This is a genomic window from Flagellimonas onchidii (genome assembly GCF_004804315.1).
Lineage (GTDB): Bacteria > Bacteroidota > Bacteroidia > Flavobacteriales > Flavobacteriaceae > Flagellimonas > Flagellimonas onchidii.
The window spans coordinates 230,686-346,028 of the sequence record NZ_SRXX01000001.1 but is presented as its reverse complement, the minus strand read 5'-3'; the positions used below and the strand labels follow the sequence as shown (position 1 = coordinate 346,028).

113 protein-coding genes (1 of these 113 running past the window's edge) are annotated in these 115,343 nt (G+C 40.0%); 42 read left to right on the top strand and 71 right to left on the bottom strand.

Annotated elements, in window-relative coordinates; genetic code table 11:
* Positions 1-24: 24 nt before the first annotated feature.
* Complete coding sequence (locus E4661_RS01355; protein ID WP_136465020.1) at positions 25-945, top strand: TolB-like translocation protein; 921 nt, start codon at positions 25-27, stop codon at positions 943-945.
* Positions 946-1,329: 384 nt separating this feature from the next.
* Complete coding sequence (locus tag E4661_RS01350; RefSeq protein WP_136465019.1) at positions 1,330-1,872, top strand: hypothetical protein; 543 nt, start codon at positions 1,330-1,332, stop codon at positions 1,870-1,872.
* A gap of 57 nt (positions 1,873-1,929) precedes the next feature.
* On the opposite strand, the gene E4661_RS01345 is transcribed toward E4661_RS01350, so the two are convergent.
* Positions 1,930-2,118 (bottom strand): hypothetical protein, encoded by a 189-nt coding sequence (locus E4661_RS01345; protein WP_136465018.1) that lies wholly within the window; start codon positions 2,116-2,118, stop codon positions 1,930-1,932.
* A 77-nt stretch (positions 2,119-2,195) separates the two neighbouring features.
* On the opposite strand from E4661_RS01345, the gene E4661_RS01340 reads away from it, so the two are divergent.
* Together E4661_RS01340 and E4661_RS01335 are read left to right on the top strand one after the other, a co-directional pair.
* Positions 2,196-2,420, top strand: a complete 225-nt coding sequence (locus E4661_RS01340) for a helix-turn-helix domain-containing protein (protein ID WP_136465017.1) — start codon at positions 2,196-2,198, stop codon at positions 2,418-2,420.
* A gap of 61 nt (positions 2,421-2,481) precedes the next feature.
* Entirely contained in the window at positions 2,482-2,877 is a 396-nt protein-coding gene (locus E4661_RS01335) for an RDD family protein (RefSeq protein ID WP_136465016.1), read from the top strand.
* 190 nt (positions 2,878-3,067) lie between these two features.
* On the opposite strand, the gene E4661_RS01330 is transcribed toward E4661_RS01335, so the two are convergent.
* The 3 genes from E4661_RS01330 to E4661_RS01320 all read right to left on the bottom strand — a co-directional run bounded on the left by E4661_RS01330 (position 3,068) and on the right by E4661_RS01320 (position 5,647).
* Entirely contained in the window at positions 3,068-4,549 is a 1,482-nt protein-coding gene (locus E4661_RS01330; RefSeq protein ID WP_136465015.1) for a carboxypeptidase-like regulatory domain-containing protein, read from the bottom strand.
* Positions 4,550-4,709: 160 nt separating this feature from the next.
* Positions 4,710-5,225 (bottom strand): DUF1648 domain-containing protein, encoded by a 516-nt coding sequence (locus tag E4661_RS01325; protein WP_136465014.1) that lies wholly within the window; start codon positions 5,223-5,225, stop codon positions 4,710-4,712.
* On the bottom strand, positions 5,222-5,647 hold the full coding sequence (locus tag E4661_RS01320) for a hypothetical protein (RefSeq protein WP_136465013.1): 426 nt from the start codon (positions 5,645-5,647) through the stop codon (positions 5,222-5,224). Before E4661_RS01320 ends, E4661_RS01325 begins: the two co-directional genes overlap by 4 nt.
* Before the next feature lie 105 nt (positions 5,648-5,752).
* On the opposite strand from E4661_RS01320, the gene argS reads away from it, so the two are divergent.
* Both argS and E4661_RS01310 read left to right on the top strand, forming a co-directional pair.
* Positions 5,753-7,531 (top strand): arginine--tRNA ligase, encoded by a 1,779-nt coding sequence (argS, locus tag E4661_RS01315; RefSeq protein ID WP_136465012.1) that lies wholly within the window; start codon positions 5,753-5,755, stop codon positions 7,529-7,531.
* Complete coding sequence (locus E4661_RS01310) at positions 7,531-8,379, top strand: zinc-dependent peptidase (protein ID WP_136465011.1); 849 nt, start codon at positions 7,531-7,533, stop codon at positions 8,377-8,379. The genes argS and E4661_RS01310 overlap by 1 nt, the downstream gene beginning before the upstream one ends.
* A 63-nt stretch (positions 8,380-8,442) precedes the next feature.
* Here the strand turns inward: E4661_RS01310 and E4661_RS01305 are convergent, their stop codons facing one another.
* Complete coding sequence (locus E4661_RS01305) at positions 8,443-8,805, bottom strand: endonuclease domain-containing protein (RefSeq protein ID WP_136465010.1); 363 nt, start codon at positions 8,803-8,805, stop codon at positions 8,443-8,445.
* 415 nt (positions 8,806-9,220) lie between these two features.
* Here E4661_RS01305 and E4661_RS01300 point away from each other — a divergent pair, with 415 nt between their 5' ends.
* The 4 genes from E4661_RS01300 to E4661_RS01285 all read left to right on the top strand — a co-directional run bounded on the left by E4661_RS01300 (position 9,221) and on the right by E4661_RS01285 (position 14,184).
* The gene (locus tag E4661_RS01300) at positions 9,221-9,760 is read left to right on the top strand and encodes a Riean_0653 family protein (RefSeq protein WP_136465009.1); all 540 of its coding nucleotides are present in this window, start codon (positions 9,221-9,223) and stop codon (positions 9,758-9,760) included.
* 62 nt (positions 9,761-9,822) lie between these two features.
* On the top strand, positions 9,823-10,359 hold the full coding sequence (locus E4661_RS01295; RefSeq protein WP_136465008.1) for a Riean_0653 family protein: 537 nt from the start codon (positions 9,823-9,825) through the stop codon (positions 10,357-10,359).
* Positions 10,360-10,421: 62 nt separating this feature from the next.
* Positions 10,422-10,955, top strand: a complete 534-nt coding sequence (locus tag E4661_RS01290) for a Riean_0653 family protein (RefSeq protein WP_136465007.1) — start codon at positions 10,422-10,424, stop codon at positions 10,953-10,955.
* 67 nt (positions 10,956-11,022) lie between these two features.
* Positions 11,023-14,184 carry a T9SS type A sorting domain-containing protein gene (locus tag E4661_RS01285; RefSeq protein WP_136465006.1) on the top strand — a complete coding sequence of 1,054 codons (3,162 nt, stop codon included), beginning with the start codon at positions 11,023-11,025 and terminating at the stop codon, positions 14,182-14,184.
* A gap of 266 nt (positions 14,185-14,450) precedes the next feature.
* On the opposite strand, the gene E4661_RS01280 is transcribed toward E4661_RS01285, so the two are convergent.
* The 3 genes from E4661_RS01280 to E4661_RS01270 all read right to left on the bottom strand — a co-directional run bounded on the left by E4661_RS01280 (position 14,451) and on the right by E4661_RS01270 (position 18,563).
* On the bottom strand, positions 14,451-16,949 hold the full coding sequence (locus E4661_RS01280; RefSeq protein WP_240751388.1) for a TonB-dependent receptor: 2,499 nt from the start codon (positions 16,947-16,949) through the stop codon (positions 14,451-14,453).
* 52 nt (positions 16,950-17,001) lie between these two features.
* Positions 17,002-17,913 carry a FecR family protein gene (locus tag E4661_RS01275; RefSeq protein WP_136465004.1) on the bottom strand — a complete coding sequence of 304 codons (912 nt, stop codon included), beginning with the start codon at positions 17,911-17,913 and terminating at the stop codon, positions 17,002-17,004.
* Between the two features lie 152 nt (positions 17,914-18,065).
* Positions 18,066-18,563, bottom strand: a complete 498-nt coding sequence (locus E4661_RS01270) for an RNA polymerase sigma factor (RefSeq protein WP_136465003.1) — start codon at positions 18,561-18,563, stop codon at positions 18,066-18,068.
* 114 nt (positions 18,564-18,677) lie between these two features.
* Between E4661_RS01270 and E4661_RS01265 the strand changes: the two genes are divergently transcribed.
* From E4661_RS01265 to E4661_RS01255, 3 genes are all read left to right on the top strand, one after another.
* Positions 18,678-20,432 (top strand): hypothetical protein, encoded by a 1,755-nt coding sequence (locus tag E4661_RS01265; protein ID WP_136465002.1) that lies wholly within the window; start codon positions 18,678-18,680, stop codon positions 20,430-20,432.
* 98 nt (positions 20,433-20,530) lie between these two features.
* Positions 20,531-21,859 carry a signal recognition particle protein gene (gene ffh, locus E4661_RS01260; RefSeq protein WP_136465001.1) on the top strand — a complete coding sequence of 443 codons (1,329 nt, stop codon included), beginning with the start codon at positions 20,531-20,533 and terminating at the stop codon, positions 21,857-21,859.
* Positions 21,860-21,919: 60 nt separating this feature from the next.
* Positions 21,920-22,807, top strand: coding sequence for a bifunctional 5,10-methylenetetrahydrofolate dehydrogenase/5,10-methenyltetrahydrofolate cyclohydrolase (locus E4661_RS01255; RefSeq protein ID WP_136465000.1), 888 nt, complete (start codon positions 21,920-21,922; stop codon positions 22,805-22,807).
* Positions 22,808-22,809: 2 nt separating this feature from the next.
* On the opposite strand, the gene E4661_RS18985 is transcribed toward E4661_RS01255, so the two are convergent.
* A complete protein-coding gene (locus tag E4661_RS18985) occupies positions 22,810-22,962 on the bottom strand; it encodes a hypothetical protein (RefSeq protein WP_168796305.1) in 153 nt (50 codons plus the stop codon).
* Positions 22,963-23,085: 123 nt separating this feature from the next.
* On the opposite strand from E4661_RS18985, the gene E4661_RS01250 reads away from it, so the two are divergent.
* Positions 23,086-23,703, top strand: a complete 618-nt coding sequence (locus E4661_RS01250) for a DUF2306 domain-containing protein (RefSeq protein ID WP_136464999.1) — start codon at positions 23,086-23,088, stop codon at positions 23,701-23,703.
* Between the two features lie 4 nt (positions 23,704-23,707).
* Here the strand turns inward: E4661_RS01250 and E4661_RS01245 are convergent, their stop codons facing one another.
* On the bottom strand, positions 23,708-24,505 hold the full coding sequence (locus tag E4661_RS01245) for a 3-keto-disaccharide hydrolase (RefSeq protein WP_136464998.1): 798 nt from the start codon (positions 24,503-24,505) through the stop codon (positions 23,708-23,710).
* A 22-nt stretch (positions 24,506-24,527) separates the two neighbouring features.
* Positions 24,528-24,950 carry a VOC family protein gene (locus E4661_RS01240; protein ID WP_136464997.1) on the bottom strand — a complete coding sequence of 141 codons (423 nt, stop codon included), beginning with the start codon at positions 24,948-24,950 and terminating at the stop codon, positions 24,528-24,530.
* A gap of 191 nt (positions 24,951-25,141) precedes the next feature.
* On the opposite strand from E4661_RS01240, the gene E4661_RS01235 reads away from it, so the two are divergent.
* The 3 genes from E4661_RS01235 to E4661_RS01225 are packed head-to-tail and all read left to right on the top strand — an operon-like array spanning position 25,142 to position 28,075.
* A complete protein-coding gene (locus tag E4661_RS01235) occupies positions 25,142-25,930 on the top strand; it encodes a 3-keto-disaccharide hydrolase (protein WP_136464996.1) in 789 nt (262 codons plus the stop codon).
* An 8-nt stretch (positions 25,931-25,938) separates the two neighbouring features.
* Entirely contained in the window at positions 25,939-26,613 is a 675-nt protein-coding gene (locus tag E4661_RS01230) for a 3-keto-disaccharide hydrolase (RefSeq protein ID WP_205728910.1), read from the top strand.
* 16 nt (positions 26,614-26,629) lie between these two features.
* Positions 26,630-28,075: a Gfo/Idh/MocA family protein gene (locus E4661_RS01225; protein WP_136464994.1), complete on the top strand. Its 1,446-nt coding sequence runs from the start codon at positions 26,630-26,632 to the stop codon at positions 28,073-28,075.
* Positions 28,076-28,147: 72 nt separating this feature from the next.
* Here E4661_RS01225 and E4661_RS01220 read toward each other — a convergent pair whose 3' ends face one another.
* Positions 28,148-28,981: an alpha/beta hydrolase gene (locus E4661_RS01220; protein ID WP_136464993.1), complete on the bottom strand. Its 834-nt coding sequence runs from the start codon at positions 28,979-28,981 to the stop codon at positions 28,148-28,150.
* A gap of 97 nt (positions 28,982-29,078) precedes the next feature.
* On the opposite strand from E4661_RS01220, the gene E4661_RS01215 reads away from it, so the two are divergent.
* Positions 29,079-29,501: a winged helix-turn-helix transcriptional regulator gene (locus E4661_RS01215; protein ID WP_136464992.1), complete on the top strand. Its 423-nt coding sequence runs from the start codon at positions 29,079-29,081 to the stop codon at positions 29,499-29,501.
* Between the two features lie 12 nt (positions 29,502-29,513).
* Here E4661_RS01215 and E4661_RS01210 read toward each other — a convergent pair whose 3' ends face one another.
* Genes E4661_RS01210 through E4661_RS01200 form a run of 3 tightly spaced genes read right to left on the bottom strand, consistent with a single transcriptional unit; the run spans position 29,514 to position 32,099 of the window.
* Positions 29,514-29,957 (bottom strand): cytochrome c oxidase assembly factor Coa1 family protein, encoded by a 444-nt coding sequence (locus E4661_RS01210; protein WP_136464991.1) that lies wholly within the window; start codon positions 29,955-29,957, stop codon positions 29,514-29,516.
* A 30-nt stretch (positions 29,958-29,987) separates the two neighbouring features.
* On the bottom strand, positions 29,988-30,524 hold the full coding sequence (locus E4661_RS01205) for a hypothetical protein (protein ID WP_136464990.1): 537 nt from the start codon (positions 30,522-30,524) through the stop codon (positions 29,988-29,990).
* A gap of 51 nt (positions 30,525-30,575) precedes the next feature.
* Entirely contained in the window at positions 30,576-32,099 is a 1,524-nt protein-coding gene (locus E4661_RS01200; protein WP_136464989.1) for a helicase HerA-like domain-containing protein, read from the bottom strand.
* A 112-nt stretch (positions 32,100-32,211) separates the two neighbouring features.
* On the opposite strand from E4661_RS01200, the gene E4661_RS01195 reads away from it, so the two are divergent.
* Positions 32,212-32,844: a 7-carboxy-7-deazaguanine synthase QueE gene (locus E4661_RS01195; RefSeq protein ID WP_136464988.1), complete on the top strand. Its 633-nt coding sequence runs from the start codon at positions 32,212-32,214 to the stop codon at positions 32,842-32,844.
* Positions 32,845-32,863: 19 nt separating this feature from the next.
* Here the strand turns inward: E4661_RS01195 and E4661_RS01190 are convergent, their stop codons facing one another.
* Positions 32,864-33,751, bottom strand: coding sequence for a hypothetical protein (locus E4661_RS01190; RefSeq protein WP_136464987.1), 888 nt, complete (start codon positions 33,749-33,751; stop codon positions 32,864-32,866).
* 41 nt (positions 33,752-33,792) lie between these two features.
* Positions 33,793-34,503: a class I SAM-dependent methyltransferase gene (locus E4661_RS01185; RefSeq protein WP_136464986.1), complete on the bottom strand. Its 711-nt coding sequence runs from the start codon at positions 34,501-34,503 to the stop codon at positions 33,793-33,795.
* A 102-nt stretch (positions 34,504-34,605) separates the two neighbouring features.
* On the opposite strand from E4661_RS01185, the gene E4661_RS01180 reads away from it, so the two are divergent.
* Positions 34,606-35,100, top strand: a complete 495-nt coding sequence (locus E4661_RS01180) for a YkgJ family cysteine cluster protein (RefSeq protein WP_136464985.1) — start codon at positions 34,606-34,608, stop codon at positions 35,098-35,100.
* Positions 35,101-35,121: 21 nt separating this feature from the next.
* Positions 35,122-35,952: a sterol desaturase family protein gene (locus E4661_RS01175; protein WP_136464984.1), complete on the top strand. Its 831-nt coding sequence runs from the start codon at positions 35,122-35,124 to the stop codon at positions 35,950-35,952.
* On the opposite strand, the gene E4661_RS01170 is transcribed toward E4661_RS01175, so the two are convergent.
* Positions 35,949-37,175 carry an exo-beta-N-acetylmuramidase NamZ family protein gene (locus E4661_RS01170; RefSeq protein WP_136464983.1) on the bottom strand — a complete coding sequence of 409 codons (1,227 nt, stop codon included), beginning with the start codon at positions 37,173-37,175 and terminating at the stop codon, positions 35,949-35,951. The two genes, E4661_RS01175 and E4661_RS01170, sit on opposite strands and share 4 nt — an antisense overlap.
* 3 nt (positions 37,176-37,178) lie before the next feature.
* On the opposite strand from E4661_RS01170, the gene E4661_RS01165 reads away from it, so the two are divergent.
* The 3 genes from E4661_RS01165 to E4661_RS01155 all read left to right on the top strand — a co-directional run bounded on the left by E4661_RS01165 (position 37,179) and on the right by E4661_RS01155 (position 40,345).
* A complete protein-coding gene (locus E4661_RS01165) occupies positions 37,179-38,420 on the top strand; it encodes an ABC transporter permease (RefSeq protein WP_136464982.1) in 1,242 nt (413 codons plus the stop codon).
* Between the two features lie 161 nt (positions 38,421-38,581).
* Entirely contained in the window at positions 38,582-39,562 is a 981-nt protein-coding gene (locus tag E4661_RS01160) for a PLP-dependent cysteine synthase family protein (RefSeq protein ID WP_136464981.1), read from the top strand.
* Positions 39,563-39,565: 3 nt separating this feature from the next.
* Positions 39,566-40,345, top strand: coding sequence for an aldose epimerase family protein (locus E4661_RS01155; protein ID WP_136464980.1), 780 nt, complete (start codon positions 39,566-39,568; stop codon positions 40,343-40,345).
* Between the two features lies 1 nt (position 40,346).
* Here E4661_RS01155 and E4661_RS01150 read toward each other — a convergent pair whose 3' ends face one another.
* From E4661_RS01150 to E4661_RS01125, 6 genes are all read right to left on the bottom strand, one after another.
* Positions 40,347-41,708, bottom strand: a complete 1,362-nt coding sequence (locus E4661_RS01150) for an exonuclease domain-containing protein (protein WP_136464979.1) — start codon at positions 41,706-41,708, stop codon at positions 40,347-40,349.
* Positions 41,709-41,792: 84 nt separating this feature from the next.
* Positions 41,793-45,119, bottom strand: a complete 3,327-nt coding sequence (locus E4661_RS01145; protein WP_136464978.1) for a VCBS repeat-containing protein — start codon at positions 45,117-45,119, stop codon at positions 41,793-41,795.
* A gap of 66 nt (positions 45,120-45,185) precedes the next feature.
* Positions 45,186-46,718: a RagB/SusD family nutrient uptake outer membrane protein gene (locus tag E4661_RS01140; RefSeq protein WP_136464977.1), complete on the bottom strand. Its 1,533-nt coding sequence runs from the start codon at positions 46,716-46,718 to the stop codon at positions 45,186-45,188.
* A 10-nt stretch (positions 46,719-46,728) separates the two neighbouring features.
* Positions 46,729-50,046, bottom strand: coding sequence for a SusC/RagA family TonB-linked outer membrane protein (locus E4661_RS01135; protein WP_168796304.1), 3,318 nt, complete (start codon positions 50,044-50,046; stop codon positions 46,729-46,731).
* 180 nt (positions 50,047-50,226) lie between these two features.
* Positions 50,227-51,357, bottom strand: a complete 1,131-nt coding sequence (locus E4661_RS01130) for a FecR family protein (RefSeq protein ID WP_136464975.1) — start codon at positions 51,355-51,357, stop codon at positions 50,227-50,229.
* A gap of 116 nt (positions 51,358-51,473) precedes the next feature.
* On the bottom strand, positions 51,474-52,034 hold the full coding sequence (locus E4661_RS01125) for an RNA polymerase sigma-70 factor (protein WP_168796303.1): 561 nt from the start codon (positions 52,032-52,034) through the stop codon (positions 51,474-51,476).
* Positions 52,035-52,344: 310 nt separating this feature from the next.
* Here E4661_RS01125 and E4661_RS01120 point away from each other — a divergent pair, with 310 nt between their 5' ends.
* From E4661_RS01120 to lacZ, 3 genes are read left to right on the top strand one after another with little or no spacing between them, the layout of a single operon-like run.
* Entirely contained in the window at positions 52,345-54,366 is a 2,022-nt protein-coding gene (locus E4661_RS01120) for an MGH1-like glycoside hydrolase domain-containing protein (RefSeq protein ID WP_136464973.1), read from the top strand.
* 4 nt (positions 54,367-54,370) lie between these two features.
* The gene (locus E4661_RS01115; RefSeq protein ID WP_136464972.1) at positions 54,371-57,403 is read left to right on the top strand and encodes an aminotransferase class III-fold pyridoxal phosphate-dependent enzyme; all 3,033 of its coding nucleotides are present in this window, start codon (positions 54,371-54,373) and stop codon (positions 57,401-57,403) included.
* A 10-nt stretch (positions 57,404-57,413) separates the two neighbouring features.
* Positions 57,414-60,548, top strand: a complete 3,135-nt coding sequence (gene lacZ, locus E4661_RS01110; RefSeq protein WP_136464971.1) for a beta-galactosidase, LacZ type — start codon at positions 57,414-57,416, stop codon at positions 60,546-60,548.
* Positions 60,549-60,552: 4 nt separating this feature from the next.
* Here the strand turns inward: lacZ and E4661_RS01105 are convergent, their stop codons facing one another.
* The 9 genes from E4661_RS01105 to E4661_RS01070 all read right to left on the bottom strand — a co-directional run bounded on the left by E4661_RS01105 (position 60,553) and on the right by E4661_RS01070 (position 70,468).
* Entirely contained in the window at positions 60,553-61,794 is a 1,242-nt protein-coding gene (locus E4661_RS01105; protein WP_136464970.1) for a ComEC/Rec2 family competence protein, read from the bottom strand.
* Between the two features lie 191 nt (positions 61,795-61,985).
* Complete coding sequence (locus E4661_RS01100; protein WP_136464969.1) at positions 61,986-63,407, bottom strand: RagB/SusD family nutrient uptake outer membrane protein; 1,422 nt, start codon at positions 63,405-63,407, stop codon at positions 61,986-61,988.
* Between the two features lie 22 nt (positions 63,408-63,429).
* Entirely contained in the window at positions 63,430-66,915 is a 3,486-nt protein-coding gene (locus E4661_RS01095) for a TonB-dependent receptor (RefSeq protein WP_136464968.1), read from the bottom strand.
* Positions 66,916-67,108: 193 nt separating this feature from the next.
* On the bottom strand, positions 67,109-68,227 hold the full coding sequence (locus tag E4661_RS01090; protein ID WP_136464967.1) for a FecR family protein: 1,119 nt from the start codon (positions 68,225-68,227) through the stop codon (positions 67,109-67,111).
* Between the two features lie 119 nt (positions 68,228-68,346).
* Positions 68,347-68,934 carry an RNA polymerase sigma-70 factor gene (locus E4661_RS01085; RefSeq protein WP_136464966.1) on the bottom strand — a complete coding sequence of 196 codons (588 nt, stop codon included), beginning with the start codon at positions 68,932-68,934 and terminating at the stop codon, positions 68,347-68,349.
* A 177-nt stretch (positions 68,935-69,111) separates the two neighbouring features.
* A complete protein-coding gene (locus E4661_RS19545; RefSeq protein ID WP_262709900.1) occupies positions 69,112-69,246 on the bottom strand; it encodes a hypothetical protein in 135 nt (44 codons plus the stop codon).
* 153 nt (positions 69,247-69,399) lie between these two features.
* Positions 69,400-69,756 carry a hypothetical protein gene (locus tag E4661_RS01080; RefSeq protein ID WP_136464965.1) on the bottom strand — a complete coding sequence of 119 codons (357 nt, stop codon included), beginning with the start codon at positions 69,754-69,756 and terminating at the stop codon, positions 69,400-69,402.
* A 170-nt stretch (positions 69,757-69,926) separates the two neighbouring features.
* Positions 69,927-70,139, bottom strand: a complete 213-nt coding sequence (locus tag E4661_RS01075) for a DUF2188 domain-containing protein (RefSeq protein ID WP_136464964.1) — start codon at positions 70,137-70,139, stop codon at positions 69,927-69,929.
* A gap of 89 nt (positions 70,140-70,228) precedes the next feature.
* Positions 70,229-70,468, bottom strand: a complete 240-nt coding sequence (locus tag E4661_RS01070) for a GIY-YIG nuclease family protein (protein WP_136464963.1) — start codon at positions 70,466-70,468, stop codon at positions 70,229-70,231.
* Between the two features lie 14 nt (positions 70,469-70,482).
* Here E4661_RS01070 and E4661_RS18980 point away from each other — a divergent pair, with 14 nt between their 5' ends.
* The 6 genes from E4661_RS18980 to E4661_RS01045 all read left to right on the top strand — a co-directional run bounded on the left by E4661_RS18980 (position 70,483) and on the right by E4661_RS01045 (position 78,005).
* Positions 70,483-70,623 (top strand): hypothetical protein, encoded by a 141-nt coding sequence (locus E4661_RS18980; protein WP_168796302.1) that lies wholly within the window; start codon positions 70,483-70,485, stop codon positions 70,621-70,623.
* A gap of 316 nt (positions 70,624-70,939) precedes the next feature.
* The gene (locus E4661_RS01065) at positions 70,940-72,439 is read left to right on the top strand and encodes a hypothetical protein (protein ID WP_136464962.1); all 1,500 of its coding nucleotides are present in this window, start codon (positions 70,940-70,942) and stop codon (positions 72,437-72,439) included.
* Between the two features lie 13 nt (positions 72,440-72,452).
* Positions 72,453-74,423, top strand: a complete 1,971-nt coding sequence (locus E4661_RS01060) for a caspase family protein (protein ID WP_136464961.1) — start codon at positions 72,453-72,455, stop codon at positions 74,421-74,423.
* Between the two features lie 137 nt (positions 74,424-74,560).
* A complete protein-coding gene (locus E4661_RS01055) occupies positions 74,561-75,988 on the top strand; it encodes a caspase family protein (RefSeq protein WP_136464960.1) in 1,428 nt (475 codons plus the stop codon).
* A gap of 26 nt (positions 75,989-76,014) precedes the next feature.
* Positions 76,015-76,440 (top strand): hypothetical protein, encoded by a 426-nt coding sequence (locus E4661_RS01050; RefSeq protein ID WP_136464959.1) that lies wholly within the window; start codon positions 76,015-76,017, stop codon positions 76,438-76,440.
* Positions 76,441-76,622: 182 nt separating this feature from the next.
* The gene (locus E4661_RS01045; RefSeq protein ID WP_136464958.1) at positions 76,623-78,005 is read left to right on the top strand and encodes a WD40 repeat domain-containing protein; all 1,383 of its coding nucleotides are present in this window, start codon (positions 76,623-76,625) and stop codon (positions 78,003-78,005) included.
* Positions 78,006-78,419: 414 nt separating this feature from the next.
* On the opposite strand, the gene E4661_RS01040 is transcribed toward E4661_RS01045, so the two are convergent.
* The 22 genes from E4661_RS01040 to E4661_RS00935 form a co-directional block, all read right to left on the bottom strand.
* Positions 78,420-78,680, bottom strand: coding sequence for a hypothetical protein (locus E4661_RS01040; RefSeq protein ID WP_136464957.1), 261 nt, complete (start codon positions 78,678-78,680; stop codon positions 78,420-78,422).
* 13 nt (positions 78,681-78,693) lie between these two features.
* On the bottom strand, positions 78,694-79,611 hold the full coding sequence (locus E4661_RS01035; protein ID WP_136464956.1) for a hypothetical protein: 918 nt from the start codon (positions 79,609-79,611) through the stop codon (positions 78,694-78,696).
* Entirely contained in the window at positions 79,599-80,099 is a 501-nt protein-coding gene (locus E4661_RS01030; protein WP_136464955.1) for a hypothetical protein, read from the bottom strand. Before E4661_RS01030 ends, E4661_RS01035 begins: the two co-directional genes overlap by 13 nt.
* On the bottom strand, positions 80,089-80,973 hold the full coding sequence (locus E4661_RS01025; protein ID WP_136464954.1) for a hypothetical protein: 885 nt from the start codon (positions 80,971-80,973) through the stop codon (positions 80,089-80,091). Before E4661_RS01025 ends, E4661_RS01030 begins: the two co-directional genes overlap by 11 nt.
* The gene (locus tag E4661_RS01020; RefSeq protein ID WP_136464953.1) at positions 80,958-81,419 is read right to left on the bottom strand and encodes a hypothetical protein; all 462 of its coding nucleotides are present in this window, start codon (positions 81,417-81,419) and stop codon (positions 80,958-80,960) included. The genes E4661_RS01025 and E4661_RS01020 overlap by 16 nt, the downstream gene beginning before the upstream one ends.
* Positions 81,416-81,907 (bottom strand): hypothetical protein, encoded by a 492-nt coding sequence (locus E4661_RS01015; RefSeq protein WP_136464952.1) that lies wholly within the window; start codon positions 81,905-81,907, stop codon positions 81,416-81,418. The genes E4661_RS01020 and E4661_RS01015 overlap by 4 nt, the downstream gene beginning before the upstream one ends.
* Positions 81,908-81,917: 10 nt before the next feature.
* Positions 81,918-83,198 (bottom strand): hypothetical protein, encoded by a 1,281-nt coding sequence (locus tag E4661_RS01010; RefSeq protein WP_136464951.1) that lies wholly within the window; start codon positions 83,196-83,198, stop codon positions 81,918-81,920.
* Complete coding sequence (locus E4661_RS01005) at positions 83,195-83,500, bottom strand: hypothetical protein (RefSeq protein WP_136464950.1); 306 nt, start codon at positions 83,498-83,500, stop codon at positions 83,195-83,197. Before E4661_RS01005 ends, E4661_RS01010 begins: the two co-directional genes overlap by 4 nt.
* Positions 83,475-84,020: a phage holin family protein gene (locus tag E4661_RS01000; RefSeq protein ID WP_136464949.1), complete on the bottom strand. Its 546-nt coding sequence runs from the start codon at positions 84,018-84,020 to the stop codon at positions 83,475-83,477. Before E4661_RS01000 ends, E4661_RS01005 begins: the two co-directional genes overlap by 26 nt.
* Positions 84,020-84,319 carry a hypothetical protein gene (locus tag E4661_RS00995; RefSeq protein ID WP_136464948.1) on the bottom strand — a complete coding sequence of 100 codons (300 nt, stop codon included), beginning with the start codon at positions 84,317-84,319 and terminating at the stop codon, positions 84,020-84,022. Before E4661_RS00995 ends, E4661_RS01000 begins: the two co-directional genes overlap by 1 nt.
* Positions 84,320-84,326: 7 nt before the next feature.
* A complete protein-coding gene (locus tag E4661_RS00990; RefSeq protein ID WP_136464947.1) occupies positions 84,327-84,521 on the bottom strand; it encodes a hypothetical protein in 195 nt (64 codons plus the stop codon).
* Complete coding sequence (locus E4661_RS00985; RefSeq protein WP_136464946.1) at positions 84,521-85,018, bottom strand: hypothetical protein; 498 nt, start codon at positions 85,016-85,018, stop codon at positions 84,521-84,523. The genes E4661_RS00990 and E4661_RS00985 overlap by 1 nt, the downstream gene beginning before the upstream one ends.
* Before the next feature lie 18 nt (positions 85,019-85,036).
* Positions 85,037-85,474, bottom strand: coding sequence for a hypothetical protein (locus E4661_RS00980; protein ID WP_136464945.1), 438 nt, complete (start codon positions 85,472-85,474; stop codon positions 85,037-85,039).
* Positions 85,455-86,012 (bottom strand): N-acetylmuramoyl-L-alanine amidase, encoded by a 558-nt coding sequence (locus tag E4661_RS00975; RefSeq protein ID WP_136464944.1) that lies wholly within the window; start codon positions 86,010-86,012, stop codon positions 85,455-85,457. Before E4661_RS00975 ends, E4661_RS00980 begins: the two co-directional genes overlap by 20 nt.
* Positions 86,009-86,995, bottom strand: coding sequence for a hypothetical protein (locus E4661_RS00970; protein WP_136464943.1), 987 nt, complete (start codon positions 86,993-86,995; stop codon positions 86,009-86,011). The genes E4661_RS00975 and E4661_RS00970 overlap by 4 nt, the downstream gene beginning before the upstream one ends.
* A 4-nt stretch (positions 86,996-86,999) precedes the next feature.
* Entirely contained in the window at positions 87,000-87,602 is a 603-nt protein-coding gene (locus E4661_RS00965; protein ID WP_136464942.1) for a DUF6046 domain-containing protein, read from the bottom strand.
* A gap of 193 nt (positions 87,603-87,795) precedes the next feature.
* Positions 87,796-88,116 carry a hypothetical protein gene (locus E4661_RS00960; protein ID WP_136464941.1) on the bottom strand — a complete coding sequence of 107 codons (321 nt, stop codon included), beginning with the start codon at positions 88,114-88,116 and terminating at the stop codon, positions 87,796-87,798.
* Between the two features lie 4 nt (positions 88,117-88,120).
* Positions 88,121-88,540: a hypothetical protein gene (locus tag E4661_RS00955; protein ID WP_136464940.1), complete on the bottom strand. Its 420-nt coding sequence runs from the start codon at positions 88,538-88,540 to the stop codon at positions 88,121-88,123.
* A gap of 1 nt (position 88,541) precedes the next feature.
* Positions 88,542-89,789: a DUF2586 family protein gene (locus E4661_RS00950; RefSeq protein WP_136464939.1), complete on the bottom strand. Its 1,248-nt coding sequence runs from the start codon at positions 89,787-89,789 to the stop codon at positions 88,542-88,544.
* Between the two features lie 2 nt (positions 89,790-89,791).
* Positions 89,792-90,226 carry a hypothetical protein gene (locus tag E4661_RS00945; RefSeq protein ID WP_136464938.1) on the bottom strand — a complete coding sequence of 145 codons (435 nt, stop codon included), beginning with the start codon at positions 90,224-90,226 and terminating at the stop codon, positions 89,792-89,794.
* A gap of 18 nt (positions 90,227-90,244) precedes the next feature.
* Positions 90,245-91,156 (bottom strand): phage major capsid protein, encoded by a 912-nt coding sequence (locus E4661_RS00940; protein WP_136464937.1) that lies wholly within the window; start codon positions 91,154-91,156, stop codon positions 90,245-90,247.
* A 126-nt stretch (positions 91,157-91,282) separates the two neighbouring features.
* The gene (locus E4661_RS00935) at positions 91,283-92,443 is read right to left on the bottom strand and encodes a Clp protease ClpP (protein ID WP_136464936.1); all 1,161 of its coding nucleotides are present in this window, start codon (positions 92,441-92,443) and stop codon (positions 91,283-91,285) included.
* 150 nt (positions 92,444-92,593) lie between these two features.
* On the opposite strand from E4661_RS00935, the gene E4661_RS00930 reads away from it, so the two are divergent.
* The 7 genes from E4661_RS00930 to E4661_RS00900 all read left to right on the top strand — a co-directional run bounded on the left by E4661_RS00930 (position 92,594) and on the right by E4661_RS00900 (position 100,927).
* On the top strand, positions 92,594-93,031 hold the full coding sequence (locus E4661_RS00930) for a DUF1804 family protein (RefSeq protein WP_136464935.1): 438 nt from the start codon (positions 92,594-92,596) through the stop codon (positions 93,029-93,031).
* Complete coding sequence (locus tag E4661_RS00925; RefSeq protein ID WP_136464934.1) at positions 93,031-94,599, top strand: hypothetical protein; 1,569 nt, start codon at positions 93,031-93,033, stop codon at positions 94,597-94,599. Before E4661_RS00930 ends, E4661_RS00925 begins: the two co-directional genes overlap by 1 nt.
* Positions 94,600-94,601: 2 nt before the next feature.
* Entirely contained in the window at positions 94,602-95,042 is a 441-nt protein-coding gene (locus E4661_RS00920; protein WP_136464933.1) for a phage protein Gp36 family protein, read from the top strand.
* A 55-nt stretch (positions 95,043-95,097) separates the two neighbouring features.
* Positions 95,098-97,677 (top strand): phage portal protein family protein, encoded by a 2,580-nt coding sequence (locus E4661_RS00915; protein WP_136464932.1) that lies wholly within the window; start codon positions 95,098-95,100, stop codon positions 97,675-97,677.
* 109 nt (positions 97,678-97,786) lie between these two features.
* Positions 97,787-99,937 (top strand): phage tail tape measure protein, encoded by a 2,151-nt coding sequence (locus E4661_RS00910; protein WP_136464931.1) that lies wholly within the window; start codon positions 97,787-97,789, stop codon positions 99,935-99,937.
* A complete protein-coding gene (locus tag E4661_RS19540; RefSeq protein WP_136464930.1) occupies positions 99,930-100,427 on the top strand; it encodes a phage virion morphogenesis family protein in 498 nt (165 codons plus the stop codon). The genes E4661_RS00910 and E4661_RS19540 overlap by 8 nt, the downstream gene beginning before the upstream one ends.
* Positions 100,424-100,927, top strand: coding sequence for a hypothetical protein (locus E4661_RS00900; protein WP_136464929.1), 504 nt, complete (start codon positions 100,424-100,426; stop codon positions 100,925-100,927). Before E4661_RS19540 ends, E4661_RS00900 begins: the two co-directional genes overlap by 4 nt.
* Positions 100,928-101,004: 77 nt before the next feature.
* Here E4661_RS00900 and E4661_RS00895 read toward each other — a convergent pair whose 3' ends face one another.
* The 14 genes from E4661_RS00895 to E4661_RS00840 all read right to left on the bottom strand — a co-directional run bounded on the left by E4661_RS00895 (position 101,005) and on the right by E4661_RS00840 (position 108,627).
* Positions 101,005-101,448 carry a TIR domain-containing protein gene (locus E4661_RS00895; protein WP_205728909.1) on the bottom strand — a complete coding sequence of 148 codons (444 nt, stop codon included), beginning with the start codon at positions 101,446-101,448 and terminating at the stop codon, positions 101,005-101,007.
* Positions 101,449-101,714: 266 nt separating this feature from the next.
* Complete coding sequence (locus E4661_RS00890) at positions 101,715-102,164, bottom strand: hypothetical protein (RefSeq protein WP_136464927.1); 450 nt, start codon at positions 102,162-102,164, stop codon at positions 101,715-101,717.
* Positions 102,164-102,496: a hypothetical protein gene (locus E4661_RS00885; RefSeq protein ID WP_136464926.1), complete on the bottom strand. Its 333-nt coding sequence runs from the start codon at positions 102,494-102,496 to the stop codon at positions 102,164-102,166. Before E4661_RS00885 ends, E4661_RS00890 begins: the two co-directional genes overlap by 1 nt.
* Entirely contained in the window at positions 102,493-102,708 is a 216-nt protein-coding gene (locus E4661_RS00880) for a hypothetical protein (RefSeq protein ID WP_136464925.1), read from the bottom strand. The genes E4661_RS00885 and E4661_RS00880 overlap by 4 nt, the downstream gene beginning before the upstream one ends.
* Positions 102,709-102,710: 2 nt before the next feature.
* Positions 102,711-102,842, bottom strand: coding sequence for a hypothetical protein (locus tag E4661_RS19535; protein ID WP_262709899.1), 132 nt, complete (start codon positions 102,840-102,842; stop codon positions 102,711-102,713).
* Positions 102,842-103,066, bottom strand: coding sequence for a hypothetical protein (locus E4661_RS00875; protein WP_136464924.1), 225 nt, complete (start codon positions 103,064-103,066; stop codon positions 102,842-102,844). Before E4661_RS00875 ends, E4661_RS19535 begins: the two co-directional genes overlap by 1 nt.
* 3 nt (positions 103,067-103,069) lie before the next feature.
* Positions 103,070-103,534 carry a hypothetical protein gene (locus tag E4661_RS00870; RefSeq protein WP_136464923.1) on the bottom strand — a complete coding sequence of 155 codons (465 nt, stop codon included), beginning with the start codon at positions 103,532-103,534 and terminating at the stop codon, positions 103,070-103,072.
* Positions 103,535-104,010: 476 nt separating this feature from the next.
* A complete protein-coding gene (locus E4661_RS00865; RefSeq protein WP_136464922.1) occupies positions 104,011-104,217 on the bottom strand; it encodes a hypothetical protein in 207 nt (68 codons plus the stop codon).
* A 5-nt stretch (positions 104,218-104,222) separates the two neighbouring features.
* A complete protein-coding gene (locus tag E4661_RS00860; RefSeq protein ID WP_136464921.1) occupies positions 104,223-104,609 on the bottom strand; it encodes a hypothetical protein in 387 nt (128 codons plus the stop codon).
* A 2-nt stretch (positions 104,610-104,611) separates the two neighbouring features.
* On the bottom strand, positions 104,612-105,235 hold the full coding sequence (locus E4661_RS00855) for a DUF3164 family protein (protein ID WP_136464920.1): 624 nt from the start codon (positions 105,233-105,235) through the stop codon (positions 104,612-104,614).
* 1 nt (position 105,236) lies between these two features.
* Entirely contained in the window at positions 105,237-105,389 is a 153-nt protein-coding gene (locus E4661_RS18975) for a hypothetical protein (protein WP_168796301.1), read from the bottom strand.
* Positions 105,364-106,299 (bottom strand): ATP-binding protein, encoded by a 936-nt coding sequence (locus E4661_RS00850; RefSeq protein WP_136464919.1) that lies wholly within the window; start codon positions 106,297-106,299, stop codon positions 105,364-105,366. The genes E4661_RS18975 and E4661_RS00850 overlap by 26 nt, the downstream gene beginning before the upstream one ends.
* Before the next feature lie 12 nt (positions 106,300-106,311).
* Positions 106,312-108,417 carry a DDE-type integrase/transposase/recombinase gene (locus E4661_RS00845; RefSeq protein ID WP_136464918.1) on the bottom strand — a complete coding sequence of 702 codons (2,106 nt, stop codon included), beginning with the start codon at positions 108,415-108,417 and terminating at the stop codon, positions 106,312-106,314.
* Positions 108,418-108,627, bottom strand: coding sequence for a hypothetical protein (locus tag E4661_RS00840; RefSeq protein WP_136464917.1), 210 nt, complete (start codon positions 108,625-108,627; stop codon positions 108,418-108,420). It abuts the gene before it with no gap.
* Positions 108,628-108,758: 131 nt separating this feature from the next.
* Here E4661_RS00840 and E4661_RS00835 point away from each other — a divergent pair, with 131 nt between their 5' ends.
* Together E4661_RS00835 and E4661_RS00830 are read left to right on the top strand one after the other, a co-directional pair.
* The gene (locus E4661_RS00835; RefSeq protein WP_136464916.1) at positions 108,759-109,577 is read left to right on the top strand and encodes a S24 family peptidase; all 819 of its coding nucleotides are present in this window, start codon (positions 108,759-108,761) and stop codon (positions 109,575-109,577) included.
* Between the two features lie 254 nt (positions 109,578-109,831).
* A complete protein-coding gene (locus E4661_RS00830; protein ID WP_136464915.1) occupies positions 109,832-112,744 on the top strand; it encodes a caspase family protein in 2,913 nt (970 codons plus the stop codon).
* Between the two features lie 191 nt (positions 112,745-112,935).
* Here E4661_RS00830 and E4661_RS00825 read toward each other — a convergent pair whose 3' ends face one another.
* Positions 112,936-114,627 (bottom strand): caspase family protein, encoded by a 1,692-nt coding sequence (locus tag E4661_RS00825; protein ID WP_240751389.1) that lies wholly within the window; start codon positions 114,625-114,627, stop codon positions 112,936-112,938.
* 425 nt (positions 114,628-115,052) lie between these two features.
* On the bottom strand, positions 115,053-115,343 hold the final stretch of the coding sequence (locus E4661_RS00820; protein WP_136464913.1) for a hypothetical protein. The gene runs 480 nt beyond the window's last position; only the last 291 of its 771 coding nucleotides appear in the window; its start codon lies beyond the right edge, outside the window; its stop codon occupies positions 115,053-115,055.

Genomic DNA, 115,343 nt, shown 5'->3' with positions numbered 1-115,343 from the left:
GTTTAGATAACATAATTGGTGATTATGGAAAACCCAAAATTTGGAATGCTGATGCTGTTGTCCTGTGCATCCATTTGGATGGGCTGCGAGCAACAAAAAGGTATTGTCCAGTTTGAACCGGGTAACATATCTACGGAGGCCGTCGAATACTCCTGTACCTTTTCTGCGGATGGTAACGAACTCTTCTTTGCCAAAAGTGAGCAAGCGTGGGCCAGTGGCGATATGAAAAGTGCCATCTACCATGCCGTTAAACAAAATGGTGCATGGTCTACCCCGAAAATCGTTTCGTTTTCGGGGACGTATGATGATAGTGATCCTCACCTATCCAAAGATGGAAAAACCTTGTTCTTTATTTCCGATAGACCAGCTACACTTACCAAAACCTCAGCTGATATTTGGATGGTGACCCGAGACGAAAATGGCACTTGGGAAATACCTGAGGTGCTGCCCTATCCCATAAATTCTGAAAACACGGAATATAGCCCCCGTACCGATGGGGACGGCAACCTGTATTTTGCCTCAGACCGACTGGGTGGGTATGGGCAAGGCGATTTGTATAGGTCCGAACTTAAATATGGGGTATTGGGCCCGCCTGTAAATATGGGAAGTACCTTGAATTCCCCTTTAGGGGAATGGAACCTGGAGGTCAACAGCAAAGGTGACCTGATCATTTTTGAGGCCTCACAGCGCGAAGCCAATGTTTCGCCCTATGGTGACCTCTATATCAGTTTTAAGAAAGGCGATCTGTGGACATTGCCACAGAACATAAAGGAACTGAATACCTCGGGCAGTGACCTGTACCCGTATTTGACCCCAAATGACAAAAAACTGTATTACACCAGTAGTGATAGCCTAAAAGGGAAAAGCACTCATATTTATATGACCGATTTTCGCGGGCTGTACAGCAAATACCGCCAACTCGGCATAACACCCTTACAGCAATAAAAAACCACACGTCACGCTGAACTTGTTTCAGGGTCTCACACTGATGGGATGCCGAAACAAGTTTGGCATGACGAAAGCAACTGTCTAGCACCTCGCCCCAATACTTTAGTATTGCTCTTTCTGCTAATGTCATTTCGAAATGAAATGCAAAGCATTGATTGAGAAATCCCATGTTAGATTTCTCACATATGTTCGAAATGACGAAGAACAATCCAATAAAGAATTTTACTGCTTTTGTTTGTAAGAATTTAGGTTGTAAATAGTATTTTAGAGATTTGAATCTTACAACACAAAAAAAGAAAAGTCGACTTACTCGTTGAATCAAATCAAACATGAAAGTAAGTTTGGTAACAATAACTATTACAGTTCAATTGATATAAGATTATGGGAAATCCATGGAACAGCCTAGAAACAACAAAATTAGTTATATCAATAATAATACCGATAATTGGTGGATTAATAGCATGGCAATTAGCCAAATTGGGCAAAGATTTAGAAAGTAAGCAATGGCTAAACAAGACGGTAATTGAAAAGAGGTTGGAATTTTATGATAGAGTGGTTCCTGATTTGAATGATTTATTTTGCTATTACAAAAGAGTAGGAAATTGGAAGGAGCTAACTCCACCTGAGGTTATTCTGAAAAAAAGAAAACTAGATAGAGAGTTTAATATTTATGCCCATTTATTTGAGGAAACTGATAGTGTTATGCTCAAGTACAATACCTATATACATAATTGTTTCAAAACATATACAGGATGGGGCAAAGATGCCAAAATAAGAATGGATTTATCGAAGAGAATCAAACTTGCCAATTGGAATCCAAAATGGGAAGAGTTATTTGTTCCAGAAGAGCAAATAAACAATGATTTGTTTGAAAAATCTTATGATCAGTTAATTTATGTTATCAGAAGAGAATTGGGTATATAACTATTAGAAAAGATTAAAATTGAAAAAATGGCCTAATGATAATGAGTACTATACATGTTATTTAGCTCTTAATATACTAGCAATCCCCCTCATCGCAGTTACCACTGACTGAACCTCCCTTTTCGTAAAAACATCATCTTCAAGATAAAAGAGCATTTCTATACCTTGATCTAAGATTTTGGCAAACTCATCTGGCGTACCATACCCTTCTTCAATCCAATTTTTTAAAACCTCATCGTGTTTCATAAAATCTATAACTTGTCATATATGACATTAACTGCGGTAAATATAAGCCTTTTCTTGACTTGTCAAATATGGCAAGTATGGAAAAATCCGAAATGTTGAAAAAAATTGGTGAAAATGTAAAACGAATCCGAATCGAAAAGGGATTAACTCAAGTGGATTTGGTAGGCAGAATAGAGGCTAAAATTGACACCACTAACATTTCGCGTATTGAAAAAGGCCGTACCAATGCTACCATCCATACTCTATTTCGAATCAGTCAAGCTTTGGAAGTTCCGTTATCTGAAATCTGCAATATTAAGTGAGAAAAGGTTTTGCGTTTTCCACTTTTAAAAATACTATCTTTCTTTCACCAACCTAAACCATATGGAAAGAGAATATGCCCTATTACCCGATCGTGTCAAAGCCGCTTTTATAGATGCAGTTGTTTTAGTTGCACTCATGTACTTAACCTCTGAGGTTTTAGCCCTGTTTGATAATGTTCCCGATTATGTTAGGATGACTTTGTTTATCCTGTTTGCCTTTTTATATGACCCTATTTTGACCTCTGTTTACGGAAAAACCGTTGGACATTCGTACAGCGGAATCAAGGTGCAACAAGACAATGACTCTAATAAAAAAGTGATTTTTCCACTTGCTCTAATTAGGTTTATTATAAAATACTTATTGGGTTGGTTGTCTTTTTTAACTGTAACTGGCGATGAGCATAGAAAGGCAATTCATGACTATGCTGCCAAATCAATAGTGGTAAAGGATGAATAATCTGTTCATTTTGTCTTGAAACAAAACGAACCAAAAATTCAAGAGGATTTCAAGGAAATTTTTGTGATACATCACAAAACCGCTAATAAATCTAATCGCTACATGCTCTTTTTTACTTTGTAAAATGCACTTTCGCTCGATTTATAGTTATTTCTCCAAAATCCTCGGTTCACTTCGACTTAAAAAAGGATTATTCCGCCGGAACCACAAATTCGCGTATCGCCTGGTTGGGCTCCATAATGGTGTAGCCTTTCCAAAACTCAGGGTCATAGGCCGATAAATAGGTGGCTTTTACGGTTTCGTCCTCTTTTAGGGCCTCAAAATCGGTTTTGGAGACGGGGTCAGAGTCGTATATCACCAGTTCGTACTTTTCAGTGTTATAGTTGACCACGTCCAGAGCCAGGGAGAGTTCGTTCTGTTTTCTTCGGCCCTTTACATGTTTGTTCTTTTCAATGACCTTTAAAGGTCGGTCAACCCCCATTTTTTTTCCAAAGGTGAAGTTCATAAACTTAAGTTTGTACTTGTCCCCATCAAACTTGGAAAAAACGGTGCTGCCAAAATATTTCAGTTCTTGGTAGCTAAAGCCCAACAATCGAATACTACGAATGGTCTTTACATTTTCGTAGTCCATGCGCATAATGGCAAAATCCTCGATGTTCACAAATAGCTTGCCCTGAAAATCGGCACCACGCTTGGGGGCAAAGCCCACCACATACACGCCTTGGTTTTCCAACTCGGAATAGCCCAAAAGTTTATACTCGTAGCGGTTCAACTTTTTGGCAACATCCAGTTTGGATTTTCCAAAGAACTGATTGTTAACGATGCTCAAAATATATTTGCGATTGCCCAAAAAGTAGTTTTTTTCAGGTTTTTTGAGTTCTTCCTCAATTTCGGCGGCTTCGTCCTCATTTTCTAGAATGGAATCCACGGGTACTTTTTCGCCAAAAATTCCCGATTTTATCTTTAGATAAGAGTCCGGTTTTACATTGGCCCTAAAAATGGCCTCCATTTTGTCGGCCAAGGCTTCCATGGAACCTTCGTTGCTCTTATCGTACAGTTCGGCCGCTTTTATAATCTCGAGCTTGTTTTCTTCCCCGTTTTGGTAATAATCGCCCAAAGTTTCGGTGTAATAGGCCGAATTTCTGGGGATGATGGAGGCAATACTGTCCATTAGGTGCTTGTCCAGCTCCGCAATGGTGGATTTTTTAAATTCAATATCCATTTTTTGCAGTGTATTAAAGCTGGATTGCCGCAAAAAGAAACGCTGCTTTAGCGGTGCTTTGTTGTAGTTGGTGGGAAGGCGCTCTTCCACACGTTCCATAATCTCGTCCACATCCAATTCCTTATCAAAAAGGTACACCCCAGTCAGTTCAATGGCCTTGGGTGTGATGGCGATGATGCTGTCTTGCAATTGCTCCAAGGTAAACCCGGTTTTCTGATAACCCATGGAGGAGATGTAGATAGAATCCGGGGTTTGGGCGGCATCCAGCACAAAGCTGAAACGGCCTTCCTCGTTGGTGATCACCCCTTGGTGTTCTCCATATTGTACCGCGGCGTAGGGAATGCCTTTTTGGGTCTTTGCATCGATGAGTTTGGAAGTGACGGTCTGGGCCGATAGGCTGCTGAATGCCAGAAAAAAACAAAGAAATGGGACTAAATTGAATTTGGACATCAGTTCGTTTTTTGACGGTTTTATCGGTTATCGCACAGCTTGCTGTGCGGTGCTATTTTTAGTAAAGACAATCGAAATAACAAAAGGGTTGCTTAGAAGCAGACGATTTTAACAGGAATTTGTAACAACGCTTGTTCCAGAAACGGAAGAAGGAACGGTATTATTCGTGAACTATAGCCATTTTGTAGAAGTAGATAAAGGGGAGCAGGGCCACAATAATCCAAGAACCTACCAAAAGCTGAACATCTATTGTACCTACTATTCCTTTTATGTGCAAAAGAAAGATTATAGTTGTCAATAAAAAAGCAACTACAGAAGCTAGATTCATTACCGCCATCATCCGAATACCTAGAGCATATAATTCGGGTGCATTTTTTTCAGTAACCTTTACAGGAAAGTTCATATGGTAGGGCTTCATTTTAGTAACAAAAAAGCTCAACCCAAAATACAGTGCGGTGCTAAGGATGGGAATAATCCAAAGCATTGATTTATGACCATAACCATCCGCTTCACCCTTTAGGTTAAAATGTGTTGGTATGGTCTCTGGAAGGTCAAAATAGAAGATAAGCACTAAAAGCACATTTAATGCCACTATGGCCCACCCCAACTTGACCAATTTTTTGTCCGTCGCATTGGGTTTTACTTCAATTTTTGGCTTTTTGCTGAATATGCTCATAAATCTTCAATTGAAGTTGGGGTATTGTCTGCTTTGTAATCCATCAGTTTCTTAAAATACTTTTGAATGGCCTTGGTATCAGATTTTACCTTGATGAAATAATGGTCTTTGTAAATGGAGTAAATGGCAAAGTCACCTTTGTACAGGTTGAGTTTGTAATACGGAATGATTAAACCATAGGTTTCTAGTAACGACCTAAAGCGAACGATGATGCCTTTGGGGCGCATTTCGATGTTGCAGGTGTTCAAATTATTGTCCAAAATGAGCAAATTCTGGATTTCGATGCTGGTCTCGGTGATATGGAGTTTTGGAGAACCGATTCCGCCCATGGCAAAGCGCTCTTTTAGGGTAAAGGGTTTGCCCACGGCATCATCAATTTGCCGCGTTCTTGTTTTGTCGTTGTAAGAGACGTTCAAAAGCATCTTTAAAATTAACCAAAATCAATGGGTTTGTTATGGGCAAAGCCCATTATTATTGATGGAAACGGGTAAAAAATATGTAGTTTTGCAGGCTGAAAAGCCAGATAGATGAGTTTGCAAAAAGTTATTTCACAAAGTGTGATCAAAGCGGTAGGGGATTTGTACGAAACCGAACTGCCAACTGTGGAATTTCAACCTACCCGAAAGGATTTTGAAGGGGACATTACCGTGGTTGTCTTTCCCATGCTACGCTTTGTAAAGGGAAATCCTGTGGAAATCGGAACCAAAATCGGTGAATATTTACAGGAAAATGTGGACGAGGTAGCCAAATTTAATGTGGTCAAGGGCTTTTTGAACCTCGTTATTGATGATGTTTTTTACCTGAATTTTTTCAATTCCATTTATGCTGAAACTGACTTTGGATATGTGAAAACACCATCCAAAGATGCCGTGATGGTGGAATACTCTTCGCCCAATACCAATAAACCACTGCATTTAGGGCATATCCGAAACAATTTATTGGGCTATTCCGTGTCCGAAATCTTAAAAGCAGCAGGAAAAAAGGTATACAAAACCCAAATCGTCAATGATCGTGGGATTCATATCTGTAAAAGTATGCTGGCCTGGTTGAGATTTGGTGATGATGAAACCCCAGAATCCTCTGGATTGAAGGGAGATCATTTGGTTGGAAAATACTATGTGGCTTTCGATAAAGCTTATAAAGAGCAGATTGCCGAGTTGGTTGCCAACGGAACTGAAAAGGGAAAGGCCGAAAAAGAAGCTCCAATTTTACTCGAGGCCCAAGAAATGCTGCGAAAATGGGAAGGTGGAGATGCTGAAACGGTTGCCCTTTGGAAAAAGATGAACGGCTGGGTTTATGAAGGCTTTGATATCACCTACAAAAATCTTGGAGTCGATTTTGACAAATTATACTATGAAAGCGATACTTACCTTTTAGGTAGAGATGTGGTGAAAGATGGTTTGGAACGCGGGATTTTCTTTAAAAAAGAAGATGGCAGCGTTTGGATAGACCTTACCGATGAAGGTTTGGATGAGAAAATTGTTTTGCGTTCGGATGGTACAGCAGTCTATATGACGCAAGATATCGGAACCGCAATTCAACGGGTAACCGACCATCCAGACATCAATGGCATGGTTTACACCGTAGGAAACGAGCAAGATTACCATTTTAAGGTGTTGTTCCTTATCCTTAAAAAATTGGGATACGATTGGGCGCAGCAATTGTACCACTTGAGCTATGGTATGGTCGACCTCCCCAGCGGAAAAATGAAGAGTAGGGAAGGTACAGTTGTAGATGCTGACGACCTTATTGAAAGCATGGAAAACACGGCAGAGTCCATTTCGGAGGAATTGGGGAAATTGGATGGTTATTCCGATGCAGAAAAGAAGCAATTGTACAGAACTATCGGCTTGGGGGCCTTAAAATATTATATTTTAAAGGTGGATCCCAAAAAACGGATTTTGTTCAATCCCGAAGAGTCGGTGGATTTTCAAGGGAATACAGGGCCATTTATTCAGTATACCTATGCTCGAATCCAGTCGATTTTGAGAAAGGCCGATTTTGATGTCTCGACTGCGCTCGACATGACATTTGAACTCCATGAGAAAGAAAAGGAGTTGCTAAAGCAAATCCAACTTTTCCCAGAGACGGTTCAATTGGCTGCGGAGAATTACAGTCCGGCATTAATTGCCAACTACACATATGACCTCGTAAAGGAATTCAACTCATTTTATCAGCAGGTGTCCATTTTGGGTGAAGCTGATGAACAGAAAAAGCACTTCCGCGTACAACTCTCCAAAAAAGTGGGAGAGGTGATTCAGTCTGCCTTTAGACTTTTAGGCATCGATGTTCCTGAACGTATGTGATGAATGGACTAGGACTGACTGAAGCTCAAAAAGAAATCGCTGCACTTATTTTGGCGTTTGGGATGCTCTACGTGTTTGCGAGGGTCGGTTATCAGTACTTTTTTGGGGAACGATTCACTTTGTACAACGTTTTCCACCCTGTAAAACGGATTACTGCGAGGGAACGACAGTTTATTTCTGAATTTCTTATCCCATATCGGCAATTCAATCCAGAACAGAAGAAGGCTTTCTTAAAGCGTTTTACTTGGTTTAAATCGAAAAAGCCCTTTGTTTTTTATGGAGGAATCACCAATCAGGAAAAAATTAAGGCTTACGTTTCTGCTTCGGCAGCCTTGTTGACCCTAGGAATGCGGGATTTCCGATTTGAAAAGTCGATTTCGAGAATCATTATTTACCCTGATAAATTTTATTCACGCATTGGGAAAAACCATCATATTGGGGAATACAATCCTAACTTGAAAATATTGGTGTTTTCTGCCGCGGATTTGGAAAATGGATTTAAAATCCCCAATGACAACAGGAATCTTGGCATTCATGAAGTGGCTCATGCCCTGATGTTCGAGACACGGAAAAAGTCTTCTTGGGAAGCAAGACGGTTCAAAGTAGGTTTGGCTAGAATCAAAAGAATCTATAATCAGGAGGATTTTCAGAAGAAATTAGGGGAATCAACTTATTTCAGGGAATATGGAAAAGTCAATTTTTATGAGTTTTTTGCTGTTGCTATGGAAAACTTCATCGAAAGCCCCTCCGAGTTTTCAGGAAAATACCCCGATTTATACGATACGATACGAAGAATGCTGAATTTTGACTTGAATCAACCACAATGGAGACTTAAAAATGCACCCTAAACAATCCCTCCGTGCAATGTTGCTTACATCATTGCCCACCTCCCTTTAATAAAGGGAGGAACATTAATGCTTAAAGTTTTCCTCTATTTCTTTTAATACAAAGGTCAAGTTCTCAAAAACCATTTTGTTTACAAATCGAATAACGGAATACCCTAGTTGATTCAAGATTTTGGTCTTTTCATAATCATACATTTCGGCTGCAGGATTTTTATGTACTTCACCATCAAGTTCTATAATTAATCTTTCCGAAGCACAATAAAAATCAACAATAAAGTTTTTGATGCCATACTGCCGCTGAAAGCGTCTGCCCAATAACTTTTTTGCTTTTAAGTGCTTCCATAAAAATGCTTCGGCAGGAGTTAGGTTATTTCGAAGTGCTTTTCTGTAGGCTATTAGCTCCTTTTTGTTGTGGACTCTTTTTTTCATTTCGTGGTAATATGTTCCCCTCTTATGATAAAGAGGGGTGGTTCAGCTTTGCTGAAGCGGGGAGATTGAAACATTAAAGATATAAAAGGAGAAATCAAAAATGCGCCTTAAAACCAGCCTTTGGTTTTTGATTTAGTGATTCGTGTTAAAATTACAGTCAAAAGAAGTTTTTAATACAAACCGTAGATATTTTTTTTACTTTTAGCGAAACCCATTTCAATGAAAAACCTACTTTTTAAAATGTTAGTGTTCTTCTTTGTTGGCAGTAACAATTATAATTCCGGCATTCCCACAACCTCCCAATATTTTTAGCGATAACCGATGACCGGTTTGACCTTAAATATACCAATTGACCTAGAACGAACCAGTTAGTTTAACATAGCAACCTCATTTTAACCATTTAAAATTAAATACAATGAGTAAATGCTTATTTTTCACCCTGCTCTTGGCACTCGCAACTGCCTGCAACAATGACGACAACAGCGCCCCTGAAAACCCAGCCGATGCACTGCCCTCGGCCACCCAGACCGGCGAGGGCACTTTTGGCTGCTTGATCGACGGCAAACCTTTTTTCCCTAGTCGTGGCCAACATCGGCCAAGTGCTTTTTATCAATTTGTACGGGGAGCCTATACCTTGGGCATAAGTGCCTCGAGACAAACAGGTAGTGGAGAAAAGTTTATTAGTGTTGGTTTAAGTGCTCTGGACATTGAAGGATTGGAAGAGACTACCTATTCTCTTATCTCGGAACAGTCCGGAAGTTTTTCTGGAATTTATCTTTTAGGTGGAGGGATTGTTTTGGATGCTACAACTACCGGAGAAACCCCCGGCGTTTTAACGATAACCCATTTTACCGATGAGATCGTCTCCGGCACCTTTGCGTTTACGGTGCTGGACAAAGATGGCACCGAGATAAAAATAACCGATGGCCGGTTTGACCTTAAATATACCAATTGACCTAGAACGAACCAGTTAGTTTAACATAGCAACCTCATTTTAACCATTTAAAAATAAATACAATGAGTAAATGCTTATTTTTCACCCTGCTCTTGGCGCTCGCAACTGCCTGCAATAATGATGACAACAGCACCCCGGAAAACCCTGCTGATGCGCTGCCCCCGGCCACCCAGACCGGCGAGGGCACTTTTGGCTGCTTGATCGACGGCAAACCTTTTTTCCCTAGTCGTGGCCAACATCGGCCAAGTGCTTTTTACCAATTTGTACGGGGAGCCTATACCTTGGGTATAAGTGCATCTAGAAAAACAGGCAGCGGGGAAAATTTTGTAAGTATTGGATTGGGCGCTCTGGATATTGAGGGATTGGAAGAGACTACGTATTTATTGGATAAGAGAAATTCAGGTAGCCTACATGGAAGATATTTATTAGGAGGAGGCACTTTACAAACTGGTACTACAGATGAAAACCCAGGCACATTGACGATAACCCATTTTACCGATGAGATTGTCTCCGGCACCTTTGCGTTTACGGTGCTGGACAAAGATGGTAAAGAAATAAAGATAACCGATGGTCGATTTGACCTTAAATATACCAATTGACCTAGAACGAACCAGTTAGTTTAACATAGCAACCTCATTTTAACCATTTAAAAATAAATACAATGAGTAAATGCTTATTTTTCACCCTGCTCTTGGCACTCGCAACCGCCTGCAACAATGACGACAACAGCACCTCGGAAAACCCAGCCGATGCACTGCCCCCGGCCACCCAGACCGGCGAGGGTACTTTTGGCTGCTTGATCGACGGCAAACCGTTTTTTCCCAGTCGTGGAAGGCAGAGACCAAAAGCATTTTATCAATTTGTACGGGAAGCCTATACGTTAGGGATTAGTACATCTCGTGGAGGAGGTGTTGAAATGCAATCCCTAAGAATAACAGGTTTGGATATTGAAGGTTTAGAAGTTTCTTCTTATCCGCTTAGATTCAGGATGTCCGGTAACTTTTCTGCAGAATATGACATCGCAGTAGGTAATATTCTGGATGGCTCCACAACCGATGAGAACCCCGGCACTTTAACAATAATCCATTTTACCGATGAGATCGTCTCCGGCACCTTTGCGTTTACGGTGCTGGACAAAGATGGTAAAGAAATCAAGATTACCGATGGCCGGTTTGACCTTAAATATACCAATTGATTAACCTACGACGTACGTACCGTTAGTTTAATATAACAACCTCATTAATCTTTTAAAAATCAAAAAAATGAGAAAGTACCTACTTGTCTTACAGCTATTCGTATGCCCAATTTTAAGTGCCCAATTACACGTCGATACCGAGGTGGCCAACCATACCAATGAAGTGTTCAGCCTTTTGGAAATGGATCGGGTGCCCCATCAGATTCTACTTGATTATGGTTATGATTTTTTGGATGTTCCCCAGTATAATGGGGTGCTTAAAAGCAACAACTACCTTTCTCCCGGCATTTACCGGGAGCTGTACAACACCATTTTGTCATCGCGTGTGAGTCTCTCGGTGCCTGAACTGGAGGCTCCCGAAAACCTTGAGGCCACCTGGGTCTCTAAACGAAAAACCGAGACCAATAAATTGGGCAAGGGGAGCCCTACCAGTGCCTTGGTGGTCAATGGCCTTTACTACAAATACTCCAGTTTTCGAAAACATGCATTGCAACATAACAGCATTGCGGTCGTCGATGGAAAATACGACGATGTCTATATCAATGGTAACTGGCAGGATCCCTATCTCGTAAGAAGTACGTTTGGTATGACCTTGCCCGTACAGGAAATTGCCAACTCAAAGGTGTCCTTTTTGTTAACTGAGGAAACATGGTACACCAACCAAGCGGACTTTGTACACAGCTTTGCTGTTAATTTTGGCGATGGTAGTGGCTATCAAGACTTAACATTGGGCGATGCCCTGTTGCACACCTATGCCAATGATGGTCATTACATCATTACCTTTCGCCTGCGCCTTAACAGCGGCAAATATTTATATTGCCGTAACAAATTGCGGGTAACCGGTACGGCTAGGGAGAATTCAATGACCGCTAGAAACCCTTTATGTGATATTGATATTCAATGGGTTGACGCAGAACGTGCCTTTGAGGGAACCGCAGGATCGGCAACTTTACAGATTGCCTATGCCAATACCTGTGGGCAGATCACCAAGCCCTTGATCGTGGCCGAAGGCTTGGATACTGGTTTGATACAAGAAAGTGGAAGGATAGGAGATTCTGATATAGGACTTTTTTTAAGTTTTGTTGAAGATTCAGATAGTGATGAACTTAGAAACTTAATAACAAACGACGACCCTGATAGCTTTGACATCATCTACGTCAATTGGGACAACGGCACCGATGATCTGCGGCGTAATGCTTATGTGCTGCAAGAGGTGATAAAATGGGTGAACGAGAACAAAATTGGCAATACGCCCAATGTGGTTTTGGGCCAGAGCATGGGCGGGGTGATCGCCCGTTATGCCCTTCGCGATATGGAAAACCGTAATGAGGACCACGATACCAACCTGTATATAAGCCACGATGCCCCACACCAGGGTGCACACATTCCTCTTGGCTATTTTTATATGGCCCGCCAACTGGTCAATGAGGTATTGGCCACACCTATCGGGAATGTAGGGGTCGCAGTGGCCGGTGGAGACTTTCCTGTACGTGATGCCATTCGCCTTTTAGATGCACCAGCGACAAAACAGTTGTTGATCAACTATGTGCGAGAGGATTATGTACTGGACAATAGTGTGCATGAAGCTTGGCAACAAGAGCTTAGCAATATGGGCTACCCTGAGCAAACCCGTAACATAGCCTTGAGCAATGCCAGCCATTGTGCCGAACCTCACGGACTATCACCAAACCAGCAATTGTTTAGATTGCACGGTTCGGGCAATACTAGGGCGTTTACCGATATTTTACTGTCTATTTTTCCAGCAGGGTTTTTGGTCGGAGTGGCCTTTGCCGATTTGGAGACTGCGTTATTGGGCTTTTTACCGGGCAAGGCCAAGTTGATGAGCGATTTTAGGGTCAAGGCATATCCTAACAATGGAGTCGCCAATATTTACTCGGGCAGTATTACTTACGAAAAAACACTTTTGTGGTTGATTCCTATAACCAGGACCTTTACCAACAAAAACTTCAATTCACCAGATGGTGTGCTCTTTCAAGATAATTTTCCGGGGGGTGTTGGGCCGTTCTATGGTTTTTTAGACAGTGAATCGGATGCTGAGGATAACTTTTTTATCCGTTACAACTATAATCTGGATGTAGTGGATAACGTGAATTTTATTTCGGCCGTCAGCGCACTCGATGTTGGCGGTGGATTGGCAGACCTGGATGTTTCTGATTATACCCGAAGCTATACCCAGAACAACCAGCCCGAAGGAAACAAGGCAATACCCTTTGACAACTTTACTACCTCTTTCAATAACAATGCGACTAATGAAGTACACTTATCCTTCAATCCGAGAAATGGCGATTGGCTGGCCGATGAACTCAACAGTATCAATAATACGTTTGATTGCGATTATTTTTGCAATGATCTTTTCATGAGTGGGTCAACCGAGTTTTGTTCATCTGCCGAGATGAGTGTTGATGCGCCAATGGGCACAACGGTAACATGGTCGGTAAACCCGCCTCATGCATTTACTTTTCCCCCAGGAAGTTCAACCTCCAAAACATTTGATAAAAGCCAATCCTTTAATGGCGCAGCCACAATACGGGCCCATGTAAGTGGAGATTGCGGTACAAGGATTTTGAGTAAAGATGTAAATGTAGGTGGCTTGCTTCCTTTGGATTTTAGGCTTCGGGAGCCGCAGGGCAGTGAACCCATATATGTTCTTTGCAGGGATCAGCCAACTTATGTAAGGGCATCACATGATACCAATGAACCTATAATTGATTGGGAATGGGATGTTTCCGAAGCCATTATTACGTATGACAACTTATATAATGATCACTCTAGGGTTACCCTGAGGCCCACATCGTACGATGCCGTAGTGAGAATAAGAGCGAGAAATAGTTGTGGATGGTCAGAATGGTCAGATGTGAGTCCTGATATAATCCAATGCATGGGACTTTTTACGGTCTATCCAAATCCGTCGAATGGTGTTTTCAATATTACCGAAAATGTTTCACAAAGTACTAGTTCGCATTCCTCTCCGACGACTTCAAATTTAACGGTGTCTTCGACAGGTCAGATGGAATCATCAAGAAGAGAAGAAAAGTATAGTTTTCAAATCTTCGATATCTATGGTAAGATGATATATGTAAAAAGGGATGTGAAATGGAGCGGGCATATTGAAATAGACATACAGCGATTTAATGACGGCATATACTTTTTAAAAATATTTGGAAAAGAATCTGAAGAGACACACCGAATAGTGCTGGATAAAAATTAGGATAGCCTCCCGTTGTGCATTTTGATAAAATTTGTATCGAGAACTGAAATTTTCGATTACATATTGGTTCTCGATACGATTTTTCATGCTTCAAAATCACTCGAACTGACAATTTATCGCAAATTATACTCAAAATGCACAACGGATTAATGTTATGAAAAAGCTTGAATGGGAGCAAGGTATGTTTTGAAGTGCTTCTCACAGGCAATCAGCTTCTTTTTTCAAGTTTTGGGAAGATGGAAATCTTAAAGATGTACAATGAGAAGTCAAAAATGCACCCTAAAGCTAACGTTAGGGGTAATGCCCAGCGAAATGCTTTCCACGGCTTCAATTTCATTGTCCTCGCTTACCTGATAATATTTGTTCAAGCTGTTTTTTCTGTTTGTCATGTTTAAAATGGAAACCCCCATATTGGCCTTGATATTTCTACCCATATTGAATTTGTAAATGGCCGATGCATCTACACGAATATATTCGGGCAACCTGCTGCTGTTAGGTGACTTGTAATTGATTCGTGAAGGAAATACAGAATTATCAAAAGCCAAATCACCATCTTGAGGTTCTGTAAAGGGTTTTCCAGATCTAAAATTTGCCCCTAACCCGACTTGAAGATTTTTATATGAATAGGTGCCCGCAAATGTCAAGGTGTGTGTAATATCCAGATTGTTAGGGAAACTACTGGGGACAATGGTCTCAAAAGTGTAATCGTTCTTGTTATAGGTATAGCTTAGCCACGTGCTATAGTTGCCACTCTTTTTGTTGACCAAAAATTCAATGCCCTTAATATCATAACTACCTATTTCACCATCAAACTGACCTTGGTTTTGAAACCCCTGGGTGTTGGTGCTGATTCCGTCCACTTCTTTGTAAAATGCTTCAAGCCCAAGGTAGAAATCGTTTTTTGAGTAATTGATGCCTATAGAGCCTTGTTTACTTTTTGTGATGGGCAGTGTTTCATCATCTGAAAGAATCCACCTGCGTTTTTCTATACCCAAGAAGTTTTGCTCCAAATCTATGATTTGGTTAGTGGTCTGGCTTTTAAACTCTCCTAAAACTTCACCTCGAAGATAATTGGCAAGTCTAAAGTTGAGGTTGAACCTGGGTTCTACCAAAAAATTGGCGAAAGTGCCCAAATTCTCCATATAATTGAACCTAACACCAGCCTTGCCAATAAACTTGTTTTCATCAGAGGCATACGAGATTTCAGTATGTGGAGCGTGGATTCTGACAACACCTTTTATTTCACTGTCAAAAGGGGGAGTGGTTAAAAACGTGGTGTTGGTAATACCTGTTTCGATATATTGATATCCGTTGTTCCAGTGGAGTTTGTCTGTTAGTGCATAGTCGGCGCTCAATTTTATTGCATTCTCCAGTACCTGATTGTTTTGGAATAAAATCTGTATTTGATTGGCAAACAAACTTTGCGCATCCAAATTATACCTAGAATAGTACACGTTTACATTTGAGGAAAATCTATCGGTCCATTGACTTTGTAATTGCCCCCCAATCGAAAGGTTGTCTTGGTTTAGTAAACTGTTGGTAGTTTCTAAATTGGTTAGGTTGTTTTCGGTATAGTTCAAATTGTTGGTAATACTGATAAAATTCAATCGGAATTTATGGTAATCGTTGATATCGAACAGTAATTTTCCGGTAAAATCGTAAAAAAAGAAGTTTTCGTCCCGTAAAATATCGTCATCAACGGCAATATTGTTTTGGTCGGTAACCTTGCTATCTTGAAACGCCCTATCAAAAAACTTGTTGTATGTTGGAGTGTTCAAGAAATCTGTTGTGGAACGGCGAGCAGAAAATTGTAGCCCTATTCTATCTGTTACAGGAATTTGGCCATAAATATCCCCACTGATGAAGTTAAACCCTGCGCCGCCAGTGAAATTGGTTGAGAGCTCATTGTCCGTTTCCATTTGCACAACGCTGCTTACCCCATCTCCAAATGCGGCAGGAGTTCCATTTTTGATTACGGTGATTTTATCGGTCAAATAGGGATTGAAAGCGGAAATCAATCCAAAAAAATGTCCCGATTGATACATTTTGATGCCGTTCCATAAAATCAGGTTTTGGTCGTTTGTGCCTCCACGTACATTGATGTCCGATACTGTTTCATCTATGCTTTTGATGCCGGGCAGTGCCTGAACCGTTTGAAGAATGTCAGGTTCGATAAGGCCAGGTAAAATACCAAACTCACCTGTGTTCAAGGTAATGCTCGCATCTGATTCTTTTATAATCCCAGTAGTGAGAAATTTATATACAATTACCTCTTTTAGTTGTTCATAGTGTTGGGCCATCAAAATTAGCGGACATCCTCCTTCATTTATCAAGTTGTCGACTCCAATATATTTTGTGTTGTATCCTAGATACCGGATTTTCAATGTTGCATTTCTCGGAATATCCTCAAGAGAGAATGAGCCATCTGCACTGGTGGTTTTTGCTATTTCGGTCCCAAATACTTCTACGGTTGCCCCTGGGATGGTGTTTTCGGCAAAATTGTCCAAGATTTTTCCGCAAACGGTTACTAAAGAGGTTTTTGTCAATGTATAATATCGATCACTAAGTTTTTGAGCTTTTATCTGAAATTGGGATTGGATGTATTCAAGAATGTCATTAAGCGATACCAAATTATTGGGAACCGCAATGGAAATGTTCTCCACATCTTCATTGATGTATGAAAACTTAATGTCAAACTTGCTTTCCAATATTTTGATGTAAGAAACTAGGGGTACAGGTGTTTCTTGCTTGTCCTGACTTTGCATTTTATTGCAGGGGAGGATAACTAAAAAACCTAGGAGGAGGCCAAAGAGGTTGCTACGGAGTTTTTTCAGCATAGAAAAGCACATTATCACCCTCAATTTTGTAATTCATTCGAGCAGGGGTGCTTATACTTTTTAACGCCATTTTCAAGTCAGTGTTGCTAAAGGTTCCTGTAAATAGCAGATTTTTATCAACATTCTCTGTATTTACCTTAATATCAAACTGTCGTTCGAGTTCTGAGAGAACATAGTCTAAGGGAATGCCCTCAAATGAGCTCTCGTTGTTCATCCATGAAGGTTGGGCCGTTTGGGGGGTGGATGCGTCCATTATTTTCTGATTTATTGCTAAAAAGGAAGAACCGGCAGGGAGTTTGGTCTCGTTACCGTTAAAAGTTACGCTTACCAAACCTTCATAACAGGTAACTTCAAAAAAACCATCTCTGTTTTCAACATTAAATTGAGTGCCTAATACAGCTATTGTACCCTGTTCAGTAGACACAGTGAATTTTTCACCTTTGGCAACTTTAAAGAATGCCTCTCCCTTTAGATTAACATTCCGTTCCTTATCCCAATTTTTCTCGCTATAAGAGATTCTTGAGCCGGCATTTAAGATAATTTCAGAATTGTCTGGAAGAACTACTTCTGAACGTTCTGCAAATTGAGTTGTTACAGATTCATCCAAGGTATTCACATAAAAATAAGAACCTGTCATGAGCACGGCTATAACTGCGGCAACACGTAAGAATTTCTTGAACGGATTAAGAACAATGACTTTTGGAGCATTGGCAATACGTTCTTCTTTAAGTTGGGCCAAAGCTTGGTCAACGTCAAATTCAGGAGCCTTCAAACTGCTTGAAACCTCTTTAAGTTTCTGGTAAGAAGCATATTCGGCGGACTTTTTAAATTCCGCTAGCTCTTGCTCAGAAAGCTCTCCGCTAAGCCATTTTGCCAAATAATTTTCTTGCATGATTTCTATGCTTTACAATTTAATAACAATTAAGTTTTAAAAAACCCTACTTTCCTTCAACACACAATTTTACAATTACCAATTTACAATGTGCAATAATTCGGTTAATGTGTGTATTTCATTGTTTATTGATAATTGAACGCTGTTTATTGCTATATCCCATCAATTTGTTCCCTGAGTGTTTTTAATGCCAAATGCATCCGTTTTTCAATCGCTTTTACACTTACTCCTTCCATTTCTGCGATTTCTGCATATTTTTTTCCATCTATCCTATTTAACAGGAAAGTAGTCCTTTGGTTTTCAGGAAGATTATTCAATGCATTGTCCAACTTTTGCTGATATTCTTTTTCTTCCAACAGAAATTCAGGAGACTCGTTGGAGATTTCCAAAGTAGGTTTTGCATACTTCAATCGAACTTTTTCAGCCTTTATTACATTTAAATAAAGATTGTTGGCAACTGTGTACAAATAAGACTTTGCTTTTTCGGGCATTACTTTGGCACAATTCTCCCAAAGCTTTACAAATGCCTCTTGTACAGCGTCATGAGCTTTTTCCTCATTACCAAACTTATAATATATATAGTTGAAAACCGTTTTGGAATTAGCTTTAAATATGGAACTAAATACCTGCTCTTCGCAAACGTTGTTCATTTAGAAGGGTTTGACAGTTGCCCAAAGATATTTTAAAAAATTTAAGATAAAGTAGGGTTTTTTCCTTGGGAGTTGTTTTAGGGATGAATTATAACCCCATAAATCCAAATCGTTATGAAAAAGTTGATCAATAACTTAATGTATATAGCACTTTTTGCTGTTGCACTTAATTTTACTTCTTGTCAAGAAGAATTTGAAGAGGTAAATGGTGATACTGACCAAGAAACCATCGAGGCTAATTCCTTTACTGCCGACCTGATTGAAAAAACATCATCTAAAGATGGTTCCTATGATAATATTATTGACAGCGCTAGCTGTTTTGCACTGAAATTTCCTTACACCGTAGAAGTAAACGGTATTGAAGTTATTATTGATGGTAAAGAAGATCTTCAGACCGTTGAGGATATTTTTGATGAAGTAGATGTTGATGATGATATTTTAGAGATTATTTTCCCTATTACCATTACCTATGCCGATTACTCTGAGCTGGTAATTGAAAACAAAGAACATTTAAGAGAATTGGCTGCTGAATGTGTTGAAGGAGGGGGTGATGACGATATTGAGTGTATCGATTTTGTTTATCCTATCAAGCTTTTCACATTTGACACCAATAATCAACAAACCGGAGAGGTAACTGTTGAGAGTGATGAACAATTGAGAAGATTCTTTAAAGGATTGGAAGATGGTAACCTTGTTAGCATCGAATATCCGATTACATTGAAAAAATATGATGGCACAGAAATCATCGTAAACAGTAATGCCGAATTGGCCAATGCTTTGGAAATGGCAAAAGATGAATGTGATGAGGATGATGATGATGACTTTAACGATGACGATTTCGATGAAGAAAGATTTGATTTCTGTCTAACACAGTGTCCATGGCTTGTACGCGAGGTCGTCAGGGATGAAACAAACCAAACAGACCAATACAAGAACTATCTTATGGTGTTCACTGAGGATGGAGGGGTAACTGTAAAAGATAGAGAAGGTAATGTGCTTAATGGTACTTGGAGTTCAAGCTTCACAGATCGTGGACCGCTTTTGACTCTTGAGTTCGATACATTGGTCGACTTTAACCTTGAATGGTTGGTATATGAAATCGGTGACCATACAATCAAACTATATGCAGAGGGCGGTAACAAGATTGTCATGAAGCAACTTTGTGAGGATGATACCCCTGATCCAGATACCTTAAGAGAGATTTTGAAAGAGTGCGAGTGGGTTATCAAAAAGGTGAAAAATCAAGGTGAGGAAATAGATAGACTGTTGGGATTTGAATTTAAGTTCATGGCGGAAGGCATAGTTACCTTGAGCGATGGCGAAACAACTTCTGAAGGTACATGGGAAATAGGACCTAATGATGATGGAGTCCCTTCACTCTTAATTACCATGGGAGATGAACCTGGAGTTAGCTTTGATTGGCCATTGAGACACTTGGACGATAATAGACTAAAGTTCTACGTAGAAGAAATTGGCTATGAATTGATTCTTTTGAGAGTTTGTGATGATAATGCCAATGATGGTGACGTTGTTGAAATTAGAACAGCTATGATGGATGGTGCTTGGAATGTGGCACAGTATGTAGAAAATGATGAGGATATGACAGCTGAATTTGATGGATTGGACTTCTATTTTAACGAAATGCACCGTATACAGGTCGATGAAAATGACAATCCAATTATTGAAGGTTTATGGAGGGTAATCAGAAATCATGAAAACCAATTAAAATTCTTTTTGAACTTTGATGACGATGAAAAGTTTGGCACATTGACAGACGGTTGGTACATCGAATCAGTGAACGCAGAGCGAATCGAATTGGTTCATGAAGATGAAAATTCCACAGAAACTTTAGTTTTTGAAAAGCTATAAACGATTTTCCCCTATCTTTTTTGAAAAGGACGGCTCTCCCCAAAGCCGTCCTTTTCTTTTTATTCTTAAATTTGTCCCTCTTTTAAAATGACATATAGATGTTTGACAATTTAAGTGAAAAGCTCGATAAAGCACTACACGTTCTTAAGGGACATGGGCAAATAACCGAGATCAATGTTGCAGAGACCATCAAGGAAGTTCGAAGGGCTTTGCTTGACGCGGATGTCAATTTTAAGATAGCCAAAGAATTTACAAATAGGGTTAAGGAAAAAGCCCTAGGTCAGAACGTATTGACTTCTTTACAACCTGGCCAGCTTATGGTCAAAATTGTAAAGGATGAGCTGACCGAACTCATGGGCGGTGATGCAGAGGGAGTTGATCTTTCAGGAAATCCTTCGGTAATTCTGATGTCAGGTCTTCAAGGTTCTGGTAAGACCACTTTTTCCGGAAAGCTTGCCAATTACCTGAAAAATAAGAAAACAAAGAAGCCTTTGTTGGTAGCCTGCGATGTGTATCGCCCCGCAGCTATTGACCAATTACACGTAGTCGGTGAACAGATTGGGGTTGAGGTCTTTTCGGATCGTGAAAATAATGACCCTGTTAAGATTGCCAAGGCTGGGGTAGCACATGCAAAGGCTAATGGTAATAATGTGGTTATAATCGATACCGCGGGACGTTTGGCTGTTGATGAGCAGATGATGACCGAGATAGCCAATATTCACAAGGCCATAAGCCCACAAGAGACCCTGTTTGTGGTTGATTCCATGACCGGGCAAGATGCGGTCAATACGGCCAAGGCGTTCAATGATGTCTTGAATTTTGATGGTGTTATCCTTACCAAATTGGACGGTGATACTCGAGGTGGTGCAGCAATTTCCATTAAATCGGTTGTTGATAAACCAATTAAGTTCATTGGTACCGGCGAAAAAATGGAGGCCATTGATGTCTTTTACCCTGCTAGAATGGCCGATAGGATTCTTGGTATGGGTGATGTGGTTTCCCTTGTGGAACGTGCTCAAGAGCAATTTGATGAGGAACAGGCACGTAAGATCCAGAAGAAAATCGCCAAAAACAGATTTGGGTTCGACGATTTCCTAAGCCAAATTCAGCAAATCAAGAAAATGGGGAACATGAAAGATCTCATGGGCATGATTCCCGGTGCTGGCAAGGCTTTAAAGGGATTGGATATCGATGATGACGCCTTCAAACATATTGAAGCCATTATCCATTCCATGACTCCAGATGAGCGCTCTACCCCCTCCAAATTAAATGCGAGTAGAAAAAAACGTATTGCAGCAGGGAGTGGTAGAACCATTCAGGAGGTAAATCAATTATTGAAGCAATTTGAGCAGATGAGCAAAATGATGAAGATGATGCAAGGCGGTGGAGGCAAAAAAATGATGCAGATGATGCAGAATATGAGATAGCAATGCACAATTTACAATAACCAGCAACCTTTCCTATTACCTAAAACAAAACCAACCAAAATGGAAATTCTCGACGGGAAAAAAGTATCGAACCAAATTAAAGATGAAATCGCCGTTGAGGTGGCCCAAATGAAAGAAAGAGGCGAAAAAGTTCCGCATTTGGCAGCCGTACTGGTTGGTAATGACGGCGCTAGTCTAACTTATGTGGGTAGCAAAGTACGTTCCTGTAAAAAAATAGGGTTTGAATCGACCTTGATTCACTTACCTGAGGATACCACCGAAGATGAGCTACTTCAACAAGTTTCTGATTTAAATGCAAATCCGGATATTGATGGCTATATAGTGCAGCTACCGTTGCCCAAACATATCGATGAATTAAAAGTGTTGATGGCCGTGGATCCAGATAAAGACGTAGATGGATTTCATCCAACCAATTTCGGCAAAATGGCCTTGGATATGAAATCTTTCATTCCTGCCACTCCTTTTGGAATTATGGAATTACTGCGCAGATATAATGTCGAAACGGAAGGAAAACATACAGTGGTTATCGGAAGAAGTCATATCGTGGGAAGACCCATTAGCATTTTGATGAGTCAAAAAGGCAAAGCTGCCAATTCAACAGTGACCTTAACCCATAGTAGAACCAAAGATATCAAGGAACTTACGCTTCAAGCAGATATTGTTGTTTCCGCGTTGGGAGTTCCAAATTTTCTCAAGGCCGATATGGTTAAAGAGGATGTGGTCGTCATTGATGTAGGTATCACTAGGGTGCCGGATGAAACCCGCGAAAGAGGTTACTATATTACTGGAGATGTAGACTTCGAAGGTGTAAGCAAAAAAGCATCTCATATTACCCCGGTACCAGGCGGGGTTGGCCCTATGACAATAGCCATGTTACTACAAAATACATTGTTAGCCAGGGAAAGGCACAAATTGCAGCAAAATTAACGTTATTCTTGCTCTAGATCCTGAGAGGTAAAGGAGGTTTGTTCTTCCTCATCCGGAGTTATAAAATCCAAATCGTTTTCACCTTCATCATTGGTGCAACCCAATAGCGCCATAAAAGAAAATAGTACGGCAATACATAAAAGAACAGCTTTCATAATAAAAACAGATTAGGGGCAAAATTGCTTGTTCAGTCTATTTTATAACGATTTAGCATTTGGATTCTTGCTTTTTCAGGCCATAATTCGATAACTTGTTCCTAGTTTGAACAACCTAACCAAATGATTGGAAACAGAATAGCATGGTTTGTGTTTGCTTTTTTAGCCATTGGGGTAGGTCTCTATCCATTGATGTATGTATTTGGGGCGGAACAGTCAGGTTTGCTTCAAAGCAAAACCACTGAGCTATTGGCCAATCAAGCTTGGAATCTAGCATTTTATGGACATATCAGTTTTGGCGGGTTAGCGCTGTTGACTGGCTGGTCACAGTTTAGCAGAAAAATCAGAAACAAAAGACTCAACTTGCATAGAAACTTAGGTAAAACCTATGCCTTGGCCGTATTGATAAGTGGGATATGCGGAATATATATTGGTTTTTTTGCTTCTGGAGGAATTATTCCGGCCGTGGGGTTCATTAGTTTAGGCGTCATTTGGCTTTATACTACGTTGAAGGCTTATAAAGCAATTCGTTCTAAAGATATACAGTTACATCAAGGAATGATGGTTTACAGTTATGCTGCATGCTTTGCAGCTGTAACACTTAGGGTTTGGTTGCCACTGTTGACCATAGCATTTGGAGAATTTCTGACAGCCTATAAAATAGTAGCTTGGCTATGCTGGGTGCCCAACATGATTTTTGCTTATTTCTGGGTAAAAAAGAAAGGAATTCTACTGGCCTAGCAGCTTAATTTTCCAAAACTTTTAACTCAACTTTTCTAAAATCTATGGGTTGACCTTCACTTTGCAAGGCTATGAAGCCTTCTCTCAGCGGTTTGCCATCAATTTTTATACGTTCATCATATCGGTTGGCAACTCCTCCACCAATTTGGGGTTTGCTATATTCCAGCACTTTTTCACCATTGATAATATGAGTGATAAGGGAGTCACCGCGAACAATAAGTTCTGCTTTGACCCACTCTTCAGGAGGGTACGTATCACTCGTGGATGATATACAATGTCGAGGGTCTATTTTTCCTTCGAAGATAACATCAGTTCCCGGAGAACACATATTTCCGGTTGGTCTTGGCTCCCCTTTTTTAACTTCTGCCAAAAACTGCATTTCTACGGAAATAGGCCAATCTTGTTCCTTGGGCATGGTTCTGGGATCCTGCGAATGAAACATTACCCCACTGTTCATGATAGTATACCCTGGAGCTGTATCGTACCAAGGGTTGGCAAAACGATATTCAACTACTAAATGATAGTTGGAATACGGAGTGTTATAATACAAATGCCCATATCGTTCATTGTAATCACCTTCGTACTGGTCATAACGAACCTTTAAAATCCCATCCTCAACCCTGAAGGTGTCGCCAAAATTGTCGCCAACATCATAATGATGGATTTTTACAGTCCAATCCTTGATATCCTTACCATTAAAAAGCTGGATCCACTCATTTTTAGGATTACATCCACTAACAATCAGGAACAACGTAATCAGGTAAATGGAAGGGAAAGTTGACTTTAAATGGTTTCTTATCATAATACACAATTGGGGTCGAGAATTATTTGGCAAACAACTGCGCAACATCCCTAAATGCCTTGAATTCAAGTGCATTTCCTGCCGGATCTAGAAAAAACATAGTGGCCTGCTCACCAACTTCACCTTCAAACCGAATATAGGGCTCAATAATAAAATCAACTCCCTTGGATTTTAAGGCTTCAGAAAAAGATTGAAAGGTCTCCCAGGGTAGCACTACGCCATAATGGGGAACCGGTACATTTTTGCCATCTACAGGATTGGTGCGCAGTTCTTGTTCCGTTTTTGACTTGTGGTGAATCACCAATTGGTGTCCGAACAAATTGAAATCAACCCAATGGTCACTACTTCTACCTTCTTCACAACCCAAAACCTCATTGTAAAAGCGCCTGCATTCCTCTAAATTGTGAACGGGAATGGCAACATGAAAAGGAGTAATCGCTTGCATATCAATTCAAATTAGTTTTTAATATCAATATTAAGAATAACTATGGGAGGTTTTTATGCAAGTTACTGGTAATTTCCAATAAACTAACATTCAGGGTTCAGGTTGTGTCGATAGTATAAAAAAATTTTCATAACAATTAAATGTAATTACCTTTAATGACTATGATTATTACCAATTGAACAGCAAAAATTATGAAGAAAATCGCGATTCTCGTATCGTTAGTGCTTATCGGTTCATGTAAGAAAGTGCAAAAGACCGAAGTTGAAAAAACCAATACCGAAGAAACTACTCCCAAGGCCGATGAATGGACCTATCTTTTTGATGGGACAAGCACTGAAGGCTGGAGAGCTTATAATGGTGAAACTTTACCCCCGGGATGGACCATTAAGGATAGTACTTTGACATTCGATACGGAACTCGGACTGGAGCAAGATTACAAAGGCGGCACGGATATTCTTTATGGTGCGGAGGAGTTCGATAATTTTGAACTTTATTTGGAATGGAAACTTCCCGAGGGAGGCAATAGCGGAATCTTCTACCATGTCAAGGAAGGCTATAAGGGACCTCCTGTTGTATCTCCGGAATATCAGCTGATCGATGATGAAAATTATGCCAAGATACACGATTTGACAGAGTACAACTCCCAGTTCGGGGCCGAACATCCGGAACTGTTACAGGATTGGCAGAGAACAGGAGCGGATTATGCCATGCATGTTGCCGACGATTCACAAAAAGAATTAAATCCTGTTGGGGAATGGAATTCCTCCAAAATTGTTTTCACGCCAGAAAAAGTGGAACATTGGCTGAACGGTAAAAAGTTGTTGGAATTTGAACCTTGGTCCGAAGAATGGAACCAAAAGAAAAACTCTGGAAAGTGGGACGAAGCTCCGGATTATGGAAAGTTCAAAAAAGGGTTTATTGCGTTGCAAGACCACTCTAGCCCCATTTGGTTCAGGAACATTAAGATCAAAAGGCTATAATGACTAAAATGGGAAGAATTGCCCTTCTGGGGATATTTTGCTGTTTTATTGCGCTTTTTGGATGCGATGCGCAAAAAAAAGCTAAAAAAGAGGAAGGGTTTGTGGAACTCTTCAATGGCCAAAATTTGGACGGATGGGTCGGAAACAAACAATCCTATCGCGTTGAAAACGGAAACATCATAGTTGACCCCAGTGGGGGAGGGAGTGGGGGAAACCTACTTACCGAAGGAGAATATGGTGATTTTGTGTTTAGATTCGAATTTCAATTGACTCCTGGTGCCAACAATGGATTGGGCATTCATGCTCCTTTGGAGGGAGATGTTGCCTATGTTGGGAAAGAACTTCAGATTTTGGACAATACAGCTGAAAAATATGCCAATTTACAACCCTATCAATATCATGGTTCGGTTTATGGCATAATTCCCGCTAAACGCGGTTTTTTGAAACCTGTGGGGGAATGGAATGCTCAGGAAGTGACAGTCAATGGTTCAAAAATCAAGATTGTACTCAATGGAAGTACAATTGTTGATGCAGATTTGCAAGAAGCTGTAAAAAATGGGACATTGGACAAGAAAGACCACCCAGGACTGAAAAGAAATGTGGGACATATTGGTTTTTTGGGACATGGGGATGTTGTTCGATTTAGAAATATTAGAATCAAAGAGTTACCGTCAAAAAAATAATTTATAACATAATAGTATGAGTAAGAATAAATCAAATCAAGATAGGAGGAGTTTTTTGAAGAAAAGCGGTGTGGGAGCCCTAGGATTGCTAGCCGCACCTTCTGTTCTTAGTGCGAATGAAAAATTAAAAACACTAAAGCCAGGTGACAGGATAAGGACAGCTCATATAGGAGTGGCCAATATGGGAGCCGCAGACCTTAATGATATTTCATCACACCCACAAGTGGATGTAGTGGCACTTTGCGATGTGGATGCAATCAACTTGTCCACGGCTCGAAAGAAACACCCAAAGGCACGTGTGTTTTTTGACTACCGGACAATGTTGAATGAGATGGCCGATGATATTGATGCAGTAATCGTGTCCACCCCTGACCATACCCATGCTCCTGCCTCCTTGATGGCGATGGAAATGGATAAGCACGTGTACTGCCAAAAGCCATTGACCCATTATGTTTCTGAATCAAGGGCCATGAAGAAAATGGCAAAGGGCAAAGGTTTGGTCACGCAAATGGGCATACAGGTACATTCTTTCTACGATTATATGTTGGCCACACTGTTGATACAGGATGGTATCATTGGGAAAGTGCACACGGTACATGCTTGGAGTCCAAAATCTTGGGGGTATAATGGTGCTGAGCCAGAAGGAGAAGACCCTGTACCTGCACAGCTGGATTGGAACCTTTGGTTAGGTACTTCGGCAAAGCGTCCTTATAAGGAAGGATACTACCACCCTGGTAACTGGAGAAAGCTGATGGATTATGGATGCGGTACTTTGGGTGATATGGGAGTCCATATATTTGATACCCCTTACAATGCGTTGAACTTGGATGTTCCTACAACCATTAAAAATGAGTGCCGTGAACCAAACGGGTTTGGATATCCAGAAAACAATATTGTTACATACGAATTCCCAGGGACCGAATACACAGGTAAAACATTAAAGTGGATTTGGTACGATGGACCAGGAATGCCTCCTGAGCATGAAGATTTGGTGCTTCCAAGGGCAAAGGGTGCTTCAAAGTCCAAAAAGAGTACCGCCAAAACTGACATTTCACTGGATGCTGGAGTTGCCGGGGATGGCCAACTGCCAGACCAGGGAGCTATGTTCGTAGGGACAAAAGGACGCTTGTTACTTCCCCATTTTATGCAATTACCCCGAAAAATAGTACGAGGTAAATATGTGGACATTTCCAAAGAGATTGCCAAGCAAAATTTGGGCTCACCGGTTAGAAATTATGCCAGTGAAGGACCTAAGCACTATCACCAATTTATTGATGCCTGTTTGGGCAAGGATAAATGTTCGGCTCCTTTCGAATATGCTGCTCGATTGACCGAAACCATTCTTTTGGGTGTGATAGCGGGTCGTTTCCCTAATCAGACTTTGCATTGGGATAAGCAGAATGCCAAGTTTGCTGAGGAAGAAGCAAATCAGTATTTAGAATCTCCTTATAGGGAGTTCTAAACAACCAGCCAATAAATCGAAAGCCCAAATACTTAGTATTTGGGCTTTTTTCATATATCAATGTTTGACTTTCTATGCTTCCAAAAATTCAATGATTTGATTATTTATTTCTTCTTGGTGCATGGAGTGCCCTAGACCCTCTGTGCTCACTAATTTACTTCCCTTCCAGTTGGTATGCACTTGCTCAGACGCATGATAAGGAGCGACAATGTCTAACTTATCATGGAACAACAATCCCATTTTAGTGTTGGATGCTGCAAATTTGGAGGTAGAAAATTCCCGAATTTGAAATCCGAATCGGTTGTATATATAATCATTTAAAACGCTCATAAAACGATTATTGAACTTCAGAATTTGCTGAAAATGATCCATGATTTCATAAAACTCAGATGGTGAGCCTATGGTGACCAGTTTTTCTACACCTGGATTTGGATTTTTGTGTTCATTGTACATCAGGGTCATTCCACCTACGGAATGTCCAATGGCATATTTAGGATTATATTTTTTTACCATAAAGTGCACTACTTCTTCATACAGCGGTACATAAAGTAATTCGCCCGAAGAATATCCGTGCGACGGGGCGTCAAAAGCAACAATATTAAAATTAGCCTCTTGAAGCTTTTTGATAAGGTTTCTCCAACGAAACGTATTGCTTTCCCAGCCATGCACCAGTAATACGGTTTCCTTTGCCCCAGGCCAATGGTAAGTTTGTATTTTGTGATTGGCGGCAAATTCAACCCCGTTCTTGTTTTTATCCAAATATTCTGCCTGCTGTACCTTACCTTTTCTTACCGTGCAAAACAGATTGAAAGCCTTGTGTGCTGCCTTTTTTGGCATTAACAAGGAATACACATTGAAATATTGACCATATGCCAGTGGAAGTGCTTTTGCGAGTAGTTTTTTCATTAAGGTTTCTTTTTGTAACTTACTCTTTATTTGAAACTAAAATAAGCATTCAGATTAGAAGAAAAAAGAAGTAGCTCCACCAAAACCAAGTATAAAAATGGAAACTATTGCTGATAATCAAAGGGTTAGAATGACAAGAAAGTTAGAAAAAATGTTTGGTCATATCGATTACAAAAACCCACCAGAGCTTTGTGCCATACGGGATGTCATGTCTGTTGCTTCTGACCAGTGGAGTACATGGATATTGCTTTGGCTGGGGTATTTCCCCGTACTACGCTTCAATAAACTGAAAAAATATGTGTATGGTATTTCCAATAAGGTTTTGAGCCAACGCCTAAAGGCTTTGGAAGCTGATGGGTATATTGCTAGAAAAGCCTATCCTGAAGTTCCTATACGGGTAGAGTACAATCTTACCGAATTTGGACAGTCTTATGTAGAAAGACTTTTGGAGTTGACCGAATGGATGCAAATGAACAGCCCAAAAGTACTTGCGAATCGTGAAAAATACGGGCTTTTATGATTTTACCTCCCCTTAATCAGCTGAGAATATCGCTATTGTCTGCCTTTTTTCAGGAGGATTTTTGACCCGAACATTGATTGTTTGGTAAATCCATGAGCCATTAGATTTTTTAGCAATAATATCCATTCTGGCTTTTACCTTGGATGCATTTATTCGGACCGAAGTGTTTAGGGTTTTGTTGTTATCAATGAATGTTGCACGTCCCTCGAAAATTGCAAATTTATCCATGGGTTTTATTTCGCCGAGAATATCATGCGCTTTTGGGTTTTGTTTTACTTTTTCTAAAGCGTTTTCGTAAACTTCTGAATTGGAATAAGCTTTAGCCATGTCAGCTGCTAAATCACCTGCTCCTGAAGAAAACAAGAATGATAAAATCAGAATTGTGCCTGCAACGGGAACAAACCATTTCCAGTTTCGTTTCCACCAACTTTTTTGAATTATAAGTTCGTTGTCCATGGATAATTTTTACTTATTTCAAAATGAAAATCATTCCCAACCCAACATTAAATATTTGATTTTGGCAGTACTTGGTATTTGGACAGCTTCAATCTTCGATGAAGTATACCGCAAATTAGACGGTAGTTCTTCCTTATCAAGAGTAAAATAGAGATTGCTTTCCTTTGGAAAAATCACAATACTGTTAAGGGTGGTAACTATTTTCTTGATGGTATAATTGTTTTGGATATCCTCAAAGGTGCTATTCAGGCTAATCCCGTTATCCGTCTTGTAACGAGAATCCAATATTCGTACATTTTCAATTGTAGGGATGCTGTCGGAACCTGGGGTTACCGTGAGCAGGTGAGTACCGTTTTTTCTATAAACGTGGATTTTACCCTTTTTGGGGTCAACGGAGTCCCTGACGATAGAATCATTTATAAACACTTTCTCCAAATCCTCCACAGCTGAGCTGTTCAAAAGAGGCCCCACGGAACTTTCGGTAATCAAAAATGAGGTGTCTTTTTCCGAACATCCAAACAAAAATATCAAACTACAAACACCAAATACCAAAACTATTTTTCTCATTTTCTAACAACTAACAACTAACAACTAACAACTAACAACTAACAACTATTTCTATCGAATTACTTTCTTTAACACTCCAAGTACCCCACGAATGAATGTAGCGCTTGTCAATACCTTTACAACGGGATTCATACGGGTGCTTCTTCTTGAGGAAGATCTACTTCGAGATGAAGCTTTTCGTTTCCGCTCTCTTTCTTCCTCTTTTTCCGCTTCCTTTTCTGCTTTTTCGATTTTCTCATTCAGAATTTCATATGCACTTTCTCTATCAATATCCTCGTTGTATTTTTTGATGAGTTTTGATTTGCCCAATACTTCTTTCAATTCAGCGTTGGTCAAAACATCCATTCTGCTCATAGGCGCCCTCAGCAGTGTGGCAGCCAATGGGGTTGGCCTTCCTTTTTCATCCAAAGCAGATATTAATGCCTCTCCTATTCCTAATGAGGTCAATACTTCCTTGGTGTCGTAAAACTCTGAATCCGGGTAATTTTCGGCAGTAAGTTTTATGGCTTTTCTGTCCTTTGCGGTGAATGCACGAAGGGCATGTTGCACCTTGAGTCCCAACTGGGCCAAGACATCATCAGGAACATCCGTTGGATTTTGAGTGACAAAATAGAGCCCAATTCCTTTGGAACGAATCAATTTTACAATACTTTCAATTTGATCTAGCAGCGCTTTAGAAGCTTCTTTAAAAATCAAATGGGCCTCGTCTATGAACAAGACCAGTTCCGGCCTATCACTATCTCCCTGTTCAGGAAATGTGGCATAGATTTCTGCCAAAAGGCTTAGCATAAAGGTGGAAAACAATTTTGGTCTATCTTGAATATCGGTCAATCGAATGATATTGATATAACCTCTTCCATTTTCATCTATTCTGACCAAATCATCCACTTCAAAAGATTTTTCACCAAAGAAAAGATCAGCACCTTGTTGCTCCAGTTCAATGATTTTTCTAAGTATGGTTCCAGTTGAACTTGTAGAAATTCGGCCATATGCCTCCTGAAATTCTTTTTTACCCTCGCCAGTTGCGTATTGTAGCACTTTTTTAAAGTCTTTCAAGTCCAATAACGGAAGTTTGTTGTCGTCGCAATATTTGAATACTACGGCCACTATACCTTCTTGTGTTACGGTAAGGTCCAAGATTCTGGACAATAAAACCGGGCCAAATTCAGAAACGGTTGCTCGAAGCCGAACCCCATTTTGCTCGGAAAGGGATAAAATCTCGACAGGAAATCCTTTGGCTTCGAACGGAAGTCCAATTTTTTCATGACGTTCATCAATCTTAGGGTGCCCCGGACTGGGTTGTGCGATACCACTGAGGTCACCTTTAAGATCCATGAGCAAAACAGGAATGCCTTTATCGGAAAGATTCTCCGCGATGACTTGTAGCGTCTTTGTTTTTCCCGTTCCAGTAGCACCAGCGATAAGGCCGTGTCGGTTAAGTGTTTTTAGAGGAACCTTGACAAAAGCGTTGGTCACGGCCTCCCCGTTGAACATACCAGCACCCATGGTAATAAAATCACCTTTGGTGGTATAACCTTTTTCAATATGTTCAAAGAATTTTTCGGTAGTGCTCATGAAATTCAATTTCCGATAAAAATAGGGTAATTTTAAGCAAATCTGAAACAGGAAATATAAACAATGGATTGGGGTTGATAAGTAATTGAACCATCCAACGTATCTTTGCACAATGGTTACGCAAGAGCTTACGGATTTGGTTGAAAAGGGGGTGATGCTTCCTTTAATGGAGGAGTTTTATACCATTCAAGGAGAGGGCTACCATAAGGGTACTGCTGCCTATTTTATAAGAATTGGGGGTTGTGATGTGGGTTGTCACTGGTGTGATGTGAAGGAAAGCTGGGATGCGGAAACCCACCCACCTACGGCTATAGAAAAGATTGTGGACAATGCTGCCAAATACTCCAATACCATTGTGATAACCGGTGGGGAACCGTTGACCTGGGATATGGGGCCACTAACGACTGGCCTAAAAGAGAAGAATTTAAACACCCATATTGAAACTTCGGGGGCTTACCCTTTAACGGGAACTTGGGACTGGATTTGTTTATCACCCAAGAAAAACAAGCTTCCCGAGCCTGAAATTTATGATGTGGCCAATGAATTAAAGGTAATCGTATACAATAAACACGATTTTGTTTTTGCCGAGGAACAAGCGGCAAAAGTCAACGAAAATTGTATCCTATATCTACAGCCGGAATGGAGTGTTCGTGATAAAATGATTCCCCTTATTGTGGATTATGTAATGCAGAACCCTAAATGGATTGTTTCTTTACAGACCCATAAGTATTTGAATATTCCGTAGACTGTCGGATGTTAGCGTTTTATCGACCTCCGTTGTTTTGAAGGTCTAAAATACATTCGGCATCTAAAACAGGTACTATGGGAAGCCCTTTCGAAGCTTGCTGTTGCAATAATTTCATCATGCTCATTCCAGATAAATTACAATCAGCATGCATTCCGTTTTTTGAGGTCAATCTCGAGTTTTTGTTAGCCACCCCAAATTGTAACTCGGCCCTCATTAAACACCCAGTTACATTACAGTGATTGTTACCTTCTTCATTGCCTTCATCATTGGTAGTGGTGTCTTCATGATCGTTGACAGGGGTAGTGCCAAGATTTACAAGCCCCAATAAATGTCCAAACTCATGGTTTAAAGTTGCACTTTCAACATCGGTCAAGCTTATTGAGACACTGCGACTTGCCAAATTTCTAATAGTGGATTCGTAAATGACCATAGAAGTGTTGCGGTAAACTGCCCCAAGTGTAACTAAGCCTTCATCTTCATCGTCACCTTCAGATGGGGAATTAGCAAAATAAATGTAAAGAGTCAAAGTTTTACCGTTGTTATAGGCTGTTCGGTTTTCACTTTCCAAATCAACAATTTCATCAAGCTCCAAAGTATCATCGTTGGGCGAGGGCAACGATTTGTATATAAACTCAATGTCCGTTTTGAATGTTGTTTCTCTTAAAAAAGTTTCAAAATTGGATATAGTTTGGGCAGTAGGTCGAAATCCGTCGACATAAGCAATTTCAATCAGCAATTTATCAAAATTGGTATTTGCCAAAAAATCATTTGCAGAGGCACCGGTGCCTAAAAGGTTTGCTTTTTTATCTACTGTGCCCGGTTCCGAAGTATCATCAGAATCCCTGGAACAAGCCAAAATGAAGCAGGAGCAGATTAATGAGTAAACAAGAATTTTCTTTTTCATGATAAATGCTGTTTAATGTAAACGTTTCATGGATGATTCTATTACTTTTTTACCGAAACTTTGGCTAAATAGTCGAAATGTTCCCCATAGTTTACAATTTCACAATTCATGTTATTGGCATTACAAGCATTTTGAAGGGTGTTGAAGTCAAGGTAAAGCCAAGGAAAAGGTAAGCCTTTTTGCCCTTTATATTCCATTTGAAAAGTCACTTCACCATAATATTGGTCACCATCGGGAATCCAATACCCTCCGTCGTCATCTTGTTCAAACATGTAAATAATATCGCTAGAATCCAATAAAATTTGCCCGTTTGGAAGTAACAAGGACTTCAAATGATTTAAAAAAACATCAATTTTATCAAGAGTTCCTGCCAAACCAATACCATTCATTAATAGGAAAATGGTATCAAAGCGCCCACCTTCGTAATCTAGAATGGAAGATTGAACAGTTGATTGTACCCCACGGTCTCTGCAAACGGCAATTGCACCTTTTGAACGGTCCAAAGCTGTAACATCCAACTCTTTGTTTTGAAGATATAATGCATGATTGCCTGCCCCGCAACCGACATCCAAGACCCTACCTTTACACAGTTCCAGTGCCTTTTGCTCCAATAGTGGCATTTTATCAAAACTTCTGAATAAATAGGGTAATGGAATGGAATCTTCCTCATCCAAAGAGGAATACGTTTTAATATCCTCCGTGTAGTTTCCGGCATGATAATCTTGCAAAGCTTGTCCAAAAATGTCCATCATTGACTATTTGAGTAACTTGAACGATGTCTAATCCATCACAAATATGGGACATTCATCACAACTAAAGGTTTAAGTAAAAGTAGTTTTTTATGTTTGTTGAGTATGGAAGAAATACTTGGACAATTGCCACAAAAGGCAAAGGAAAAGCATACGGAAAACAAAAAATTCTTTGCAAAGCTCAAAAAAAGGCCTTCAAAGAAGCTCGATTATATGATGCAGGAGCTGCATGAAGCTGAGTTTGAGCGGACGGATTGTTTGGATTGCGCAAATTGCTGTAAAACCACGGGACCGCTTTTTACCAATTCTGACATTGAGCGTATTGCAAAATTTTTTAAGCTGAAACCTTCACAATTTATAGATAGATATCTTAGAATTGATGAGGAAAATGATTATGTACTTCAGCAGGTGCCTTGTACTTTTTTGGGGAGTGATAATTATTGCTCCATTTATGAGGTTCGTCCAAAAGCTTGTCGAGAATTTCCACATACGGACAGGAAAAAATTTCATCAAATCAGCAATCTTACCCTTAAAAATGTGAGCATTTGTCCGGCTGCGTTCAATATTGTTGAAGCGATGAAAAAGAAAATAAGCGTTTAATCATTTCATATATTTGATAGTATGGAGCAACTTATTGCCTACTTTGAAACCATTCCGCCTTTGCACCGTAGCCTTATTTTGGTGGGTGGAATTACTTTTTTTTGGATTTTGGAGGGAATTGTACCCCTTTTCAATATCCCGTATAAAAAATGGAGGCATTCGGTCCCTAATTTCTTTTTCACGCTTACGACCATTATTGTCAACTTTCCATTGGCCTTTTTACTGTTGAAAACGTCAGATTGGGCGGTTGCCAACAATTTTGGAATAATTAACTGGTTGCCCGAAATGCCTTTATGGCTATATGTGGTTTTGGGTGTCATGCTTCTTGATTTGATAGGAGCGTATGCCGCCCATTGGGTAGAGCACAAGGTAAAACCACTTTGGATGGTGCATTTAGTGCATCACTCAGACCATAATGTTGATACCACCACAGCCAATCGGCACCACCCCTTGGAGAGTTTAATAAGGTATACATTTACTTTAATTGGTGTTTTTTTGGTAGGGGCTCCTATTGGAATCATTATGCTGTACCAAAGTATGTCAGTGGTGCTGTCACAGTTTAACCATGCCAATATTAAGCTGCCCAAAGGTGTTGATAGCGCTATAAGTTGGATTATAGTAAGCCCGGATATGCACAAGGTACACCATCACTATAAACTACCTTATACAGATTCGAATTACGGTAATATCTTCTCAATTTGGGATAGGCTTTTTGGTACTTTTATGACATTAGACCCCGATAAGATTGTTTATGGTGTGGACACTTTTCCAGATGAAAAGGAGAACAGCAGTATAATAGGGCTACTAAAACAACCTTTTCATAAATACCGTAGACCAACCACAGAGAACTAGTTGTAAATCAAGTATTTTTCTCTGATTTGCTTAAAATTCTCAAGTTCTTTTTGCCAAGATTGTTTTATTTCTGTTTCCGTTAGGCCAGCTTCAATTTGTTTTTGTAGTTGGTCTGTACCGGAATGTTTGGTAAACGAGTTCGTCCTAAAGAATTTTGTTTTATCCTGAGTGTTGTTATAGGCATCAATTACCCATTGTAGGGAGACTGAATCCATTCGCATATTCTCCGATAAGTCTTTGCCAAAACATTTTTTACCTTCTTCCTTCGGGTGTTTTGACCCAAAATTAGGTTTAGGGGTATACCTGAAGTCATACTTGGTACTATCCAAAAAAGAAGCTCCGTAGCGCTGAAATTGAAACTCCGTTCCGCGACCCGCATTTACATTGGTTCCTTCAAAAAGCCCCAAACTTGGATAAAGGTTGATGGAAATATCGTTGGGTAAATTAGGAGAGGGCCTTATGGGTAAATGATACAAGGAGTCATGTGAATAGTTTTCGAGTTGAACCACGGTCAAGTTCACCTTTTTTCCACTTTCCAACCAATTTTCACCGTTGATCATTTCGGCATATTCCCCGATGGTCATGCCATAGACCAAAGGAATTTCGGTCATGCCTAAAAAACCTGTGTTTTCCTCTTTCATTGTTGGACCATCCACGTAATGTCCGTTTGGGTTGGGCCGATCTAAAACTATCACTGGGACGTCATTTTCTGCACAGGCTTCCATGACCAACTGAAGCGTGGCAATGTAAGTGTAAAATCTTACCCCAACATCTTGAATGTCAAAAACGACTACATCAAGCCCGGACAGTTGATTTTCGGAAGGTTTTCTGTTTTTTCCATAAAGGGAAATAATGGGAAGTCCTGTTTTGGCATCAGTTCCATCCTTGACATGCTCCCCTGCATCAGCTCTTCCGCGAAAACCATGTTCTGGAGCAAAGACCGTTCGTATGTCAATCTTTAAAGAAAGTAAAGAATCTACCAAATGGGTGTATCCATTTTCTTTGAAGATTACACTGGTCTGATTGGCTACCATACCAACTTTTTTCGCTTTGAGCAATGGCATGTAGTCAAAAGTTCTATTGGCAGCGACAATTATTTCCGGTATTGAATCTTTTTTTGGGTTTTTGGCTACCGAACTATGGGATTTCCCCTCCTCTTTACACGATATCAACATTAAAACCAATAAGAAAATAGTACTTTTGAAGATAGATAAAATGGGCATCCGTTGAATTTAGAATTGTTTATTGCCAAACGCCTGATCACAGGCAAGGAGCATAAAATTAGCATTTCCGCACCTATAATAAAAATAGCCATTTCAGCTATTGCCATCGGTATTGTAATGATGCTCATTGCCATAGCTACCGGAGTGGGGCTTAAACATAAGATTCGCGAAAAAGTAGCTGCCTTTAACGGTCATATCCAGATTTCCAACTACGATAATAACAATTCGGAAGTTTCGGTGTCTCCGGTTTCCTTGGAACAGGAGTTTTACCCCGAATTTAAGGATGTTGGGGGTGTGGCCCATGTTCAGGGTGTTGCTACCAAAGGAGGTATTATACGAACTGAGGACACTTTTGAAGGCATGTTGGCCAAGGGTGTGGGTACCGATTATGATTGGGCCGTTTTCGAAGAATATCTAGTGGATGGAAGATTGCCCAATTATTCGGGGAAACTTAATAGTGAGGTATTGATTTCAAAAATCAAAGCCAATCTTTTGAATTTGAAAGTAGGGGATACCTTCTTTGCCATTTTCCTAAAGGAAAATGACCCTTCCAAGCCACCTAACAACCGAAAATTTGAGGTGGTTGGAATCTACGATAGTGGTTTTGAAGAATTAGATAGGGACATTGTATTTGTGGATATCCGCCATGTACAGCGTATGAACAAATGGTCAGAGGATGAAATAGGTAATTTTGAGGTTTTTCTAGAAGATTTTGATGCGATGGACACCAAGATTGCGGAAATTTATGATGAAACCCCGTCCGATTTAGATGCCATGAGCATTAAAACCAGGTACTTCCGGATTTTTGAATGGATAGGACTTTTCGATTTTAATATTGCCCTCATCATCGGAATAATGATTATAGTGGGAGGTATAAATATGATTACGGCCCTTTTGGTGCTCATTTTGGAGCGAACCCAGATGATAGGGGTCTTAAAAGCTTTGGGAGCGGAAAACTGGAGTATTAGAAAAGTGTTCTTGTACAATGCCGCCTATTTGATTTCAATAGGACTGCTATGGGGTAATGGGATAGGACTGATCATACTTTACCTTCAAGATAAGTTCAGACTTTTCAAGTTTCCGAATCCAGAGGAATACTATATCGAATACATTCCGGTATATATGGATATTCCCACAGTGCTGATGTTGAATTTAGGAGTGATGTTGTTGTGTTTATTGATGCTATTGGTACCCTCGTATATCATCACGAAGATTACTCCGGTGAAAGCGATTAAATTTGAGTAAGCTGATTATTTTTCAATAAATAAGGCTTAACCCTCAATTTCTTTTGGCACTAGTTGCTTATTGTTCAACTATTTTGAGCCCTTTTTCCATATAACTAATGGATTTTCAAAAATCCGTAGGACAAGAAATCCAACACCCCAAAAGATTATCTTTGTAATCCTATGGATTACGCTAATAACATTCTGGAAACCATTGGAAATACCCCTTTGGTAAAACTCAATAAGCTTACAGCAGAACTGCCATGTCTGGTATTGGCAAAATACGAGACTTTCAACCCTGGCAATTCCGTGAAGGACCGAATGGCTCTCCAAATGGTTGAAGATGCAGAAGCCGCTGGACTCTTAAAACCAGGAGGAACCATTATTGAAGGTACATCTGGCAATACAGGTATGGGACTTGCTTTGGCAGCTGTGGTAAAAGGGTATCGTATGATTTGCGTAATCAGTGATAAGCAATCCAAGGAAAAGGTAGATATTCTAAAAGCTGTAGGTAGTGAAGTATATGTCTGTCCAACAGACGTGGCTCCCGATGACTCTCAGAGTTATTATTCCACAGCAAGAAGATTGTCAGAGGAAATACCAAACTCATGGTACGTAAACCAATACGACAATCCCAGTAATACCAAAGCTCATTATTTAAGCACTGGACCAGAAATTTGGGAACAGACCGATGGTAAGGTAACCCATTTTGTTGTCGGCGTGGGAACCGGAGGCACGGTTTCTGGAGTCGGAGGTTATTTGAAGGAGCAAAATCCCAATATCAAAGTTTGGGGAATCGATACTTATGGTTCGGTTTTTAAGAAATATCACGAAACTGGGATTTTTGATGAAAATGAAATCTACCCTTATGTAACTGAGGGTATCGGAGAGGACATCCTTCCAAAGAATGTGAATTTTGATATCATTGACGGCTTTACCAAGGTAACCGATAAAGATGCTGCGGTGTACACTCAAAGGTTGGCCAAAGAAGAAGGTATGTTTTTGGGAAATTCGGCTGGTGCAGCCATTAAAGGACTCCTTCAGTTAAAAGAGCATTTCACCAAAGATGATGTGGTGGTGGTACTGTTCCATGATCATGGTAGCCGTTATGTGGGTAAAATGTTCAATGATGACTGGATGCGTGAAAAAGGATATATCGAATAAACTATGGTGCACTTAGCAAATGAAAGCTCAAAAGTGAGCATTGATAAAGGAGAGTTGGTGGGCTTACTTAATAAGGGTCACGAGTTTATACACCAAAAAGGAAGTCCGGGTTGGCGAAGTTCCGATACCGAGATGTTCCCGATAATTGGACCGGTTAATGAAGCTGAGTTCAAGGTCCAGACCCCAAGAGGCAAAGCGATTCAAGATCAGCATGGATTATTAAGGGAATTGGATTACGAGCTGATTTCAAAAACCTCCACATCAGCTTTTTTTAGAAAGAAATACGAAGCCGGCACCTTGGTGAAGAATTCAAAATTTCCAAAAAAATCAACAGAAGAATGGTTATCATGGCCATACAACTTTGAATTTGAAAAGTCTTTTGAACTCAAAGAAAAAGACCTTGAGGTCACTTTTAAAATTACTGGTGAACCGGGTATGCCTTTTATGTTGGGATATCATCCTGCGTTTAAGCTGTATGTTGAAAACCCTATAATTTCTTCAAAACAAAAGAAAATATCACTGGCAGAAGTGCTCGAAGTGGGAGGAAGGGCATTTCAGGTTGAAAATTGTGAATCCATTACCTTATCCGATAAACGCAATATAACCATTGAAACGGAAGGTTTTGGACAGTTTATGTGCTGGACAGAAGTTACGAACATGATTTGCATAGAACCGATTTCATTTTACCCATATTCGGTAAAACAAGACGAATTACGTGAAGGTTTTCAATTGATCAAAGAAGGTTCTAAGGCACTTTTCAAAGTGAGGTTAAAGCCAGATTGAGTCAAAGTACAAATGATTCCATTTTAGGCAACATGGATTCGACGATTCGTTGTGTCTCCAAGGTATTTTTTTGAGGAACAATGTGTGCTTCAATATCTTCTAAGGATGTTATGCTTTGTTGAATGTCTATAAACCCGTACCCTCTATACATGCCTTCATCGATAAGTACAAAGGCATTTTCATTGGAATCCCGTCCTTTTTCTTTAATGATTCTGATACCAGCTTGTTCCAATTTCATGTGTTGAATAGCAGCTTTCACCTTTTTGTTATAATCGGAAACAGATTCTTCGGAGGTGCAAATACCTTGGCAGGAGCTAATTTCATGGTGTGAGCATGAAGTATTTACTTGCTGCAAATGACAATATTTGGGGCAAAGTGCGAATTCTTTGCAAACAACTTCCAAGAAAGCCCTGCAATCGGTTTGGTTATAGAAAACTTTTATGGGATTGGGGATTCCCTTGATTACGTTGTATGCCAAATGCACAATGCCCTTTCTATCTTCATATTCAAAAATGGCGTATTGCTTCACAATCCTTTTTTGTGCACTATTGTATGGAGGAAACAGTTTTTTTATTTCTGCTGATTCCATGAGCAAGGCGACCAATTCACTGCCGGAAAGCTTAAAGTCAATTGAAGCCGTTTCACTACACATTCGAATTTCTTTGGTGCTCTTATCATAAAAATGGCCCAAAACTCGCTTTTTTAGATTGATGGCCTTTCCCACATAAATAATTTCCCCTTTTTGGTTTTTAAAATAGTATATACCTGGTTTTTGAGGAATATTATCAAAGGTCGATTTGGGCAAGTGAGGAGGCAGGGTGGCTTCTTGGCTTCTGGCATTCAAAAATTTCTTGATGAGCGTTTCTACATCAGGTCGGCCCAATAACTTTTTCAATAGTAAAACCGTTGCATGTGCATCTCCACGGGCTCGGTGTCTGTCTGTCAAAGGAATTTGAATCGCCGAACACAATTTCCCAAGACTATAGGAATGAAGGCCTGGAATCAATCTTCTGGACAATCTTACGGTACAGAGTTTTTTCCGCACAAAATCAACCCCAATTTGTCGAAATTCTTCCTTGATTACCCCATAGTCGAAGTTTACGGAATGCGCCACAAAAATGCAACCTTCGGTCATTTTAAGGATAGTTTCCGAAACTTGTTCAAATATGGGTGCATTTTGAACCATTTGGTCATCAATCCCGGTCAATCCAGTAATATAAAATGGAATAGGACATTGGGGGTTGATAAGAGAGGTATACTCGTCCACAATTTGATTTCCATCAAACTTAAAAATGGCAATTTCGGTAATCTTGTTGCCCTTAATTCCGTTACCAGAAGTCTCTATGTCAATAATGGTGTACAATACCTTAACCTTAAAATTGGAGATTGAAGTTAGGGATATTGTGAAAAGATGACAAACACCTCCTCTATTTTAAAAAAGGGATTGCTAATTGGTTATCAGTCGGAGTAAATCACTGTTTGAAGCTATCAGAATAGCATGTTTGTTTTGCGCTAGAGCAATCTGATGCATTTTTTTAACGTCGGTATTCAAGAAGATACCACTTTTTGTGTAGGGTAGGGGTTCAAAGGTTGAATCGCCATTTCCTTTCAAAAGCATTCCAATACCGGCATCGTTCCGAGGAGTTTCTACCTCGGATTGATATAGATTTCCAGCTACGAGCACATCTTTTAACCCGTCCTTGTCAAAATCAATGATTTGGATATCATTGATGGAGGAAAATTGAACCTCATTGGGCAATTGATGAAAGATAAAATCACCTCCCTTGTTTTCGATATATACGCTGTGAAAATTAGAAGCTTTATAGCTCAGGGCATCTTTTAAGGATTCGGCGCCGTACACATCGATAAGGTTGGCTTTTCCAAAACTATCGTAATCTGGAAACTTTTCTTTAATAAAGGGCATTTGGTTCGAGGAACATTCTCGGCCCCTTAAAGGGAACAGATCTCCCTGATTGTGGTAGCCCAGCACGATATCAATGCTGCCATTTTCATCAAAATCCTTGGCATGTATGGTAAACGGTTCTTCCTTAGTGGCCTTGTATTTATAATTTGCCCCAAGATTTCCTGCTATAAAGTCCTGATCCCCATCATTGTCAAAATCAGCAACGACAATGCTGAACCACCATCCGACATTTTCATCCAATAAGGTGTTTTCAACTTTTTCAAAGTTATTGTCCCCGTTATTTTTATAGATCTGGATGGGCATCCATTCTCCGGTAATGACCAAATCCACCAGATTATCTTGGTTGTAATCCGTCCAAACGGCATCAGTGACCATCCCCAATTGTTCAAGACCAGAAATTTGTTCCTCGCCCACTTCGACAAAATATCCTCCTTTATTTTCTAAAAGATAGCTTGTGGCAGGGAAGGGATATTTTCCTGGAACTTGTCTACCCCCGATAAACAAGTCTATTTTTCCATCGTTATTATAATCCTTTGGCTTTACTACGCCTCCAGAAGTATGCATTTTGGGTAATGCCTTTCTTGAGCGGGTAAATGTGCCTTTCCCATTGTTTATATAGAGACGATCTTGTAAAAATGGACTGTCGATTTCATGTTCATTACCGCCACTGACAACATACAGATCCATATCACCATCATTATCAGCATCAAAAAAATCAGCATCAATGTCTTCATGATTTTTTTCCTTTTGCCAAGTCCCATTTGCTTTTTCATTCGTAAATGTCCCATCGCTTGACTGAATATAGAGGCTTGCCGCATGTCCTAAGGCTCCTCCGATGTAAAAATCATCCAAGCCATCACTGTTCACATCAGCCACGGCCAAGGCAGGACCAAATTCAGACATCTTGTGGGGCAATAGACTTTCACGTTCAAAGTCGTCAAACTCATTTTCCACATGCGCATGGTCGAGTTGTGCGGCCTGTGTTCTATCTTGAAAAATGAAATGTTCCCCGTCTTCTCTTATTGGGTGCCCAGAAGAGCCTGCTTTGGCGTAATCCAAAGTGATTTTTCTATTGATTTTTAGGTTTTCCATCTTTTGGGTTTTGCCATCGGGCCAAACCACCGACAAGCTATCAATGGTATTGTTTCCCAATCCAAAATGAAGGATTTCGGAAACGGATGATTGATAGCCTCGGGTCAATTGCTGTTCTCGAAGCATGGGTTGGCCACCGATCCAAACGGTTATTTTGGCACCGATGCCCTTAGTGTTGGTTTTAGGACCCTTCAATACAACTTTTAAATGATTGTTATCTTCATGGATCTCACTAGCATTATTTCGATAGATATAAGCTGATTCGTCAACATTATTGACCACAATGTCCATGTCACCGTCATCGTCGAAATCGGCATAAGCGGCCCCGTTGGAATAGGAAGGTTTGCTAAAATCCCATGCTTTGCTAATATTGGAAAAGGTCAAGTTTCCATTATTCTTAAAAAAATAGTTGGTTGAAGCTCTATTGGGTGTCTTGTTTATTAATTCTAAAACCAACTCTCCGTAATCTTCTTTTTTGTCATAGGCACTTTTTACTCTTTCTTTTTTAAAGCGATTATAATCGTTGTTCATGAAATCCCTTTTTAGGCCGTTGGCTATAAAGACATCCAACAGTCCATCATTGTCAAAATCAACGAAAAGAGGGGCCCAGCTCCAGTCGGTATTGGAGACGTTTGCCAAGTGGGATATTTCACTAAAAGAAGGTTCTTCCGAATCAATTCCATTGTTGAGTTGCAGGGAATTGAACATGTATTGTCTATGAAACCCATTTTTAATGGAGTGTTCGAATTTTTCGACACTCATACCACTCATACTGGTCTTGATGCCATAATTGTCTTCGGAGACCATATCGACAGTGAAAATATCTGTTTTGGTGTCATTGTTAAAGTCAGCGATATCCAATCCCATCGAAAAATAGGATATATGCTTTGTAGACTTTTTAATTTTATCGCTAAAACCTTGATGCACTCCATTTTTTATGCCCAGGTTTATGTACATGTAGTCATGCTCTAAAAAATCGTTGGAGACATAGATGTCTTGCCAACCATCTCCGTTCAGGTCACTTGTAACTACTCCAAGACCACAACTAATAGGGTTTGACGTTATGCCCATATTTTGGGATTCTTTATAGAACCCATTATCGTTTATTAGGAGTTTATCTCCCACTAGGGCATCATATTTCTTTTTAAGGGTGAAATCACCATCTGCTTCTTCCAGTCTGATGCTGTGATTGAGTTGGTACATATCCAAATCCCCATCATTGTCAAAATCAAAGAATATGGATTGGGTTGTGTATGAACTTGTGTTCAATCCATACTTAGCGGCACTTTCTGTAAATGTTAGATTGCCATTGTTGATGTAGAGTTCGTTGGCTCTTTTTTGCTCTCTAAATTTTCCAGATTTTGAAACATAAATATCGAGGAGACCATCATTATTCACATCGACCATGGTTACTCCTGTGGTCCAACCGGCATTTCCTGATACACCTGCCGATTTTGTGATGTCCTCAAATTCTAAATCACCTTTGTTAAGGTAGAGTTTGTTTTTATATATATTGGCGGTAAAGTAAATATCGGGAAGTCCGTCGTTGTTAATGTCACCTACTGCCACACCGCCTCCATTGTAGAAGTATTCATATTCCATACTGTTCATTTGAATACCTTCGGTGATTGTGTTTTTAAAGGTGATATTGGTCTCTTCCGGCGTTAGCAGTGTAAAAAGATCAGTTGGTGTTTCTGACTTTTTACAGGCCGTTAAAAACACAATGAAAATGAAAAGTAAGGTTTTGGCGTTGTTCATGTTATAAAACTTAAAAAGTATCCTGACATAAAAAGTTAGCCAGGATACTTTACTTTAACTAAACTATTAATCTATATTGGGGTTGTTCAACTTTTCATCAGCAGGGATGGGTAAAAATGCATCGTCTGCAAAGTTGAAATTACTTGCCCCAGTTTTTCCTGAATTGGTAATGGCATCGGTCATTATAGCCTCGCCCCATCGCCTCAAATCATAAAAACGCTGTCCTTCCAACGCAAACTCAACAGCCCTTTCGTGCATAATTTGTTCACGTATGCCTTGTTGGCCTGTTGCCGTTGTCGGAGGTAAAAATGCCCTTTCCCTAACTTCATTAATATAAGGCAATGGATCTCCCGAACCAGACTCGTTAAGTGCTTCTGCATACATAAGTAGTACATCGGCATACCGCATTAGCGGAGTGTTAATGTCCGATCTCCAGCTATTAGGATAGAGCTCATCTCTGTGCAAAAACTTTTTCCACCCGGGTTTGTCACTATCTACACCGAACACATCTTCATAGGTGTCACCATAAATCACCACGTCTTCATCATTGAAGAAGATTGAACCATAGCTACGGTCATCGAACTTGTTCAAACCGGAATTGGCTCCTATCTCAATAGAAATACGTCCTTCGGATTTCATTTCAGCCAATAATTTTTGAGTAGGCAACATAGCCTCCCAGCCTCCCATTTCACTAGCGGCAAAGTTGGGAATACCAGCGTAAATCACATTACCCCCATTAACCTCATTATATGTGTAGGCTATATCGAATATGGTTTCGGTATTGTTTGGATTTGTAGCTTCGTTACTTACATCAAATAATGAACTAAAATCGTCCACAAGTTCATATACGCCAAGGTCAATAACCTGTTTCAACGTTGTTGCGGCACTATTCCAATCCAGCTGATTTAAATGTGATTTTCCCAAAAAAGCCAATGCGGCTCCTCTTGTGGCCCGTCCTCGATTGATTGCATCATAGGAAACGGGTAGGTCGGCAGCTGCTTCGGTAAAATCCTTTTCAATGGCATCCCATGCATTTTCCCTTGTTGATAAAGGTTGCGATAATTCATCAGCCACTTGAGGAAGGAAATCGAAAATCACAATTTGTTCCCAGTTCATCAATAGTCTGAAGTGGAAATAGCCTCTTAAAAACTTGGCTTCTGCGATAATTTGCTGTTTGGCATCGGATGGTATTTGCTCATCCGTCATAAGCCCTACATTATATATGACCTGATTGGCTGCGTTGATGCCTCTATAGCTGCTATCCCAATAGGTCTTCATTCGAGTGTTATTGTCCACTACACTATAGGTGGAAAATGCATTTTGATCTGGATAATTCGCTATCACATCAGCACCGGATTTTGTCATATCCGACCTGAAATTTTCTACAACATAGTTTACTTCCGTATGACTCCAAGTACCTCCGTTAAGGCGCTGGTATGCTGTTGTTAACGCTAAACTGGCATTGGTTTCATTTTCCCAATAGTTATCAGAGTTTAACTCATCCAATGGCTCTTTGACCAAGTCCTCTTCACTACAACTGGTAAAGGCAAATGAAACCATTACCATTGCTACTGCCAAAATATGTTTGTAATTTTTCATCTCTTTTTTTTTAAAAATCAACTTGAATCCCTAGCAATGAGGTTTTAATGTTTGGATAGCTTACAAAATCAGTTCCTGCGTTCAATGTGCCGCCAATTTCTGGGTCAATACCAGAATAGTTAGTAATTGTAGCAACATTTTGTAAACTCAGGTACAATCTTATCTTTCCAATATTCATTTTATCCGTGACATTCGATGGTATAGTATAGCCAAGTTGGATATTTCTAAACCTTAAATAAGATGCGTCTTCCAAAAACCTAGTCGAATTTCTTGAACTATTCTGATTAGGATCGCCTAGTACTGCTCTTGGAATACTGGTGTCAGTATTGGAAGGAGTCCAAGAATTTAAGCCTGAAACCAGATAGTTTCTATAATTATCGTTGGCTTCATAGTTCTGTCTTATGGTGTTAAATGCTTTTTGGCCAAAAGCTCCATACAATTGAACATAAGCATCAAAACCTTTATATTCCCCGGATAAGTTAAGACCCAAGGTGATTTTTGGGATTCCAGACCCAGCATACACCAAATCATCATCGTTCAACTGGCCATCCCCATTAACATCGCGGAATCTTATATCACCAGGTTCTGCTGCAGGTTGAATTGAATTGCCATCTACACTATGGGCATCTACCTCAGCCTGGGTTTGGAAAATTCCATCAGCTTGGTACAAGAAAAATGCGCCTATGGGATAACCCAATTTAGAAATGTTGGCAGGACTACCATCCAATGTGGTGTCATCACCAGTATAAATATCAGTTTCCTTATTGGTTTTGGTAAGTTCATTTTTGTTATGGGATAGAACAAGTCCTAAATCATACCGAAATTCTCCCGAGTTGTTCTTATAGTTAAGCTCCATCTCGATACCTTTATTCTCTACATCGCCACCATTGATATTGATTGGATTAACTCCTGAAGAATTTGCAGGGACCGCTGGAATAATCATATCCTCGGTATTCCTTTGATAATAGTTGATAGCTCCTGTCAATCGATTGTTGAACAGGCCGAAATCAAGACCGGCATTTATGTTGATTGTGGTCTCCCATTGTAATTCAGGGTTTGGAAAATCTCTAAAGGTAACCCCAATGGATTGCTGTTCTCCAGTTCCAAAAGGGTATCTAAATCCAGAAACAGTATTTACCGCATAATCATAGGCTCCTAAATTGGACTCGCTACCCAATCTTCCCCATGATCCTCGTAACTTTAAGAAGTTAATTATCTCAGAATTAAAGAAATCTTCACTGCTAATTTTCCATCCCGCAGCTACCGATGGGAAAGTACCATAGCGATTGTTTGCACCAAACCTTGAAGATCCATCCCTTCTAACTGTACCTTGTAAAAAATAACGGTCATTATAGCTATAATTGATACGTCCATAAACAGAATTTCTAACAGTTTCCCAACCAGAGCCATAACTATTACGAACACCACCACCACCAGCATCCAAAGTGTTGAAATTAGGATCAAGAAAACCTGTTGGAACTTCTGTACCATCTTCCAACACTTCTTTACCTTCTACTGAACCTCCAGTCCAATCAAAAGAGATTTCTTGACTTGAAATACCAGCAAGAACACCTAGGGAATGCTCTCCAAATGTTTTGTCGTAGTTTAAAAAGCCTTCGTAGTTGGTCTGTTGATATTTTGATGTATACTGCTCCAAATAGTGAAATTCCACCTCTCTTTTGTTGGAAACCTGGTGTGGTCTAACTCTTTGATAAGGTGATCCAAGATTACTTACGGACCCCCCAGTAGCATTTTCAATACCTGCTCTTCCTGTTAATTTTAAGCCATCAATGATGTCCAAGGTGGCAATAAAATTGGTCACTAAATTCTGCTCTCTACCTGTATTGTCATTGTAAAAATCTTCTCCAATAGGGTTGGTGTGATCAGGAACTCCATTGTAGTCATCATCAGAGATAAACCCAAAACCTGAAGGCTTTGAAGAATCCCTTACTGGAACTATGGGCATAAGTTGGTAAGCTCTGTTCAGAAAACTTCCAAAAATGTCATCATCGGTTTGCACAAAGAAAATGTTGGCACCGAGTGACAATCGTCCCGTGGTTCCGTTGACCTTTACCCGAATTTGCTGCTTTTTTCTTTCCTCACCTATTAAAATCCCTTCCCTTTTGTTAAGTCCAGCAGAAGCCAAAAAATTAAAGTTTTCGGTTCCTCCGCTGATGGTAAGGTTGTGGTTAACAATTGATCCATTATCGAAGAGTTCGTCAATCCAATTGGTATCGGTAGTAAAGTTTTCATTGATATAAGTTGGCGCTGAACCGGGTGATGAGGCTTCAATTTTACGGGCCATCTCCAAATATTGTTCCGTATTTGCAAAATTGAGCGTGTTGTTGATTCTGTCAATACCATAAAAAGAACTGTACTGAACACTTACCTTACCCGCTTTTCCGGATTTGGTAGTGACCAATACTACACCGTTAGCAGACAATGATCCATAAATAGCAGCAGCAGCACCATCCTTTAAAACCTCTATACTTTCAATGTCGTCAGGGTTTAATAAATCAAAATTCCCCTGAACACCATCTATAATGATCAATGGGGCATTTCCTCCAATAGATCGGAATCCTCTAATGTTAATAGCTGCTCCAGCACGAGGATTACCTGTGCTCCTGCGAACTACCAAACCCGCTATATTACCTTGTAGACCATCCGCAGCAGTACTTGTTGCAAACTTTTTGACCTGAACTCCATCTACAGAAGATACCGCTCCTGTTAAATCTGATTTTTTCTGGGTACCGTAGCCTACCACAACCACTTCATCTAACCCTTGGGTATCTTCCTGAAGAGTGACATTGATGTTGGTTTGACCATCTACCGGAACTTCCTTGGTCAAAAAACCTAGATAACGGAACACCAAAGTACTACCTGAATCTACATCGATGGTATAATTTCCGTCAAAGTCGGTCTGTGTTCCCACCGTTGAGTTTTCCTTGACCGTTACACTCGCCCCTGGTAAAGGACTACCGTCTTTATCAGTGACCGTTCCAGTAACGGTTTGTTGAACTTTGACTACTTTGGGAATCACAGGCTCTGGCAATTTGGTCAATAAAATGGAGCCATCTTGCGATAATTGATAGTCAAAATCTGCAAAGGATAAGGTTTTTTGTAAAAGACTGTTTATTCTGGTTTTCCCTTTTTTTACCTTTACCTTGGGAGCATCAACAAATAAATCGGACCTGTAGATAAAAGAATAATCTGTCTGTTCACGAATAAGATCAAAAACTTCTTCTACTGAAAGCTCTTCTGTAGCTTTAATTACGATTTTTTTGTCTTGTGAGAATCCAATTTTGGTCGTAAAACCAAAGGCCGTCATGCAAAATAAGAATATGAATGCCCTCATAATAAAACATAATAGCTTATTCCTATATAAAATAGGCAGCCTAACAAATTTTGTTTTCATAAATTTGATTGCGTTAGTTAGTTAATATTTAATTAATTAATCGATACGAGGATGGAAGTTTAAATTGTCCAGGTCTAAGCTCCATCCTCTTTTTTATTCTACCATAATTGTTTTTCCTTTAGTTGTTAATTTCGCTTCGTTCGTATTTTGTATTATCAAAAGGATATTTTCCAAATCCTGATTTCTATTGAAAACACCATTAAAAGTGACTTTCGCCGCTTTTTGGTTCACAATTTCTACATCAACATCGTACCATCTAGAAAGTACGGTCATGATACTGCTCAGAGGCATGTTTTTAAAACTGAACAGACCATTTTTCCAGGAAATTACATTACGGACATCTGCCTTTGCAATGTTGATTTCACGTGACTCCTTGTTTATTGTAGATTGATACCCCGGAGTCAAATTACTTATGGTTTCCCCATTTCGGATAGCGACTTTTCCGTTGACTAGCGTGGTTTCAATAAAGGAATCTTCTTTGAATGCCCTTACATTGAATTCTGTTCCCAAAACATCGACTTCTTGTCCTTGGGTAGCGACCAAAAAATGGGTTCCGTTGTTTTGGGTGCTGGGAGATACTTCGAAATAGGCCTCACCATACAATAACTCAACTTTTCTAGGACTGTTCTGGGCAAAGGTCACAGGATACCTCAATTCAGAATCCGAATTTAGCCAAACCTTGGTGTCGTCCGATAAGACCAAATAAAATTGCCCTCCTCTAGGAATGGTAAGCGTGTTATATTTTATAGTTTCCGCATTATTGGCACCGGCTTTATAGACCAATTCTTTGCCATTACTGGAAACCGTTTGTGTGTTGTATGCCTTTCCTTGCTCTAATGGAACTTTGGTGCCGTCTTCCAGCGTAAGGGTGGCTTTATCAGAGCCAATTTCAATTACGTTATCCACTACATTTATTGTAGGTTGTGGAGTAGATTCTTCTTGTTCGGAAATGATAAAGGGAAGGCTTAACAAGGCTAAAATAACCGCGGCCGCGGCATATTTCCAGTATTTAAAACCTCCCTTTGGCGAATTCATTTTTGAATTGATTCGCTCCCATCCTTTTCGGATGTCAATCAGGTTTGGAGATTTTTTCAGGTAGCTTTCCTGAACCTTTTCGAAATAGGATTGATGAATTTCGGATTCGGAAATCCAATCATTAAAAATCTGTTCCTCCTCCGCTGTAAGATTATTATTTAGTTTCTTGAGAATTAACTTAAACTCCATTATAAATTCCGCTTGCTTTCTTTGAAGACAATCAAAATCTTAAAATGGGTGACAAAAAAATGATAAAAATTTAAAAATAGTGGGACAGAAAAGCGGATATGGTAATAAAATCAGGGTTATTGTGCCATAAATAAGGTTATTACGCATACCATTTGTTGGGCTATTTTTACCTTGGCCCTTTTTAGTTGGGTTTTTACAGTGTTTACGGAAATACCCAATTCTTCTGCTATGTCAACATACTTATAATTTTCTATAAATCGCATTTTTACGATCTGTTGCATTTTGGAAGGCAAACCTTCCACCACTTTCAATAATTGATGATGAATAATTTTAAGGTCTTCATCCGAGAAAAACTCCAGGTTGTAATCCGAGCTGATCATAGACTGCATATCAAGCACCTTGGCATCATCCGTAATTTTTATGGTTTTTAGAAAATTCAGGCATTTGTTTCTTACCATGGCATACAAATACCCCTTTAAGGAGGTTTTGATGTCCATGTCCGCGGCTTTTTCCCAAATATGGATAAATACCTCTTGGACTATATCCTCGCTCCAACCTTGGTCAAAAAGATAGCTGTTGGCATAATGAACCAATTCCTCGTATGTGTCCTCAAAAAACTTTTTGTAGACAAACCGATTTCGGCTCTTAATTTCCTTTAAAATTGAATTCGAATCCAAAATTGTTACAAGCTAATTGACTTGGTTAAAACTACGGTTAAGGGCAACAGGTTCGTCAATTGGAAAAGCAGGGGAATTTTGAGGTATTTTAAATCTGTTCAATATTTCAGTTTTAAAAATAGACAATATTAAAAGTATGAATTAACAATGATTTAATTTATCTCCCTTTGTTAAAATGGTTTTTTTTGTACATTGGTGGTGTCCAAAAAAACAACGATTGTTCTTTTCGTTGTATTTTATCATATCGTTCGTATAGTTTTTGAAGGAATTTTCATCCTTGTATTCAAATCATTTATATGACAGATAGCTTATGGACAAATATTATTTCCCGTGCTTTGTAATGATTCTTTTTCTCTTCAACTGCGGGCAACCAAAAGTTGAAAGAGAATCCCGCCATACGCGCCACGTAGGTAGTGCAAAAAACGTTTTGGATTATGTAGGTACACCGACAAAACCAAGGGACCGGGATATGTTGATGTTTTCTGACCAAGGAGCCTGGTTTGGCTATAGCATGCCAAAGAACATAACCGGAGGGGGATTTTCAGGGCCCTTTTTAATGACCCAAGAAAATGGGGTATGGTCAAGTTCAAATCTTATACAATTCCAACTTACCACAAACAACGGCCACAAAACGATAGATTGGAAAGATGCCTTAGTGACCCAAAAGAGCTTTTCAAGTCATTTAGAGCAAGTTTTTACGGATTCAGTTTTAGGAGTTTGGCAACAACTGGTGTTTCTTTCCGGACATACGGCCGTTCAACGCACGGTTGTAACCAATAAATCGGAAGATCCCATAACCCTTAAAGCGCATTATCATGGGGAGCTTTTTGATATTGGAATAACGATGTCTAAGGAGGATAACCTTCTTAAACTTATTTCGAGTAAGAGTGATGCGGTTGGATACATTCAATTTTTGGACGAGGAAGTGAATATTTCCATAGGGAATGGAAATTCTTATAAGTTGAATACTGAGGATTTTGTTTTGGAACCTGGGGATTCGAAATCCTTTCTAGTATCCCAAACTTTTATTTTTCCTGAATATTTTTGGGAAAAAGAAAAAGAAGCCATTTTAAAGATTGACTTTGATTCGCTTTTGAAAGCTCGACAAATTGAAAAAGAAGATGAACTTAAAAGTTTATGCTTAGAACGAAAAGATGTTTTTAAAGACAGCATATATCACCAATTATTATCCAAAGCGCACCTTACACTACAAAATAATTGGAGGATTCCGGCTGGGGAGCTGAAACATCAAGGACTTTTTCCAAGCTATCATTACGAATGGTTTCACGGGTTTTGGTCCTGGGATTCTTGGAAACATGCAGTAGGACTTGCACTTTATAACCCCGAACTGGCAAAGAATCAGATGAGGGCCATGTATGATTTTCAAAGCGAAAATGGTTTTATAGTGGATTGTGTGTATCGAGATACGACCATCGAGGCTCATAATTATCGAGATACTAAACCTCCTCTTTCGGCTTGGGCTGTTGTAAAAATAATGGAGCAGGATTCGGATACCAGTTTTGTTCAGGAGATGTATCCGAAGCTAAAAAAATACCATAATTGGTGGTACGTAGACCGTGATCATGACCAAGATGGGCTATGCGAATATGGCTCTACCGATGGAACCATAATTGCAGCTAAATGGGAAAGTGGCATGGACAATGCCATTCGCTTTGATGATTCCAAAATCCTCAAAAATTCAGAAAATGCGTTTTCCTTAGATCAGGAAAGTGTGGATTTGAATGCCTACCTATATGCCGAAAAGCTATATATGGCCACTTTGGCCGAGTTTTTAAAGAAAAATGAAGAGGCAGTAAAATGGAAAAGTGATGCCAGCATGTTGAAAGAGCGTATCCAAAAACAATTTTTTAATGAAGAAGATGGCTGGTTTTACGATACCAATCTAAAAGGTGATACTTTTATAAAAGGAGCCGGAAGCGAAGGATGGATTCCGCTATGGGCTAAAGCAGCTACAGCGGAGCAAGCAGATGCAATAAAGACCAGAATGATGGACCCCAAAAAGTTCTATGTAAAAGTGCCTTTTCAAACCATGTCTGCCGATCATCCAAAATTCAACCCTTTAAAAGGATACTGGAGAGGTCCTAATTGGTTGGACCAGGCGTATTTTGGAATTAAAGGGTTGCGAAACTATGGATTTGATAAGGAGGCGGATGAGGCCACGGTGAAATTATTGAATGGAGCTGAGGGGCTTTTCGACATAGGGTCACCCATTTATGAAAACTATCACCCTTTGACTGGAGAAGGACTTAATGCACCCAACTTTAGTTGGAGCGCGGCTCATATATTAATGTTGCTGACAAAAGATAAATGACCAAATGGAATATTTGACATTGAGAATCACACCAGAACAGGCTGAAAAAATTCTTTTACAGTTGTTTAATGTTGAAGGAAAAGCATCTTCCTTACCAGGTGAAGTCGATTTTAATTTTAGGATAAAAACGACAAAAGGAGATGGTTATATCCTTAAAGTTTCCCGTGTTGATGAGGATGTGGCCTATCTGGAATATCAGCAACAATTGTTGCAATATGTTGAGGAGAAAGGGGAGGGATTGATTTCTCCTGTCGTTGTCAAGGACAAAAATGGAAAGACCATTTCTGAATATACCGATGACCAGGGGAATATCAGAAAAGTTCGTCTGCTAAGTTGGATTCCAGGACGCATTTGGAGCAGGGTAAATCCGCAATTGGATAAATTACGTTTCAACCTGGGTGAACAATGCGGATTATTGACCACTGCCTTACAGGGATTTGATCATCCCGAAGCTAACCGAGATTTTGAATGGGATGTGGCCCAAGCTTTATGGACAAAACAACATCTTGATTTATTTAACCAGGAAGAAAGGGAAATACTCTCCCGTTTCATTGAGCTGTTTGAAAATTGCCAAGATAGATATGCAAAGCTTCGAAAGTCAGTAGTTCACAATGATGCCAATGATAATAATATCATAGTCACAAACGATTTGATTGACCCGAAAGTAAATGCTTTTATCGATTATGGCGATGCGATTCATACCCAAATCATCAATGATGTGGCCATTGCTTGTGCCTATGCAATCATGAACCATAATGATGCATTGGATGCTGCATTGCCCATAGTAAAAGGATACCATTCTACCTTCCGGTTGCAACAGGAGGAGTTGGAGCATTTGTACGTGGCTATTGCCATGCGATTGGTCATTTCGGTGACCAAATCTGCCTTGAACAAAATCAAAGAGCCGGACAACACATATTTATTGGTCAGTGAAAAACCGGCTTGGGAAGTACTTAGAAAGTGGTTTAGAATCAATGCTGATTTTGCCCATTATAGTTTCCGTGAAGCTTGTGGATTTGATGCACACCCTCAAAAAGAGAAGTTCGATCATTGGGTTCAGAAAAATAACTTCACTCTAAAAACCTTATTTCAAACTGCACTTGGCAACGATGTTTTCCAAGTAGATTTAAGTGTCTCAAGCCTGTGGGTGGGGCATCAAGAAGAGTTCAATGACCTGGAACTACTTCAATTTAAGTTCGACAGACTTCAAAAAGAACATCCCGATAAAGTCATTGCAGGAGGATATTTGGAACCCAGGGCGCTTTATACTTCCACATCGTATGACAAGGTTGGGAATAGTGGTCGTGAAAGCAGAACGGTACATCTTGGGGTCGATTTTTGGTTGCCCCACGATACTCCCGTACATGCCCTGTTCGATGGAGAGGTTGTGACCGCTATCAATGATGAAGGAGACAAGGAATACGGAGGACTGGTTATTTTAAAACATAGTTTTGAGGAGCTTGAGTTTTATACCCTTTATGGACATTTATTTCCTGAAAGTGCCACTAAAAATACAGTTGGAGACCAGATAAAGCAGGGAGAGCGTATAGGGGTTTTAGGGAATTTTCCCGAGAATGGAAACTGGGCACCACATCTTCATTTTCAAATTATGTTGTCGATGCTTGGTTATAAAAACGATTTTCCAGGGGTAGCCTATCCTAATCAGCTATCCGTTTGGAAAGATTTATGTCCGGATCCCAATCATCTTTTCAAGCTAGAAAATCTGACACCACCGAAAAGAGAAGATAACAAATCTGTCATCGACTATAGAAAAAAGCATCTAGGCAAGAGCCTTAGTCTTCAATATAAAATACCCCTCAAAATGGTTAGGGGCTCAGGTCAATATTTGATAGACCAACATGGCCGAAAATACCTGGATACCGTGAACAATGTGGCCCATGTCGGACATGAAAACTATGCTGTGGTAAAGGCCGGACAAGACCAAATGGCTTTGCTCAACACCAATTCACGCTATTTACATGAAAATGTCAATGCCTTGGCGGAAGAATTACTTGAAACCCTTCCACCGGAATTATCCGTTCTTCATTTTGTGAATTCTGGGAGCGAGGCCAATGAACTGGCCATTCGAATGGTCAAGGCGGTAACCGGGGAAAGGGATATCATCGCTTCAGAAGTGGGGTATCATGGCAATTCCAATATGTGCATCGATATCAGCTCCTATAAATTTGATGGAAAGGGAGGTTCCGGTGCTCCAGAACATACCCATATTTTTCCATTGCCTGATACTTTCCGCGGAAAACATAGAGGAAAAGACACCGGAAAACTGTATGCGGAAGAAGTACAGTTTCAAATTGAAGCCATACATGCAAAGGGCAGAGGTGTTGGCGCATTTATTATAGAACCTATCATCAGTTGCGGAGGTCAGATAGAGCTCCCAGAAGGATTTTTAACCTTGGCCTACGAATATGTCAGAAAAGCTGGAGGATTATGTATTTCTGATGAGGTTCAAGTCGGCTGTGGACGTATGGGTAAAACGTTTTGGGGCTTCCAACTGCACAATGTAATCCCGGATATTGTTACCATAGGTAAACCCTTAGGTAATGGTCATCCATTGGCCGCCGTCGCATGTACCCCAGAGGTGGCTGAAAAATTTGCTAATGGGATGGAGTATTTCAACACTTTTGGAGGCAATCCCGTATCCTGTGCAATAGGAGCTGAAGTGCTTCGGACTGTGAAAAGAGAAAAACTGCAGGAAAATGCCCTTACCGTAGGGAACTTCCTTAAGAAAGAATTGGAAAAATTAAGCCGTGATTTCCCCATTATAGGTGATGTTCGGGGACAAGGACTCTTTTTGGGTTTTGAATTGGTAGATACCACTTTGAATCCCATGGGGGATAAAGCCGAGCATCTGGCCAACCGTATGAAAGACCATGGGATATTGATGAGCACTGATGGACCTGACCATAATGTCCTTAAAATAAAACCTCCGATAGTTTTTTCCTTGGAAAACGCCAAAGAACTGATTCTTTATTTGAGAAAAGTTTTTGAAGAGGATTTCATGCAAACTTCAATTTAAAACCAATCCAATGCGATATATTTTTTTAAGCCTATTGCTATGTGCCTTTTTTGGTTGCAAAGTAGAACAGTCGACCGGAATAGGAGAACAAACGTATCATTACAATCATGAAATTTTTGAAGAGAACAAACTTCCTCCGAGGGCTAGCTTTTTTGGTTTTGAATCTTTCGAAAAGGAAAATAAGGACAGCTCGAGGCGATTTATGAGCTTAAATGGAGATTGGAAATTTTACTTTGTGAAGGACCCTAAAAAAAGACCTACTGCTTTTCAAAATGAAACATATGACGATAGTGATTGGGATACAATACCAGTTCCTGCCAATTGGGAAGTAGAAGGATATGACCATCCCATTTATTTGGATGAACGTTATCCCTTTGATACAAAATGGCCCAATATTCCCCAAGATTATAATCCAGTTGGAACCTATCGTAAAGAAATTGAAATCTCCGAAGAATTTCTCAAGGAGGATGTGATCCTACATTTTGCGGGGGCAAAGTCAGCCATGTATGTCTACCTCAATGGAAAATATGTAGGATACTCCCAAGGAAGCAAAACACCTGCCGAGTTCGAGATTTCAGCATACCTAAAACCAGGAAAAAACCTCATTGCGCTACAAATGTTCCGTTGGAGCGATGCCAGCTATTTGGAAAGTCAGGATATGCTACGGATGAGTGGAATTGAACGAGATGTTTACCTCTATACCCGCCCTAAAGTTTTTGTTTCAGATTATTATACCTACACCAATTTAGACGACAATTATGTCGATGGTATTTTTAAGGCATCCATTTTTATTGATAATCAATCTGATGAAAAAGTGACAAGGAAGGTTACATTGGAACTTTTCAATGGAGATGAATCTATCCACAAGCAAACTTCCAGTGCTGAAATTCCAACTAAGAATACTGGAGAAATCAAATTTGAACACCTCTTTAATAATGTAAAGCCATGGTCCGCTGAAGTCCCTAATCTATATCAACTTCAAATCTCCTTGGAAGACTCCATTCAACCAGAAAATAATATCTACATCAAACGTCGTGTTGGATTTAAAAGGGTGGAAATAAAAAATGCCCAAGTATTGATCAATGGGAAACCTATTTGTGTCAAAGGAGTGGACCGTCATGAAACTGACCCTTACACGGGTCATGTAGTGTCAAGGGAATCTATGGAAAGAGATATTCAGTTGATGAAACAGAACAACATCAATGCAGTTCGAAGTTCACACTACCCAAATGACCCATATTGGTTGGATTTATGCGACACCTATGGACTTTATGTGGTAGATGAGGCGAATATTGAAAGTCATCCCTTAGCCATTGATGAGAAAACACAGATTGGCAATGAAATGAGTTGGCTTCCCGCTCACATGATGCGCACGCAACGAATGTATTATCGGGATAGAAACCATCCTTCAATTTATTCCTGGTCTTTGGGAAATGAGGCAGGTGAGGGTGAAATTTTTAGAACCACCTATAAATGGCTGAAGGAGCAAGATGATAACCGTATTGTGCAGTATGAACCTGCTGGAAAGGAAGACTACACGGATTTGTATTGCCCAATGTATCCGAAACCAGAATACTTAATTGAGCATGGTGAATCCAATTCAGATAAACCTTCCATTATGATCGAATATGCCCATGCAATGGGTAATTCCGTCGGTAATTTGCAAGATTATTGGGATATCATTGAAAAATATCCCAACCTCCAAGGCGGATTCATCTGGGATTGGGTAGATCAGAGTTTGGAATACAAAGATGAAAACGGGAAACCTTATTTAGCTTACGGACATGATTATCATGCTGATTTGCCTACCGATGGTAATTTTTTGAACAATGGTTTGGTAGATCCTTATAGAAACCCACATCCACATCTTTCTGAGGTGAAGAAGGTATACGAACCAGTCCATTTTACTTATTTGGGCAATGGTGTGATTGAGATAGAGAACAAATTCTTTTTCAAAGACCTTTCAAATTATGTCCTAATCTGGAAATTGTTAGAGGATGGAAAAGAAACAATGTCCAATGCCGTAGTTTCACCAATGGTTAAACCACAAGGGAAAATGAAATTTCAGTTGGCAAAGTTTCCAAAGTCGTTGAACACCTCCGTTGAAAATATCTTGGAAATCAGTTTGGTGCAGAAATTGAATGAAAACCTAATACCCAAAGGACACGAGGTAGCTTGGGACCAGTTTGTGCTCAATAAAGCACAGCGAGTGGATGACAGCAGGCTTGTGCAAAACAATTTAGAAGCTGTTTTAGGAGAGGCCATCGAAATTAAAAATGATGTTGTTTCTCTAAAAATTGATTCGAAATCTGGAGAAATCTCCACTTGGGAGTTCAAAGGGAAAACCATTACCAACCATCCTATTAGACCCAATTTTTGGCGTCCTCCCACTGATAACGATTTAGGGAACGGTATGCCCAAATGGGCAAAAGTTTGGCAAGATGCCACTTATGGCTATAAACCAAACTTCATAGAGAAACCCCAAAAAACGGCTGTTGGTTATAGTTACAAAGTTGGGTATACACTACCCAATATGGAAACAACTGTAACAGCTCAATTTATAGTTCATGCAAATGGTGCCCTAAAAGTCAATTATACCTTTGAACCAAAGGATAAGGATTTACCGAAGATTCCGCGATTGGGAATGTTCCTTACCCTTCCAAAGAAGTTTGATAAGGTATCGTGGTATGGAAATGGTCCTGAAGAAAGCTATTGGGATAGAAAAACAGGGGTTAAAACAGGAATCTATTCTGGCAAAGTGAAAAATCAATTTCATAGGTATTCACGTCCTCAAGAAACAGGTAATAAAACCGACGTACGCTGGATGAAAGTTGCTTCAAAAGATTTGTCTGTAGAGGTTACAGGAGATAGGCTGATAAATTCAAGTGTTTGGCCCTTTGCCATGACGGAGTTGGATTTTAATCCAGATGAAGATGGTGCGGCTTCGGCTTCTGGATTGGTACCCGTTACCAAAAAGCACGGAGCCGACATCAAACTGGATGAAACGGTGCAATGGAATATCGATTTATTACAAATGGGAGTAGGGGGAGATACCTCCTGGGGCCGAATGGTGAATGATGAGTATACCATTAAACCTACCGATTATTCCTATTCTTTTATTTTAAAACCTGGCAGAGCCAATTAGGGTTCTAATTGCACAGGTAGGGACCGTATTCATCTTTTATGTTCATTGTGGCTTCATCCAAAATGTAGACTTTGAAAGTTTTGCCATTTGGATTGACGCGCACTACAATATGTCCTTGAAGGCTTTGGTAATTGTTTTTGAACCAGGGGCCATAAGTGACCAAAGTTTCGGGATGCATATTGGTTGAGAAAATATCCCGGTCATGAGCTTCATCATCCTGATAAATCAAGCGTTGGTAAACTTCTTGCCCAGGATGATCAGAACACCATAATTGCTGAATCACTACATTGGGGTTCAGGGTTTGAACGAAGAACTCATTGGTGGCATCACGATTTCCATGATGGTTCAGCGTTGTCACTTCTACCTGCCCCACAACCTTTGCCATAGGTGTTTCCACATCGAACCACTCGGGAAGACCATAACCCTGTAGACCTGTATTGTCTCCTCCAGTGAAATAGTCAAAATCACCATATGATATTTTTAAGGCCAGGCTCAAAGGATTTTCATTGTATCCACCGCTATAGAGCGTTGTCATATCCTTTGCTGAAAAAAGCTCCTTGGTATGCTCTTCAACTCCGGTCCACAGAGAGGCATTGGATTTAACGTTCCGGATAGAAAAGTTGGCATACTTGTCTGGCTTGTTCAATAATTTCAATTGGGATTTGCTGCCAACCTTCAGGGCTTCAACAGGTACCTTGGTTGATTCCAAGAAAGATAGGTAGTCTTGGAAAATGATGTCGTTCTTTAAAAAAGTGGTCAGGTCGAGAGGAAAATCAAGATTTGGAGAGTTCCGGTCAATGATTTTCCCAAAGGGAATTTCTTTTCCCAATCCAACCAAACTTCCATAGTGATCGGAATGGAAATGAGAAATCAATGCGTAATCAACTGCATCTTGATGCTCTTTAGGAGTAACCGTTTTAATATAGTTGGATATCCATTCCCAAGTCGGTTTGGTATCATCGGGAACAGGAGAGGTAGCCTTTAAAGGAGCATATTTTTCTTCAAACTTCTCCTTGTCCATACTTCCCGCATCAAAAAGCATGGTGGTACCATCAGGCAATACAAAAAAGGTGCAATTCCCACTGCCTGTGTTGATGTGATGGATGTCTAAATAGCCTTCTTTCCATTCTGATAAAAGGATGGCTTGCTCAGCAAGATTGTTCTTTTTTTCAGTTTTACTTTTTTCATGTTCGGTACAGCTAAAAATCCAATAAAAGGAAAATAATAGAACCAGTTTTTTATACATAATGATTTATTACATTTTAGAGTTAAGAAAAGAAAGGGGAACAGAATACTCCCCCTTCTAGCTTAACTAACTCAAACTAACTAAACCTAATTTTTCTACGATTTCTTAGAATCATAATACCTCTTCCGGTTGATGTCAAAAAAATCCATTGATCGAGTCTCGCTCGGGTAATATGTTTTTACAATGATGATTTAGTAACCAGGGTTTTGAGGAAAAATACTCTGGTCATTAATTGCATCTATAGCTTCCAAAGGAATAGGATAAATCAATTGGAAATCACTTACTGTAAATATGGTAGTGCTAGCATTTAACGTTTCAACCGCTCTTCCAGTTCTTACCAAATCAAACCATCTTTGATTTTCTGATACAAATTCATGTCTTCTTTCCGTTAAAACCGCACCTCTAAAACTTGATTGATCTGGAAGGTCTACTGAAGTCAACGAAGCCAATCCCGCTCTATTACGGATTTGATTCATTAGTGTAAAAGCTTCACCATCTGCAGTATATCCCTGTTCATTTAACGCCTCGGCAAGCATGAGCAGTACGTCTGCGTAACGAATTACTATAAAGTTCAAATCCGAGTCATCATTTTGAGTCGGGATGTCTATTAGTTTACTGGCATATTTGGTAACCCCATCAGACAGCACACCTATTGAAACATCCCTTCTCAAATCTCCAGGTTCGAAAGAGTCAAAAAGATCATTGGACGGAATGTTCTCCCCTCTTTGGTTACCTATACCATTGAGCAGTTCGGCACCTGATCCAACTGGTGCTACTCTATTAGGGTATAAACTTCCCTCACCATTACCATTTTTATATTGGATCTCAAAAATCGATTCTATACCATTTTCGTTGGTAATACCGAAATTATCTGCAAAATTGGCCTGTAAACTATAGCCAGAAACTTGTTGTAATACAGAAACGGCATCAGACCAGTTGCCCAAAGTCAAATGAACCTTACCCAATAAGGTTTGTGCAGCACCCCTATTTGCCCTTCCTATATCATTGGTTACGGGTAGATTGGCGACGGCATCATTTAAATCGGCGACAATCTGATTATAAACTTCGGAAACCGGTGATCTTCCAATGGAAAAAGCATCAAATGGATCTACCGTTTCAGTAACCACCAAGGGAACATCCCCCCAAAGCCTTACCAAGTTAAAGTAGGTCAAAGCCCTTACAAATTTGACTTCGCCAATGCGTGTGTTCTTTAAACCGACATCCATTTCGACATCATCTATCCTGTTGAGTACAACATTGCACCTCTGAATACCATTATAGCATCCATTCCATGTACCCTCAACCCGGAAATTATCGGAAGACATTTGAAACAAATCAATGTCACCCTGTGCGCCACTGTCATTTGTTGGGCTCTCTACAAAGGCATCATCTGCCCTTATTTCCATCAGGAACATAAAATTAAACCCATATTGGCTATTATCTTGCAAAGCATCATAAATAGATACGACTCCTTGCTCTATATCTGCTTCTGTAGCAAAAAAACCATTGGAACTTGCTTCAGAAATTGGGCTGATTTCCAATTGCTTGTCACAGCTAAATTGAACGAGAATCAATGTAACAATTATGGATAATTTACTTATTGTCTTTCTCATTTTTTACGATTGAAAATGTTAGTTAAAAAGTTAAATTAAATCCTAGGACAAAGGATTTTTCCAACGGATAATTGCTCCAATTCGCTAAAACCGGATTTAGTGAATTAAGCAGCCGGTTATCCGATCTCCTCTGTTCGGGATTAAACCCTCGGTAATCCGTAAACGTAAATGGATTCTTAGAACTTAGATATACTCTAAGTGAAGTGATTTTCAATGTCTCTGTAATTGAAGAAGGAAAAGTATATCCCAGTGTAATATTTCGTATCCTGATAAACGATGCATCTTCCTTTAAAAGATCTGTTTCTCTATAAAACCCATTATCCCTGGGCAACGAATTGGGTCTTGCATAGATTGCATTTTCTCCTCGTTCGGGGGTATAATAGTTATTAAAATAATCCACAAATTGATTGCTCCATCCCTCAGGGTTAAACAACAACACACTGTTGGTACGGTTGTGTATGGTCACTCCCTGAACACTTTGTAAAACCACCCCTAGGTCAAAGTTCTTGTAACTGATGTTCTGGTTGATTCCTAGCGTATAATCTGGAAATACTGATCCTTGTTCTACCCTGTCATCTCCGTTTATTTGTCCATCGCCGTTGGCATCCACATAAATATATTCCCCGACCTGTGCAGTGGATAAACTCGGTCTACTATCTATTTCGCTTTGTGATTGAAAAATCCCATCGGTTACATATCCATAGTTTGCTCCCAGTTCGCCTCCAATACGCGTGATTGAGCGCCCTCCTGAGATGATTTCCTCCTGCCCAGGACCCAATTCAAGTACTTCATTCTTATTAGTGGCCAGATTGAATGATGTCCTAAATTTAATAGCTCCAATTTCATAATTTGCCCTGATAGCGGCTTCAAAACCCCTATTTTCCACTTTACCGATATTTTGCAAAGAGTTCTCGAATCCACTATGGGCGGGAACAGGGACTTGCAGTAACAAGTCATCGGTGGTGGCTACGTAATAATCAAAACTTGCAGATAATCTATTATTGAAAAAACCTAGATCCAATCCAAAATCAATAGTACTCGTCTGTTCCCAAGTCAAGTTAGCATTAGGTGAGGTCGATAGTGAAAGACCACTTGCAATATTATCATTGATAATTGCGTTCGAAGGGCCCAAAAGGGCCTGTGATCCAAAATCCCCAATCTGGTTGTTTCCAGTTAAACCCCAGCTAGCCCTAATCTTCAATTCATTAAAGGAATCAGATTTTGGAAAAAAAGATTCTTCACTTATCCTGTATCCTGCTGATATAGAAGGAAAAGTACCATATCTGTTGTTAGCACCAAACCTAGATGACCCATCCCTTCTAATTGCTGCGGTAAGCAAATATTTGCCTGCATAATCATAGCGCAATCTCGCCAAATAGGACACCAGAGTTGATTTATTGCTAAAAGCCCTTCCTCCATCAATTATTCCCGCATTCAAAGTTTCAACCAAATCATTGGGAAATCCTGTGGCCCTGGTCTCATTAAATTGTTCGGTTTGCTCTTGGTAGGTAAATCCAGCAAGTAGATTTAGGTTATGGTTCTCTCCAAAAGTTCTGGTATAGTCAAGTGTGTTCTCAACTAACCAATTAAGACGATCTAGGGATGAGTTTAATCCGAATGCTTCTACCGGTGCAGGATTATTTCTTCTACCTACACTGGAAGGCCTGAACAGATCTCTTCTTCTACTGGAAAGGTCTACGCCCCAATATGTTTTTGCCTTCAACCCGTCCAATACTTCATATTCAAGAAAAGTTCCTCCCTGAAAAATCAATGTTCTTCTAAAGTCTTTGTTTAGAGTAGCGAGAGCAACAGGGTTTTCGGTTCTAGCCTGGTCTCCTTCGGTTGCCTGCGAAACTTGGTTGCTAATTGCCAAAGTACCATCTTCGTTATATGCCGGAAAGAATGGCAATGCTGTATAAAGTGAATTAATAGGGCCATTGCTGAATCCTGTTTCAATCACGTTATTTTGTTGTAAAGAAGGAGCAAAATTGATTCCAAACTTTAAATCGTTCGAAAGTTGTGCTTCAAAATTAGCTCGAAAGCTAAAGCGCTCAAAATCTGTTCCCCTAACTACACCTTGCTGGTCAAAATAATCTCCTGAAATAAAATACTTCGATTTAGGTCCTCCTCCTCTTACCGATAGCTGGTAATTTTGAATTAAAGCATTTCTAAAGAGTTCGTCCTGCCAATCTGTGTCTGTTAATCCTTGAACACCATCTAAATATGGCTGCATAAAACTTGGGATAATAGCTTTCCTAGGGTTAAATCCAAGAGTAGCAGCGTTGGTTTCTCTAGTTGCATTGTCATCATTTGCGGAAAATGAACCATCATCAAATTGCAAATAGTAATTGTTCCTTGCATCCCTGCTAAATTCAGCATGCTGGTATGCATTCAGTAAATCCAATCTTTCAGCGACCTGCTGAAATCCTGCAAATGAATTAAAACTAAATTGTGGTTTACCTTCTTGCCCACTTTTGGTGGTAATGATGATTACTCCGTTCGCCCCACGTGATCCATATATAGCTGCGGAGGCAGCATCTTTCAATACTTCAACAGAAGCAATATCATTAGGATTTATCGTGTTCAAAGATGTTGTTTCGGACAAGGCAAGCCCATCAACAACGATTAAGGGTTGGGTGCCTGCTGTTATTGTACTTGTACCTCGAATGGTGATTCCATTTGCCGTACCTGGCTCCCCGGTGTTTTGGGTTATTTCTACACCGGGCAATTGTCCCGCGATGGCCTGCTCAACACTGGTAACAGGGATATCCTCAAAATCATCAGATTTTATTGAAGCAACAGAACCGGTCAATTTAGCCTTGGTCACTGACCCGTAACCCACTATGACAACTTCGTCCAATTGGGCGGAATCCTCCAATAGCGTGATTTGGATACTAGATTGCCCATTTACTTGAACTTCTTTTGCTGCAAAACCGATATAGGAAATTACCAAAGTTGTATTTTCATTTGCAACAGCAATTGAAAAATTTCCATCAAAATCAGTTTGCGTTCCATTGGAAGTTCCTTTTTCAACAATGTTGGCTCCGGGGAGTGGTTGTCCGCTTTCATCAGTAATGGTGCCGCTAACAGAAAATTGCATATCATCGGTCAAATTGGATTCTTCCGGTACTACGGCTTCCGATTCTTCCCTTTTTACCAAGTAGATTCGGCGGTCGTTAAGATTGAAAGTGGTATTGGTATTTTTGAAAACGGTCTTGAGCACATTGGCAATACGCTCTCTATTTACATTTACGGAGACCGTTCGCTCAAGATTTACATCCTTTATTTTATAAACGAACTCAAATTCGGTCTTGCTTTCAATCTCGTCGATCAACCGTTCGACGGATACATTTTTTAGGTTTAGTGTTACCTTGGTTCGTTGTCCGTACGCATCTTTAGCCTGCATGGTAAAGAGAGCGGCAATAATGAACAGCGTACTAAGTTTCATTTTCAGATCATATTTAAATACTGGAAATAGGCTTCTTTTAAGTGTAAGAAGTTTTTTCATACTTTTATAGTGTTAAATGTGGTTAATCTTTTACGTTTGATCACTTCGACCAATCGGAAGATGTTCGCCGCATTTTCCGATTTTTTTATAGCCAATTTTGACCTTTGAAAGAAGTAATCATGTTGTTTGGTTACGTCTTTGTTCAATTTATGTCATAGGCAAATCTTGTTTTAAGCATTTAGTTGTTCGGCTTTTATTGAATAATAATTTTGTCGTCCAAAATTTGGTACTGAATCCCATAGTTATCCTTTAGTTCTTGAAGGACATTGGTAATGGGTTCGTTTCCAAAGTTGGCATTGAATTTCTCTGACATAAGATCAGAGTTATTGTTGAATATGGTCACGGCATAATGCCTTTCGAGTTTCTTCATGATGTTTTTGAGGGTCATATTTCTAAAAATCAATTTACCATTGATCCATGAAGTATACAGACTCGTGGTAACCTCAGCAGTGGCTATATGGTTATTGGCCTTGTCAAGACTTCCCATAAAACCAGGTTTTAGGTAAACATTTTTGTCTGAGCCATATTTTTCTCCTTCGGTATATAAACTTACAGAACCTTCAACAAGCACCACTTCGGTGGTTTCATCTTCAGGGTATGCAGAAACATTAAATTGGGTTCCCAATACCCTTATATTCAATCCGTTGGCATTTACAATGAAAGGGTGTTCGGAATCCTTCGCCACATCAAGATATGCTTCGCCAACTACCGACACTTGACGGTTTTGTCCTTGAATAAATTGAACCGGGTATGTAATGGAAGAACCAGCATTGAGATGGGCAATTGTGCCATCTGATAATTGGAGTTGGAAGGTTTTTCCATGAGGAACCTTTAGAGTATTATATGCCAGTTCTCTTTTGGAGGTGTTATTGGCATATTTTAAGCTTTTGCCCTCCTGTTTCCCTACAATTTCTCCTTCTTGGTCGATTACTTGAATAAATCCATCTTCATCTATAACCTTAACATCACCATTTTCAAGCTGCAATGTGATGGCATTATCAGGAATTGCAAGATTTGGCTGGGTTGAGGTTTGAAGGTAAAAATATCCTGTAGCGAGTAATCCTAAAAAGATGGCTGCTATTGCAGATACCTTCCAAATAATGGACTTTCTGTTTTTTATTGGCGTTTGGGCGTGAATTGCTGCCCACATTGATTCCCTTAAATCGTTTTTGTGGACTTCGTCTTTAAAATGGGATTCATGGTTGAGCGCATTAAGTTCCTCCTTGAATTTTTCTAGAACTTCCAGTTCTTGATTGGAGATAGATCCGTTGAGATACTTGTCCAATAGTTTTTTGAATTCTTGCTCTTGCATATTCGGTGCCTATATAAATATGAACCGCAAAGCAGGCCGAACTCACATTGAATTTGGATGTTTAACATTTCTTTAACATTTCTGAGGAGATAAAAATCGTGTTTAACTGTGCTATGCAACTATAGTATTGTACAGAAGATGAACAAAGAGGTCAAGGAAGATTGGGCTAACCTAATATTTTGACGGATGGATTTTAAGGCTAACGACATTTGATTTTCAACAGATCTTTTGGAAATGCCCAGTCGTTGCGCAATTTCCTCGTTGCTGGCGGCTTCCAGCCTGCTCAGTCTAAAGATCTGCTGGCATCGAGGAGGTAATTCGGTCAGTGATTTTTCTATGATAAATTGCGTCTGATCCAAATTATGTTTGTTTTCAGCATCGGATTCTGAAACTAATTCCAGGGAGTCTATAACCTGAAGATGTTGAGTTTTGAGATTGTCCCGCAGATATTTAAAACAACCGTTGTTCACAGATTTGAATATGTAGGCCTCAAAATTTTTTATAACCAGATTATCTTTTTTTAGCCAAAGATTCAACCAAATCTCTTGCACAATGTCCTTTGCAATATCTTCATCAAGAACCAAGGATTTGGCATTAATGAACATAGATTCCCAAAATTGCTCGAACAACTTTTTAAAAGCCTTTTTGTTGCCCTTTTGGAATTCTGTCAAGAGTAGTTTATTGGTTATAGCCTCAGAGCTTGCCATTTTAATCAATGATTGATTAACTCATGATTTAATACGTTAAATGTATAAAAAATGTCTCTAGAATAGAAAAATGACAAATATCCTAACTTATAAATAAGGATTATTTAATACAAATAATAAGGCAAGAAGACCATCACCATATGCTCAGAAATGCGCTATGGATATACTTGATGCCGGCTATAAAAGCATACCTCTGTTCAGAACGCCCATTATAAAGAAAATGGAGATGGAAAGGATTAAGCAGCAAATTGCAGCGGTTAAATTGTCAGGAATGGAAAATTCTTTTTTGAGATTGTTCACTAAAGTTTTCATGGGGAATTATTTTGAAACAAAGTTTCGAAAAACACGGATGAGGTCGTAGATCAATCGACAAAGACAAAAAAGCGTGGTCGAATGGTATGCGGCAGGATTTTAGTCGAGAAATGAAGCATTTCGACCAGTTTTTTTATCGAAAAATGGTGAAGTTTATCTTTTAGAAGTGTACTGAGGATGGTGATTCGGACATTTGGAATCCAAAACCCCCTCCCAAACCCCATCCAAAAACTCGGCCTCTTCGTGTGGAATTAGTTGTACGGCCATTTCCAGAACGGTTAAGACGTTCACATCTGGTTCCACGATATCCTTATGATTGCCAGAATTTTCATTGTCGAGGGCCAAAATGCAGACATGGAGCAACGACTCCAGCTTAAAAAGCAGGTCACGATAACCTTTAAACTTTAGGTGGGTGGCACTAAAACCCCTTTTCTGGGGTGTTAACGAACCAAAATAGGCTTGTAAAGGGAGGTCTAGGTTTTCTAGGTCTATTGTTTTGTCTTTTTCCATGAAAAGTGATTTGGGTTTTCCTTTTCCAAAGGAAAGACATAAGGTTGAAAAAGATGTCATACAAAAAGTTGACATTGAGTATTTTAAATAAATATCTTGTGTAGGAAAGCAATTTCCGAGTCCAACTTTAGGTGTGTTTCAGTCGAGATTCAACGTGGTATGCCCTATGATTAATCTTCATAACTAATTCGCTCTCGAATACCTCCACTTGCTCTATGAATTATAACGTCTGCCTTATATTTTTTGGCCAGACTTTTAGCTTTGCGAATCGCCGTACTCTGCTTGCGATGTTTGCTGGTGATCCGTTTGTTGCCCTCCTTGCTGTTAATAAAAGTCTCAATGAGCTCGATAAGAATACGTAACCAAGATTTTCCTGTGGACATGGGAATAATTGATAATCTCGAAGATAATGGTATTCGATGACTTTCTAATCCCATCCTTCGCTTTCACTACGCTCAAGCTTCGGAGCGAGTTAAATCAAACGCTTGTTTCTGAACGCAATGCCAGAGCCAGATTTCAGGTATTTTTCAAAAGCATACGCTTTTTGCCTATCACTGAACACAATGTAAGTGACCAACTCAAACGGTAATCGGTAACTGGTAGAAAAAGATTTGCCTTCCCGGTGTTCTTTCAATCTTCGTTGCAGATTATTGGTAAAACCTGTGTAGAATTTCCCGTCGCTGCATTTAAGAATATAAACCGTCCAATTCATGCCTAAAAAGTTTAATGGAACTACCGTGGACCGGGTCCACCGAAGCCCGAGGGTTCAGAATAAAAAGGAGGTTGAAAAGCCCTCCTTCGCTTTTCGCTTCGCTCAAAGCTACGGAGGGCGTAGGTGGAGCCGGAGGGATTCGAATCTACCTTTGAAAAGCCCAGTAAATAAGGACTTTTTGGCTATTTAAAATTTCACGCTCACCGAATAGGTGACTTTCGATAGATAATCTCAAATTTTAAGATAATAATTGTTAAACAACTGTATAAAAACCATATAATTTCTAAGGTTTTTGCACAACTTAGTTCAGCTATTTTTTTGTTAAATTTAGCAACAAGGAATTCTTCGAAAATCAGATAGGTATTAATTGATTCTGATGTGTTGCAATTCTACTTCCCCATAAATCGCAATTGAATTTTTTCTGCTTTTGAATAGCTAAGGAAATAGAAATCAACTTCTTAAACAAAATTTATGAAATTTAGAATCACTTTGGTGTTTGCATTTTTAGCACTATTGATTTCAGTCCAAAATTTATTTGCACAAGAACGCTATCGTATTGTATATGATTATCAAACTGATAAACTTGGGGTCTTTCATCTCGATAAGAAGAATCAAATCGATGATACCCTAAAAAACGCTGTTTTGAAGCGTAATAGCCTGGTAGAGCTAAAATTGAAGAATATAAATCCTTTTGCAATCGAAGTACGACCAGAAATAGTTGAGGAAAATTTTAATCCAACTGATTTAGGTTTTAACCCCAGTTCATTGCTAGCTGGTATTTCCGCGTTTAATGATAATGGACTTGGCCTAAATGTTAAAAACCTTCCCACTGATAATATTTTTACACGCTCAGGAACCGGAGATGGTATTGATGAAATTACCGCTGGCGACCAGGAGACTAGTCGAGGTTCCAGAGGAGATGAATTTGAGGAAGATTATGGACATCTAAAATCCCTATATACGGGTGTTGAGGAAATAAAATCAAAGTTAATAGGGAATCTTATAAATCCTAATCTGTCAAAAAAACAGATAATGGCCAATGCCATAAAACCTTCGGTAATCTTTGAAGATAATAGGCTTGCTGGAACTCAAGGTGATTTTTATACCTATTTGGCCAAATTGGAAGAGATTCTATCAGAAGATAGTGAAGGAATCGTTGGCCTTTTGTATGAAATAAGTCATGAGGAAGAAGAACTGATGGAAGATGAAACTCTGTCAAGAGGACAAAGAGTCAGTATTCGGTTACGGCAATCCCAAATAGAAGAAGCGATTCATGGAATCAAAAGTGTCGGTGATTCCAAGTTGGCTGATTTAAGACAAATCAAATCATTGTTTGCTGCCTTAGAAGCTTCTTCATTTGAAAAGACTACTGATTATGTTATCGAGGCTGATCGAGCGAATATCAATCTTGATTTCAAGCAAAGTACTTTCTCCAACGATCTTGACGAATCTGGAAGTAATCAAGAAACCTTAAAGAACAGACGTATAAAGATTTTTGCCAAGGGTGGTATTAAGGTTAATACCAGCATTGCTATTACCCTGAATAACTACAGAGGCCGGTCAAAGGATTTTTTTCTCATTGATAACGAAATTGATGGGGAGGACGATGTTATTGGATCAGATGATAATGATTTTTACACCCCAAATCTGAGTACCATGATTAACTTCTACCCGGTGTTGGGCGAGAGTTTCAATTTTGGAGGAACCTTTGGGGTTTCAATCCCAATTTCTACGGCGGATGAGACTCCCAATGGGATAAATTTTTTGCTAGGCCCTAGTTTTTTCTTTGGTAGTGAGAGTCGTGTTTCGTTTTCAGGTGGTTTAGCCTACGGTCCCGTACGGCGTTTAAAAAATGGTTTAAACACAGCCGATACTACTGCCTTAGGTGAATCAGACTTAACAAAAACCGTTTATGATGTGGGCTTCTTTTTTGGGGTTTCCTTTAGCCTCTTTGAACTGAATAAAAATTAACGTTGATCATAACATGAAAAAACATCTAATAGTTTGTTTAGTCGCTTTAATATCTTTTAGCATTTCTGCCAATGATAAACACGCCTTAATTATTTCTATTGGGGACTATCCGAAGAAATCCGGCTGGGGTGATATCAGTTCGGCAAATGATGTGAACCTGATAAAAGAGGCTTTGCTTGATAAGGGTTTCAAAGAGGACAATATAGTTGTCTTAAAGGATGAAGATGCCAAATATCAAGGTATTAAGAATGCTATTGCTGCATTTACAGCAACTTTGAGGACAGGAGATATAGCAGTTATCCACGTTTCAGCACATGGTCAGCCCATTTATGATGATAATGGGGACGAAATAGATGGCTATGATGAGGCGATAATACCCTATGATGCCATGGCTAGCTACAATCCATATGGATATAAAGGAGAAAAGCACTTACGTGATGACGAGCTTGGGGATTTAATGGCGAAAATTCGTAATCGACTAGGTTCGGATGGACAATTATTGCTACTCATGGATAGCTGTCATTCTGGTACTGCGAGTCGAGGAAAAATCGGGGCAATTACCAGAGGTACTGTAATTCCTTTTCAACCTAGGGATTATGAACCGAAAAATATGGAAGACCAAAACATATCAATTATTGATAGAGGAGATGTCGATGAAAATGCCTCTCCTTTTATTGCCATATCCGCTTCTGCCGCGAATCAATTGAATTATGAACACTCTAAATTGAAAGTGGGTTCTTTGTCCTTTGCATTTTCTCAGGTAATGGCAAACTTACCCAAAAATTTTACCTACCGCCAATTGTTTGCGCAAATTAATGTAAAAATGAACCTCATTGTACCAAATCAGACCCCTGTGATTGAAGGAAACATTGATTTAGAATTATTTAATAACAATTACGTGGCTCAAAGACCATACTTTTCGGTTCTTGAAATCATAGACGATAACCAGTTAAAAATAAAAGGTGGTAAAATACATAACCTCAGACCTAATGCACGTCTTTTCGTTTGTTCAGCCGGGACTAATAATCCAAAGGAAGAGAATATAATATCAAAGGCTACGGTTCTTTCTTCTAATTTCAATGAAGCAATTATTGAATTAGAAAATGAAATTACTATTCAAAATGAAAGAGAATTATGGGTTTTCGTAGATCAGCTTAGTTTCGATGAGATAAACATGAAAGTCTATTTTGACAATACCATCCTAGACAAAGCTATAAAAGATTCCGTCTTTGAGTTTTTAGCCAAAAATAACCTGGGTGTAATAACCAAAGACACTTTAGAAGCAGAAGTTGCTATTGTTAATAATAGAGGTACATATGAATTAATAAAACCGGGAGAACTAACAGCCTTTCACAAAAACCGGAGAGCATGGGCTTTGGATGATTTAAAGGAGAAACTCTTCAATTATGTTCAAGGCAAGTATATAAAGAACCTTCAATTTGAAAATGAAAAATATAAATTTGAATTTGAATTGTTGCCAGTAAGATATGATACCGTAAAAGAAAAGGTAATTGAAATTAGTGATAAGTCTAGGTTCACCGATGCGGATGGAAATTTTAAGGTAAGGCCTAAAAAGGATTATGTGGTTGTAAAAGTTACTAATAGAGGTACAGAACCCTTATATTTTAGCATTATAGAAATTAATAGTAAAGGAGAAATATTTGATTTTATTCCTAATCCTACCCATAAGTATACTGACGAGGAACGTTATTTAGAACCTGGGCGGAGTTTTACCTTTAAGGAGAAAGCATTTAGGTTTGGCCCACCCTTTGAAAAATTAACACTAAAGGGCTTTGCTTCTAATAAAAAGTTGGATTTAAGTCCAATCATAACGCGTGGACCTATGGCAAGACCTAAAAGTCCGTTAGAAAAATTTGTAGGTCAAACTTATACTAAATCTAGAGGACGTGATCCAGTCGCACCTAATGAAAATATTAGCGGGTATAGTTATGAGTTCGTTTATGAGATTGTTCGGGAAAGATAAAAAATTTCAAAGTGAACTTCGAGAAGCTTATTAGCTAACAGCGATAATAATTCTCAATTTAAAGTAATTGAGTATACGGGTAAGAGGGAAGTGAGTTTGTTTATATAAATAGTGTCAATACATAGAAATCTAGAGATGTGAAAAGACTTGTTTTGATATTGACTTTAGTGCCCATGTTACACCTACAGGCTCAAGATACTCGTGGCAGTATACCAATAAAGGTGGCAATCGGCGACTCGATTACGGAGTTATATCGAAATAGTTATGCACTGCTTATTGGTAATAGCGAATACGATGGTATTTATTGGAAACGGTTGCCTGGTGTTAAAAAAGATATTGATACAGTATCAAAAATTTTACAGAGGAAACATGGTTTTCAGGTACGTATCGCTGAAAATCTTAACAAAGACCAAGTGTATAATACAATAAACACCTTTGTTAAGGAATATGGAAAAGTACCGGAGAATCGACTGCTTGTTTATTATGCAGGACATGGACATACTATCGAAAACCCATTTGACACAGGCAATACGGGTTATATAGTTCCTATTGGAGCTCCAGGAGGAGACAGTAGTGATTTTGAGACCAATGCTATAGAAATGGATCAGATTGATATAATTTCAAAGCGCATAGCATCGAAACACGTCCTTTTTATTTTTGATGCTTGCTTTGCAGGGACAATTTTTGAAAGTAATTTTCGCAATGGTTTCATTCCCAAAATTATAAACCAAAAAGTCAAATCACCGGTTAGACAATTTATTACTTCAGGTAAAGCCGGGGAAAAAGTTCCAGATTCAAGTATTTTCAGGCGGCAATTTGTGAAGGCACTTACAACAAATGAAGCTGATGGAGGAAATAAAGACGGTTACCTATCGGGTACTGAATTAGGTGAATTTTTGCAAAATACAGTGACTAATGATAGACATAGTACAACAACACCGCAATATGGCAAAAGCAGAATCAGACAATTTAGAGACGGCGATTTTGTTTTCATATTACCGGAACCTTATGGACCAAAAAGCACTAAGAATAATTCAGTCCAAAATACCGAAGAAATCATTGAAGGAAGGAAAGCTCAATATAAGATCATTGCCGAGATTTTGAACATTTATTTTACTAGGGTGGATAACGTTCACAAAGCATATTCCAATATTGGATTATTCGCTTTGGAAGATCAAGCTTTTTTTGACGAAATACTTGTAGTAGTAAAAGAGTACAACGAAATATTTGAATTAATTAGCTTAAATAATAAGGGTTATCAATTAGAATTTGAGGAATATTGGGGAAAAGCCAGTGGTGAAGATTTACAGAAAATCTTTCAAGCCATTTTAAATAAAATTCACAAGAAACACATTTTTGAAAACATTAATGGTTTTATGGTAAGAATTAATGGTTTTAGAACTGAGGCTAATCGAAAAAGGTGGTCCAAAAAGAAAGCAGAAATTAAGAAAAAAGAACTTGCTGCCGATTTAAATAAAACAGTAGATAGCTTAAAGCGTGCAATCAATGAAGTTGACCAGGACAAGGAAAAATTTCTCACCAAATTATATTCAAAAATAAATTGACATAATAAACACAAATACTATTTTATATGAAATCAAAAAGTAAAAAAAGGAGGGCAAGTTTTTTTGCAGTTTTAATGTTGACTTTTTTTTTAATGGGTTGCCCTACAACCACTACATTAATTCTTATACCTCTATTCAGTAATAATTGGAGCGATGCGAATGATGAAGAACATTTTATTTTCTTGCAAAACGAAAGTTTTGATGAAAGTAGTGGAACGCTTAGAGGAGAAGAAAGACACGAATCTGATTCTAATAGAAACGAGAATGAAATCGTTGGAACATTTGACCAAGAGCAAATTGAATTTACCATTCAAAGAAATGATGGGAATAATCCAATTGTCTATACAGGTACTATGTTTCCTTTGAGCGATGACGATCCAACTATTGTGAGAATGGAGTTGACCTCTTCAGAAGGTTCGCTTATACTTGTGCCTCCTCTGGATGGAGAATAAGCTTTGGTTATTATATATAAGATTTGTTCTTATTGAATAGGTTTTTTGGTACCCTTAACCATTCCAATCAATAAGCATAAGGTTAAAATTCATGTTTAAAAGATTTTCAACAAGGAATTTGTCTTTGCAACATAATTTTTTACTCCAAATACCGTGATAAAAGTGGAAATACTAGACCATATATGAGATTATCGGTTTTTGTTTTTTCGTTTTTTCTCTCATGTTTCGTATACACGCAAGAAAAGATTTTACAGTTTGGGCATTCTGGTAGAATAAGTACTTATGCAATTAGTCAAGATAATTTATCTCTTGCAACAGGTGGCTTTGATGACGGGAAAGTCATTCTCTGGGATATTAATCTAAGAGCTATAAAGCAGGTATTTCAAACTTACGGCAATGCAATTGATGATATAGTCTTTAGCGAAGACAATAAAAAAATGGCATGTATTGATGGCGGCGGCAATATTTTTATTTGGAATATCATATCTCAAAAATTAGAATTTCAGTTCGAACCAGGCAAATACGGCCCAACAAAAATGAAAAGTTTGACGTCCAAAAACTTAACCCCAAGTAAGTCCATAATCAATGGTGGAAAATTGATTTTCATTGAAGATAGTCTTTATGTAGGTTCAAATTTCACTTATAATGGAGTACAATCATCCTTATTTAAAATTTCTTTGGATGACGGAAAAGTGATGGCTATGGGCAATATACCCGAGATTCAAAACACCTTTATAAATATTAAGAGATTAGAGAAGGTAGATGATAAAGCTTTAATAATTTATTCTAATCCGAATTTTTTTGAGCATTATGTTTTCATTTACAGTACATTAACGGAAGATATTGAACGTTATATATTTAAAAGTCAAAAAGATAAAATTGAAGATATCAGTATCAATTCTAAACAAGGGTTGCTAGCAATTTCTATTGAAAAAAACAACTATGATGATAACGAAACACTTGTATTTGATTTGCAAACTGGAAAAAAAGTCGATAAAATAAATGAATATGGAAAACTAACTTGGGAAGGAAATAATCTTTGGATTGGTCATATCGATACATTCAAAAATTATAATTTTTCAGCAAGGAGATTTGAAAACCAATTTGAATTTCAAGGTTTTGTCAGGGATTTTAATTACTTATCTAAACATCAAAAGATACTTGTTCAAAACAACGAAGGTTTAACCTTAATTGAGCCGCTAAAATTTAACCTTATAACTCATACAAATAGATGGGAAGGTAAAAAGAAAAATGGTATTCAATGTCAATATATTACGCACATGGAGTTTTTAGATGATCAGAACATATTGGTGCAAAGTGGAGAAACCTTCCACTGTAATACTTCCAGTCAGAATTTAGGAAAGTATATTTGGGATTCAAAATACAACACTTTTAAAGAGGTTTTTGCTGGCCAGAAACAATCCATAATCAGAGGTTATAACAAAAAAAGGAAACTTGTTTTTGGAAACTATTTAGACAGCACAAAGATTCAAAAAAACTTCATAGGTAAGGAAGAATTTGTATACTCCACTTATAATCGGGGCGACCAAAAGTACAGGTTTTAAGCCTAATGTAGGCAAACTTTGAGTTTGGTTTTCCATTAGTATAATATGTGACTTTTCAACTATAGTTCTCGCTGAACTCCCGGGCATACCTCCATTCGGACTGTCCATATTTATTGTACGCCTGCACACGTATGTTGTACCAGTTCCACCCCTCGGGCTTATTTACCGCAGCGTGCGTGCTGGAAAGCCCCTCTGCCAAGGAAATCCAATCCCTATTGTTGTTCCTGTGGCTCCAATAATCATAGACCGCCTGTTCGACCCTATAGAAGGTGGGGGTAGGTGTTCCGTCATCCTCAAGGGCACCTGAGCTCGCCCTGACCCATACCCAGTTCCCATCGACCCTTGTGATTCCCCCGACCCTTGAGGGGGGAGCCGCATTCTGCAACCCGCTCTTGCCAACGTTGCCCCTCCTTTTCAAAAAAGTTCGGAAAGTTTGGCCATCAGGTCGTTACGGTTGCCCTCAAAGGGTTCTTCTCCTATGGCCTTCACCCTGTCCGCATAAAGCACTATGGCCTCACATTCATCCTGATTTGTAGGTGTCTTGCTGATCAGCACCCCCTTTCCGTTTCTTGGGTGCAGTTGGAGAAACACATCGCTCACGATTACATGTTGTATCAGGTCGTTGCCGTCCATTATCAGGATATTGCCGTTTGTCTTCTTTGAAATCTTCATCATCTTGGTTTTTTTGTTAAAGTCCCTTGAACATTATAAGGGCAAGTGCATAATAGGGAGGCCTGTTCTCGTGAGCTTGTCCACCTCCCTTGTCAAGTGTGTTGACGGCATGGGTGTGGTTTGCCGCAATATCGATGTTGAGCGTATGGATATGGCTCCCGGCCGCATTTGTTTTTACGTACTGGTTGACATTCTTGTGCCCGCCCCATTCGTCCGACGAATTGTCGACATCCTTTGCGCTCTCGCGTGTGTTATTGGGGACGTTATGGGTATGGCTCCCTGCCGAATGGGTTCTCCCGGTGTGCCTGTGCGACCCTGCGCCTTCGGTCGACCCTTTATGGCTGTGCTTGGGCATTTGCGCTTCTGTGAGGGTCACCTCTTTCTTCCCCCCCAACTGTCCAACGGCATATTCGCCCCCCGCGCCCACTAAGAAGCGGTCCCTTAGGTTTGGGGTGCCGTTGCTTCCGTCGCACAATGCCCAGCCTTTTGGGATGTCCGATATCGCCCCGCTCCACATGGTAATCATCCCGACGGGCATCGATAGCCCTGTAAGGGGCGTAAACCGTTTTAACAGATCAAAGCCAAAGGATTCCAATCCTCCCGTACCACATTTGGCATAACGTTGTACGTAGGCCCTCTTATTGTCCAAATTTCCGTCATTGTCGGTATCCTCGTTATAGGCCACCTCCTGTACATTCTCAAAAATACCCACGGTACCATTGAACGCACCTCCGACAAAGGGCAGGTACTCGCCATTATGGACAATGGACCCTTTGGTCACATTGCCCCCGGCAACCTGCACACCTTCCAGGATAAAAGTGTCCCCGCCCAGGGCCGTCAATGCTTTTATCTCCTTCCCGTAGGCATCCTGTAAAAAATCAAATGTGGTTGTCGTTACGGGAAAACCACCGCTGTAAAGTTCTACTCTATCCATTTTATATTATATGTTTTTGATGCAAGCTTATATTCGTTTACCAATGCTCTCATATCACTTAAAAACCCTTCCAGTGCAATAGGGTCGGAAGGCTTCAGACCAATGGGCACATTAACGATAAAATCGATTTGCCCGCCCGTTAGGTCCCCATCGCTATAAATGTATTGTGTGCCCACATATACGGGCAACTCTTCTTTTGGGGCATAGACATAAAGGGCCTGTATAAAAATGCCGTTCTCGATATAAATGCGTTTTGATTCATTGTCAAAGGCATCATTCAACACCTTTTGCAAATAACATACCTGTGAGTTATGGTTCAATTTGTAATCAACCTTTTTACGATACTTTAAAAAGTCGTTGTACAGTCCTTTTATCGGCGCAATCAATACTTGTAACCATGCAATTAGTTTTACCTTTCTTAAAAAAGTGGGAACAAGCCATATTATCAGCTTTCTATAATCCACTATGTAGATATTATCAAAGTTCACGGGGTATATAGTTAATTATCGTGTTGTCCAGATCCAAACGCATATATCCGGCCCTTGCTATATATGTCTCGTCGATTGTACTATAATCAAAAGCTCCAAATTTGGAGTGTGCCTTTCGTATTTTAGGGATTTTGACCCCTTCAACTTGTTGTAAATGATCCGTAAGCTTTGTCAAGATCAACTCTCCGTTAAATTCAAGGGTGTACAAAAAACCATTGATCGCCCTTATGACCGGTGTATTATCGGTCCCGTCCTTACGGCTCCCGTCCTGCCATAATATTTGGGGATCGTAATGAATGTCCATAACAAGCTTGAGGTCATCGTGGGGCAATGAAATATATTGTATGTAGGTACCGGCATCGGCAACGGCAAACATATAGGCTTCAAAGGCCTGTATTTCAGAAGGCCCCAACGGCACCAACTCATTACCGGTCTCCTTTGCAAGTTTCAACTCTAAATAACCGTGTCCGTTGATTATCTTGCGTGTTACGGCGACATGCTTGATAATTTTGCTTTCCAGTATTTCCGCGACCCCTAGAGCGGAATTATCGTAATGATCTGTTTGGGGCACCAAAGCATGTCCGTACTGGAATGCCAGGGCCTTCTTTTTGTACCAGGGGAAATTGTGCACCTCGTTCTCGGCCACCTTTTTGTCGGTTTCCAAAACGTGAATATCAAAGAGCTTTTCCAGGGTCCATATGGCAAAGGCCATGATAAACACCCAAAGCCTCCATATGGCCACTTTGGAAGTGCTGGTAAGATCGGCCAAAGAGCTTTGCTCGTTGGTCGTCAGAACCTCCAGGGCGGCCAACTTGCTGGTTGCCGACTTTTGGTCCAAAATCATTTGTTGTATCGCTTCTACCGATCTTGCCATTGTGCAACCACTTTTAATGTTTCGTAATAGGAAACCTTTTGTTTTGCCTTATCTATTCCGCTTTGCATGGCCTTTTTGCAATGGTCCCTGTCTAGTTTGCCAAGCATCCACACTAAACCCTTCCCAAAATCTGAAAGTGTGTTTAAATGATCGTTCCAGCCCAATGCTTCGCTTATGGTCTCGTCCTTGTCCCCAAATCTGTAATGATCTTGCATTTCTTTGGCAATGCACAGCCAGTTGAAGAAGCCCCCAAATACGGCATTGCCCAACTGGTCGAAGCTGGCAGCTATCTCAATAAGGTAATGCGATACGCCGATATCAAAGGTCTTACGTTTGATACTTGCAATGATTTTCCATAAAAAGGCAAAAGGGGTCACTGCAACGAACAACACTAATGCCAATACTATTGATAAAACAGCTCCGATTGTTTTCAATACTGTTGTCATGACTTGTCCTTTAATAGATCTTCGTTTGTTCTTGATCGCCATTTACTTGCTGCAATTCCCCACGGGGCATCCTCCCGGCGCTTGGCCAGGAATATTGCCTGTAGTTCGGCGATGTCCTTTTGGGTCCGTGTCAGTCCTTCGGGAATCTGGGCGGCCACGACATCGGCGAAACCGTCTATTTGGTCGTAGGTAAATGTCTGTAGGGCCCAGTCCTGTTTTTGCTCCAACCAAATCAATTGTTCTTTGATCTCTGTTTCCATATTCCCGTTTTCATCAAACTTTGGGTTACCGTCCTCGTCCAGAACTGGTAGCTCCACATCTTTATAGCCCACAAGGTCGGTACGCACTTTATAAGTTCTTGTCCGGCTTACATTATCGTCTTTTACAGACTCAATGACCGCATGTAAATAGGCGTTAACATTGTCAAAAGTGTTTTCTACCGTTCCGGTGGTGATAACAGCTATATCGGTTGTCTTAAGATCTTTCATTTTATTCTTGTTAAAAAGTCTGTATTTTATCTATGGTTTCAAAAGCGGTAGTCTCCAAACTAAATTCCCAAGGATCATCTATTAAGTTATTTAAAGTGTTCATGTCCAAAGCTGCGCCATAACCCCCCAAAGTGATTTCCTTTACATAAACGATTGTACTGTGATAATGTGTCTCGTCCAAATCCCCTAAATAAATAAAGCTGTCCGTACCGTTGTTACCCAATCTTATCGTGGGTTTATAAGCGGTATTTACCGGTGACTTTTGCAAATCGTAGATCGTAACTTTCTCCCATCTTTTAAATAACCTGTCGTTTCTATGGAATGCAGAAAATGTATATGTTAGATTTTTATCGTCCGAATAAGATTGAACCTCTATTGTTAGCCTTATATAATCATTAATCCAGTTAGGAACTTTTATTTTAATTGCTCCCGTTTGAAAATGGTGCGAAAACTTATGGAAAGTAAATTTTGGGTGTATTTTATAATTGTTTTCGTTCTGTATAATTCTTGGGTCGGCAACATTTATCGCTATTTTCTTTTGGATGGGGTCAAATGAAAATCCTTCAAACTGCACAAAACCCTCTACTTTAAATCGCTCTATGTCATTTTCATCCCTTACCGAAAACCCTTTGGGTATAATTACCTTTTTTTCGGTTTCGTCAATGGTTGCCCCTTCAAAGGTCAGTACGTCGGATTGCCCATTAGCTTCAATACTGTTGCCGTCTGTATCTACGACCCTACCAAATGCCAATAGGTTTAAGTCGGCCAACTTTTGTTTCTCCCCGTCGGTGTAATCGTTGCTCGATAATCCTTTACCGTCCACCTTGTCCTCCTTTAGACCCATGTCCTGGACAAGTGTGCCAAGGATATCCTGCAGACCATCTACAAAGGATATGGGGTGGGAGCCTGGGTGTGTATAGTTCTTCAATCCCTCCAGTTTTTCCTTTTCCGACCGTGTGAAATTGGTCTCGGATAGCCCTTTCCCCTCCTCCTTGTCGACCTTGCCCGATCGCAAAGTGGTAATGCCGTTGTTTATGGCACCAAGGGTCTTTACAAGTCCCTCTATGTACCCCATGGGTTTGGAAACGTCCGGTACAAATTTTTCTATGGTCAGCTCTTTATTGTCTGAAAACTTAAACGTTACATCACCAGCACCGTTGACCGATTTTTCCACGATCATCTCGCCGTTGTCCTTATGGTGGAAGCTGTCAAAGGTATCCCAAAATTGTTGCTGGGTCGGAACATCGCCCGTCTCAAACCAGGTCTTTATGATGTGCAATGGCTTTTTCATCCCACTATAAATGTTCCGTTAATTGACATTTTCCCTATGCCGATAGCCGTTGACGGAGTGTCATGCGCTCTCAGGTTTGCACCGGTTGCGGGCTTTATATTGTGTGCTTTGTAAAAACCAAGGACATCAGGCTCATTCAAATCCCCATTTTCCCCGATCAATATGGTTTGACCGGCAGCAAGCTCCTCGGTAATGCTCAGTCCATTGGCGAAAGCCATATCAAAAACAGCCGTTATATTGCCGTAGTTTTGCAGGGCAATGTCAAAGATGCTCTGTCTATCCAATATTATCGTTTTGCTCATCGTTCAAATCAAATTTTTCGTAAAACTTCTTATTGATAATCTTCAATAGTGTCTTGGCGTACTTATATCCCAGCCCGTCCAAGTTCTCCAAAAGTGATACCAACAACTGCCAAATGATCACCAGTAGCACCGTCCAGTACAACCATACAAATGGGTCTATCTCATAATCGAATATCCCAGGGAACTGCACCTCTTTTTGAAAGGTGTTAAGTACATAGATGGGCACGGAATAGGTTGCTATTTTCAGTATCATTCTGCCCAGCTTTCTACTCTCGTGTTTTTCCCCTCTTTTTAAGGATGCGGCCACACCTGTCTGCCACTCGAAAATGATAAGAATGACATAGGCGATAAAAAAGAAAATCGTAATACCAAAAAGCTCTTTGATCAAGGATGCTATAAAGGCAATGACGGCCGCAAAATTTATTACTTTTCCTGACAGTATAAAACCAAAAGCACTCCCTTTAAAGTCTGCCCAATCCTGAAAGCCAAAGCTGTCCAATATGTAGTTGATCGTTTTCATTATATTTCTATGATTAATTTTTCTATTCCTTGATCGATATTTATTTCAGCATCTGTGTACGAGTCATAGCTCAATTGTACTTTTAAGTTCCTTGAAAATACAGCCTTGGACACTGTACTTTTTTTAAGGTATCTGGAAGCTCCAAAGCCAGTGAGGGGCCATTCCTTGTACTCACCCATGTGGGCATTGAAAATTGCCCGTACATGTTGCTGGTCGCTGGGGGCGATAACAAAATCGCCGTTCTCAATTTTGAGGTCAAAATCCTCATCCAATAGTATGTCCGTTCTCTCGGTTGCCATAATTTCACTATTGTAAACTTCCCTTTATCGGGCCGCCCTGACTGTCTGTGCCGACCACTATGGCCGATTTCACATAATTGTCCACGGCAAGGGACAGTTCCTCCGCATATTTCTCGATCGCACTGTCTTGGTTCAAATCGTCCTTCAGGTCGTTTAACAGGGTCTTTATCTCATTTTTTAATGTCGATCTTACTAATGCCATCAGTTAAATAATTCTAATACTTTGCTTTTCTGCCGCTCAAAAACCAATTTGTCATCTGGCGAGAATTGGCCTGGCCCTGACGGTGTGGTTATGGTTGCTCTTTTAAGGGTTTCAAATCCAGTTTTTAATATGTCCTTTAGGTCAGCCTTTCCGTTTTTAATGGTAAACTTTCCGTTTTCCATAATAAACTCAGCACCCTCAATCTTTATCATTACCCTTTCAATCTCACTGTATGCAATGATGCAAGTCTCTGAGATGTCATTCTCTATGATGGCGCACAATACTTTACTGCCTTGCTTTGGGATTATCTTGATGTAGTTCTCAAGATTGTCTATGATGGCATGATAGCGTACCTCTAAAAGTTCAGGCATCTGCTCTCGTGTTACATCACAGTCATTGTCCCTAACCTCTGTAACCGTTCCCAGTGTTACCGTCATTTTCTCGGTCTGTTTGTTTTTAGCATCTATGATTTGGCCAAACACTTCCTCAAATTCCATTTAAACACCTTTTAAATACTATTTAAACATAAAACCTCCGACTACAAATAATACAATCAACAATACGCCAATACCTAAAAAACCATAGAGGATAATACTACTGTCAAAATCCTCCGTTTTCTCTTTGTCTTTATCCCTTATAGCTTCAATTAGTTCCCTGTTTTGTCTTGTAATTTCCTCCACAGCTCCGGAGATACATTGCGCTAACTCAATACGCCCAGTGTTGTCATATCGTAATACCTGAGTAGTACCAGTGACATAGTTTTTTTTAACAATAGTTGTATCCCTATACCTGATTTTTGGTATGGTAAAAGTTACGGTGTCACCTTTACGCTTTTTAATGGTCTCTATTTGCTCAATGAGCTGTGTGTCCCTTTTGTTTTTTATGGCTCGTTTTTGAATATCACAACTATAAAAAACGAGTAACAATACTATACTAATAATCCGTAAATTCATTTCTGTATTTTCTAATTAAATCCTTAATTACTGTAACATATTTATTCCAGTCACCATGCTGATTCAGCTTTTTACAATCTTCGGAATTAGAGCCGAAAAAAGGCTCTAAAATGAGCGTTGTGGGTTTTGGATAATACACTGCGGCAAACCCTCTTTGATGCTTGCCGTATAGAGCTTTTGCACCTCTGTTTTTAATGTTAAAAGCGATTTCCATTAATTCACAGAAATCCTCCCCCAGCAATTTAGCATAGGGGTTATTGAAATAATAAAGAGCCTCACATCCGTTAGCTTGTTTTGATTCCGCAGCATTAAAATGAAGCTCTAAGACCAAATCAAATTTTTGACGATTTATACGTCTCGCCATACGTTTGATCATGGACGTGTAACCTCCATTATAACTGTCATAACAGAATACAGTGGCAACATCTTCTAATCTCTCAGCAATGATTTTATTAAACTCCCATTCTGTAATGTTTAAATGTGGAGAGTATGCCCCCTGTCTTAATTTTGTATGTCCTATAACTATTGCTACTTTCATAACTTTAATCCCAATTTGTTTTCTCTTAAAAATCCATCCGATCCGTTAAATTTGATCGTTACCGCTTCAATGAGATACTTACCATTGCGCTCATTGTACTTTGGGTCTGTGATTTCCACGGCATCCCCTGCAATGGTTCGGGGTTCTCCCCAACAAGGCAGCATACCCTGGTATCCGTCAAAGCTCAAACTCTTGTAGTTCTTTTCTGCAAGCTTTCTAAGCTCCCCTATTGTTTTCCCGGTAAAATGCAATGTGCGCTGTACACCGCCCTTGTCCCCAAATTCACTGAAAAGCCTTTGACCGTTTCTATTGATGGAAATGGCTTTTAAAAGGAGTTTTACATCGTCCTTTTTGACAAATTTTAGATCGTTGGACCTTGCCCTCACATTTTTATTGACAACATATCTGTGGGTGGCCACTGGAGTGAGCGATATGGGAAAGCCCACGTTTAAAATCCCATCTTTAAAGTAGCTGTGCAATCCGTAGTTTTTGCGTAAAAGCTCCAGCACTTGAAAAGCAGATTTATTATCGATCGTAAACTTACCGAGGTCAACATCGTCAATAATCTCATGTTTATGCCCAGGAGCGATATAGTTGAGCACATCTTTAAGGCTTGCTTTGGAAAACACTTTTACATAGTTGTTTTTCTTGAGCTTGGCCATCTCATCCATACACTCGACCTGTAAGGGCATATCAGCCCCCAACTTGGTCACATAGCCTTTAAACTCCTCATGTAGGCTTCCGTTATATCCCAGCTTGATGCTTACCGTATCATCTACCTTGATAAAGTCAGTAATATTCCTTTTCTCCATCGAGGTGAGTTTACCTGATACGGTCGCCCTACTGAAGGCACGAGGCACAACGATGGTCGCTGTATCGGATAGCTTTTTTATTGACTGGAGTATGATGATACTGTTAACCCTGTCAAACACCACGGCTCCGATGGCCACCTCACAACTCATATTATAATACAGGTACTGCATCAGCCTATGGATTTAAAAGCGAAAAGCCCACAGGGCCAATGCTCATCATTTGTAATGAAAACTGTATCGTATCCTGGAACCCTTGTACGCCATTGATCTCAATGTTCTTGAAATACACGCTGGCAATATCCTTGTCAAAGAACTGTGTCCCGGATGCTTCAACCACTCCATTGTATTCAAAGAGTTTGTAAAGCTGTTTTACACGACTCTCCGGGTAGTGCCGTTTTTCCACATCAATTAAAAGCCCCCGTACCCTCATCTCCCATGGCCGGATCCCCCAACGCTCTACGACAATGTTGTCACTGTCATTCACAGGGGTCTCAATATGTTGCTTTTGACGGCTGAAACTGATAAGAGGGGGCGGGGCCAAAACATTTCCGATCGTCTTATCGGCATCTTTGGTAAATGGAAGTGCGGCAAAATTGATTTCGGTACCCTCATAGATAAACTGGATGTTTTCAAACTCGTCATTGATACCCTCAAATGACTCCAGTTTAAAATTGCTTTGCTCCCTGGACAGGTTAACCCTTGACGGTGAATTGTTCACCGCCAAGAGTCCAAATGCCGCAGCATAGCGTTTCCCTAAATCTATGGTTACCTGTGTCATAACAATCTACCTTCTTTCAAGTTGCCTAAAATGCCCTTTTCCGCTAAAAACTGGACTTGCGCCCATTTCTCAGACCATTCGGTGTCCGAGAGTTGCTCAGGAAAAGCGATGTGCAGTACATGGCTGATGTAGGCATCAATTTTGAAAATCACATCCTTTACGTCGCTGTGATGGAGGCCTGAGCAATCCTCCCTCAGAACTTTTTTATACGTCCCTCCCTAATCGGTATCAATTCAGCAATTTGGGATACAGCGGTCATAAACAAAGCATCATCATCCATCACCTGCTCTTTATCTGTCAAAAGGCATTGTTTGATCAGGATTTCCTGTGCCTTTTTAGGGTTCACATCCGCATATTTCATATACTGGCTCATTGTGGCCCTGTCAGGTACTCTTACGATCACTTCAAGGCTCTTCGTATTTAAGTCGTCCATAGGAAGTTCTACACGTCTTAGGTTGGTCTCTCCGTATTTCTTGATGAATGCTTCTTTTTGCTCTTTTGTCAACTTTGCCATTACTTTAGATTATTGTATTGTTATACTTGATGTCCAATACGAATAGATCGTATTGCTTGTTCAGTCCCATGTCCCCGGTCACCTCACGTCCTTGTTTCATAAACTTGGCCGTGATGGTGTCGTTTACGATCTCGTTGTAATCGTTCACGAAGGATACATTGATATCAAAGGGCTTTATTGATAATAGGTCGCCTCCGGCAGCGTACTCCAATGCCACGGCATCGTGCATCATCAATGTCACGGATGCAGTATGTGTCTTTTTGCCTTGACTCCATGATGTCGCATCATTTTTTAAGGTGTGATTGAGTTGGTGTTCCTGCTCGGTATCGTAAGTGATCTCCATGATATCAATGGGCACCCCATTGATAAAAACATCCACATCACCACTGTCATAGGCTTTCTTATTTTTGATTACGTTTGCCATCTTACAAATTGGTTTTAAGGTTAACGGTTCCCTCGATTTCAGTGATCGAGCCATATGGCACAATTCTGAACTTTACACGTAGTATCTTTTCGATGATTAAATCACTATCAGCGTCAATGATGGTCCTGCCATCTGAAATCTCTTTACGGGATACCATACCGCCCAGTGCGGTGTCCCCAATTCCCTCAAAGTTCTTGATCACCCCGATAGGGAGCTTGCCCGTTTTTGGGTTTACCGGATGCGTTGTCTTTACCTTTGGCAATAGCGCAGCTCTTAACAAACGTACCGCTTTGTCCAAAGTACGTCCGTATGCGATGGTATGCTCATTTACATTCCCTTCAGCATCTAGGATGATCTCGGTACAGGTATGGTCATTGTTCCATCTCACGCCATCCAGTCCGGGATAGGTCATCCCAAAGATGTAGCCCTTATTCTCCAAAGTCTGTAGGTCTGCATGGACTTCCACATTTTTTTGATGAGAGGAAAGGCCTGGGATAAGCCATGCGCTACGGATGGCATCGGTCAGGTCAAAACTTTCGTTTTCCCCGATGTTTTGATTTACCCTAGCTTTGGATAGTGTCCCTAATGCAGTACCTACGTCCGCCAACTTCCGGGCATTCCCGGTAAGCCCATCGGCATACGCCCAGTCCTGGCCATTGACAAGGCTTACCTTTGTTGCCTTTAAATTGGGTAGGTCCCTGAGATCGGCCGTTGCATTGGCCGGGCCAGCATAGTCATAGGCCTCTAAAAGGACCTGACACGGAAAGTGTCTGTTAAATGCCCATAATGCCAAGCCTTGGGCTTTTACAATGCTGTTATAGACATCGTCAGGCATACCGTTCAAATGCGTAGTTGCACCAGTAGGGTTTACTGCGATTGCAATTTGTCTGATCTCGCCATCAGCTTCAATAAGTAGCCTTTTGGCATACTGCTCATTGGTGTCCTCACATATATCGACCATTGTTGTTGCCTGGGCAACCAATAAGATATATAGTTTTTGTCCCTCTCCGGCCAATCTGAAAAACTCACGTAAATGACGATAGACATTTACATCGTTGTTTGCATCAAATTCAGGAGTAATCCCTAAAGACTCAACATCTACAAGGTTGTACACCTCTTTGACCGTTCCTAAAGCTAGATTGCCCGGAGCTGGACTGGTGATGACCATTCCTGAGATACCATCACCAGTGGCAATGGTATTGGCCCCAATTTTTCCTTTTACGATTTTTACTCCGGTTAGGTCTGCCATGATTACGCTTTGTTACCATTATTATCACCAGCTCCATCGGTTCCGTCCCCATTGTTGCCGGCACCACCCTTTGATGCCAACTCCTTTAGAGCTTTGATCCGCTCCGCTCCGGCCTTTTTTACAGAATTGGCGGTCTCACCCTCCAAAGCCTTTTCAATCGCCTCTATTGTGTCCATTTTTGCAATGGCTTCAGCTCTTGATTTTGCTTTTTGCATCGGAGTTAAACCGTCTTTGCCGTCATTAGATCCGTTTGAACCTTTTGGATTGGTCTTTAGCACACTTTCTCTTTTGATCTCCTCAATGTCCTCAACCTTATCGACACTGTTCAGAGCAAGGTTTTTAGATGTGAAAAAGCTGCCTTTTTTGTTGACATACAGCAAATCGGTATCCGAGTTCTCAAATATCCTTTTTGCCCTGTCCTTAATTTCTTTTTTCATTATTGTAAGTATTAAAGGTTAAACATCGGCCGATACGATTGCGCCCACGGCCCTCTCTTTTCTTGGCAGTACGATGTAGTTGTGACGGACGTTGTACAGCCAAGCGTGGTTTTGGGTCGTCGGCTCATCCGCATAGTTCTTGGTAAGTCCCGAGGCCCTGAACATATCTGGGGCATAAAAGGACACGGACCCTTGCACGTCCCCGTCCTCCACGACGGCCCCAAAGTCCTTTTTGGTAAGTGTGGCCAAGTTGAAGTACGGCACATCGATGTACAACCATGTCTTAAACCCGAACAGGCGGGTCTTTAAAAGCCCGGCCTCGTCATAGCTCAAATGGTCGGTAGCCTTTTTAGCTTCCAAGGCCTCGATCAACAGGTCGTTGTAATGCTCAGATGACAACACCAAGTTTCTTCCTTGTAATGGGATTTTTTGATTATCGTACGATACCTTATGAGTCACAACATCTTTCATAATTAGTCTCTTTCTACCTGTACCATCGTCCGGGCCGGTAGTGGCCAATATCGGTGTGGTCGCCTTCTCCGAAGTGGATGCCAGAGCATGTACCGCTTTATTGTGCTTGGTGGCCATAATCTTGTTCTTGTGCTTTTGCTGCACCAAACGGATCTTGTCGTACGATACGTTTTCAATTTCCTCCTGAGATACTTTAGTGGCTTTGGTCACATAAGTGTCCAAAGAGATAGGGATGTCCTTATCCTCTTGTGTTGCAAACCCAATAGGATAGGTGACATTGTTTACGATGACCTCAGGGTCAGCGCCCACATCTACCAAGTGGATCACTTCGTTTTCCCCTTTGGTGGCCGCAACATGTCTCGACTCGTCCGGGATTTCCTTTAAAAAGCTCGCTTCCTCGGTAGCATTGAAATCTTGGACAAGCACATCCGTCCAGATCTCCTGGTTTAATCCTGCCATTTTCTTTTATTTTTTTTAATTATCCTTATTTAATGTTTCAGTGGTACTATATACCTGTTTTTTGTACTGCTTTGGGTATTGGGTGTATGGTTTGGTGACTAATCCGCCGTAATGGAAAACCGTGGGCTATTCCTTATAGTCAACCCCAAATTTTGCTTTGAACAGTTCCGCAAACGCATCAGGATCGTCCTTTTTAAGAGCTTCCAATGCTTTAGGGTTTTCCTTTTGGTACTTGTCCCAGTCCCAACCATCTTGAGCGGTTACCGTTGACGGTTTACCACCTACCTGTGCAGTGATGGATTTATGGGGTTTTAAGCCACCCAAAACAGCCTCTAAAGCTTCTAAACCTGTATTTTTCCCAATAGGCTCATAAATGTCCTTACGTTGCTTTGCCGTGATTGTCTTGTCAACATTCTCGGCCTTGTCAAGGATTGCCTTGATCTTGGCATCACGTTGTGCGTTGATGGCGGTTTCCAAGTTCTCACGTGCTGTTCTCTCGTTTTCGTACTTGGTTTTGTAATCATTGACCTTAGCATTGATATGCTCTTCAATTGCAGAAATTACAGCCGTGTCGGATGACTGACCGTTGATATTCTGCAACCCCAATGATCGAATTACATCTTTTTTCATGTTTACATCTTTTGATTTTAGTTCCTGACTCGGTTCGTTTTGTGTTGCCACTGGCTTTGAGTCCTTTATTTTTAAACTAGCGGCAAAGCGGTTATATACTTCCTCGGAGCCAATGCTCTCAGGGTCATCTATGTCTATTTCCAAGGTGGCAAGTGGGTCTATGATCTCATCGATCAGGCCCTCTTTTTTTGCCTGCCCGGCAGAAAACCAATTGTCACCAACAAGCCACTTTTTGACCTCTTTGGCCTTTAATCCCGTTTTGGAGACCAATAGCTGTATAAATTGCTTTTCGATTTCGGTAAGTAGATTGGCTGAGCTTAAATGATCTTTAGCAGTTCCATAAGTACCTCCAGTTGCAGCGTGGATCATCATAAATCCATTGCTTACCTGTCTGCGTACCTTTCCAGCCTGAGATAAGATAGCTCCCATACTGGCACCTACACCTATGATATTGGTATTGACCTGAGACTTAGCAGTGGTCAGGGTATTAAAAATCATATTGCCGTCAAATACAGAACCTCCATAGGTGTGCAGATACACCTCTATCTCAGGATAGGTACCGTCAATTTTTGAGAACTCGCCAAGAAAACGAATGCCATCCCCATGGTATAAATACCCATATATATGGATGTTGTTCTGGTCGACTTTTACAATCATATCCGTGCGTTTTATAGGTCAAAAATCAGCACTTAAATAGACTGTGACAACATTCTCGGAATACCTTGCATATTCCTCTGAATGCCTTGCAAAATTCAGCAATTCCAAAGGATGTGGAGACGAACTTTACATTCGTAAAGTGATATTTCAATGGGAAAGTTGACAAATGAAAAAAAGCGTACTCTAGCCGAAAGGATGTTCATTAATGATGGTATGACCGCCAAGGCAATTGCTATGGAGTTGGAGACCACAGAGCAAACAGTAGGGAGATGGCGTAAAGGGGGAAAGGGAGAAAAAGACTGGGATACCCGGAGAGCGGAGTTGTTGTCCGCACCCCATAAGATCAAAGAGATTTTGACCAAGGAACTACAAAGTATTGCCGAGGGCAACAAACCCGAGATCGATGCCGATGCTTTGTCAAAAGTAGGTAAGGTACTGGAAGGAATTTCAGGGAAAGTATCCACTCAAATTGTATTGAGTGCATTTAAGGAATTTGATAACTGGATGGCTGAGCAGGAACCTGAGACGGCAATATTGTTTTTGGACTGGCATAAAAAGTTCATCCTATATAAGGCCTCTTTAGAGTAATGGACAAAAAGCTGGAGAAATACCTTAAAGACTATGAGGCGCATTGTAAAAGAATTAGACAGGCCACAACCGTAAATATCAATGAAACGCCACAGGAGAAGCACAAGCGTATCAAGGAGCTTGAAAAGGATTATATAAAGTGGTTTGAGTATTATTTCCCAAACTATGCCAAAAAACCCTGTGCATGGTTTCATAAGCGTATGGCCAATCTTATCATAAAATATAAGATTATCAATCTACTTGGAGAGATATATCGTTCAGGTGCAAAATCAGTGCATTTGGGTATGGGCATTCCTTTGTTCCTCTATTTTACAAAAGACCTGTTTTATATGTTGTTGATCGGCCAGACCGATCCAAAATCAAAAAAGCTCATTGGGAAAATACAGGCACAGCTCCAAAACAATCAACGTCTTACAAATGATTATGGGAGGCGTTTCAAATATGGGGACTGGACCAATGGGGATTTTACCACTACAGATGGCGTGAAATTCAAAGCTATGAGCATTGGTCAGTCCCCACGTGGAGAAAGTGAGGAGGAAAACCGACCTGACTATATATTGATCGATGATGCCGATACTAAAAGGCGTTGTAAAAATGACCAACTTAGTAGGGAGGCCTATGAATGGGTATGGGAGGATTTAAGGGGAACATTTGACGAGGGAGGAGAAAGACAGCGATTTATTGTTGCAAACAATAACTTTCATCGCAATACGATCATTAACCAGCTCAAAAAAGAGTTCAAAAAATTGATCAAACAGGCCAAGGAGTTCGGTGATGAAATTGAGCATTTCATCATTAGCGTTCCGGCCGTTAAAAATTTAAAAACCTTTGAACCAAATTGGCCGGAAAAAACAACTGCAAAGTACTGGCAAAAAAAGTATCGCAATACCCCTTACCGTTCATTTATGCGTGAATACATGCACAAGCATATTGTTGAGGGGGTCATTTTCAAAAATGAAATGATCCTTTATAAGAAACGTCTACAATTCAGACAATATGACGGGCTTGTGGTCTATGGGGATTTATCATACAAGGACAAAGGGGATTTTAAAGCGATGATGTTCATGGGAAAGCACAAAAGGGAATACCATATTCTAAAAGTGTTCAATAGGCAATCCTCACGGGCCTTGTGTGCTGAATGGCTCTATAATTTGTATGAGGACTGGAAGCTCGGTAAATACAATATAAAATATTTCATCGAGGGGCTTTTCGCTATGGATGAGTTTGTGAATGATTTTGATGCTGAAGGAGATAAACGAGGTTATCATATTCCTGTGGAGGCTGATAAACGGTCTAAAACAGATAAGACGGATAGGATCGAGTCAATGACGGGACACTATAATAGAAAAAGCATTTTTATCGATGAAGCTCTCAAGGACGATCCTGATACAATGCTGTACCTGGAGCATCTTTTGGCTTTTGAAAAAGGAAGCGGTACCCCTGATGACTCCCCTGATGCACAGCATGGTGCCATATCAAAACTCAATGCAGTCACTTTTGTGGAGCAGTTTGAGACTATCATAACGCCTCGAAAAGAGGAAATTAACAGAAACCCTAACAGATTTTAACTATGGGACGATTTATAACGGATCAGGATTACTCCGCATTGCTCCGAGATGAGATAAAGGATATTTTACTGGAGGATTATACCGATGCTAAACTGTATCGGGCAGAGGACATGGCGATAAGTCAAATAAAAAACTATCTCTTTGGGAGATACAATACCGATGCCATTTTCAAACCACGGGCAGACGGGGAACCTGATGGGCGCAATGCACATATAGTAATGGTCACTATTGACTGTGCCGTGTACCATTTGTACACCTCATTGGCCCCGAACAAAATACCACAGCATCGGGCAGACCGGTACCAAGATGTGCTGAACTGGTTAAAAGATGTATCCCGTGGAAAAGCAATGGCGGATTTGCCAAAAAAAACAGATAATAATGGAAATGATCTATATGATTTTAGGATAACATCGGAATATCCCAACGAGGAAAACAGGTGGTAAGAGTGTTTAAATACCGTTTAAATTCAATTTTAAGAGCGTAAGACAATTTTTAAGTATGAAGATATTGGGAAGGGAAATATCGTTTAACAGAGGTCAAAAAACAAACCTTGATGGAGTTCGGGCAAAGGCCACTGGATTTAAAGCTAGGGAGATCGATGAATTTAAAGCGATTGTCGGTAAGATGATCGAGCAGTTCAAGGACATGAGCCGTAAGGACATCAAAAAATGGCGATTGGCCCTAAAAATGGCCGATCACCCTGAAAGGCCAAGACTTAATTTTTATCACGATCTCGTTGATGATCTAATGACGGACGGTCATTTGCAGGCACAGATACAACTCCGGGAAAACGCGACACTCAATACCGAGTTTCAAATCATTGGCCCTGACGGCAAGATGAACGATGAGGCCACGGACTTATTTCGCCAACAATGGTTTTACGATTTTCTAAAGGAGGTCATTGGTGTCAATTTGAGAGGTACCAAGGTCGTGGAGTTCCAAAGTTTTGGAGGAAAAAGGATAAAGCATGGGGTTATCCCCCAGCGTAATGTGTTGCCGGCTTTAAAATTAGTGCTGCCCGATTTGACCAAAGATGAAGGTATTGACTACAGTGATCCGTATTATGAAAATTGGATCATTCAGATAGGTAGGGACAAAGAGCTGGGGATGATCAACAATATTGTTCCCAACCTGATTTGGAAACGGAATGTAATGCAATCATGGGCCGAGTTCTGTGAGCGTTTTGGATTGCCCATGGTCACGGCCACGACCAATAAATATGACACTGAGACCGTGGATAAGATAGACTATATGCTCAGTCAATTGGCCCAGGCATCAAGAGGTGTTTTTCCACAGGGCACCTCAGTGGAGTTCAAAGAGGCCAACCGTACGGACGCTTTCCAGACCTTTGACAAATTCACATCCCGTAACAATAGGGAAATCAGTGAGGCCATCGTGGGCGGTACCATGCTGACCGATGATGGTAGCAGTCGAAGTCAAAGCGAGGTACACGAGCGCAATTTGGATGATAAGATTGCGGTCTCAGATAAACGCTCCGTTGTATTTCTGGTCAATGATCTTTTGATACCATTGCTCCGAAATCAGGGCTATTCCTTTCTGAGGGACGGCGACCGCTTTCAGTTCAACCAGTCCCATAACTTGGAACTGGATAAGTTCTGGAAAATTACAAAAGGCGTGATGACCGATTATGAAGTGGATGAGGAATGGCTATCCAAGACCTTCAGTATTCCCATTGTCGGTAAAAAAAAAAGTCAGGTGATTTTACCTAAGTCCATCGAAAACCGAACATTGATAGGGGAAATCAAAAGGGGAAATTTACCTGGGTATCCCGTCGGGGCTTGCTGTGACACACATGATGTTTATGCCACAAGCAGCAACTTTGAGAGCTTGATGCAGAAATATCATAAGGAGCTGTTGAGCCAGTTATGGGCCAATGGGCCCACCATCCCATCGGCGGTCAAAATCATCACACTGGAGAGCTTGGAATTTATCAAAGGGCTTTTTAACGGATGGGGAGACCGCCGTGTATCCATAGACTACAATGCTCCTGACCACTTGGCAATGCAAATGATGGAGTTCAACCTCTTTGAGTTTGCCTCCTCCAAGACAGAGGCACGACTGGCATCCCTGTCACAGCTATTGATCGATAGGGAGGTATTGCAAATACGCTCTTTTGCAGATTTTGAAAAAGAGGCACAGAAAATCACAAAGGAGTTTAACGGGACATATTTGGAAACGGAGTACAACCTCTCTGTATCCGTTGGGCAAAACTCGGCAAACTATCTCAGGTTTATGAGCGAAAAAGATACGGTGACCTCCTTTGTACGCTATCAGACCGTAGGGGACAGCAAGGTACGCAGTGAGCATCAACTATTGGACGGTAAGGTGTTCAATCTTAGTGATACCGATGCTCGTGACCTATGGCCGCCAAATGGGTACAATTGCCGTTGTGAGATGGTACAGCATTTAGGTGACGGTAATACTGTGGTAAGTAGTGGCAGTACGGCCAAGCGATTGCTCGGTGACAGGTTCCCTGGATCACAGTTCGATGTAAACCGTGGGGATTTAAAACAGGTGTTTACCAAAAAGCAGTTTTACAGCGACATCAAAGGGCTGAATAAAAAGCTCAATACCATGGACTTTGAGAGTACTTATAAACTGGAGAGCTGGACGGCATTCAAACAGCGTTTAAAAGCTATCAAACTCGATCAGACCATTACCGGTGACAATGTAAGGGAACTCTTTAGAGCGGACGGCAAACAGGGCAAGCAGGAATTTATGGGCTTTACGGATTACCTAAAGCGTAAAATCATCCTTAAAAAGCGAGTGTTCGACAAGCATACACAGGGAAAATACCTGAACAAATCCGAGCAACGACACCGTATTTTTCCGCACCTAAAAGGAATATTGAGCAATCCTGATGAGATGTGGCTACATACCCACAGCAATACAAACAAGACGTTTCAGGCCCGATACCTGAAATTCTATAAGGATCGGGCCATCATCATTGATACCGCTATAGGTGCCAATAATATGGAGGTATTGACATGGTACGCCATGAAAACCAAAGAAGCGGATATAAGAAAAGGATTATTGATTAAAAAACGAAAGGTCTAAGACATTCCCCCTAAAGGATATTAAGGCTGGTATGTTTCGCATTCAGTGACCATTTAAAGCCTATTAAAGGATTGTATTAAACCTGTTTAGACCACAAATATACAAAAATATGGGTGCAACATCAAAACTGGCATTGTTACTGGAGCTGAAGAACAGGCTCTTCAATAAAAAACTGGTAGAGACCCAACGTAAGTTTAAAAAGGTGTCCAATAAGATGAGGGGCAATATCAAAAACCTCAAATTATCCACGTTGAACGCCTTTAGGGCAATGCGAGCAGAAATACCGCTTTTCGGTAGGGCCGTGGACTTACTTGGCAATCCTTATGCCTTGATCGCTGCCGGTGCCCTGGCTTTGGCCACCATCTTTGGAAAGGGCTACGGAGAGGCCAAACGGTTCAACCATGAGTTTCTACAGATCAAACAGCTCAACCTCGATAAGAGTACCGGTCAGTTAAGCCGTTATAAGGAGAACATACGGGATGCCGCTTTCGAGGTGGGTACCAACCTGCAGGATTCCACCAAGGCATTTTATGACCTACAATCCGCTACAGGGGTGTATGGTGGTGATGCCGTATCGATCTTTAAAAAGGTAGGGCGTTACAGTATTGCCACTGGTGCACAATTGGGAGACAGTATGAACGCCACTACCAAGGCAATGAAGGCCTTTGGACTCGGTGTACGGGATATTGATGCCTTTTTGACCTCGAATGCCAAAACGGTACAGGTCGGTATCACCACCTTTGACGAACTGGCAAAGGTACAGACCGAATACGCAGGCGCAGCATCAGGGGCCGGGCAGTCCGTGGACACGGCAAACAAGATATTCGCAGCCTTTACCTCGATAGCCAAAAACAGTGCCACGGCCGCAACGATGACAAAATCCGCCTTTGAGGGACTGACCCAGGCAAACACGGTCAAAGGGTTGAAGTCCATTGGTATCAGCCTTTATGATGCTGATGGGAATATGAGGAACTTGGGCGATGTACTGACAGAGGTGTCAGGGAAGTTTAAAAAGATGACCCCTCAGCAAATAGATACCCTGATCGCTAAAATTGGAGGGCCTGAAGGTTTGAGAAACTTATTTATAAAGCTAAAGACCGGTGCGGATGATTTCCATAAGACACTCACTGCCTTTGATGCCTCACAATATGATCTGGATGCAGCACTTAAAAATGCTCAAGGTGATGTAACAGTTTTAGGAGATATTGTGAAAAATAGATTTAATACAGCAATGTCTAAACTGGGACAGCTCATATTACCTATGGTAGCAAGGGGCTTAAATCTTATCAATAACATCTTGGTCGGAGCTTACAATGCGTACAATGGCTTTATCAAATGGCTGGACAGTGGTACTGCTGGAGCTGAAGCTTTTAAAATTGCCATGTATGCCATCGGAGGGGCATTGTCAGCACACTTGATTAAGCTTGGACTCATCAATGGGGTGACCTTGGTAACGGTTGGACTTACCAAATTATGGACTGGAGTACAATGGCTTTTAAATGCCGCTCTAACAGCAAACCCTATTGGATTAATTATCGTAGCCATTGGTGCACTGGTCGGAGCGATCATCTATGTGGTCAAAAAGACAGAGGGCTGGGGTAAATCGTGGGTAGCTTTTAAGAATATCGCCAAAGTGGTCTGGTCACAGATGAAAGCAAACTTTTTCTTTTTCGTGGACTCGTTTAAATACGGCGTTGAAAAGCTATGGTTGAAATTTAAGAACATCGGACAGCATATAGTCGGATTTGCACAAAAGGTAAAAGAGGCCGTTAAACTCGCTTGGCAGGGCAATTTTAGTGCCGCCAAGGACAAGATGAAGGAGGAAATTGTCACCGAGGCTGACAAACAGCTCGAAGCCTTGGAAAAGAGGCGCAAGGATCAGGTCAATGCCTTTAAAAAGCAAACCGTTGACAATGCTAAACAGGTCGTTGAGCTGTCCAAGGGCATCAGCCTCAAATGGAAAAAATCGGACTCTAAGCAAACCGATGCTAAAAGTGACGGACTTTTGGCTGATGATGGCTCCGGGACTGGAGCATCCACCGGCGGATCACTGGGACAGACCGCAGGCGGTCAATTGAGCGGTGTAACCGAGAAAGCCTCACAGCCCCGCAGTATTGTGGTCAATATTGATGCGCTTAACAAAGGCGGTATCAATACGCAAAATACGACCCTCTCAAAAATGAGCAAGGAGGAGATTGAGCAGTGGTTTATCGAGACAGGACTTAGAATGGTAAGGGCAATTGAGATGAGCAATGGCTAACCATAATTTTATAAATAGGTTGAACCGTGTTAACAATGTGGTCAGTAGGTTGCCCAACCGTGCGGCCGTGGTCGCCGTCAATTTCAGCAAGGAGCGGTTTGTGCGCAAAAACTGGGTCGATAATTCGAGAGAGGCCTGGCCTAAAAGACGGGCAGGCAGAAAGGGCAGGGGCAGTCTGATGGTGCGCACAGGGAGGCTAAAGCGTTCGATCAGGAAACTACAGGTTACAAATAACCATATCCTGATCGGTACGGACGTGCCCTATGCACAATTGCACAATGAGGGCGGTACCATCAATAAAACGGTAACGGTCAGGGAGCATCAAAGGCGTATTGCACGAGGGCGCAAAGGTGGTCGGGCGACCGTAAAATCGCATAAGAGAAAAATGGATTTAACAGTGCCCAAACGCCAGTTTATCGGTGAGTCTGCCATACTTAGCAGGCGTATTGAACGCATGATTGAAAAAGAATTGAAAAACGCATTGAGATGAAAGTACTCTATAAAAGAATCGTTGGAAGATTAAGCTCCAAGGAGGCTAAGACTGCCTATCAAGAGGCATCGGTGCCAGCATGTAAATTTGTTGACCTGTACAGGGGCCAATACCTAAACTGGGAGGCTTTCGATACTTTTCCATTGCCAGCAGTACTATTTGAGTATCGGATAAACCTTAAGGATAAAACTGTAACGATTACATTACATGTATGCTATGAGCAACCACAGGATACCTCCAGTATCAGTAAAACGATGGACAATGCCTTAAAATATTTTGATTTTATCGAGGTCACAAACGGGCTTATTGACGAGCTGGAGAGCGAGGTAAATGGTAAACTGGAGCTTATTGATGAGGAAATGGTCAAAGATGATGCGATTGTAAACGTGCATTTGCTGACCTACACAGGGCAATACATCGGTAGGAACAAGGAAAAATTTAAGTATACCACTGGAGAGGATATCGATATGGACCCAGGTATTAAGCACCAATTTGATTAATTGCCGGTTAAATAGTATTTAAATGTAAAAAACAACCTTACGGATTTCCGTAAGGTTGTTTTTTCCTTATTTTCAAATCAAAAATTTAGTTGTTCCAGTGTAGAAAATAAAGAGGTTAATTCTTCTACTGAATTGATAATGTCATCGTAGATCTTGTACATCAATTCAGGTTCTTGCTTAACAGGTTGGTATACGTAAACTTTTTTACCTGCGCCTTTCATCCAGCCGGCCTCGGTATTTGCGCTTCTGCCACAAGGCAATACCATAACGCAAACATCTGCCCATTTCATGGCGTTAAAATCTAGGTTAAAGCCTTGTTCGGCCCGTTGGTGTTTTAGGGCCTCTTTGTATTCTTCCGATGTCCAGTCTTCCCAGTTAGGGTCTATTTCAGACCAACTGAATCCTTTGTCGGTCCCGCTCGGGCTTCTAAAGTCGTATACTTCGTGTCCTAGCTCTTTTAATAGTTTTACGACTTCGGGCTGGTACTCGTTGCGCCAGCTACTTGCTACATATATTTTCATAATTTCAAGTGTTTGTTAATTATACTACGGGTTTATTGGTTTTGCTAGTTCTGTTTGTATCGAGTATCCAAACTCATTACGAAGCCTTAACACGTTTTTGGTAAAATAAATATTTTTATAGAACACATAAATAGTCCTCTTTCGTGTATTAAGCTTGTACCCTTCTTTTCTAATTTCTAGGTATAGGTTGTAGCGAATTTGATTTTGTTTTTTTAAAGCTGCTTTAGTTGTCATAGCCGTTATATTTTTTTGTTTATTGTAATTTGTTAAATGCTACCGTAACTATCTTCCCAATAGCGTTGGTTTAGGTAAGTTGCAGGATTTGCTTTCGCCTGGCTTACTTTTCGCTGCAGAAAACCATCGTACTTTTTTATGCCAGCGATCGCGTTCATTTTATCGGACTGGCTTAACCGTTCCCAAGCTCTCTGGGCGACCACTTTTTTAACTTTGTAATTGTAGGTGTTCCAGAACACCCCGAATGTCAGCTCTGGTCTTCCTATGGTCATTTCAAAGTTCTTTATTGCCTTCCATGATCTTATCGAAGCCTCCCTATAAGGAAATCTGATAGGTGTAAAAAGCCATTTTATCTGCCTTTCGTTTAGACGTCCTTCCAGTATTTTAAAGTCCGTCAAATAGCCTTCCAGGTCGTAGCGGAACTCCCAGAGCATGGGCGTGTTCTTTCCTTTTACCGTATATATTGTCCTTGGTGCTTCCATTATCGTAATTGCCTGTGCAGTTCGTTTGCGATATTGTGTATTACCGTTTGCCCGTAACCTTCCGGAAAAACATTTAGGCTCCTACGCAGCAACATTTCAAAAAAATAGGCCTGGTAGTACTCAAATGAAAGGGTATGCCTTTTATCCTTTTTTTGCTCTCCAAACTGCATAGAGACCTGCTTTTTCACAAGCTTTTCGGCCAGTTTTCGGGCCATGCTTATAATGGCCCGGTTTTCCGGTTCGGTTTCGTCCAAAAAGTCCAGATAGCCCCAGACCTGGTTCAATGCTGCAAGTTGCCCGTATGTTATTCTTAGCTTTAAAACGTGGTTCATGACATCCAGTTGGTTTTAAACATATGATCGTTGGCATCTTTATGAAATTCCGATACCGGCATTTGCCCTATATATTTGTTCTGCCGGCTCAACCGTCCTATTTCGGTCATGGGCCTTAGCCTACTGTCAAAGGTTAATTCCGCTACTGCCAAATAGCTATCGTATAACGCGATCAGCTTTTTGTTCTCGCTGTATTTTTCTTTCCAGGTCATGCCTAACATTCCGATCTATAGTTCCATTTTGCACCACAATCAGGGCAATGGTCCACTAGTTCCTCAATGGTAATAGCTCCTCCGGTACATCTTGTTTCTGCATTTGGATGTGTGCATTTATCCTCTATTGTCATTAGAATAGTTTTGTTTGTTGCTTTTCAGTCTCCAAGAGCCTTTTAAGCTCTCGTTTTGCAGGCACTCCCAAATACTCGTCAAATGTGCGCTTACAGATGTGGTACCTAGCCTTTACATGCTTATTGTAGATCTTGGTATTGTTCAGGCCAATCTCCTGGAGCTCTTTGGTAAGCTCCTGGATTTCAATGATGCGTTTGTAATAGTTCTTTTTGTTGTAAGCCATTTGCTAGTTATGTGATATTCGGGGTAGACCATGCTTGTGGCTCCACGCTTTGGTGCCTGCTTTTTTGGCTGATCTCCCGTAATTATCTTCCAATGCCCTAAACTGTTTTATGAGCTTGTCCAGCTCATCAATTTCATACTGGTTTAACTGCTTTTTCAGGATGCTACTGTTTTTCATAAAGCGGTTAAACCTATTCCAGTCATTGGGGTCGTGAATACCTGTTCTTGTAGCAATGGAAAGCACGATACTGCGCTTTTTTTTACATAATATCTCGATATGGGCATCTGTATTGCTGCTAAATTTGAAATCGTTTTGTAGCATGGTGTACAGTTCATCGATTTCAATCGGTAAAAGTCCGGTACTGGACTTTGTACGCCCCCCGGTCCAAGCATAGATAAGCTCATAGCGTTGCCTTCTGTCAAATCCAAGCTTGCCAAAAAGTGTCATCAATCCTTTATGTGTTGCCATATCCCTATGTTTTTGAATAGCACGGTACATCACTGTACCGTGCTGATGCGAATGTGTACACCTGTAACGACCATACTGCTCAGGTTACGTGCAGCTTTGACGGATAAACACTGCATCCCACAGTCTCTTCTAATGGGGGAATATTACCAAAAACCCCAAACCGTTCTGCTACGGAGCTTCAGCCCCAACACATTCAAAATGTCTTTTGTTTGCCTCTCCGGCCTCGAACCGGTCTGCCTGCCAACGATCAGGGGGAGGAATGGTTCAATACGATCTCAATAGGCCGTATTCATATGCGATATGCCATTTTAGCCGCCCCAACACTCTCTTAGGGGGAAGCCCCAACAACAGGGCCGCAAGGGCCACGAGCAACACCGTTGGAAGGAAAACAAGGAAGACCGTGCACTTCAGGGCCATCCATGGTGCCTTGATCAAGTAGCCCAGGATCGTACAGATGGTGTGTAGTACCCTCATAATCAATTACTGTTTTTGTTTTCCATTAATTCAGTGATATAAGTTGCTGCACTTCCAAATATTTGAACAGTCCTTTTATGGTTTCTTTTTGAATGGTGGGTTTTTGCTCTTTTACCTTTATATTGAGCATCCGCAGCAAACTCCAAAAACAAATCTCTTAGCTCTTTTTTTTCGATTAATTTGAAATCAAGTTTTATATTTTCTTGCATCTTTTTTAGTTTAAAATATTATCGATTTTTATAGTGATATTACGTCCTGTAATGCTGTATATCATTTTGTTAGTATCTTGAATTTTGAGATAATCCTCTAACCTTGATATATTGCTGATACCGTCTAATTTTGTCAGGCACATATTCTGTGTGCTGTCTAAATACCTTACGATTTGATTGTACTTGGTTTTAGTGATGTTGTAAGCACTGGGCGCAGCAACAACCTTTGTATGATCGTATTGTGTTTTTAAGCTGTTTACATACCTTTTTACACGTCTCTCCAGCTTTTTAAAAACCAAATAAGCACTTGCATCGGTACCGTGGTCTATTCGCATCCCTGTGCGAACTACATAGCTGTTTAATCTTGATGGATTGTCCAATATGCTTCCCATGGTCAAATACTTGAAAAATTAAGGTCCACATTGTTGTACTTGCCATTCCCATCCTTTGTCCACACCCTAAAGTAGGTACGGCTTTCAGGCCTTCGGATGCTTTCCTCCAATAGCTTTACGGCCTCTTGGAACAGGGCGCTCTTGATTTTGGCCTTATAGCGGATAAGTCCGAAAACCTTACGGGCATCCAGCTTGCCCCTTGACGTTTCAAAGGCATCCAGTACCATTTGTTTGATGAACTGGTCCTTGCTCTCGATATTGGTGTCCAAAAACTGCGTAAATCTCTCTTTGGCGGCCTGAGCGGTCAGGTCATCGAAATCGATACGTTCGTTGATGCTCACCTCGATCTTGATCGTACGGTTAAAGTTGTACCACGTAAAATTGCCCTTTCGGTTTTCAGGGTTTACGCCCTTCTCGGCCATAAAGGCATCATAGGCCTTCTGGCACACTTGGGCCACTTCATTTTTAAAGTCTGCCAAACGCTTGTTCAGGCCCTGGGCCTGTTTGAGCAGTCTATAGCTTTGGCGTTCCATCAAGCGCTCTGCTTTTGTGGTCCTGTTGTAAGGAACGGCCTGGCCACTTTCGTCAAGCCACAATTTGTCCTTTGATGTCTGTGCAATTGTCATTTTATTGTGTTTTTGGATTAATTTTCAATTCGGATTGTTGCATCCTTTGATGCACTTTCTCGGCAATTGGGCCAGCGAGACCGAACACCGGACCCCCTTTGGCACTTAGAAAGACCAATTGCCTCTTTTCAGGGTTGTACCTGTACCGCTTCATAATTACTGTTTTTAAGTTTGATTTTCTCTCTTTTGATGATACGCTTAACACGGCGAGTGTCCTCTACGACATGGATAAACTGGTCGCCGACCTTTTTGGGCCTTGGCCCGCACTCGTCAAAGATGTCCTTATGGAGTTTTTTGTCGGTGATACCATTGGCCTCGCAGATTGCGGCAACATCCGTTTTTGTCGAGCCTATTAGATGGATGTAATTACGTCCGAAACGGCTGTCTATCTCATCATAGCCGTGCTTATTGTAGCGAACGCCCCGCTTGATCTCCGTTTCAAGGTTTTCGGTACCAACAATCACCACGGACATCTCATCCTCAAGCTCGTTGTACAGGTGGATCAGGAATTTAAGGGCCGACGGCTTTAATGAGTTCGCCTGGTCCAGGGCCAGTAACGGTATATGCTCTTTAAGCTCAATAAAGCGGTCAATAGCAACTTGACCAAGCTTGTCAACGCTCATATAGCCCTTTGGTATTTCCAGCCCCAGCTCTTGGATAAGGTTTTCAATAAACTCACGCGCGGCCCACTGGCGGCACTTCAACATATAGTTGAAATCACGGTTGTTAAATCTCATCCAGCCTTTTAGACCCTCTGTTTTCCCTGCACCGGCCCTGTAGGATACCGGCACGAACAGACACTCCCCCTTGGCATCGTTCAATACCTTTTGCATCAAGCGGTAATTGGTAGTTTCAGCAATCTGCCAGTTGGAGAACACGTGACCCGATCTGCTGGCGACCCTGTGCCACATACCATTGCTTATACGTTCCCATTCCCCATTGCGCATCTGACTGATAATGGCAGGGGATGCACCGCATTTATTGGCGAACTTGTTGGCACTGCCAATGCGATGGATCTCGTTTTCGATCGTTGTGACAATCCCTGATTTTTGTAAATTTGTCATAGAATAGAATATTTAAAATTGATTTGTGATAATATTATCGATGTCAATTTCTTGGCTGTGCGCAGTGCCGACATCACTGCCCACGGCCTTTTTTATCGGCCTGTCATCGATGCCGTTCAAAAGTCTTAGTGTCTCCGAGTCTTCGGCAGATCTCTTGTCCGTAAACCGACCCATCATCAAATCCACTTCGTTAGAACCGGCAGATACCTCCTGTAACTCTTTATTTTTACGCTCCTCAATCGCCTTTAAGCGTTGCTTTTCTTTGTTGATCTTGTTATGTTCTGCCTGCGGGCCATAAGGCTGTGGCCTGGTGTAGAGTTCTGCCCCGCCAAGGTGTATGAGCATATTTCCGCTTGGCTTGAACAGGTAGACTTTGTTTAAATCCCCTAAATCATAGCTCAATATCACCCTGTCTTTGTAATGTTCACTATACAGCCCATAATCATTGATGTGATAGATGTAATCAGCTTTTTGTATTTCAATCTTGATTTGACCGTTATGCTTAATTGTGACTTTCTTTTTAAGTCCAAATAGCATTGATATTTGGTGGCCCTCCAACTGTTTTACGTTAGGCTTGTCACTCTCATCGTGCAGCATTTTGGGGGACTTGTCCAAATTGTGGTGCTTTCGTGAGTAAACAGATAGTTTTGTGGTTCTGTAGCGTTCAATAATGGCCTTGGCTTCATTATACGCCTTGGCCAGTCCGTAATCTTCTTTTCGTGCCTCTTTTCGGATTTCCTTTAAGTATTCAGGACTTCTGTGCGCATAAGCTCTGCGGGATTGTATGCCCTCACCATAGTAGTACTTGCTATCAGGCATAAATACAGTTTGCAATGTGCTAAAACCACGCTCAACGTGTGGTTTGCCGGTTGCCTTGTGTGTAATTGTCACTTTTACGCCCAAGGCCTTCATATGGGCAATTAAAGCCTTTACTTCATCGGTATTGTGTCCCGGAAAGCGGTCGGCAACCAGCTCATAAGGTAGATAACCAGTGTTTTCAACTGCCATTTTAATGGCGTTCAATACAGACCATCTGTTCTCTGAATAGTCAAAGCTGTACCCGATCATGTCTCCACTGTGCACGTCCCTGACCGCGATGACGAACAGGAAGCCTTTGGATCTGTCATCCTTCGTATGCTCGACCAAATTGACACGAGTGGCATCTATTTGCCAGCAATCCCCGGCAAATAGGGCGTTTTCCATTGGAATATATCCAGTGTTTTCAAAGGCTTTACGACTTCCCTTACCATAACGGGCTGTATCGGTCAAAAACTTAACTTTTTGCTTTTCAAAGACGTTTTTGCCAAACCATCTAAGGCCCGGGGCTTTTCTGCCCCTGATCTTGCAAAGGTGCTGGATGGTCCTTGCTATATACGCGCCTGAATAATTTTGGGGCATTGCCCTCATCTTGATGGCACAGGCAATGATTTCAGGGTCGTCAAATACCACTCCGTTGGTATTTTTATATCGTGGTAACCGTATGACCTGAGTCACTTCTAAGTTTTCATTGATAATACGGTCAATTTTTTCTTTGAATTTTCTGTAGTTCCTGGGTAAGTAGCGTAAGTCTTTACGTGTAACCGCGGCACATACATCTTTATAAATAGCATTTACTTTTAAATCGGGGTTTTCGTCCATATAGTCCAAAGTGAACTCCAGTACCGCACAGGCCTTTGCCAATGCCGTTCGTTGCTCTGTTGTATGCTCTATGTATGAATTGATAAAATAGTGGTGCCTAGTTTTAATATGCTCAGAGAGCCTGCTGTCGAAATGGGACTCGAACGATGACCTTAATGCCAGGGCATAGTTTCTGACCAAGGTGTCGGCATCGCCAAAGCGGTCACGGTAGGCTGTGGGCTTACGGTTGGGGATGCGATTGAGGTCGTAATAAAAGTCATTCCTTATTTTCGCCCATCGCCAGCTCTTACCGGTATCGGGAAGGATGTTGTGGTGGCGGTGGCACGGGGTGACAGATGTTTTATATTGAGAACGGATTTTCCATAAATACTCATCGCTTAAACCACAAGTTTCATTGACAAGCCTTTGACTTATCCATATAGTCTCAACACCTTTGGTATTGTTTTTTCTGACCACTATGTCACCTCTTTGGAAATTCACCTATGCGGGTTTTGCAGTTTCAGCATCTTTGACCGGTGTCATGAACAACTCCGCGGTCTCCATTATTTTTCTGACGCCTTTTGAGTCTCGGCCATCATGCCTGCCAGCCAATACATCGTTCACATATTTAGTGCTATAACCTGTATGATTGGCGATCAATACCCCAATGCCATGGAAGTAATATGTACCGGCTCTTTTTGATTTTCCCATAATTGTGTAGTTTTGAAAATTATCTTTATTGGGAACAAATATATTAGAAAATTTTCTAAACATAAAATATTTTTAGAAAAATATCTCATAGTGTGTTAGAAAACTATCTGATTTTTAATTGCAAAAGGCTTATGATTACACAGAGAATAAAGGAGTACGTTAATTTTAAAGAACTTACCGTAAGTTCTTTTGAAAGCAGTATAGGTGCTAGTAATGGCATGCTTAGGAGAGCCTTCAAAGAGAAAACCGATATTAAAAGTCAATGGCTTGAAAATATTTTAGAAAACTATCACGACATAAATCCCGTTTGGTTGATTACCGGAAAAGGTGAAATGATTAACCCCAAAAATGCAAAAAACCTTACTCAAAATTATGGTAAGGAAAAGGGTAAGGTTTACGAGAATGAACCAAAAGTGCAAAGTAATGAGGTAATGGAAATGGAACAAACCCCTGTCATTACTAACGGGAACGGTAAAAAAAACGTGTACCTTAAAAAGTTTGCCCTGATGAGCGATGCAAATGTAGAGCATCAGCTTGTACCTTTATATAATATTGAGGCCTCTGCCGGACTTGTGACTTTGTTTGCCGATACTAAAAGTTACGAACCCATTGATTATGTGCAGATACCCAATCTACCGCATTGTGATGGAGGGGTACATGTTACCGGGGACAGCATGTACCCCATCTTAAAGAGTGGGGATATAGTGCTTTACAAACAAATTGAAGATATTGAGAACAACATCTTTTGGGGGGAGATGTACCTTATATCCATCGACATGGACGGTGATGATTTTACTACATTGAAGTATATACAGAAGTCGGATAAAGGAGAGAAATATGTCAAGCTTGTCAGTCATAACCAGCATCACCAGCCCCGTGACTTGGAAATCTCTCGCATCAGGGCTTTGGCCTTTGTAAAGGCATCCGTTCGTATGAACACAATGGGTTAAAAACGCCCATTTTTAATGGGGAAATTAATACCTTTACTGGAACTTGGCTGAAGTCACCACATATAAATTAACATGGGATTATCATAAATGATGATACCAAAACCCGTAAAGCCCCATTTTTATTGCACTTTTGGGTTTACCCCTCATACACTTCTGGACTTGACATATTTGAATTTAAAAATAATTCGTTAATACCAAAATACACATTCGACAGCACTAATAATTTATTAAATGTAAATGGTCATTCAGATTACATGTTCACTTTGGATGTGCCTAAAACGCAAATAAACTTAGTAAGCTTTACGACTGGGGATACAATTGCTACAATAAAAAATCAAGAATACTCACATTATTTCCTTAAAACATATTATGATCCCTTATCAGGTAATATTGGTATATATAACAATGAGGGTAAAAATATGAAGTTCTACAATGTTAAAAATGCCATAGAGAAGCCCTTTTATGAATTTGAATTTGACCGCTTAAATATATTGGCCTTTGACAGTAAAAAAAGACTACTGATAAAAGATGATGAGTACGATGAAAAGATTATAAATCTTGCCAAGCCCAAAAAGAGTATTGCTATTACCCATAATATCTCAAAAATAGCTGAATTTCATCCAACCCAACCTTGGATATTTTATGCTGTCGAAGACTATAAGGGTGTTGGTCTTATGTGCTATGATTATAACCAACAGACAATAATTGGCGGTAGTATTTTACCCGTTGAACGTTACAATAATAGCTATGACTTTGAAATAAATGATATTAACATTAATTATGGAGGCACCAGGTTATTGGTAAAATTAAACAACAATAATATTTATGTATTAGAACTATCGGGAGATAATGTTCAAAAAGTTTTAACCAATTCAAATTTACCAATCACTAAAATTCAACAGCAAGGGGGGGTACTAAGCTTAAATAATAATGTTACCAATCTTTCCAATTTCCAACATGAAGTAGATTTTGAAAAAGGAATTACCAATCTCACCTCTGACGGAATAATTAACTATTCAATTACCAGTAAAGGCTACTCCAATAACTCTCCAACCTATCTTATAAAAACAGCGTTTAATGAAAACTTAAAAACTAAAACTACTGATAGTACTGTTATTGATAGCTCTGGGGTAAATAGATTTGATAGGCCTATTGCAATTTTCGATGATAGATATTTATTTCTTGAAAAAGTCAAGGGATATAATTCTTGGGATAGAATAGATGGTCTCAAGATTTTTGATATTCAAGAAAAAAAAGTTCTTCTAGAAAAAGATGACATATTCATAAAAAATGATTTTAATTCTGATGAAAACACAATTACATTTTATTCCAGAAATCAATTTTATACATGGGACAAAAAAAGACAAAAATTATCGAGTTATAATATAGCATCAAAAAACCACTTTTACATCTCATTTGATGCTCCAGATTTTAGTTGTATTAGGCTAAATGATAGAAGTTTGCTAAAATCCCAACTAACAAATATAGTAAGATATCATCCCAATAATTCTGTGCAAAACGATACTTTAAGTATACCGGATGATTACACACGTGTTATGCTAATGTCTAAATTGAGCGATTCACTTATTTGGACTACAGTTTTCTCAAAATCTTATGGTAAATTCGGAATAGTGCCATTCAATGGAATTGATAAAAAATGGGGTGAGTTCCGCCCATTAAGCTCTAGACCTATCAAGATATTGGTTACGAAATCAAAAGATTTTTTGATTGTTGTTGAATCCAGTGGTGCGGTTCATCTCCGAAATCCGAATAGTGGAGATTTATTAGCAAAGGTCTATCAAAATGGCAATGGAGAAATTATTGGCTTGGACGAAGATGAATATTATTGTAGTTCCAATCCAATGACCAATGTCTATCTTACTCAAATTGGCGGAGAGATATATTATGATAAATTTTTGGATATAGAATTTAACAGGCCTGATATTGTTTTAAAATCTATTGGGAAGTCAGATAATGAAACTGTAACGCTCTATAATAAGGCCTATGAGTTGAGAAAGGAATTTTTTGAATCCATGAATACATCTTCAAATATCAGCGATAGAAGTATGGTGTCCATAGACTATGACAAACAGTCTTTTAATTCGGATAAAAATATGGTCAAAATACATGTAAAAAAACCGCTACAGCGCAATAAAGTCATTAAAACGGTAAATGGGCAAAACATAAAACAAGATGAAGAATCGATAGAGAATATACAAATTCCTGTAGGTTATGGTGAGAATCATATTGAACTGATTCAAAATAACAGTAGGCTTGCCAAGGAGTTAAAAATAAGTTCAAGGTCAAAAACCGCAAATGAGAATTTATTTGTCTACACCATAAGCGTTTCAAAATACCAAAACTCAAATTATAATCTAACGTATGCCACGAAAGACGGAAAAGATCTTATTAAAGCATTTAAAAGACAATCTGACTCCTATAAATCGGTTGTATCTAAAGAATTATATGATGAAGATGTAACCAAAGAAAATATTGAAGCCCTATTAACTCAATTAAATACAGGTATTAATGATAAAGTAGTAATCTTCTTGTCTGGACATGGACTCTTGGATGAAAACGATGATTTTTATTTCGCCACTTACGATATTGATTTTGATAACCCGAAAATTCGTGGAATGGGATTAAAAGACTTTCAAAAACTCCTTTCAAAATTAAACTCGCATAAAAAGTTGTTGCTTATAGATTCCTGTTATTCAGGTTTAGTAGATACAACAGAATCTTCAGATGAAAAAAAATCTGATATTATTGCTGATGACAAACCCGTTCTTAAAGAAAAACAGTTTGCAACCAAAGGCGCTGTTGCTACCTCTATGAAGACCCAAAACCAAACTTCAGCAAAATCAGCTTTTTTATTGATGCAAAATGTTTTTTCAAGCTTTAGTTCAACAACTGGTCTGGAAACAATTACTGCAGCCTCCGGAAATAGTGTTGCTCTAGAATCTTCAAGATGGCAGAATGGATCATTTACTTACACTATTAAACTTGGATTACTAGATTATAAAGCTGATGAGGATTCAAATGGAATTATAAGCGTAAATGAACTTAAAAATTACATTCTTAAAACAGTTCCAATTATTACTGGAGGTTCACAGCAACCAACAAGTAGAGAATCAAATAAGTATTTAAATTGGGACTTATGGTATTGACCATTTCATATGTAACTCTCCCTTTTCTTAGAATATTGTTTTCTATTTTTAAAAACCAAATACTCTAGTTGTGAACTTAGAAATGGACTGATTTTTATTTATTAAATACTTTTTTTAAATCCAAGTAAAGGAGAGAATTTTATCTCGATTTAAGGGCAAGCTAAACTGTCGGGTATGTATTCTCAGTAAATTTATTTTTTTTTGGCCATTTCCGACTCTTCATGCACCGTAAACTTCCAGTTTTCACCTTTTTTTACTAGTTTGGCAGTCCACGTAAAACCATTTTCTTTCATAAAGGGTAAAATACTTTCGTTTTCAAAATCTTCAAAAGTTTTGCTGCGGTTGTATAGGGCAATGGTGTTTTCGACCATTCTATTTTTAAATTCACTATTTGTCATATAGATAGTAACATAAGCTACTTTGGTATTGAAGTTGTTGATGTCAATATCTGGTTTGAATCCAAAATTTTGTTTGCTGAGGATATTTTTAACAGATGAAAGCACTTCTTTGGTGCAATAAGGTTCAAATATGTTCTCTTTTTTTCTATTCATTCCCATTAGAAATGTTATCGCATCATGACGAATTTTATTTCTCTTTTTGAGAGTGGCTTCTCGCTCCACCCTTTCGGTATCCGAAGTTAGTTTTGATGTATCTGTTAGGCAAGAGGGTTCCTTATTTGTGAATGAGTAACGATTCAAAAGTTTTACACGGTAGGTGTAGGTGGCTGCTTGAATTGAAAGTGAAGGGCGCCGATCATCCAGCATGTACTTGTATTTAGTTTTTACTGAGGTGTTTTTATTGCCATGAGTAATACATAAAACAATGGAATCTGGAGGTTTATTTTCTAATGGAAATCCGCGTAAATCAGTATCTAAAATACTTATGTCCCCAGGAAAGATTAACTTTTCACTGGTAAAATCAATTTCCTCTATACGATTATCCAAATAAGCGAAACCTCGTACTTTAACATTGTTTCCTTCTACGTCAGAAAAATTCTTTAGCCTGATTACTGCTGTTCGATGTCTTTCGCTAAAGGCAAAAATATTATCAACCACACTAAGGTTGGCCGACTCAGCTTCTAATGCAACAAGTGCCTGCTTAGGTGCCAAAGTGCCTGTATTTAATTGATTTTGTACCAACCCGGATTCTTTTTTTGGCAAATTAAATATGAAATCCCCTTTGTCCAAACGAGAATCCCTTATCGCACCAAATTGGGGGTTTTGTGCAGAAGAAGTATAATAAGAAACACTATTTCTTAGAAACCACCCCAATTCTTCTTCAGTTAGATATGTGTCCCCGTTATAGTCCGCTTCATTAGAAGTTAAAGCCTTTATAAACTGTCTTCTGAATTCGCTTTTATCGGGAACTGATTCTTTGCCCGTACCACTGCTTATGAAATATCTAATGGGTAGGTCGAAATTGGGAATATTCTTTGGTTCGATTGTTCCTGAACGCGATTCGAAAAGGGATCCGGAAAAACAAGCGTCAAATAAGAACAAAGCGTGTTTCGATTCAACATGTGTCTTTGCATATTCAATAATTTTGGAAAAAGGGAAAGCGTTTTTTTTAAATCTTGCAGGGCTATCGGTTTTGGCTGGATTAGGAGTATTTAAAGGAATTAGATAACCGACATCTTCTTTTAAAACCTTATTGTAAAGTGTGGCCCCATGTCCGGCATAGTAATATAACAAACGATTATTTTCTTGATAGCCATATTTCTCCGCAAAATTTTGTAACACCTCGTCCATCTCTCTGAGGTTTAGATTATAGTGTAACTCAACTTTAAAATTGTGTTGTTCAAGCGCCTTTTTTATTGCCAATATATCTTCTCTTGTCCCAGGTAGTTTATTCCAATTTTCTTCTTTATAATTACTATTAGCTATTAATAGGGCATAACTGTTTTGATATAACGATATGAACTCGTTTGGACTAGTTTTTGCGACTGGTTTAGCACCTCTTTTTTGGGCACTAAGGAGAGTTGTGCCAACAAAAACAACGATAAGTGTGAATTTTGATTCATGCTAATTGGCTTTAGTTCATATCATTTTGGATATAGTGAAAAAAGTGTTAAATAAAAATAATTTTTAGGCTCTGTAATGATGTTAATGCCAGCATTATTGCTTGTTGTATTTCTCATTTCATTTTAACCTTTATTTCTAATACTATAGGGAATTATGCTGTTTTCATTCAAATACAAGGTAAAATTATACACAGAACTTTTTTCTTACCTCAAATTAGAATAAATGATATCACTAGTTGTCTTGGAGTAAAATGGTGGCAGGTAACTAACTATTCGTTGAAATCTTAACTATTTGCAGACACCATAGCTTTCACAAATTCTTTTAGTAACTTCATTTTTACTAAATCCGAGTACTTTCATGTCTTCAATGAATTTTTCATAGCGTAATAGTTCAGTCTCAACTTCTTTATAATTTTTTATCTCAAACCTATTCCATCCAATATTTTTTAAATCAGGATATTCACGGGTGTCCACCGTCCATTCAAATTGGGTCGAACCTTTAAAAATGGACTTTTCTTCATAAAGCTTAATTTGGGTTCCAGAAACACCGATTTTAAAAATTTCTTCTGTGGTTTTGTT

What these genes read in the sequence shown, in the direction of transcription:
- E4661_RS19535 (WP_262709899.1), bottom strand. Translation starts at nt 102,842, where the DNA reads ATGACAATAGAGGATAAATGCACACATCCAAATGCAGAAACAAGATGT.
- E4661_RS01065 (WP_136464962.1), top strand. Translation starts at nt 70,940, where the DNA reads ATGAAATTTAGAATCACTTTGGTGTTTGCATTTTTAGCACTATTGATT.
- E4661_RS01090 (WP_136464967.1), bottom strand. Translation starts at nt 68,227, where the DNA reads ATGCAAGAGCAAGAATTCAAAAAACTATTGGACAAGTATCTCAACGGA.
- E4661_RS01275 (WP_136465004.1), bottom strand. Translation starts at nt 17,913, where the DNA reads ATGCAAGAAAATTATTTGGCAAAATGGCTTAGCGGAGAGCTTTCTGAG.
- E4661_RS01345 (WP_136465018.1), bottom strand. Translation starts at nt 2,118, where the DNA reads ATGAAACACGATGAGGTTTTAAAAAATTGGATTGAAGAAGGGTATGGT.
- E4661_RS01280 (WP_240751388.1), bottom strand. Translation starts at nt 16,949, where the DNA reads ATGCAAAGTCAGGACAAGCAAGAAACACCTGTACCCCTAGTTTCTTAC.
- E4661_RS01245 (WP_136464998.1), bottom strand. Translation starts at nt 24,505, where the DNA reads ATGATAAGAAACCATTTAAAGTCAACTTTCCCTTCCATTTACCTGATT.
- E4661_RS01040 (WP_136464957.1), bottom strand. Translation starts at nt 78,680, where the DNA reads ATGATGAAGATTTCAAAGAAGACAAACGGCAATATCCTGATAATGGAC.
- E4661_RS00840 (WP_136464917.1), bottom strand. Translation starts at nt 108,627, where the DNA reads ATGGGAAAATCAAAAAGAGCCGGTACATATTACTTCCATGGCATTGGG.
- E4661_RS01070 (WP_136464963.1), bottom strand. Translation starts at nt 70,468, where the DNA reads ATGAATTGGACGGTTTATATTCTTAAATGCAGCGACGGGAAATTCTAC.
- E4661_RS01300 (WP_136465009.1), top strand. Translation starts at nt 9,221, where the DNA reads ATGAGTAAATGCTTATTTTTCACCCTGCTCTTGGCACTCGCAACTGCC.
- E4661_RS01015 (WP_136464952.1), bottom strand. Translation starts at nt 81,907, where the DNA reads ATGAAAGATCTTAAGACAACCGATATAGCTGTTATCACCACCGGAACG.
- E4661_RS01000 (WP_136464949.1), bottom strand. Translation starts at nt 84,020, where the DNA reads ATGAAAACGATCAACTACATATTGGACAGCTTTGGCTTTCAGGATTGG.
- E4661_RS01225 (WP_136464994.1), top strand. Translation starts at nt 26,630, where the DNA reads ATGAGTAAGAATAAATCAAATCAAGATAGGAGGAGTTTTTTGAAGAAA.
- E4661_RS01350 (WP_136465019.1), top strand. Translation starts at nt 1,330, where the DNA reads ATGGGAAATCCATGGAACAGCCTAGAAACAACAAAATTAGTTATATCA.
- E4661_RS01290 (WP_136465007.1), top strand. Translation starts at nt 10,422, where the DNA reads ATGAGTAAATGCTTATTTTTCACCCTGCTCTTGGCACTCGCAACCGCC.
- E4661_RS01185 (WP_136464986.1), bottom strand. Translation starts at nt 34,503, where the DNA reads ATGATGGACATTTTTGGACAAGCTTTGCAAGATTATCATGCCGGAAAC.
- E4661_RS01270 (WP_136465003.1), bottom strand. Translation starts at nt 18,563, where the DNA reads ATGAACAACGTTTGCGAAGAGCAGGTATTTAGTTCCATATTTAAAGCT.
- E4661_RS01075 (WP_136464964.1), bottom strand. Translation starts at nt 70,139, where the DNA reads ATGTCCACAGGAAAATCTTGGTTACGTATTCTTATCGAGCTCATTGAG.
- E4661_RS00985 (WP_136464946.1), bottom strand. Translation starts at nt 85,018, where the DNA reads ATGGAATTTGAGGAAGTGTTTGGCCAAATCATAGATGCTAAAAACAAA.
- E4661_RS01230 (WP_205728910.1), top strand. Translation starts at nt 25,939, where the DNA reads ATGGGAAGAATTGCCCTTCTGGGGATATTTTGCTGTTTTATTGCGCTT.
- E4661_RS19545 (WP_262709900.1), bottom strand. Translation starts at nt 69,246, where the DNA reads ATGAAAACTTTAGTGAACAATCTCAAAAAAGAATTTTCCATTCCTGAC.
- E4661_RS01050 (WP_136464959.1), top strand. Translation starts at nt 76,015, where the DNA reads ATGAAATCAAAAAGTAAAAAAAGGAGGGCAAGTTTTTTTGCAGTTTTA.
- lacZ (WP_136464971.1), top strand. Translation starts at nt 57,414, where the DNA reads ATGCGATATATTTTTTTAAGCCTATTGCTATGTGCCTTTTTTGGTTGC.
- E4661_RS18975 (WP_168796301.1), bottom strand. Translation starts at nt 105,389, where the DNA reads ATGAAGCGGTACAGGTACAACCCTGAAAAGAGGCAATTGGTCTTTCTA.
- E4661_RS00830 (WP_136464915.1), top strand. Translation starts at nt 109,832, where the DNA reads ATGTTCACTTTGGATGTGCCTAAAACGCAAATAAACTTAGTAAGCTTT.
- E4661_RS00855 (WP_136464920.1), bottom strand. Translation starts at nt 105,235, where the DNA reads ATGACAATTGCACAGACATCAAAGGACAAATTGTGGCTTGACGAAAGT.
- argS (WP_136465012.1), top strand. Translation starts at nt 5,753, where the DNA reads ATGAGTTTGCAAAAAGTTATTTCACAAAGTGTGATCAAAGCGGTAGGG.
- E4661_RS01265 (WP_136465002.1), top strand. Translation starts at nt 18,678, where the DNA reads ATGAAAAAGTTGATCAATAACTTAATGTATATAGCACTTTTTGCTGTT.
- E4661_RS19540 (WP_136464930.1), top strand. Translation starts at nt 99,930, where the DNA reads ATGGCTAACCATAATTTTATAAATAGGTTGAACCGTGTTAACAATGTG.
- E4661_RS00955 (WP_136464940.1), bottom strand. Translation starts at nt 88,540, where the DNA reads ATGGCAAACGTAATCAAAAATAAGAAAGCCTATGACAGTGGTGATGTG.
- E4661_RS01005 (WP_136464950.1), bottom strand. Translation starts at nt 83,500, where the DNA reads ATGAGCAAAACGATAATATTGGATAGACAGAGCATCTTTGACATTGCC.
- E4661_RS00865 (WP_136464922.1), bottom strand. Translation starts at nt 104,217, where the DNA reads ATGCAAGAAAATATAAAACTTGATTTCAAATTAATCGAAAAAAAAGAG.
- E4661_RS01285 (WP_136465006.1), top strand. Translation starts at nt 11,023, where the DNA reads ATGAGAAAGTACCTACTTGTCTTACAGCTATTCGTATGCCCAATTTTA.
- E4661_RS00910 (WP_136464931.1), top strand. Translation starts at nt 97,787, where the DNA reads ATGGGTGCAACATCAAAACTGGCATTGTTACTGGAGCTGAAGAACAGG.
- E4661_RS00850 (WP_136464919.1), bottom strand. Translation starts at nt 106,299, where the DNA reads ATGACAAATTTACAAAAATCAGGGATTGTCACAACGATCGAAAACGAG.
- E4661_RS01130 (WP_136464975.1), bottom strand. Translation starts at nt 51,357, where the DNA reads ATGGAGTTTAAGTTAATTCTCAAGAAACTAAATAATAATCTTACAGCG.
- E4661_RS01160 (WP_136464981.1), top strand. Translation starts at nt 38,582, where the DNA reads ATGGATTACGCTAATAACATTCTGGAAACCATTGGAAATACCCCTTTG.
- E4661_RS01220 (WP_136464993.1), bottom strand. Translation starts at nt 28,981, where the DNA reads ATGAAAAAACTACTCGCAAAAGCACTTCCACTGGCATATGGTCAATAT.
- E4661_RS01035 (WP_136464956.1), bottom strand. Translation starts at nt 79,611, where the DNA reads ATGGATAGAGTAGAACTTTACAGCGGTGGTTTTCCCGTAACGACAACC.
- E4661_RS00970 (WP_136464943.1), bottom strand. Translation starts at nt 86,995, where the DNA reads ATGCAGTACCTGTATTATAATATGAGTTGTGAGGTGGCCATCGGAGCC.
- E4661_RS01060 (WP_136464961.1), top strand. Translation starts at nt 72,453, where the DNA reads ATGAAAAAACATCTAATAGTTTGTTTAGTCGCTTTAATATCTTTTAGC.
- E4661_RS01355 (WP_136465020.1), top strand. Translation starts at nt 25, where the DNA reads ATGGAAAACCCAAAATTTGGAATGCTGATGCTGTTGTCCTGTGCATCC.
- E4661_RS00995 (WP_136464948.1), bottom strand. Translation starts at nt 84,319, where the DNA reads ATGGCAACCGAGAGAACGGACATACTATTGGATGAGGATTTTGACCTC.
- E4661_RS00950 (WP_136464939.1), bottom strand. Translation starts at nt 89,789, where the DNA reads ATGGCAGACCTAACCGGAGTAAAAATCGTAAAAGGAAAAATTGGGGCC.
- E4661_RS01240 (WP_136464997.1), bottom strand. Translation starts at nt 24,950, where the DNA reads ATGCAAGCGATTACTCCTTTTCATGTTGCCATTCCCGTTCACAATTTA.
- E4661_RS00930 (WP_136464935.1), top strand. Translation starts at nt 92,594, where the DNA reads ATGGGAAAGTTGACAAATGAAAAAAAGCGTACTCTAGCCGAAAGGATG.
- E4661_RS00960 (WP_136464941.1), bottom strand. Translation starts at nt 88,116, where the DNA reads ATGGCAAAGTTGACAAAAGAGCAAAAAGAAGCATTCATCAAGAAATAC.
- E4661_RS01295 (WP_136465008.1), top strand. Translation starts at nt 9,823, where the DNA reads ATGAGTAAATGCTTATTTTTCACCCTGCTCTTGGCGCTCGCAACTGCC.
- E4661_RS01115 (WP_136464972.1), top strand. Translation starts at nt 54,371, where the DNA reads ATGGAATATTTGACATTGAGAATCACACCAGAACAGGCTGAAAAAATT.
- E4661_RS00990 (WP_136464947.1), bottom strand. Translation starts at nt 84,521, where the DNA reads ATGGCATTAGTAAGATCGACATTAAAAAATGAGATAAAGACCCTGTTA.
- E4661_RS00945 (WP_136464938.1), bottom strand. Translation starts at nt 90,226, where the DNA reads ATGAAAAAAGAAATTAAGGACAGGGCAAAAAGGATATTTGAGAACTCG.
- E4661_RS01180 (WP_136464985.1), top strand. Translation starts at nt 34,606, where the DNA reads ATGGAAGAAATACTTGGACAATTGCCACAAAAGGCAAAGGAAAAGCAT.
- E4661_RS18985 (WP_168796305.1), bottom strand. Translation starts at nt 22,962, where the DNA reads ATGAAAGCTGTTCTTTTATGTATTGCCGTACTATTTTCTTTTATGGCG.
- ffh (WP_136465001.1), top strand. Translation starts at nt 20,531, where the DNA reads ATGTTTGACAATTTAAGTGAAAAGCTCGATAAAGCACTACACGTTCTT.
- E4661_RS00900 (WP_136464929.1), top strand. Translation starts at nt 100,424, where the DNA reads ATGAAAGTACTCTATAAAAGAATCGTTGGAAGATTAAGCTCCAAGGAG.
- E4661_RS01085 (WP_136464966.1), bottom strand. Translation starts at nt 68,934, where the DNA reads ATGGCAAGCTCTGAGGCTATAACCAATAAACTACTCTTGACAGAATTC.
- E4661_RS00895 (WP_205728909.1), bottom strand. Translation starts at nt 101,448, where the DNA reads ATGAAAATATATGTAGCAAGTAGCTGGCGCAACGAGTACCAGCCCGAA.
- E4661_RS00890 (WP_136464927.1), bottom strand. Translation starts at nt 102,164, where the DNA reads ATGGAAGCACCAAGGACAATATATACGGTAAAAGGAAAGAACACGCCC.
- E4661_RS01190 (WP_136464987.1), bottom strand. Translation starts at nt 33,751, where the DNA reads ATGAAAAAGAAAATTCTTGTTTACTCATTAATCTGCTCCTGCTTCATT.
- E4661_RS01330 (WP_136465015.1), bottom strand. Translation starts at nt 4,549, where the DNA reads ATGTCCAAATTCAATTTAGTCCCATTTCTTTGTTTTTTTCTGGCATTC.
- E4661_RS00925 (WP_136464934.1), top strand. Translation starts at nt 93,031, where the DNA reads ATGGACAAAAAGCTGGAGAAATACCTTAAAGACTATGAGGCGCATTGT.
- E4661_RS01250 (WP_136464999.1), top strand. Translation starts at nt 23,086, where the DNA reads ATGATTGGAAACAGAATAGCATGGTTTGTGTTTGCTTTTTTAGCCATT.
- E4661_RS00875 (WP_136464924.1), bottom strand. Translation starts at nt 103,066, where the DNA reads ATGGCTTACAACAAAAAGAACTATTACAAACGCATCATTGAAATCCAG.
- E4661_RS01235 (WP_136464996.1), top strand. Translation starts at nt 25,142, where the DNA reads ATGAAGAAAATCGCGATTCTCGTATCGTTAGTGCTTATCGGTTCATGT.
- E4661_RS00975 (WP_136464944.1), bottom strand. Translation starts at nt 86,012, where the DNA reads ATGAAAGTAGCAATAGTTATAGGACATACAAAATTAAGACAGGGGGCA.
- E4661_RS01320 (WP_136465013.1), bottom strand. Translation starts at nt 5,647, where the DNA reads ATGCTTTTGAACGTCTCTTACAACGACAAAACAAGAACGCGGCAAATT.
- E4661_RS01135 (WP_168796304.1), bottom strand. Translation starts at nt 50,046, where the DNA reads ATGACGGCCTTTGGTTTTACGACCAAAATTGGATTCTCACAAGACAAA.
- E4661_RS01025 (WP_136464954.1), bottom strand. Translation starts at nt 80,973, where the DNA reads ATGGCAAGATCGGTAGAAGCGATACAACAAATGATTTTGGACCAAAAG.
- E4661_RS01045 (WP_136464958.1), top strand. Translation starts at nt 76,623, where the DNA reads ATGAGATTATCGGTTTTTGTTTTTTCGTTTTTTCTCTCATGTTTCGTA.
- E4661_RS01145 (WP_136464978.1), bottom strand. Translation starts at nt 45,119, where the DNA reads ATGAACAACGCCAAAACCTTACTTTTCATTTTCATTGTGTTTTTAACG.
- E4661_RS01310 (WP_136465011.1), top strand. Translation starts at nt 7,531, where the DNA reads ATGAATGGACTAGGACTGACTGAAGCTCAAAAAGAAATCGCTGCACTT.
- E4661_RS00965 (WP_136464942.1), bottom strand. Translation starts at nt 87,602, where the DNA reads ATGACACAGGTAACCATAGATTTAGGGAAACGCTATGCTGCGGCATTT.
- E4661_RS01200 (WP_136464989.1), bottom strand. Translation starts at nt 32,099, where the DNA reads ATGAGCACTACCGAAAAATTCTTTGAACATATTGAAAAAGGTTATACC.
- E4661_RS01155 (WP_136464980.1), top strand. Translation starts at nt 39,566, where the DNA reads ATGGTGCACTTAGCAAATGAAAGCTCAAAAGTGAGCATTGATAAAGGA.
- E4661_RS01100 (WP_136464969.1), bottom strand. Translation starts at nt 63,407, where the DNA reads ATGAGAAAGACAATAAGTAAATTATCCATAATTGTTACATTGATTCTC.
- E4661_RS01335 (WP_136465016.1), top strand. Translation starts at nt 2,482, where the DNA reads ATGGAAAGAGAATATGCCCTATTACCCGATCGTGTCAAAGCCGCTTTT.
- E4661_RS00915 (WP_136464932.1), top strand. Translation starts at nt 95,098, where the DNA reads ATGAAGATATTGGGAAGGGAAATATCGTTTAACAGAGGTCAAAAAACA.
- E4661_RS01305 (WP_136465010.1), bottom strand. Translation starts at nt 8,805, where the DNA reads ATGAAAAAAAGAGTCCACAACAAAAAGGAGCTAATAGCCTACAGAAAA.
- E4661_RS01210 (WP_136464991.1), bottom strand. Translation starts at nt 29,957, where the DNA reads ATGGACAACGAACTTATAATTCAAAAAAGTTGGTGGAAACGAAACTGG.
- E4661_RS00880 (WP_136464925.1), bottom strand. Translation starts at nt 102,708, where the DNA reads ATGACCTGGAAAGAAAAATACAGCGAGAACAAAAAGCTGATCGCGTTA.
- E4661_RS01010 (WP_136464951.1), bottom strand. Translation starts at nt 83,198, where the DNA reads ATGAAAAAGCCATTGCACATCATAAAGACCTGGTTTGAGACGGGCGAT.
- E4661_RS01195 (WP_136464988.1), top strand. Translation starts at nt 32,212, where the DNA reads ATGGTTACGCAAGAGCTTACGGATTTGGTTGAAAAGGGGGTGATGCTT.
- E4661_RS00920 (WP_136464933.1), top strand. Translation starts at nt 94,602, where the DNA reads ATGGGACGATTTATAACGGATCAGGATTACTCCGCATTGCTCCGAGAT.
- E4661_RS01340 (WP_136465017.1), top strand. Translation starts at nt 2,196, where the DNA reads ATGGAAAAATCCGAAATGTTGAAAAAAATTGGTGAAAATGTAAAACGA.
- E4661_RS01120 (WP_136464973.1), top strand. Translation starts at nt 52,345, where the DNA reads ATGGACAAATATTATTTCCCGTGCTTTGTAATGATTCTTTTTCTCTTC.
- E4661_RS00860 (WP_136464921.1), bottom strand. Translation starts at nt 104,609, where the DNA reads ATGGGAAGCATATTGGACAATCCATCAAGATTAAACAGCTATGTAGTT.
- E4661_RS01095 (WP_136464968.1), bottom strand. Translation starts at nt 66,915, where the DNA reads ATGAAAAAACTTCTTACACTTAAAAGAAGCCTATTTCCAGTATTTAAA.
- E4661_RS01105 (WP_136464970.1), bottom strand. Translation starts at nt 61,794, where the DNA reads ATGTATAAAAAACTGGTTCTATTATTTTCCTTTTATTGGATTTTTAGC.
- E4661_RS01080 (WP_136464965.1), bottom strand. Translation starts at nt 69,756, where the DNA reads ATGGAAAAAGACAAAACAATAGACCTAGAAAACCTAGACCTCCCTTTA.
- E4661_RS00940 (WP_136464937.1), bottom strand. Translation starts at nt 91,156, where the DNA reads ATGGCAGGATTAAACCAGGAGATCTGGACGGATGTGCTTGTCCAAGAT.
- E4661_RS01140 (WP_136464977.1), bottom strand. Translation starts at nt 46,718, where the DNA reads ATGAAAAATTACAAACATATTTTGGCAGTAGCAATGGTAATGGTTTCA.
- E4661_RS18980 (WP_168796302.1), top strand. Translation starts at nt 70,483, where the DNA reads ATGGAACTACCGTGGACCGGGTCCACCGAAGCCCGAGGGTTCAGAATA.
- E4661_RS01170 (WP_136464983.1), bottom strand. Translation starts at nt 37,175, where the DNA reads ATGCCCATTTTATCTATCTTCAAAAGTACTATTTTCTTATTGGTTTTA.
- E4661_RS01020 (WP_136464953.1), bottom strand. Translation starts at nt 81,419, where the DNA reads ATGACAACAGTATTGAAAACAATCGGAGCTGTTTTATCAATAGTATTG.
- E4661_RS01325 (WP_136465014.1), bottom strand. Translation starts at nt 5,225, where the DNA reads ATGAGCATATTCAGCAAAAAGCCAAAAATTGAAGTAAAACCCAATGCG.
- E4661_RS00980 (WP_136464945.1), bottom strand. Translation starts at nt 85,474, where the DNA reads ATGAATTTACGGATTATTAGTATAGTATTGTTACTCGTTTTTTATAGT.
- E4661_RS00870 (WP_136464923.1), bottom strand. Translation starts at nt 103,534, where the DNA reads ATGGCAACACATAAAGGATTGATGACACTTTTTGGCAAGCTTGGATTT.
- E4661_RS00835 (WP_136464916.1), top strand. Translation starts at nt 108,759, where the DNA reads ATGATTACACAGAGAATAAAGGAGTACGTTAATTTTAAAGAACTTACC.
- E4661_RS01205 (WP_136464990.1), bottom strand. Translation starts at nt 30,524, where the DNA reads ATGAGAAAAATAGTTTTGGTATTTGGTGTTTGTAGTTTGATATTTTTG.
- E4661_RS01215 (WP_136464992.1), top strand. Translation starts at nt 29,079, where the DNA reads ATGGAAACTATTGCTGATAATCAAAGGGTTAGAATGACAAGAAAGTTA.
- E4661_RS01175 (WP_136464984.1), top strand. Translation starts at nt 35,122, where the DNA reads ATGGAGCAACTTATTGCCTACTTTGAAACCATTCCGCCTTTGCACCGT.
- E4661_RS00885 (WP_136464926.1), bottom strand. Translation starts at nt 102,496, where the DNA reads ATGAACCACGTTTTAAAGCTAAGAATAACATACGGGCAACTTGCAGCA.
- E4661_RS00935 (WP_136464936.1), bottom strand. Translation starts at nt 92,443, where the DNA reads ATGATTGTAAAAGTCGACCAGAACAACATCCATATATATGGGTATTTA.
- E4661_RS01255 (WP_136465000.1), top strand. Translation starts at nt 21,920, where the DNA reads ATGGAAATTCTCGACGGGAAAAAAGTATCGAACCAAATTAAAGATGAA.